Consider the following 113,359-nt stretch of genomic DNA (forward strand, 5'->3'; position numbering starts at 1 on the left):
CAACGTGGCCGAGGAACTGGTCAATATGATCAGTGCCCAGCGCGCCTACGAAATCAATAGCAAGGCCGTGTCCACCGCTGACCAGATGTTGGCTCGCCTGACGCAGCTGTAAACCTGAAGAGATCGTGACAATGTTCCAAGCTCTGTTGAGCCGTCTTGCACTGGGTGCGCTTGTTGTGCTGTCCGGTTGCGCGCTGGTGCCCCCTGAAGATGTGGTCACTGGCCCCTTGACCGCGGCCCCGCCACCGGCCGTTCCGGCGGCCGTGGTGGCCAATGGCTCTATCTACCAACCCTCGGCGTATGGCAACTACCCGCTGTTTGAAGACAGACGGCCCCGCAATGTGGGCGACATTGTCACCATCATGATTCAGGAGCGTACCAACGCTGCCAAGAATGTCTCGACCAACACGGATCGGACGGGGAGCGGTGGTCTGGACTTTACGGGTGTCCCGGCTTTCCTGCCCAATGAAATAGGCAGCAAACAGAACTTTGAGGTCAGCGGCTCGAACAAGGCGCAGGGCAAGGGTTCCAGTCGTGCCGATAATACCTTTACTGGCACCTTGACGACCACGGTAGTGGGCGTTTTGCCCAATGGCAACCTGCAGGTTGCGGGTGAAAAGCAGATCGCCATTAACCGTGGCAGCGAATACATCCGTTTTTCCGGCGTGGTGGACCCGCGCTCCATTTCCGGCAGCAGTACCGTGCCCTCCACTCAGGTGGCCGATGCCCGTATCGAGTTTCGTAGCAAAGGGGTCATGGATGAAGTCCAGACCATGGGCTGGCTACAGCGTTTTTTCCTGAATATTTCCCCGTTCTGAGCCTTTTGCTTGATATGGCGTTTTCCATGAGTCGTACTCGTTTTTTTTCTTATCGCCATGTGCTGCAAGCAGCCATGCTGGCGGCGGGCCTGTTGTTGGCACCGGCCAGCCAGGCCGAGCGTATCAAGGATCTGGCCTCTATTCAGGGCGTGCGTGATAATCCGCTGATCGGTTATGGCCTGGTCGTAGGTCTGGATGGCAGTGGCGACCAGGTGCGCCAGGCCCCCTTCACCCAGCAAAGCTTGACCAATATGCTGTCCCAGTTGGGAGTAACGATTCCCCAGGGCAGCAATATGCAGCTCAAGAACGTCGCAGCCGTCATGGTGACGGCTCGTTTACCTGCTTTTGCCCGCCCTGGGCAGTCTGTGGATGTGGTGGTGTCTTCCATGGGTAACGCCAAGAGTTTGCGTGGTGGCACCTTGTTGATGACGCCTCTCAAAGGCGCGAACGGACAGGTCTACGCCATTGCCCAAGGCAATTTGCTGGTCGGCGGAGCGGGGGCTGAAGCCGGTGGTTCCAGCGTGCAGGTCAATCAGCTCAATGGCGGCACGATTCCCGGTGGCGCAACGGTCGAGCAAAGCGTGCCCACGACCTACGCACGAGATGGCGTGATCAATCTGGAAATGAATTCGTCGGATTTTGGTACAGCCCAGAACGTGGTGGCGGCCTTGAACAAGCAGTTTGGCCCGTCCACGGCGACCGCCCTGGATGGCCGTCTGATTCAGGTGCGTGGTCCTTTGGATCCGCAAGCTCAAACTGCCTTTATTTCGCATGTGGAAAACCTGCAAGTGAACCTGCCACCGGCACGGGCGCGCGTGGTGATCAATGCTCGTACCGGCTCAGTGGTCATGAACCGTACCGTCACGATTGATGAAGCCGCCATTGCCTACGGCAATCTGTCTGTGGTCATTAGCCGACAACCGCAAGTTAGCCAGCCGGATACGCCATTTGGCGGCGGTCAGACCGTTGTGGCCGATAGCACCCAGATTGAAATGCGCAGTGACAGCGGCTCTTTGCAACGCGTCAAGACCAGCGCCAATTTGGCCGATGTCGTCCGCGCCTTGAATGCTTTGGGTGCTACCCCTCAAGACTTGTTGTCCATTTTGCAGAACCTGAAAAGCGCAGGCGCTTTGCGGGCCGATCTGGAGATCATCTAATGACGGTGCAGTATTTCCCGCGTCCTGGTACAGGAACGCAGGTTTCGATTTTTGACCCGCAACAACTGGCCCAGTTGCGTCAGCGGGCCGGACAAGACGGCCAGAATCAGGCGACCCAACTGCAAGTGGCCCGCCAGTTCGAGTCCCTGTTTATTCAGAATATTTTGAAGCAGGCGCGGGCCGCCAACCTCCCGGGTGGCATGTTTGACACGCAGTCCGTGCGTATGGCGCAAAGCCTGGGGGACGAGCAACTGGCCATGCAATTGGCTGACCCAGGCATTGGCTTGGCCAAAGCCTTGCAAGCGCAGATGAGCGGGCAGTTCAGTGAGCCCTTTGGTGCTGCGTCCTATGATCCAGAAGCCGCTCAGTCACGTCGTGCGGATCTTCGCTCGCGCATGCCCAATGACCGCTCCATTGACGCGGCTTCCATTGCCGAACTGATCGACAAGCTCAGCAATAACAGCACAGTGCAGCGCGTGTATTCCTCGATTCAGGGCGCACCCAACCATATTCGCCAGTTTGTAGACCGCATGAATACGGCCGCCAAAGTGGCCGCCGAAGACAGCGGTGTCCCGGCCAAGCTGATTCTGAGCCAGGCCGCCCTGGAGTCGGGGTGGGGCAAGCGTGAAATCATGCACCCCGATGGCACCACCAGCCACAATCTGTTTGGTATCAAGGCGACCCCTTCCTGGAAGGGCAAAACGGTCGAGGTCATGACCACGGAATATCAGAACGGCGTGGCGCGCAAAATGACGCAGACTTTCCGTGCCTATGACTCCTATGCCGAGTCTTTTGCGGATTATGCCCGCCTGATTGGTAATAACAAACGTTATGAAAGTGTAAAACAAGCCGCTTCGCCTCAAGAAGCCGCTCAGCGTATTCAGGATGCGGGCTACGCCACCGACCCTTCCTACGCCAAAAAACTGATCTCCATCATGGCCTACTTTGATGGTGGCAAGTCTTAATTATTGATACAGGTCTAAATATTGCACCAAGGTGGTCGTTAAAAAGCAGCATGTTCATTTTTCGCCTTGGACACTACGGGCCGGGCAGGACAGAAAGGATTTGATATGAATCTCGCCAACCTTGGTATTTCCGGCTTGTTTGCCGCTCAAAAGCGCATGCAGGTGACGGGCCACAATATTAATAATATCGATACCCCTGGTTATAACCGCCAATCGGTTCTGGTCGAGACGGCGGGGTCGGTGGGAAGCGGCAGTGGCTACTATGGCCGTGGCGTGCAGGTGGTCACCGTGCAGCGTTCCCATGACAATTTCCTGTATCAGCAGTTGATGCGCTCGCAAACGGCTGGCGCGGCTCTGGTCAGCTATGGAACCGAAATCTCCCAACTGGACAATCTGTTCTCGGACCGCACGGTTGGTATCAGCCCGGCTTTGCAAAACTTCTTCAATGGCCTGGAAGCCGTCGCCTCGCAGCCAGCAGATTCTTCTGCTCGTCAGGAGTTGCTGGGCCGTGCCGAAAGCCTGGCCACGCAGGTTCGTGACGCGACGGCCTACATGAACCGCGTTAACGAGAACATCAATACGCAGGTGGGCACCACGGTTACCCAGATCAACAGCTATCTGGAACGTATTGATAACGTCAATAAACAGATCGTGGCGGCCAAAGGCACCACGCCCGGTCACGAACCCAATGACTTGCTTGATCAGCGTGAACAACTGGTGGCCGAGCTGGGCCAACTGGTGGACGTGAGTACGGTTGAGCAGGACGGACGGTTGAGCGTGACCACGGCAGGCGGTCAGATGCTGCTGGGCGGTGATCGTGTTTACCCCTTGCACGCCGTGCGTTCGGCTGAAAATCCCGAGCGTATGGTGGTCGGCTTTACGTCTGCCCTGAACGTGGACGGCAAGATGGTGGTGTCCGAGTTCCGCGAAGGTGCCATTAAAGGTGGCACCTTGGGTGGCTTGCTGCAGTTCCGTCAGGAAAGCCTGGAACCTGCCATCAATGCCCTGGGGCGTTTGGCCGTGGGGCTGGCCCACACCGTAAATGACATTCACCGCCAAGGCGTGGATTTGAAAGGGGAGGCGGGCAAAGATGTGTTCAGCGTCAGTGGCCCCAAAGTTATTGCCAATGGGAATAACCCGGTCAGCAGCGGTGTGCCTGGTGTGTCTTTTTACAAAGACCTGGTTGATCCGGCTGATCCCAGCAAGGGTTACACCCAGCCCGTCGACAAGCTAACGGGTGATAACTACCGCATCGAGCGCGTGGAGGGTGGTTTTCAGTTGCGCAACTTGAGCAGCAACGATGTGACCGCCCTGAATGGTCCGGATACGAACGGCGGGATTACACGGGTAGATGGTCTGGAAATTGATGTGTCCAGCTTAAAGAACCAGTCTCAGGATGGGGATTCCTGGTTGGTGCAGCCCACCGTCAATGCAGGCAGCAGCCTGCAGGTAGAGATCAAGCGTCCGCAAGATATTGCGGCCGCTGATAAAGACACCGGTTCGGCCAACGGCGCGATCGCTCAACAACTGGCCGATCTGCGCAATACCAAGGTGCTGGCTGACGGTTCGTTGAGCCTGAACGATTCTTTTGGTCAGATCGTGAACCGTATTGCGGTGCAAACACAGCAAAACGGCACGGCGGCCAAGGCGCAATTAAAGTTGATCGAGCAAAACTACGCCGCTCAGCAATCCTTGTCCGGCGTGAACAAGGACGAGGAATACATCATGCTCCAACGTTTTCAGGAGCAATATCAGGCGGCTGCCCGCCTGATTGATACCAGTTCGAAGATGTTTGACACCCTTTTAGGCCTGCGTAGTTGAGTACGGCTCTTTGGTCTTGAAATTGGAAACTTGCTATGCGTATTAGTTCTTCTCTTTTCTTTCAGACGGGCCTGACCTCGATCAACAAGCAGCAGTCCGATCTGATGCGGGTTTTTCAGCAGATGGGCTCGCAAAAGCGGATGATCACCCCGTCGGATGATCCACTGGCTTCGGCGCAGACGATCAATCTGGCGCAATCCCAGGCCATGGACAAGCGTTACGGTGAAAACCGCGAGGTGGCCATGCGTTCGTTGGGGGAAGAGGAAAACCTGCTCAACGCCGTCAACCTGCAGTTGCAAGGTATTCAGACCCGTCTGGTGGAAGCGTCTACCGGCACCATGTCCGATGCTGATCGCAGCACCTTGGCCACGGTGATGGAAAGTGCTCTGGATACCTTGTTTGGCTTTGCCAACACCAAGGATGGTTCAGGACAGTACTTGTTCTCCGGCTCGAAAGGCACGACGCAAGCGTTCGAGCGCTCGGGTAGCACCTTTACCTATACCGGCGATACCAATGGTCGCGATATTCAGGTTGAGCAAACCCGTCAGATGGACTCAGCCGACCACGGTCGTACCATTTTCGAGCGCGCCAATCCAGGTTCCACGGCCTACTTCACGCAGGCCAATGCCAATACTGGTTCGGCTGTGGTCAGTGCGCCCAATGGCAACTCTTCCTTAACGGGGGCAGAGGCCAACTACACCATCCGCTTTACGTCGGAGACCGAGTACGACATTGAAGTAAATGGTGCGGTGGTCAGCCAGGGTGTACTGGATGAGAACGAGCGTCAGCGCATCAACCTGCCCGGTGGCGTCAGTGTTCAGATTGAAGGCAAGCCTGCTGTGGGCGACAGCTTTGAGGTCAGCTCGGTAGATAGCACCAGCTCGGCTGACATGAACATGTTCAACACCTTGCAGTCGGTGGTTGAGGCTTTGCGTAAACCTGTCAGCGGTGATCCGGTTGCTCAGGCCGAGTTCCGCAATACGATGAACTCAGCCATGCAGCGCCTGGGTGAGAACTTCGATAACGTACAAACCGTGATCTCCTCGGTCGGTACGCGTATGAACGAAATTGATGCTTTGAGCGCCAACGGCGCGGCCCGCGCCTTGAACTACACCAATGAGCTTTCACGTCTGGAAGATCTGAATGTTTTTCAGGCTTCCACGGATCTGGAGTTGCGCAAGGCGGCGTTGGAAATGTCAGCCATGGCGTTTCAGACGATTCAGAGCATGAGTTTGTTCAATATGAATCGCTAAGTCTGCGTTCTTTTTTGGGTGGTTTTTCCTTAACCGGCAGTCAAGCACCACATGCGGGAATCTTCTATGCTTTTTAAGAATTTGAGTCTAAAGGTCGGTATGACCTTTTGTATTGCTGCTTTGATGGCATTGACAGTAGCCATGGCAGGCTGGGCCCTGTATTACTTTCATGGTCTGTTGGCCTTGGGCTCGGGCGACAAGGTATTGCGTACCTTGCAAGAGCAGCAAAGCACGTTCAATATCGTTCTGACCATTGTGCTGGTGCTGGCCGTGCTGTTGGGCCTGGCTGCTATCAGTTACTTCTTTCGCCGTGTGGTGCGTCCTTTGGGCGATTTTGCCAGCTACTTTGATGCGATTGCCAAAGGTGATCTGACCCAGCGTATCCGTGTGCTGACCGCCAATGAAATTGGTGATTTGTTCGAGTCGCTGGGCCGCATGCAGGAGTCCTTGGTCAAGACGACCACCACAGTGCGTCTGGGCCTGGAAGAGATCCACGCCGGTGCTCAGGAAATTGCCCAGGGCAATACCAATATCAGCAGCCGTACTGAAGAGCAGGCCGCCTCCTTGCAGCAGACCGCAGCCAGCATGGAACAGTTGGCTGGTACCGTCCGTCAGAATGCGGATAACGCTCAACAAGCCAACCAACTGGCTGCGACGGCCTCGGATGTCGCCCATCGTGGTGGCAGTGCTGTCAATGAAGTGGTTGCAACCATGCAAGGCATTTCGGCCAGCTCCAACAAGATTTCCGACATTGTGGGCGTGATCGACAGTATTGCCTTCCAGACCAATATTCTGGCTTTGAACGCTGCGGTGGAAGCCGCGCGAGCAGGTGAGCAGGGCAAGGGTTTTGCGGTGGTGGCGGCAGAGGTGCGAGCCTTGGCGCAGCGCAGTGCCCAGGCCGCGCGTGAAATTACCGCCTTGATCGAAGACTCGGTGCGTAAAGTAACTGAAGGTTCCTCGCAAGTGGAACGTGCTGGCGCCACCATGCAGGAAATTGTGGATTCCGTGCGTCGTGTGACCGACATTATGGGCGAGATCACCGCCGCCACGATTGAGCAATCTTCCGGGATTGATCAGGTGAACCGTGCCGTGTCGCAAATGGACGAAACGACACAGTACAACGCCCGTCTGGTGGAGCAGGCAGCCCTGGCATCGTCTGGCCTGAGCGAGCAGGTGACCAAGGTTAACCAGGCCATCGGGTTCTTTCGCTCTCCGGGTACGGAGGTCATTGATGTCAGCGCTCGTCGTGTTGCCAATCGCCGCAGTGCCAGTGTCTCCAGCTCCGACTCCGAACAGCGCCGCAGCCCCTCCTTGAAAGGCAGTACGCCAGCCGGCAAACCGGCCGGTACGGCAACTAAAGGCTTGTCCGCGCCGGTCAAGGCGGCAGCGCCCGCCAAAGCTTCGGCAACCGCTCAGGACGATAGCCAGCGCCTGCTGCGCCCCGATTTGAGCGGCAAACAAAACAGCGCATCTTCCGATGATGATTGGGAGGAGTTTTAATGTCTTTCACCCGACTAAGCCTCTGGGTCGGGCGGGGACGTAAGGCGCTGATAGGTTTGTGTTTGTTCACCCTGGCAGCGTGCGCTACCCAGGGTTCCTCTTTCAAGGCTTCGGGCTTGAATGATCTGATTCTGGGCCAGAGTACACGTGCCGATGCCGAGCTGTCCTTGCAAGGCCGCCCTCATCAGGTTTACCGACAGCTCGATGGCAGTGAAATGGCCGTTTGGTTCCAGGGCACAACCCTGGCAACGGATGCGGTCTATTTTCGACAGGAACTGTGGCTTCAGTTTGATGCCCAGGGGCGTTTCCAGCAAGTGGTCAAGCGCAGTCACATTCCTTCCGTGTACCGCGAGCAGGCGCGCAGCGCCGCCACCGGCTCGGTCACGATTGAACACCCTGGCACGGACATGATCACCATCTTGCCGGTCAGCCACTAGAGTTTTCTTTGGATTTAGCAAATGCTGGGTATTGAAAGCAGTCTTCCGTCCGCGTCCCGCGCTTCTAAACGTCGTTCCTCCAAATCGTTTCGCCCCAGCCTGAAGTCGGCTTCGGGGCTGAAAATCAGCACCATGCTGATGATTTGCATGGCTTTTTTCCTGGTTCTGATTGTCGCGGTAGGGGGGCTGGCCGCCTATTTTCTGCAGCAAAGCGGTGATGCCTTGCGCACGATCAATCGCCAGGATCAGCGTGCCATGCAGATTCTGCAACTGAACAACAATATGATGGAAGCCCGCGTCAGCCTGATGAGTGCGGCGCGCTTTTATCAGGAAGCGGGCATTGATAATGACGCCAATATGCTGCAAAGCGCAGACAATCTGGTGATCATGGCCAATCAGAAGCTGGATGAAGTGCGTAAGGCCTTTGCCGATATTCGCGCCAATATGCCTACCGAGCCTGAGTTGCGCCGCTTGGCTATGGGGCTGGTTGCGTCCTACCAGGCCTATCTGGACGACGGGATTGAACCCATGGTCCAGGCCCTGGAAACCCGTGACTACAGTACGTTCTACTTTGTCAGTGAGGGTTTTGGTGTTTTGCGTGCTGCCACCTTCCAGTTTCGCATTGAGGAGCTGAGCAAGTTCTACAACGACCAGACGGATGTGCTGCTGGAGCAGACCGAGCTGCAAACCCGTGTGGCCAACATCGTCATTGCGGTGGCCTTGTTGCTGGGGCTCGCCATTATTGTGGCAATGCGTCTGATACTGGGTCGTGCCGCTTTGAAGCCCTTGCGTGAAGCCGGCATGCACTTTGACTATATTGCCAATGGTGATCTGACCAAAAAAATTACCTACCGCTCGGCCAATGAGGTGGGGGTTTTGTATGACTCCATGCGTCGCATGCAACAAAGTTTGCAAAGCATTGTGCTGACCGTGCGCCAAGGTGTGGACGAAATTGCGTCGGGTTCTTCGCAGATTTTTGCAGGCAATACGGACCTGAGCTCCCGTACCGAGCAACAGGCTGCCGCCTTGCAGGAAACCGCAGCCAGTCTGGAAGAGTTGGCCAGCACAGTGCGTCAGAACGCGGACAATGCAGGTCAGGCAGACCAATTGGCTCATAACGCTGCCAAGGTGGCTCGCCAGGGAGGGGAGTCGGTTGGCGCGGTGGTCAACACCATGAATCAGATTTCTGCCCGTTCTGGTCAGGTGGCTGACATCGTGAATGTGATCGATGGCATTGCCTTCCAAACGAATATTCTGGCCCTGAACGCGGCCGTGGAAGCAGCTCGCGCTGGTGAGCAAGGCAAGGGTTTTGCGGTGGTGGCCGGTGAAGTACGCAGTCTGGCCCAGCGTAGTGCGCAAGCGGCCAAGGAAATCAAGGGTTTGATTGAAGCCTCGCAAAACGAAGTGCAGACGGGTACACAGCAAGTGGCCAGTGCGGGCGACATTATTCAAGAAGTGGTGCGTGCGGTGAACAGCGTGACCACCTTGATGAGCGAGATTTCTTCCGCTTCCCAAGAGCAAACTGCCGGTATCGAACAGATCAACACGGCAGTGGCTCAGATGGATGCTGTGGTGCAGCAAAATGCATCACTGGTGGAAGAGGCGGCGGCCGCGGCAGGCTCCTTGCAGTCGCAATCAGAGACCTTGGCCGAGGCCGTATCCCAGTTCAAGGTGCAGGAAGGCGACGTGATCGACATGAGCGAGCGCGACTACGATCGTTTGCGTTAAGCGTTTTGCGGGGAAAAAACAGGCCTATGCCTATAGTTGAAATCCCCTAGAAAAACAGGGCTTGTGAAGGCCATGCTGCATGGCACAATAATTCTTTGTCTATAGCCAGCAGAGACGCCCCATGTCCTTCGCGATTCCCGGTGAATCCGTGGCCAAGACGGCGGTGCGCCAAAAGGCGCCCGGCATCTTGGCCTGGTTGATTGCTTACCCGCCTTTTGATCAGATGCAGGCTCAGCATGGCGATTACCTGATCGAACATAGCGAGCTACGGTTCTTTTCAGCCGGACAGGTGCTGCTGGAAGAAGGCGCGCGGGTTGATCAGCTTTACATTGTTCGCCAAGGGCAAATTAGCTGCCAGGAGCATGGCGAGACGCACGACTATGTGGAAGGAGATCTTCTGCCCGTGCGTGAGCTGGTCTCGGGACAGGCCCTGGGTAGTGCTTACCAGGTGCAGGAAGACTGCTTTACCTTGTGCGTGTCCGGTGAAGCCGTTGCCCATCTGCTCAGTACGAGCGAACCATTTCGGGATTACTGCCTGCGAGGTACCAGCAGCTTGCTGGCTTCGGTCTGGCGCAGTGCCCAGCAAAGTGCCAGTGCGGATTTGGGTGCCAGCTATACCTTGGACATGAGTCTGCAGGCGATGACAGAACGCGGTTTGCTCAGTTGCTTGCCAGACTGTCCGGTAGAGCAGGCCGTCAAAGACATGCATGAGCGTCAGGTCAGCAGCATAGTGGTCGTTAATCCCGACCAGCATTTGCTGGGCATCTTTACCTTGCGAGATTTGCGTCGCTTGGTGGCGGGCGGCCAGTACGACCCGACTCAGGCCATGTCGCAAGTCATGACACCGGATCCGGTCTGGCTGGTGCCACAGTCTTCGGCCTTTGATGCGGCCTTGCTGATGGTGGAGCACCAAATCGGCCATATTTGCTTGGTTCAAGACCACAAGGTCGTGGGCATGGTGTCCGAGCGTGATGTGTTTTCTTTGCAACGCGTGGATCTGGTGCATTTGTCGCGTGCCTTGCGCTGTGCACAGGACGTGTCGGTGCTGGTGCGCTTGCAGTCGGATATTGGGCGGCTGGTCGATGCCATGCTGGCTCACGGTGCACGATCCGAGCAATTGACGGCTGTTATTACGCGCCTGAATGACCACACGGTTCAGCGCACGATTGAATTGACCTTGCCCGGCTCCGGCTTGGATGAGATCGAGTTTTGCTGGCTGGCTTTTGGTAGCCAGGCCCGTGGTGAGCAAACCCGTCACACGGATCAGGACAACGGGATTGTGTTTGTCGCCAACTCCCCCGAACAGGCTAAGGCCTATCGAGCCTTGCTCTTGCCTTTTGCGCGTCGGGTCAATGAAGCCCTGGATCGCTGCGGGATGGTCTGGTGTACTGGCAATATCATGGCCAGCAATCCTGAGCTGTGCCTGTCTGAGGCCGAGTGGTTGCATCGCTTTCAGATCATGATCGAACGGCCTGCCCCCGAGCAGTTGCTGGAGTCCACGATTTATTTTGATTGCCGTGCCATCTGGGGCCAAAGCAGCGTGTTGCAGCGCATGCAGCGTCGGGTTCTGGGTATGGTGAATGATAATCCTGTGTTCCAGCGCATGCTGGCCCAAAGTACCTGTCAGACCCGTATTCCCAGCGGTAAAAAACGCAGTCGCCTGGAAGCCTTGATGGGGCAGGGCGATGACAAGTTGGATATCAAGAAACAGGCCTTGGCACCGATGGTGGATGTGCTGCGTGTGCTGGCCCTGGCCCATGGTTGCGAATTGCCCTCCTCCATGGACAGGCTGGCTGTGCTGACCCAGCGTGGTGTTTTTACGGCCGAGGAGTCAGAAGGCCTGCGTGAGGCCTACCGTTATCTGCAATTGTTGCGCTTGCAGCATCATCAGACCCAGTTGCAGGAGGGGCAGGAACCTGACAATCTGGTGCGCTTGAGTACTTTGGGCGCATTGGATGCGCGTGTCTTGCGTGAGGCCTTGTCCCAAGTGCGTCGTGCCCAACGTATTCTGGCTTTCCGGTATCGCTTATGAAATGGCTCTCGTGGCTACCTTGGCGCAAACCCTCGTTTGCTGCACGCAGCCTCTCCTTGTCCTGGAGCGCAATAGACGAGCAGGCGTTGGATAACGCCGCTTTTACCGTGCTGGATCTGGAGACCAGCGGTTTGGATCCCAAGCGTCACCATATTGTGCAGATCGGTGCGGTACGGTTGGAAAGCGGTTCCATTGCCTTGGGTAATGTCTGGTCCGGTCTGGTTCGGACTCATGGTGAGCGCAGCCCGGAAAGCCTGCTGATTCATGAGATCAGCCCACAGCGACAGGAGCAAGGCGAGCCACTGCCACAGCTCATGCGTGACTTTGCGCGTTATTCAGAGAACACGGTGTGGGTGGCCTGGGACGCCGACTTTGATCTGGCATTTCTGGATCGTGCCTGGCCGCAGGCAGGTCTGGAGCAAGCCCGGCCTTTGATTCTGGACCTGGCCGAGCTGGCTGCTTGTGTATTGCCTGAGTGGCGTGGCCGCCGCCTGGGTCTGGACGATTGTCTGAGATATTGTGGCCTGCCTGTCAGTGACCGCCATGATGCCTTGGGTGATGCCTTGGTCAGTGCGCAGTTGATGCAGCTCTTGATTGGGCGTGCCCGGCAAAAAGGCGTGGTGACCATCGGGCAGGCCCGGCGCCTGATGCAGTCACACAAGCAACGGCAGGCCCACGCGTTTTAAGGGCCGGCCAGCCCGAAGGCAACTCGCATCATGGCTTCGTAGCCGGAATTGAACAGTTGGGCCAGGAATGGGGTGGTTTGCGGGATCACGACCACGAGCAAAGTCAGACCGACCGTCAGCGTAATTGGGAAACCAACGGCAAAAATGGTCAGTTGCTGGGCGGTACGGTTCAAGATTCCGAAGGCCAGGTTAATCGTCAGCAGCACAATAATCAGCGGCAGGGCCAGCAACATGCCTGAGACCCAGAGCTCACTGCTCCAATCCAGCAAGGCACCCCAGCCATTGATGTGCAGGTCAGCTCCGATAGGCAGCACATGGAAGGTGCGAACCAGAACACCGAGCAAGAGCAGGTGACCGTTCAGGGCCAGAAAGGTCAGCACGGCAATCACGTTCAGCAAACGTGACAGCACGGCGGTATTGGCGCCGGTAGCCGGGTCAAAAAATGAGGCAAAAGACAAACCCATTTGCAGACCGATAAACTCGCCTGCCGTTTGCACCGCCGCAAACACGATACGCATGGTCAACCCTAGCGCAATCCCGATGAAGACTTGTTGAGCTGCAATCAGCAAAGCCTCGTAAGAGGCGGTGGGCAGGTCGGGCAGGGGCGGCAGGGAGGGCGCGATAATCAGGGTCAGGACAAAACCCAGACCCACTTTGGCCCGCTTGGGGATCGCAGATTCGCTGAAAAAGGGAACGGTGGCCAGGGTGGCCAGAATACGGATGAAGGGCCACAAAAAGGCATTAAGCCAGGCATAGAGCTGGGCAGAATTCAGGTCGAGCACGGCAGCAAACCTAGGGCCTGTTGAGTGAACAAGGCCCTGCGCTTGGCCAGTCACACGGTGGTGTACTCACAAAGGGCTCCTTGTCGCGGTGGCCGGTCTTAGTTGACCAGTCCAGGAATGCCTCGCAAGAGGCCCTGCATGTAGTCGACCATATTGTTGATCAGCCAAGGGCCCAGCAGCACAACGGTAATACCCATCGCCAGCAGCTTGGGGATGAAGGACAGTGTCATCTCGTTGATCTGGGTAGCCGCTTGAAAAATACTGATGCCCAAACCGACCACCAGCACCACAATCAACATGGGGCCGGCCATGGACAGGGCCAGTTTCAGGGCGGTATAGGTCATGGACATGACGGTCTCGGGAGTCATGGCAGTCCTTTATTGGTAGAAGCTGCGGGCCAGGGAGCCGAGCAGCAGATGCCAGCCATCGGCCAGCACAAACAGCATGAGCTTAAAGGGCAGCGAGATGGTCACCGGCGGGACCATCATCATCCCCAGGGACATCAGGACGCTGGCAATGACCAGGTCAATGATCAGAAAGGGAATGAAAATCGTAAAGCCGATCTGGAAGGCAGTTTTCAGCTCGCTGGTCACAAAAGCGGGCACCAGCACGCGCAAGGGCACGTCTTCCGGCGTCTGCAGCTCAGCCACGCCCGCCATATCGCCAAACAGCTTCAAGTCCGCCTCGCGGGTCTGATGCAGCATGAATGTTTTCAGGGGCTGTGCGCCTTGCTCCAGCGCGGTCTCAAAGCTGATCTTGTTTTCCGACAAAGGTTTGTAGGCGTCTTGATAGACCTGATCAAACACCGGCGACATGACAAAGAAGGTCAGAAACAGGGCCAGGCCCACCAGCACGGTGTTAGGTGGTGCTGTACCCGTACCCATCGCATTTCGCAGCAGCCCCAGCACAATGATGACGCGGGTAAAACCGGTCATCATCAGCAAGGCGGCTGGCAGAAAGGACATCATGGTCAGCATGGCCAGTGTCTGGATGCTGAGTGACCAGGTCTGCGAACCGTTCGGGCCGGCTGTGCTGGTAATGGCCGGAATAGCCTGTGCCCAGGTCTGGGACGGCAGGAACAGGCCAATCAAGGCCAGAAGCACGATCAGGCCAGTGCGCTGGGCGGGAGAAAGGTGTGCGGTCATGAGGCGGTCAGCGGGGCGCACGGTGCTGGTCCAGATGGGCCTGGAAGTTCGGTTCGGAGCCAGCAGGGTTCGCGGTGTGCAGCAGGCTGATCTGTTGAGGGGTGATGCCAATCAGAATTTCCTGGCCATCGATCTGCACCAAGGCCACACTGCTGCGTGGCCCCAGGCGTTGATTGTCCAGAATCTTGATACGTTGCTGGTTCTTGTTTTTCAGCAGCCCGCCACGACGGGCAACCCAGGCGGCTGCCAGAATCAGGCCTACAACCAGCAGCAGGCTAAGCATGATTCTGACGAGCTGGGCTTGTTCCATGCTCTAGCGGCGGCCGTTCAGGCGCTGGATACGGTCCGATGGGGTCACGATGTCGGTGACGCGAATACCGTATTTATCGTCCACCACGACCACTTCACCTTGCGCAATCAGGTAGCCGTTCACGTAAATATCCAGCGGCTCACCGGCCAGGCCGTCCAGTTCCACCACCGAGCCCTGGCCCAGTTGCAGAATGTTCTTGATGGTCAGACGTGTGCGGCCCAGTTCCACCGATAACTGGACTGGAATGTCCATGATCATGTCGATATCGGTGGTGGCATTGGTCTGGGCGTGCTCTATGGGCGGGAACAGATTGCTGGCTGGGCTGGGCTCGTCGTGCACAGGAGCGGCGGCGCTTTGCTCGGCCAGGGCCGAGGCCCAGTCATCCTGCAGGGGCTGTTCCAATCCTTGGGCTTGGGTGCTGCTTTGGCTGCCAGCCTGTTGCTCAGCCATCGCGGCTGCCCAGTCGTCCTCGGGCGCAGACCGGTCGTTAGGGTTGTGAGGGTCGCTCATAGGGACTTACCTTTAGTCAAATCGCTGTCGTGGGTGGCCAAGATGTTTTCTACCCGCAAGGAGTAGCGGCCGCCGGAGGTGCCATACTGGCATTCCAGAATCGGTACACCATCCACGTGGGCTTCAATAAGGGTGGGGATTTCAATCGGCAACACATCATTGACCTTGAGCTGAGTCAGTTCGGCAATGGTCATGTCTATGTTGACGAAGTTGGCAATCAGTTCGACCTCGGCGCTGCGCACCTGGCGCGAGAGCTGGTGAGTCCAGCGCTGGTCAATGTCGTTGGTGCCTTTGTCTTGCAAGGGGCGCGTCAGAAGGTCGCGCACCGGCTCGATCATGGAGTAGGGCAGGCAGATGTTCAGATTGCCGCCTTGGGCACCAAATTCAATATTGAACGAGGTCACCACCACGATGTCGTTGCTGCTGCTGATGCTGGCAAACTTGGTGTGCATCTCTGAGCGCATGTACTCCGCTTCCAGCGGGTAGATGGACTCCCAGGCACCACAGTAGCTCTCCAGGGTCAGGGTCAGTAAACGCTGGATGATGCGCTGCTCGGTGGTGGTGAAGTCGCGGCCCTCGACACGGGTGTTGTAGCGGCCATGGCCACCAAACAGGCTGTCGATAATCAAAAAGACCAGGTTCGGGTCGAAGGTAAACAGCGACACGCCGCGCAAGGGCTTTAAGGACACCATGTTCAGATTGCTGGGCACGGGCAGGTTGCGCTCGAAGTCCGAGTACTTCTGAATACGAATGGAGCCGACGGTAATGTCCGCGTTGCGGCGCATGAAGCTGAGCATGGTCGAGCGCAAGCGACGGGCAAAACGCTCGTTGATCAGCTCCAGGGTCTGCATGCGGTGACGCACTACCCGGTCTGGCGAAGTCAGGTCATAGGCCCGTACGCCAGTCAGGTTTTCATTTAAGGGCTTGGTGTCAGCGCCTTCGCCGGTAACACCGGCCAGCAGTGCATCGACTTCGTCTTGGGATAGGAAGCTCTGATACGACATTTATTGGATGACAAAGGCGGTGAACAGGACATCATTGATGGTCGGTACAGCGGTATTGAGCGCGTAGGGCTCTTTCAGGCCGGCGCTAAGCTGTGCAACCAAGGCTTGACGCCCTTCGGAAGTCTGGATGTAGGTGGGGCGCTGTTCAGCCAGAATCTTGAGTACGCGGTCACGCACCATCGGCATGTACTCCACCAGCATGGCACGCGAGCCATCGTCCTGGACACGCAAGGTAATGCCTACGTACAGGATGCGCGAGCGACCATTCTCGTTCAGGGTGACGGTAAAGGGATCCAGGGGCGCAAAGATGGGCTTGACGTTGACTTTGACCTCCGGGGGGGCATCAGGCGCAGTTGCGGCTTCAACCGACTGGCCTTTTTCTGCCCAGGCCAACCAGGCAGGCGTGCTGCTTTGTTGCAGGGAGTAGTACAGCGTTGCGCCCACGCTAGCGGCGATAATAAACAGAACCAGCAGACCGGTTTTCATCAGGCGTGCAAGTTTGGTGGGTGCTTTTCGGGCCATGTGATGTGAGCGTTGAATTTTCTAGCGTATGACAAACAGACAAACGCATGTCTGGCCTGAGCCTGACTGCATGCCTGAGCTATTGTGCCGGAGGTCAGACAGGACAGGCCCGGCGAATAGACGCTGCTTTTCGAGCTTAATCATGCTTTTTGCCGGGCTGTCTGTGAGGCTGTGAGTCAGGCGAAGGTATCAACCAGCGCGTCAGGATTGAGCGAGCGGGTAGTGCTGCTGTTCACCAAGGAGCCGGTCTCGTCAGGCAAAGCCATCCCATCCAGGCTGAAGCGGGGTTGATCGCCCTGATTGCCCTTGGCCGCCAATTGCTCGTGAAAAGCTTGGTGCGAGGCGTGCTGGTCACCTACATCGGCCTGTCCCAGGCTCAGGCCACTGTCTGCAAACTGCTGTTGCAGTTGTTGCAAGGACTGTTCCAGGGTGTGGCGGACTTGGGCGTGGGGCGAGGTAATCATGGCGTGGGCCACGCCATCTTGCATCTGCAAGGTAATGCGCAAGGGGCCCAGTTCGGGTGGATCCAGGCGAATATCAGCACTTTGAACGCCCCCCTGAGCCTGTTGGGCCAAAGAGATCATTTGACGGCCCATGGCGGCTCCCCATTCGGGGGAGTGAACCGGCGTGGCAACGGCCAGCGTCATGGGACTGGGCAAAGTCGCTGGGCTGTGGGTCTGGGTAGCGCCCGGTGTGGTGGTCAGTTGGGCCAGCAAGGACGCATCTAGCGCCGGCAGGTTCAGATTCACGCCAGCACGCGCATCTTCAGCAATTTGTCGACCAAAGGCCGCCAGGCTGGCCGATGCTTCATCCATCAACTGAGTCTGGGACCAGACCGCCGTGGTGGAGATGTCGGCGCTAAGCGGCTTGTGATTGAGCACTTGCGTGGCATGGATGGCAGGTTTGCGGGCAGCCATGGCAGCGACTGGATTGCTGATTTCCACGATTTTGGGCGTAGTCAGTTCAGCCTTCAGGTCAACGTCGGTTCGCACCTCAGCCGCGCTCAAGGGGAGCGTCTGAGGCTGTCGGCGGATGTTGTCATTCAAGTCGGTCGCCAGAATCTGGCGTGTATCAGCCCCTTTCAGAGGCAGCTTGCTATCGGTTTGTGCCGCGTTGAGATCGGCCTTGCCATTTTTGATGGCCTGCACTTGAGACAGAATCGACAAGGCCATGGCGGGTAGGCCACTATTGGCCTGAGCCTCGGTGTCCAGGTTCAAATCGCTTTGATCGGCAAGCAGCAGGGCAGGGTCCTTGATCAGGGTGTCCAGCTCGCTGGTGTCGGCTTGTTCGGCTACCGCGTCTGCCAGTTTGGGATTGTCTGTAGGAACCTGGGTTTTGGCGCTGTCCTGTTTGGCAGGTGCCGGTGTTTTGCCAGCTCCTTTGTTTTGCACCTGTTGCTGTTGCGTGTGCAAGTGCCGGGCAAAACCTTCGTCTTTGGGCGCATGCGCAGCCGCAGGCCCGGCCGTGTGAGTGGCGGGGGCCGAGGGTGCGGCAGGGGCCGCAGGTAAAACCGAAAGAGAGGGCGAAGTCATGGCGGCGCTTGTTTAATAGGCGGTCTGGCTACGGGTAAAGAGACGAGCAGCGATTTCATCGCTGTTTCGTTGTTCCATTCTTTGTTGCTGGACTTGTTGAGTCTGGAGTCGGCGGTCGATCAAGGTTTCATAGGCCTTCAAGCGTTGCAGGTGGCCATACCAGAGCTGGCGTCCCTGCTCCATTTTCTCTTCCAGCGCTTGGATAACACTATTTTGCTGGGAAATGGCTTGGTCCAATGTCACGATAAAGCGGCGGAAATTGTGGTAATTCGCCATGGTTACCCCGGTTTGACCCACATTCAGCAAGCGCTGGGCGTAGTCCTGGCGATAGGTTTGCAACATGTCCAGCTGCGAATGGGCGGCATCGCGCTCCGTGCGCAGCTCTTGCAAATGGCGGGCCGCATCGTCCACATTGTTCTGACTGAGATCGACCAGCGTTTGTAAAGAGGCATTGGCTTTCATGGCTATTGCTCGCTATTTAAAACGGCGTTCAATTCATCAAAGGCGCGTGGCACGTCCACACGTTGTTGCATACCCTGGCACAGATAGGCTTGCAGCCAGGGGAAACGGTCAATGGCCTGATCAATGGCGGGATCATTGCCACGGGTATAGGCGCCAACGGCAATCAGGTCGCGGTTACGCTGATAGCTGGAGAGCAGGCTCTTGAAGCGATGCACCATCTTGATCTGCTCCGGATCCACAATGCTGGGCATGACCCGCGAGATGGAGGCTTCGATATCAATGGCTGGGTAATGGCCGGTTTCCGCCAGACTGCGCGACAGCACAATGTGGCCGTCCAGAATCGCGCGGGCCGAATCGGCAATGGGGTCTTGCTGGTCATCACCCTCGGTCAGCACGGTGTAGAACGCGGTGATCGAGCCGCAACGACCTTGTGCATTGGGCTCGCCATTGCCGGCGCGCTCCACCAGGGCAGGCAGCTTGGCAAACACAGAGGGAGGGTAGCCCTTGGTGGCGGGAGGCTCGCCAATGGCCAGCGCGATTTCACGCTGGGCCATGGCATAACGGGTTAGCGAATCCATGATCAGCAAGACGTTTTTGCCTTCATCGCGGAAAAACTCGGCCAGACGGGTGGCGTATACCGCCCCTTGCAAACGCAGCAAGGGTGAGACGTCAGCAGGTGCTGCGACCACGACCGAGCGCCGCAGACCCTCTTCACCCAGGTTGTGTTCAATAAACTCTTTAACTTCGCGGCCCCGCTCGCCGATCAGGCCCACGACAATGATGTCGGCCTGGGTGTAGCGGGCCATCATGCCCAGGAGCACACTCTTGCCGACGCCGGAGCCGGCAAACAGGCCCATGCGCTGACCACGGCCCACCGTCAGCAAACCATTGATGGCACGCACGCCCACGTCCAGCACGGTGTCGATGGGGCTGCGCTTGAGCGGATTGGGGGTGGTGTGGCTGAGCGAGACGCAGGCTTGTGCGTCGATCGGACCCAGACCGTCCAGCGGATTGCCACTGCCATCGACGACTCGGCCTAACAAGCCGGGCCCAACCGGGACATGGCGGGAGCGCGCCTGAGCAGGCAGGCTGTCGGGCTGATCGGAGTCGGGTAGTGGCACGGGTGGCTGCAATTGCGCCTCAACCGGTACTACGCGGGCGCCGGGAGGCAGGCCGGAGATTTCACTTAAGGGCATCAAATAGAGGGATCTTCCCTCAAAGCCCACGACTTCGGCTTCGGCCCAGATGTTTTGCGCAGCCGACAGCTCCACTTTGCAGGCAGCCCCTACTGCCAGCTTCAAACCGGTGGCTTCCAATACCAGACCCGTGGCGCGGACCACGCGGCCACTGCGCAGGTTCGGCTCAATGGCCTGAACCCGCTGCTGTGCGGACAGCAACTGGGCGCGCCAGCGTTCGGGGGAGGAGGCCAATAGGGGCGTTGCCATTCAAGGCTCCGAGGCCACGGGCAAGCCCAGGCTGGCCAGGGCTCGTTTCCAGCGGGTGGCAAAGGTGGCGTCAATATCGCCATAGCTGGAGCGCACACGGCATTCGCCGCGTTGCAGCTGGGCATCTTCTTGCAAACGCCAGGCGCGGGGCTCGCCTTGCTCGATCAGAAATTCACGCACCAGGCTGATGTCGTCCGGGTGCAAGGTCAGCTCCAGGGCGCTGGTATCGCCCGGATCGCTGCGCAGCACCTCAGCCACCAGATCGCGAATGCGGCTGGGTTCGGTCTTGATGGTGCTTTGCAACACATGCTCGGCAATGCGCGTGGCCAGCTCAATCAGGGACTGGCCCATTTCCTGATCCATCAGTTCGATGGACTGGGCGCAGTTCTTATTCAGGGCAACAAATTCCTTGATGTATTGGTCGATCTGTTCCTGGGCCTTGGCCATGCCAGCCGCCAGTCCCGCTTCATAGCCCTGTGCGTGACCGCTTTCCTGGCCTGCTGCCAGACCAGCGGCATGCCCCTGGTTGAAGCCAGCCTGATAGCCTTGGGCATGACCTTCTTCCTGGGCCTGACTGCGCTGGTTTTCCAGATCGCGTTGCAGTTCTTCCTGCGTAGGCGGGACGAATTCCGATTCTTCCGGTTCCGGGGCGACAACAGGATCATCCAGCCCCTGCATTTGCCAGCGGCTCCAGCTTTCCTGAAGGTCCGAATAGGCCGAGGCTTTACGGTGGCTGGACATTTACAGGCTCCCGCGCAGGTGGTTTGTGCCTGGACACAGGACCGTACGGGTTTGGGCGGGTAAGCACTGCCCAAACGGGGCCGTCTTAGACATACTCGTCCCCACTTAGGCCACCCAGCGTAATCTGGCCAGCTTCGGCCAGACGACGGGCCACCTGCACAATGGCTTTTTGCTCTTGCTCCACCTTGGACATGCGGATCGGGCCTTGGGCGTCGATGTCTTCGCGCAGCATTTCGGCGGCACGGTTGGACATATTGCGGAAGAACTTGTCGCGCAACTCCTCGGGCGCACCTTTCAGGGCAATGGTCAATGCAGAGGTTTCGATTTCCTTGAGCAACAACTGGATGGCAATGTCTTCCACATCGGCCAGGTTCTCGAATACGAACATCTCGTCCACGATGCGCTGGGTCAGATCCGCGTCCATGCTGCGCAAGCTGGTCAGCACGGACTCTTCCAGGTTGGCGTTCATGTAGTTCAGCATCTCCGCTGCTGTGCGCGGGCCACCCATCTTGCTGCGTTTGGCGCCCTGACCCGACAGCATGCCGTTCAGCACTTCGGTCAGCTCGTTCAGGGCAGTGGGCTGTACGCCACCAAACGTGGCAATACGCAGGACCACATCATCGCGCAAACGATCCGGAATGTAGCCCAGAATGTCGGCAGCGCGATCACGCTCCAGATGCACCAGAATCGTGGCAATAATTTGGGGGTGTTCGTCGGCAATCAGCTCGGCCACGCTGGACGCATCCAGCCAGTTCAGGGCATCAATACCACTGCTGCTGCCTTCGCCGTTCTCCAGCAAGTCCTCGATCAGACCTGCGGCTCGGTCCGAGCCCAGAGCCTTGTTCAGTACGGAGCGGATGTAGGCATTGGAGTCCAGTGCCACCGCCATGAACTGGTCGGCTTCCTGGCGAAAGCTCTCCAGAGCATCGTCCATATCGGCACGGGTCAGTTGCTTTAAGGACGCCATGGCGGTACTGAGCTGCTGTACCTCACGAGGCGAGAGGTGGCGAAACACCTCGGCGGCGGCATCTTCCCCCAAGGACATCATCAAAATCGCACTGCGTTCGATGGAATCGTCCGGTTTAGCCGTTTTCATTTTTTTCATCTTTGTTTAACCAGGAGCGCAACACCATAGCCACAGCGCGTGGATCATCGTGAGCCATCGTGCGGGCGGTGTTCAGATTCTCTTCGTAGCGGCTCATCTCAGCGGCACGTTGTTCGGCGGCCTGCTCGCGAGCGGATTCCTCTTTCTGGCGTTCGACGCGCGCGTCAGCGACCGCCTTGGCCTGGATCAGGCCCTGGATGATGGGGTTGATGACGATGCGCCACGCCATGAACAAAATGAATGCAAAGACTAGATATTTGACCAGTTCCATGGCGAGCTCGCGGTACTCCGGATTTTTCCAGAAGGGGGTATCAATATCGCCTTGCTCGTTGAACTGTCCGTTCACCACGCTCAGGCTATCGCCTCGTTCAGCCGAATAACCAACGGCTTGCTTGACCAGATCGCTGATCTTGTCCAGTTCTGCCTGATCCAGCGGCTGCTTGTCCTTGTCCGTATCGCGGTAGTTCACCACCACGGCCACCGACAGGCGGTTTAATTGGCCCAAGGGACCTTTGACGTGGCTGATGGTGCGATCCACTTCGTAGTTCACGGTGGAGTCGTTACGCGCATTGCCGGTGTTTTGCAGCAAGCGGGCTTGCTCGGCCAGGGATACCAGCGACGGGTCTGTACCGGCAGCCGTCGCGTTCGCGGCATTGGCCGTTTGTGTTGCCGCATTGGCCGGGTCGGCCGCAGGAGCCTGGGGCTGATTGGGCGCGGCAGGCGGGTTCACCAGATTGGCGACGGCATTATTGGGGGCCTGATTGCTCAAAGCGCCGGGTACGCCCTGAGGCTGTTGCGGATTGCGCTGCAGGGACGAACTGGTCTGCTGGCTACGCACTGCGGCCTGGCCGGGCAGCTGGTTGGGCTTGTAGACCTCGGAGGTGTGTTCGCGGCGCGAGAAGTCCACTTCGGCGGTAACTTGCGCACGGACGTTGCCGGCACCGACCAGGGGGGTCAGCAAGGTCAGAATACGTTGGACGGCGCGGTATTCAATATCGTTTACAAAATTGCGTTGCTGATTATCAGCGCCCATCTCACCGGTGGGCGCTGTCAGCAAGCGGCCATTCTGGTCAATGATGGAAACCTTGTCGGCCTGCAGATTGGGTACGCTGGAAGAGATCAGCCAACTGATGGCGGAAACCTGGCCCTCGCTCAGGTCACGGCCTGGGTACAGCGACAGCACGACAGAGGCGGTGGGAGACTGACGATCGCGCACAAACAAGGTTTCACGTGGCATGGCCAGGTGAACACGCGCTTCCTTGACGGCATGCACGGCCTTGATGGAGTTAGCCAGTTCGCCTTCCAGGGCCCGCTGATACGTCACTTGTTCGGTGAACTGGCTGGCGCCAAAACGGCTTTGATCGAGCAGCTCGAAACCGGCATTGCCGCTGCGTGGCAGACCTTGTGAGGCCATTTGCATACGCACATCGTGCACACGATCCTGTGGCACCAAAATGGCGGTGCCGTTGCTGTTGAATTGGTAAGGCACGTTCATCTGGCCCAGGGCCGAGACAATCGCACCGCCATCGCGGTCGTCCAGGTTGGAGAACAGAACCTGGTAAGCAGGCCCACGGCTCCACAGCAAGAGGGCGACAATCAGAGCAATCAGTGCGGCACCCAGCCCGATCAGCACCACTTTGGGTAGGGTGCGTAGTGTGTCGTAGCCAGGGAGTTTGTTCAGCAACTGTGCGGTCTGACTCATGGATGACCTTGGTGAGGCAGAGGCAGGGTTCTGCATGGAATCAGGGGAGTTCAAATCAGGGCGTGCTCAGGCAGCATTAAGGAAAGGGCGGCGGGTACGAAAGAATCAGGCACTTATACCGGCATACTGGCAATTTCTTGGTAGGCAGCCACTAAGCGGTTGCGTAACTGAACGGTGGCCTGAAAACCGACGCTGGCTTTTTGCAGGTCTATCATCACGTCATTCAAAGAAACTCCGGGCTCGCCCATTTCAAAGGCCTGGGCCTGGGCGCTGGCTTCATTTTGTGCCTGGGACACCCGGTTCAAAGAGCGTGCCAGCTCGGCGGCAAAGCCACCGGGGGCGGCGCTGCTGGCCGAGGAGGACACAGAACTGGAAGCCCCGGCCGCTTGCGCGACTGCGCGCATCTGGGCCAAAAGGTTTTCAATGCTGGAAAGATTGGAAATCGACATATTCGCTTGCCAGAAAGTCAGGATAGGCCACGCGCACAGGTGTGGGCAGCTTGCCGTGCTTAATGTAACGGGTAGAAGGCCAGGCTAAGCAGGGTATCTAAGCCCAAAAACAGGGGCTTTTCAGCCCTTATAAACAAGGGCATCAAGGTTTGGATGCGTCGTGCAAGGCCTGCAAGGCTTGTGTAGCCTGGGGATGGCCCTGTTCCAGGGCGTAGAGCCAGGCCAGCAATTCGGCCACGGCTTGATAGAGCTGAGGGGGAATGTGGCGGTCCAGATCCACCTGCATCAGCAGACCGACCAGCTCGGGGGACTCGTGTACATACAGATTGTGCTCGCGCGCGGTTTCGATGATTTTCTCGGCCAGCGTGCCATAGCCTTTTGCCACCACCCGTGGTGCGCCGTCCTGAGGATCGTAGCGCAAGGCCAGCGCCTGTGGGCGAGGGGTCGGGACATCATGGCTCATCGGGTACGTCCTGCGGCAGGTTCGGGTCGGCTTCAATTTGCAGTTGACTCAGGAACAGGCCCTGGTCTTGCAAGCGCTCGCGCAAGGGCAGGCTGTTTTCGTCCAGATAATCTGCACACTGATCGGCCTGGATATGAACCAGCAATTGCTGATTCAGGAGATTGAGCCGCAAGGTGATTGCCCCCAGGGTGGGCAGATTCAGTTGCAAGGTGCTGGACCAGTGCTCAGTTTCTTCCTCTGATTGGGCTTGGTGTCGTTGCACGGCCCAGTTCATGTCGGCATCCGGCCAGGCTTGACCCTGCCATTGCAGATTCTGGTGGGCCAGCGTGTCCAGTTGCTGCCGCACCAGTAGGCTATTGGCTGGGTCCTGAGTATTCGTCTGGGCTTGAGTCGTGTGGTTTGTGCCCGTGTTGGCTTCAGCCACGGGACGATTCAGGTTTTGTGGCTCTTGCTGCAGTTGTCCTACGTTGCGTTGTCCAAAGTGCAGATCACTTAGGTGGGACTCGTAAAACAGCCCGCTTTGTTGCAGGGCTTGCGGCAAGGCTTGGGTGAAATGCTGGGCCAGTGCGGCGGTGCTGCCGGTGGGCAGTGCGCTATGCGCTGCGGCGCCTGTGGCCGGTGTTCCGGCGCCGGGCATGCCTGTGGGTGACGCTGTTCCAGTGGCATTGGTGCCTGCTGTGCTTGCGCTGGCAGAGCTTGCGTTGGCGCCACCTGTTGCGGCGCTGCCGGGCAAGGGCAGTCTTTGTTGGGCCAGGGTCGCGATGGTACTGGCGGTGTTCTGGGTGGAGCCTGCACGTGCTCCTGCCTGGGAGTCAGCGCCGGGGCGCGCGGATTCATTCCCGTCTGTTTGCACGCCGGGGCGGCCGGGTAATAAGGCGTGTCGTCCCTGGATGGCTGGGGCACGGTCCGGGAAGCGCTCCAGCAAGGACAGAATCAATTGGGCCGTGCGCCCCAAAGTTGTGGGGGCCGAGCTGGTGGTGGCCGTGTTAGGGCCACGCGCATTGACGCTGGGATCTGTCGAGGTTTGACCCTGTTGAGTACGCAGATTCCGGCTGTCGCGGCCCTGTGTGTGGGCGCGGGCTTGATCGACACTTTGGCGTTGATCGCGAGCGGTTTGGTTCTCAACGCGCTCGGGGCGTTGGCTGCCCGGTGTTTGGCTGATCGCATCTGGGCGGGCGCCCGTGGCAATATTGCTTTGCTGTCCGGTGCTGATACCCAAAACGGCATCGAGCCGTTGAATAAGCAGCGTCCCCAAAGGGGAGGGGCCGCCTACGCTCATGGAAGGACGCTAGGCGTGTAATACGCTTGCAAAACGGTCTGCTGGCGCTTCATATTGCCCAGCAACGCACCCAGGCGGCCCAGTTCAGGGGTGGCCAGATGGCGGATCTGGGCATCGTCTTCCAGAATCTGGGTCAGCAACTGACGGCGTGCCTGTTTCTCAGTGATAGACAGGTCTTCCATGTTCTTGAGCTTTTCTACGGCGAGCTGATAGTGTTCGGACTGCTCAAACACATCCTCCCAGCGTGCCATTTGGGCAAGCTCCAGCATGTGACGGGTGATGCTGGCGATAATTTGATATTGATCGACGATCGGGTTAGAGGTCTCGCTCATGTTCGTACCAGGCGCTAAAGGCGCAAAGGAGGTTGGAGGTGCAGGTCAGAAATAGAGTCTGTCCTGTGAACCTCGGGGTCAAGCTGGTTGCTTGGCACGTTGGGTATCAACATTGCTGCGCCAGGCATCGGCAATATCGGTCAGTAAACGCTCGGCCAGCGCCAGCTTTTCCGCGTCATTGCGAAGATTGGCCAGCATCAGGTTATGCAAGATCAGATCGTAGGTGGCAACTAGATTGCGCGCCAGTTCTCCGCCCTTTTCAGTATCGACCGCCATTTTCAGGCCGCTATCGACAATATCAATAGCCTTCGATAAAGACTGCCCCCGCCCGGCAATATTGCCCTGTTCCATATGCAGGCGTGCTTGCAGCATGGCGGTGCGCGCACCGTTAAAGAGCAGGGTAATCAGATGCTCGGGGCTTGCGCTCAGGACCTCGGTTTCCAGACCTACTTGAGCGTAGGCGCGGACCGATTGTTGGCCAAAGCGACGGGAAGGGGCAGGATAGCTCATAGAGGTTTATTTGTTGCTGTTCATATTGCCCAGCATGGATAACTGCTGGGTGAGGTAATCGCTGGTGCCTTTCATTTGGTTGACCATTCTGTCTAGCTGAATAAATTGCTTACGATAAGCTTCAATCTTGTTGTCTATGCGTTCAGCAGTGGCAAGAGCTTGTTTTTCAAGGGTCTTTCCAATTTTGTCAGCGCCGTCGGTTGCGTTGTCGATGAAACCGCCCTTTTTGACGTATTCATCCGCCGCTTGATTAATGCGGTTTCCAATAGCATCCTCGCCAGCAAACAGGCGCTGGACATCCGCCATATTATCTTTCAGTGCGGTTGCCAGTTTTTTGTCATCAACGACCAAGTCTCCTGTCTTTGGGTCAGCAGTAATGCCCATCGATGATAGGGAGCGTAAGTTTCCTTCAGTCGTTGGAATGTTCAATGTGGAACGTAAGCTGGACTGAATCCGACGGGGCATGGAGTCGCCCGTTAAGGCAGAGCCCTTTTTGTTTTCGACGTCGTAGGAGGTCAGTGAGCTAATCGTGCTGTTTAAGGCGTTATAGGCTTCAATAAAATTGGTAACGGCCTTGGTCGGGATGCTGTCGTCTCGTGTCACATCCAGGCTGATTGCTTCTGAACTGGCTTTGTTGAGAGTGATCTCCAGCCCTTCTACAGTGTTTTTAAGGGTATTGCTTTGACTGATGATGTCAATGCCATTAATAGTTGCTTTGGCGTTGACGGCTTCGTTCAGTTGTTTCATGCCTTGAGCTGGGCTGCTTTCAGTGGCTGCTGTAAAAGAAAGCAGACCGTCCAGATTGGCATTTCCGTCTACAGAAATAGATTTGATGGAAGCCTGCTCTCCGGTGTCGGAGGCGGTTAAAACTAATTGATAGGGGTGATTGGGATCACCGTTATTAATGATAGTCGCGGTAACACCTAGTTTAGGGTCAGCATTGATCGCTTGCATGACTCCCTGCAAAGAGGTGTCCTTGCCCGTCAAATCCAGGGTATGTGCTGTTCCATTCTGCAGGGTAATGGTTACTTTTCCATCAACACCGAGTGGAGTAGACCGGTCACTTACTTGGCCGGTGCTTAGCGAGTGTTTGCTGGCAAGCTGTTCGACCACAATACTGTACTGGCCAGGGGTGGCCTTGTTGTTTCCTGTGACGGAGATACCGTCGCCAGCAGCATTGACTTTGACTGCCCCGTATAGACTTGGGTCATTGAGTGTTTTTCCTGCGCTTTGCAGGGCAGTAATAGACGCTTTGAGTTTCCCATAAGCGGAGATCCGACTCACGTTTTCGACTTGGCGATTCTGAATAGCGGTCAGGGAGACATTCTCTGCTTTTCGCAGGTCTTCCAGTAACTCATCCAATTTCAGGCCTGAGCCAATACCGATTGAAGAAATAGCCATATCAAATACTCCTGTAGTGTCCTATTTTGTCGCGGATGTGCCGCGCGCAAAGCCCATGTCAATGGGAAGTTTCGATGCCAGTTTGGTTTTTAAACCTTCACGCTGACCGCGTTGCCCTGCAGTTGAACGATCATTTTGGCAATCTGGATCACGGCGTCGGACGGTACGGTGCGCAGGACCTCGCCGGTCGTGTTGTCCACGATCGAGACCACCAGACGTTGCGCCTCGTCATCCATATTGAAGCGAATCCCGGTGGACCAGGCCTGCAGGGAATCGTTGATCTGGTCCAGCGTGTCGTCCAGTGAGTTGACCATGCCAGGCACGGGTTCCTGTTTATCGGGCCAGCGCTGCTGCAACTGGGTATCGGTACTGCTTTCCTTGATGGGGGTCACCGTGGTGGCCGCCGAAGGCATAGGGGTGCCAGGGTTTTGCTCTACAGGAGAAACCGGGGGCACCAAGGCCGTCGTTTGAGATGAAACAGAGTTAATCATGACATCACTCCAGAAGGGGCTTGGTGGCAGGCCGCGAAAGTAAGGCAGGGCTTGGCACCTTTAACGCTCCAATTACGGCACCTTGGCGCGTATCTTTAGGCGGTATTTCGGTTTTCAAGCGCATCCATCCCGTTTAAAGCCTGAATAAGATGGCGAAAGACAGTTTGATTTGGGGACTGTGTGGCAGGGGCGACAGGCAAAATAGTCCCATCTTTATTGTCCGGATTCGTGCCCGTCCATGCCTCGTTCAGAAGACGTCCTGGTTGAGCAGTACGCCCCACTGGTGCGCCGCCAGGCGCTTCAGCTTGTGTCGCGCCTGCCCCCCAGTGTGGAGCTGGATGATCTGATGCAAGCGGGCATGATGGGCCTGCTCGATGCCGTACGCCGCTACCAGGTGGTGGCCGAGGCTCAGTTTGAAACCTACGCCGTGACCCGTATCCGTGGGGCCATGCTGGACGAATTACGCAGTCAGGACTGGTTGCCACGCAGTGTGCGCACCAAAGCTCGTCAGATTGAAGTGGCCGTCAGCACCTTGCGTCAGGAGCTGTTGCGCGAGCCCACCGAGTCGGAAATTGCCCAAGCCCTGTCCATGAGCATGGACGATTATTACGAGCTGCTGGACGAGGCAGTGGGGGTTCAGGTGATTCACTACGAAGACCTGAAACGCCATGCTGACCCATCAGCCGATGCGCTGGAGTTTCTGGAGGACAATTCGCGGGAGCAGGCATACTTTGACAACCCGCTGAACCTGTTGACCTCCCAGGGGCTGCGACAAGCCTTGATTACCGCCATCGATCAACTGCCCGAGCGTGAAAAACTGCTTTTTGCGCTGCAATTCGAGCAAGACTTGAACCAGAAAGAAATCGCGCTGGTGCTGGGGGTGACCGAAGGTCGGGTGTCTCAACTTCGTAGCCAGGCCGTGGCCCGTATCCGTGCCAGTCTGGCAAAAGACAAGTGGGACGCTATTTCTGACAGTGCTGAGTTTCAGGTACTTTTGTAAGCCTGCGCCTACCGGCTGCTAATCTTCCACTTTCTTGACTGATTATTCTATTAGCATGTCCGAGTTCAAGAAGAACCCGGCACAGGTATTGCGTACGGCTGGAGAAAAACCTGTTGCCGTATTGAGCCATAACCGACCCGCCTTTTATATGGTGACGCCTCGCTTGTGTGAGTCGTTGGTCGAGGAAATGGCTAACGGGGATCTGGATGGGTTGGAGCGTCAACGGCTGGCGGTCAAAGATACGGCGGTCGAGGTTGGTCTTGAGCAGCTCTGAGAGACAGCCCATAAAATACAAATTAAAGTTCGTGCCGAAGCCTTGCAGGAGTGGGAGCGGCTGGATGGCAGCGTTAAAACCACCTTCAAAAGTCTGCTTCGCAAAAGACTGGATGCACTGCATGTGCCGGGTCCGCCTTGTGAGGTGATTTGTTGAACTGCTACAAAATCAAGCTGCCTCAAGCAGGGCTATCGTCTGGTCTGGTTTATACCGTTGAGGATGATGTTCTGGTAGTTCTGGTCTTGGCGGTAAACAAGCGGGAGGGCATGGCAGTGTACCGCGCTGCTATTCAGCGATTAAGTGAGGATTTGGATTGAGTGTCGAGCTGACAGTTATTGCAGTCTGCCTTTTCGGTGATGTCCTGCTGTGTTGATTCAGATGGAAAAAAGCCAGCCTGTTATTGGGCTGGCTTTTTGTTGTGCATTCACTTTGCTTGTTAATTCAAAGTGAATGGTTCGGCAGCGTCAATTAACGCAGCAGCGACAGAACGCTTTGCGGTACTTGGTTGGCTTGGGCCAGAACCGAAGTGCCAGCCTGTTGCAGGATCTGAGCGCGAGTCATGTTGGAAACTTCGACTGCGTAGTCGGCGTCTTCAATACGCGAACGAGCTGCGGATAGGTTGGTAACGGTGTTGTTCAGGTTGGCGATCGTGGACTGGAAGCGGTTCTGAATCGCACCGAGGTGGCTACGCAGATCGTCCACGCTTTGTAGTGCATTGTCGATAGCCTCGAGCGGATTGATTGTGCTGGCCAGACCTGCTTTGACATCCACATTGTAGGCGTCGGCAGCTGCCTGGGCTGTGGAAGCGTCTACGAAGTCGAATGTGAAGGTGCCGAATGCTGCGTCTGTCTCGTCTCCTTCCATGGCCGTGGCATCTACCTTGTACATTACCCCGTTCTCGTCCTTCAGAGCGTAATTAGCGTACAGGCCTGTACTTGTATTCAACTGTCCATAGCCATGCAGCGTGAACTTATCTGTGTCAAGACCTGCTGGAGCGTTGCTTAGAGCCAGTGTGATTTCTGCTGAATGAGTTTGATCATTACTATCGGTGAAGCTAAGATTCTTCAACGCGCCAGACGTTGCACCGATATTGAAACCATCAAGTTTCAGTGTGGTCTGATTTATGGTCTTCAGATCGATTTTGATGGTTTGGCCGTCCTTTGCGCCGACTTGAATCGTCAACGCACTGGCATCGTCACCCAATACCTTAACGCCGTTAAAGTCAGTTTCACGGGATACGCGATTAATCTCAGCGAGACGCTCGTTGATTTCGTTTTGAATGGACTGGCGGTCCTCAGCGGAGTTCGAACTGTTTGCAGCCTGAACCGATAACTCACGAACACGCTGCAGGTTGTTATTGATTTCGTTTAGCGCGCCTTCTGTCGTCTGAGCGATGGAGACACCATCGTTGGCGTTACGAGCAGCCTGCGAGAGCCCTTTGATGTTGGCCGTGAAGCGGTTGGCAATAGCCTGGCCGGCGGCGTCGTCTTTGGCGCTGTTGATGCGCAGGCCGGAGGACAGACGCTCGATGGCTTGACCCAGTGCGCCTTGCGATTTGCTCAGATTGCCTTGGGCAACGAGGGAAAGCGAGTTCGTATTGATAACAGACATGGTAACTCCCAATGTTGAGTAGAGCGGCGAAACGGTTTCGCCCTTTGCCCAGGAAAGCGTTGGCGTTCTGCTAGGCCCCAGGGGGCTGATCGCGCATTCGACACACTGCGTTCTTCCTGTACAGCACCATTAACGGAAGGGGTCAAAAACTCTTTAGGGGGTGGTTGAGAAAATTTTCTGCACTTTACCTTGACGCCTTGATAGCGGCGGCTTCAAGCATTGCCACCCGGTGTGCCGATGGGCTGTTTGCTTTCATGTTCTGGTCCTGGGGCCTGACTTTTCCCTGTCCGGTGCTTGGTGATGGGGCAGAGATCTCTGGGCGGTAGCAGGCAATCAAGAGGTCTTGTTTGAATTGCGCTATCTATATAAGTAAAGAAGCAAACGTAAAGAAGCAAACGCAAAAAAAGCAAACGGGGCCATCTATTGACGACCCCGCCTGGCAAAAATTGAGCAAAAAACGGAATCAGGTGGATTCAAGCCGCGAACCCACCTTTGTGTTTACACAGCAATAGGCTTGCCATCCGCACGTTGAATTACCACGGTCGAAGAACGTGGACGCACCGTATCCATGCTGGCCACTGTTGCGTCATGGGTGTCATAGGCAGGCCAGTTCACCGGGTGCTGAATGTTCAGGAACAGGCTGGTGTGGTCGGGTGTCATGGAAAAGCCCGTGATTTCGGCTTCGTTTGGCCCCACGAAGAAGCGACGCAGATCGGACTGATTGTTGGCATTGATGGCCGGGCCAGTGCCCGAGCTGTCTGCTAGCGCGCCAGGGATAACGGCCAGCATCTGGTCGTTGGTGGCGCGGGCGACATTGTTCTTGCGACCGCCGTCAATACCGTTGTCGGTCTGAATCCACAGAATGCCACGGCTGTCGAAGCCCAGGCCGTCGGGGCTGGCCAACTGGTTCAGGTCGGTCAGGCCGGAGCGGTTGGTATCTGCGTCTGCACCGGAATCCGAGCCAAACACGAAGATGTCCCACTTGAACTTGTTTGAACCGGGTTCGTCGTGCCAGCGAATCACGTGACCATTGACGTTGTTCAGTCGCGGGTTGGCGGCGTTGGTGCCGGTCGACGCGTTGCGGCTGGTGTTATTGGTCAGCGTCAGGTAGATGTCGCCGTTGCTGGGGTGGGTGGCCGTCCACTCGGGGCGATCCATTGGGGTGGCACCCACAAAGTCGGCTGCGCCACGGGTATTGATCAGGATTTCGTCCAAGGTCCGGAATTTATCAGCCAAGGTGCCGCCATCTTTGCCTGGGGTCGTGCCCGTCAGTGCCAGCCACTCGCCCGAGCCGTCTTCGTTGAAACGGGCTACATACAAGGTGCCTTTGTCCAGATATTTAGCGCCTACGGCCAGACGATCGGTGCGCTGGGCATCTTTCGGGTCCCAGTTGGCGTCGGACACGAAGCGGTAGACATATTCAAAGCGCGAGTCGTCGCCGCTGTAGAAAGCCAGAGGCTTGCCGGCTTCGGGTTTGCTGTAAGCACAGCCTTCGTGCGCGAAGCGGCCCATGGAGGTGCGCTTGGTGGCAATGCTGCTGGGGTCGTAGGGGTCGATCTCGACCAGGTAACCAAAGCCATTGACCTCATTGCGCCAGTCATCCGTGGCGCTGGCGCCGGTTTCGGTGACGTTAAAGCGGGCGAATTCACCCAGCACTTCCGAAGGGTCCTGGGCAGCCGTTTCCCATTTGTAGCGGCCAGTGGGGCCTGCTGATACGCCGACGCGCAGCTGGTGTGCGGGGCGATTGCCGGTGTTGACAAAGCAGGCCGCCCAGTTCTCTTCGGCGGTGATGTACGTGCCCCACGGTGTGGTGCCGTTACCGCAGTTATTGTTGGTGCCGCGCACCTGCGTGCCGTTGGGCGAGAAGGGGGTCTTGACCCAGTCCGTACCGCCCACGGGGCCCGCCAGTTTCATGGCAGTGGCAGAGGTAAAGCGACGGTTGTATCGCGAGTTCTGAACGATGTCCCAACGGCCATTGCTACGGCGAATATGGATGATGGCCACACCGTGGGCGTTGATTTCCTTGCGCACTTCCTCGGCCGGGCGCTTGCCATTGACCAATGTCGGACCATTGGGGTGCAGGGCTGTTGAGTCAATGTATTCGTGGTTGACGGCCAGCAAACCCTCGGTAGAGCTGCCCTCCAGCGGAAAAAAGTGCATGCCGTCATGGTGCATGCCCATGGAGTTGAGCAAGTCGTTGGAGCTGTTATTGCCGTTCTTGTCCCAGGGTAGGGCGTTGTCATTGATGGGCGTGCCCCAGGGAGCCAATACGTGGGCGATGTAGCCGGGGGGGACCACACAGCCGTCGGTCATGGAGGTGGGCAGGGATTCAAAACCCAGTTTGACGCTTGCTGGTGGTTCCGGATCAGGGCCGGGACCGGGGTTCGGCTTCTCGCCGCCGCTGTTATCAGTGGAATTGCCACCTGTGCTATTGCTGTCACAGCCTGCCAGGCCAAAGCTGGTCATGGTGGCCAGGGCAGCCGCCAAACCACCGCGCATCACGGCACGGCGCGACAGGCTTTTTTCCAGAATTTCACTGAAAGGGGTGTTCTGACTGACGTTACGTACTGTCTTGTCTGAGATATGTTTGCTCATAGTGATCAATAGCGCCAAGGCTGAGTTGTAGGGGTAGCGCTCATGCTAGTGGCTCAAGGTGAAAGGACTATGACAACAAGCTGAATGACCGGGGTGGTGGTTTTTTGGCGGCTTGGCCGTATCTGGTGAAGCTCGTTGGCAAGCGGGCAGGGTCAGGCGCCATTTTCACGATGCAGGTTTGGACGCCAGATGAGGTCGGAATTGGACTTTTGTTTTAATTAAAAAAATCAGTGTCTTGGCTATTTGGCGAATAACCATTTTGTTTTATGTACAGAGTCGTACATTTTTTATATTTTTGCCGTAACCCTGTTTGCTTATTTCCCTATCTATTTAGAACACAAGGACTAAAGCGACCTTGAGTTCTTTTTGGTGTTCAGCAATCTTTAAGGTTCAAAGCTCGTTTTTTCCCTTGTGTAAGCCCTATGAATGGGCATTTCCCACAGGCTTTGATACTTCCTATTTGTTGTACTATGTTTCTTTTTTTCTTTTGGGAACTCAATGAAGCAAGGGGTTTTACTGCGCAGTGGCCGTGCCGATGCTTTCATGGCTTTAGGTGAGGGCGGTCGACCGGTATTTCGCTCCGCTTTACAGTTGCGAGAAGCCTTGCGCCGTCGGGCAGGCAACTTTGCTGACCATCTGGCGATTCCGCAAAGCAATGAAACGGGTTCCACGCTGGATTGGTACAGCCCGGTCTCCGGCCAGGTTGTGCCCTGGACTGCAGCCACCGAGCAAGAACGCGAAGAAGGCTTGAAGCAATTAAGTGCTTTTCAGGCCCGGCTGAACGAGATGGCCCCAACGATGGATGCCCAAGAGCAAGAGGCTTTGGGCGACAAGGCTCTGTTTTCCAGCTTGCTGCGCCGCGTGCTTTATTTCCCGGACGACAACTTTGTTTATCTGGTCAACGGCAAGCCCGTTTTGACCTTCTGGGGGTTTCTGCACCATGGTGCGGATCAGAACCAGGACCCCTTATTGCCGTTGAGGCCAGCGCCTAAACCCGCAGCCGTGGTGGCCCCGCCGGTAGTGCCGCCTGTCGAGCCCGTGGTCGCCCCTGTTGTGGCCCCGGTGGCCGCCAGTTGGTGGTCCCGTTGGTGGTGGCGTTTGCTGGCTCTGCTCTTGTTGCTGGCCTTGCTCTTGTTTGGTTTGCGCTGGTGCACCACGCCGGTCGTGCCCGATACACCGTTGGGTTCTTTCACCTCCAGCGTAGGCAGCTATTTACCCGAGAAAGTCCGTAATTGGTTGGGCTGGTCCTTGCCCAAACTGGATGCGGGCGCCTTGCTACCGAATGGTCGTGTGGATGCGACAGGCCTTGTCCCCACGGGCACCGTTCCAGTGCTTCCAGGCGCTACGGGTGCTGGCACCGCTCCCGGTGTTGAAGCACCAGGGGCAGCCGCTCCGGGGGCGGAAGCTCCTGCCGCAGCGGGTGCTCCGGATGCGGGGCAGGCTCCTGATGCCACGCCGCCTACACCGCCAGCCGAACCCGGCGCAGACGCCAATCCTCAGCCGCCTGAATTGCCTCAAGACCCGGCAAACCCGCCTGCTGATCCTGCCGCGCCCCCAGCACTGGATGCCAACCCGACTGCTCCGACAACGCCTGCTACCCCGCCTGGTTCCTTGGTGGTGCCGCCCGATGCCTTGCAGTCCGGCAAGATGGATTTCCTGAATGGCCAGTGGGCTGCCCGCATGGGTGTGCAAGACAGTCAGACCGGCAAACCCGTGCAACTGCAATATCAGTTGAAAGACGGTGCCGGCAATGTGCAGATCAAGCGGGGTGACGGCGTTCAGTGTGAAGCCCCCGTGTCTGCTTCGTCTGAGCAGGGCCGCCTGATTTTGAATGCCAATTCCGCCGCGAAGTGCACGGACAATGCCGCTTACGATATGCCCAAGATTGTGTGCGATCCCGGTGCGGCGGGCGCTGCCGCCCAATGCGCGGGCATGTACGGCTCCAATGCCTTTCCTTTGATCTTGCAGCAATCCGAATGATGAGTGCTTGAATCTTATGTTGCCTGAATTACTCAAACACGATGGCTTGGTTACCTTGATTGAAAACACCGGAGTCCAGTTCATGGACTTCGGTTTTGACATCAATGCTCCCACTTTGGGCAGCAAGAAGCTGGGCACCTTGAACCATTCTTTCTTCAGCACGAACGGCCAGAACTGGCGCTTTCTGTTTGAAGGCCTGCAGTTTGGTCAGGAGCAAACCCTGTTCCATCAGCCCGAAGGCGAGGTTGGGGTGTACCAGGGTGGTGGCCGCAATGATCAGGAATGTGATGTCTCTTTGAGCCGTACCCTGGATTTGTTCGATGGCCTGTGGCTGCCCGTGCCCTATGTGCGCTTTGTGGCGCCGCATCGCTTTGACCATGGCCCGGCCAGTTGGAGCCGCCTGCGCGTGGTGCGCCTGGAAACGCCTGATCGCGACGGCAATACGCACCGTATTACGCTTGCCTGCGATACCAGTGTGGTGGACCTGACCGAGGGCGCGGCCTACCTGGCCCCCTTGCGTGAAGATATCAATGCCGGAGCCTTGTTCCGCATTGCCTGCGACAGCGCGCATATGGACTGGTTCCTGAACCGCGACTGGGTTCAGGAATGGTTGCTGGAAGTCTATAAAGACAACGTCAATAAAACACGCAACATCGATTTTGGTGAAGATGTCAGCGCCTTGCACTCGGCACAGCTGCATTTCCTGAATTTGCTCAGCCTGTTTGCGCCGCCGCATGAGTGTGTGGATGGCCGCTCCGAGGCCTGGGTGCGTCTGCCGGACATCAAGGTGCTGGCCGCTAACTGGCAAAGTGAGCAGGTCATTCCTGTTGATTTGGTGCTGGACGTGGGGAATTCGCGCACTTGCGGGATTCTGATTGAAAACCACGGTCAGGACGATTCCGGCTTGCGGCAGAACTATGTGCTGCAATTGCGGGACTTGTCGCATCCACATCAGGTGTACAGCAAGCCTTTTGAAAGTCGCGTGGAGTTTGCGCAGACGGACTTCGGCAAGAACCACTTGTCCCTGAAAAGCGGACGTCCCACCGCCTTTTCCTGGCCCACTTTGGTGCGTGTCGGGGATGAGGCCGCGCGTCTGGCTGCCCGCCGTCGCGGCACCGAGGGTACGACCGGGCTATCCAGCCCCAAGCGTTACTTGTGGGACGAAAACGAATACAAGCACGGCTGGCGTTTCAGTCAGCAGTATGACCGCTCCGATGCAGAACCGCGTGCCCTGGCGGCACCGTTCTCCCTGCATATCGATGAGCGTGGTGAAGCCCTGTATACCCTGGACGAAGACGACCGCCTGCCGGTGTTCGAGCCTTTCTATTCGCGTAGTTCGGTCATGACTTTCATGCTGACCGAGGTGCTGGCCCAGGCGCTGCTGCAAATCAACAGCCCGGCCCAACGGGTACGCCAGGGTCACTCCAACAAGCCTCGCCGCTTGAGCAATATCGTTCTGACCGTGCCGCCCGGCATGCCCTTGGTAGAACGCAGCTTACTGGCTGAGCGTTTGCGTCAGGCCATTGGCCTGCTGTGGACCAGCATGGACTGGTATCAGGGTGAAGAAGACCCTTATGGTCTGGAGCCTTCCGAGTTGGGCCGCATGCCGGAGAACCTGCGCGTGCCTCTGCCCGAGTTCCGGGTGGAATGGGACGAGGCCACCAGCTCTCAGTTGGTATACCTGTTTACCGAAATTACCCAGAACTTTGCCGGCCATGCTGACGAGTTCTTTGATGCGGTTGCCGCTCCCTACAAGGAAGATCGGGAAACACTGACGCTGGGCATTATTGATATTGGCGGCGGTACTACCGATATCGTGATCAGCGACTACACCTTGCGTCGCCCGGCAGGGGCGGGCGGTGGCAGCAACCTGACCATCTCGCCCAAACAGCGTTTCCGCGACAGCTTCCGCGTGGCCGGGGATGACATCTTGCTGGACGTCATCCAGCGTTATGTGTTGCCCGCCTTTGAGGATGCCTTGAGTCATGCGGGCGTGGATGACACCGATGTGTTCCTGTCGCGCCTGTGCGGCAATGAAAAAGCCGATGCCGATAAAGCCGTCTTGCGTCAGCAACTGGCCTTGCAGGTCTTTGTACCGCTGGGCCTGGAGTTCCTGAAACGCTACGAAGCCTACGATCCGCATGAAGACCCGCGCGCCGTCCAGTCCTTGCCGTGGGGCGAGTTGCTGGAGTTCGAGCACTTGCAGGGCGATCAGGCCAATGCACCGCTGTCCCACGCCTCGGCAGGCTCGGCCGATGCCTTGCCACGGGTCTCCAGCAAGGTCGTTCAGTACGTGCTGGACGAGTTGCACAAGCATGCCGGTCAGCGCGTCGATCTGGAATTGGCCAAGGTTGAACAGCCTTTTGATCTGGCCCATTTGCACCAAGGTCTGGTCAGTGGTTCTCTGAATATCAACGATCCCTTGCGCGCCTTCTGCGAAGTGCTGAATTACTACGATTGCGACATTGTGCTGATGGCCGGACGTCCTTCGCGTTTGCCGGGCGTGCAAGCCTATGTGCGCTCGCAAATGCCGGTATCGCCTGCGCGCTTGCTGCCTTTGCACAATTACCGTACAGGCAGCTGGTATCCCTTCCATACCAATGGTCGGATCGACGATCCCAAGAGCACGGCCTCGGTGGGCGCCATGCTGTGCCTGCTTTGCTACAACATGAATATTGACCAGTTCAATTTCAAAGTATCGAATCTGCGTCCACGTTCCACCCTGCGTCATATTGGGATTATTGACTCCAATAATCAGATCAAGGATCAGGACATTGTCTACAAGGACGTGCTCCAGATGGACCCCGATACGCGCGAGGAAATGGTGACGCTGGAAAGTGTCAGCAGTGAAGACTCCGATGGCTACCACCTGCTCATGCAGGGCAGCTATCTGCGTCTGGGTTATCGGCAACTGGATGTAGAGCGCTGGCCCGCCTCGCCCTTGTATTACCTGCACCTGAACGAGAAGGTGCGTCGCCAGATGGCCGATGCGCCTGACGATGATGGCCAACTGCCATCCATGGAAGTGACCTTGATGGTGGACAAGGCGTCCCAAGGTGGTCAAGGCCGCCGGTTGATCAGCGATCGTCTGAAGATCAAGAACTCGGCACCCCGAGACTTCAAACTGAGTGGCGTGTCCAAAGGGGCCGTCCGTATCCAGCTCAACACCATGCTGGAAGCAGGCCTGGGTGATTCTCCATATTGGCTCGATAGCGGGAGCGTAGTGCTCAAATGATGGACATGACGACCTTACAGCAGGATTTGTGCCAGGACTGGCAGAACGTATACCAAGGTGCCGGACAGGCCATTGACTGGGTGATGCAGGCTCGCGCTTCGTCGCAGCGCCTGAACGCGCAGGCCGATAGTCTGGTGCTGGAACTGCGCCGTGCCCGCAATACCGCCCGCAGTCTGGGCGTGGTCTCGGGCCGCCCCATGACGATTGGTTTTTTTGGCCTGTCGCAGGCGGGCAAGTCTTACCTGATTTCCAGTCTTGCCGCCGGTGGCAATGGCCGTCTGGAAACCAATTACGGCGGGGAAACCATCGACTTCCTGCGCCACGTGAACCCGCCAGGGGGCGGTAAGGAAGCCACGGGTCTGGTGACGCGCTTTAGCCGCAATGCCACCGCAGGCCCGGATGCCTATCCCGTCGAACTGCAGATTTTCTCTGAAGTCGATATGGTGAAAATTCTGGTCAATAGTTACTTCAATGACTTTGACAAGGAACAGATCGGCTACACCTTTGCCGCAGACCGCATCAAAGCCTTGATCGAATCGCTCAAGAGCCGTGCCGGTGCGAACGATGCAGGCTTGAGCGCTGATGATGCCGTGTCCCTGTGGGACTACGTGCGCAGCAGCTTTGGCAATACCACTCGTTTGCTGGACAGCACCTACTGGCCGGAGGTCATCAATCTGGCCCCCGCCTTGCGTCTGGAAGACCGGGCACAGCTGTTCTCCATCTTGTGGGGCGAGCAGACTGAGCTGAGCGAGCTTTATATCGGTCTGGCTAAAGTGCTGCAGGCTCTGGGTCACCCCAGCAAGGTTTACGCACCACTGACGGCGCTGATCCGTCGCGAAGGCAATGGCTTTGTGCAGCAAGACAGCATCATGAACGTGGACGTGCTCGAATCGCTGGGCAGTGCCACCGAGAAAAGCCTGAGCGTGTTGCCCGTGCGCGAGCAGGACGGCCAGCCCGTTGTGGCTGCCCAGGCGGTAGAAGTGCCTTTGGCCCACCTGGCGGCGCTGACGGTGGAACTGACCTTCCCCCTGATTGGTGAAACCCAAGGCGGTGGCGTGGACAAGGTGGATCTGCTGGACTTCCCCGGTTACCGCGGTCGCTTGAATATTCGCTCCGTGCAGGATGCCGGTGCCGCTTCGGAAAGCAGCGGTGGCAACCCCGCTTCGCAACTGATTCTGCGCGGCAAGGTGGCTTATCTGTTTGAACGCTATACCGACCAGCAGGAAATGAACGGTCTGGTCATGTGTACCGCTTCGGACAAGCAAAGCGATGTGAAAGATGTAGAGCCTGTGCTGACACGCTGGGTCCATCGCACTCAAGGTGCTACGCCGCAGGAACGTCAGAACCGTAAAGTGGGCCTGATGTGGGCTATTACCATGTTCGACAAACGTATCGGCGCCTCCCTGATTCAGGACGACGCCCAGGTGCGTGATAGCTGGGATGGCTTGATGAAGATGAGCTTCAAAGAGCGTTTCGGCCACTGCGAATGGTTGCAGCAATGGCGTCCGGACCAGCCGTTCTCCAACACCTTCCTGGTGCGAAAGCCTGGCATGCCCACCCCCTTTATTGATCTGGACACTGAAAGCCGGGAGCTATCCATTACGGCATCCGTGGCCGAGAAAATGGGGCGCATGCGTGGCAGCTTTATCGAAAACCCGCTACTGGCACAGCAATTAAGCGATCCGGCCGAAGCCTGGGATGCCATGCTGGCTTTGAATGATGGTGGCATGCAGCGTCTGCGTGCGTATGTGGCCCAGATTGGTGGCCTGGACTTCAAGCTGATGCGCTTGCAGGAACAGTTCCGCAGCCTGCATGACAGCCTGGTCAAGAAGTCCCTGCATTCCTGGTACAGCCAGGACGGCGACCAGCAATCGGTGGTCAAGGAAGCCTTGGCCAAACAGTTCCGCGAGGAACTGCCTGCTTACCGCGCCATTGTGGGAGAGCTGCTGGCTGCGCTTCACCTGCCGCAAGATACCTTGCGTGATCTGTTCCTGAGCCTGGGCTCCAGCAAATCCGAACCCGATGAGCCGGGCGTTCTGACGCAAGAGCAGCCCTTCGAGCAACAGTACGCCGATCTGGTGTACCGCAGTTGGGTCAGCCAGTTGCGCGAGCTGCCCGCCAGCCGTACCAATCAGAACGTGCTGCGCATGCCGGTGGATTTGCTCTCCAGTCTGGTTGAAGAGCTGATTGTGGCCTCGGACCGTTGGGCCTTGCGCGACAAGTTGCTGGCTGTGCTGACCAAGCGCCGTCAAAGCGGCGTGCGTCGCGAGCGTCTGGCCGATCGGCAGGTGTGCAATGTGGCCATGACGGTCAGCGAGTTTGTGACCTGGTTCTACCTGAAAGGCGGCAGCGACGACTTCTTCAAGAGCCCCAAAGCCTTTGGCCAGGATGGCATGCCGGCTTTACCGGCAGAGCCCCAGGACCACGGCGCGCTTTTCTTTGAACAATGGCTGGCCGCTTTGGCACACACCACTTTGCATAACGCCGGTTATGAAGGTGGCCGTGAACTGAGCCTGGAGCAGAACCAGGCCTTGGGACGCATTCTGGAACGATTTACCGATAAGAGCGTGGCATGAAATTAAGATTTAGTTTGCAGGCTTTGGAGCCCGTGGTCCCTGGCCGTGCTCGTTTGTATGTGCGTGATCTGGATGAAGAGCTGGACCTGGGCGAATACGCGATCGCCATTCAGCGCAGTCAGAACAGCTATTACCTGCACTCGGCACAAAGCTGGGATGCGTCCTTGCGCTGGTTGCCGCAACAAGGCTGGACCGAGCATGACGAGGGTATTGCCGTTCTGCTGAACGCCGATATTGTGGATTCGCTGCTGGCCAATGCCAGCGATGCGTATCAAATCACTTTGGCGGAGGCCAACGGCGAAGAGCTGGGCCGCAGCCCGCTGAAGCTGGACAAGGGTATCTTGCCCTCCACAGCCGGTGGCAATGCCCAGGCCATGGAGCTGACCATGCCAGTGGCTGCCGTACCCCAAACGCCTGCTCCGGAGCCTGTTGTTGAAACGCCTCCGGTGGTGGAAACGGTGGCCCCTCCACCGCCAGAACCCGTCAAGGAAGAAACACCTGCCCCCAAGGTAGAGACGGCTGCTCCTGTTGCGCCTCCTGCCAAGAAAGGCGGTATGGGCAAATGGATTGTCTTGCTTGTTCTGTTGTTGATTCTGGCGGGCGCAGCCGGTTACTGGTTCTACAGCCAATCTGCCAAGGACGACAGCCCGGCCGCCCCCGATGCTCCAGAGTCCAGGCCTGCGGTCGTGGAAACAGATAACTGCACCATGGACAAGCTGGCAGACCGTCCTGGCCTGCAATTTGTGCAAGAGTGCGTCAAGGAAAACAAAACCTCCGAACAATGGCTGGCCGTGATTGAAGAAGCCAAAAAGGCGGAACAGTGTGACGTGGCCCAGCGCTTGTACGTGAACAAGGCACAGTCCGGTGATGTAAAAATCGCCATGGCTTACGCCCGTGAATACGACCCCAAAGATCACCAGGCCAATGCCTGCTTTAGCAAGCCCAATCCCGCTACGGCTGCGTACTGGTACGAAACCGTCTTGCTGTCCGAGCCTGATAACGCGCAAGCCAAGGCCCGCTTCCAGGAGTTGAGTCAATGATGATGCGTCCCCTTGTTCGATTCAGTTTGCTTGGTGCTCTCCTGTTGGGCGCAAGCCAGGCACAGGCCGCGGCTCCCTTGCTGCAAGAGGGCAAGAAGGCGCTGTATCAACGTGTTCTGACTACGCCGTCCTGCCGTCTGTTTTCTTCGGAAACGGATCAGCAGGGCAAGCCGGTGCCTGCGTTCAGCCGCTTTTATATTTACCAGCGCAAAGAGCAGGGCGGGGCAGAGCGTGTGCAGGTTGGCCCGGATAGCCAGGGCAAGACCGTAGGCTGGCTGGACAAGGCCTGCACGGTGGACTGGAAAATGCAGCTGACCCTGGCCTTTACCAACCCGGCCAACCGCGATCGCATGCTGTTTTTCCAGGATCGCGCCTTGCTGGAAAAAGTGCTGGACACGCCGGACCCGGCCACTTTGGTGGCCCCTATGCGTCAGGCTTTGCGTAAAGATTCGCAAACAGAGGGCGTATTGGCGCAAGAGCCCGAGTACTTTGTGGATGTGCAGGAACAGTTCTACCTGTTGCCCGTCTTGAGCGGCGAAGAGGTCATGACTGAAAACGGTTTTCGTACCCGTTTGCTGAATGTGGCGTCTGTCACCAAGCACACCGCAGATCAGAAAGAGCCGGAAGCCGCTAAGCAAGAGCCTGAACAGGCTCAGGATCAGGATGCCGCCCAACGCACATCCCAGATCAAGGGCTTTAGTGCGGCCGTGGTCTTTGTGATTGACTCCACCATTTCCATGGACCCGTATATCGACCGCACCCGCGAGGCTGTGCGCAAGGTCTATGCCAAGGTGGAAGAGCAGGGCTTGTCCGAACAGGTCAAGTTTGGCCTGATCGCGTTTCGCTCCAATATGGAAGCCGCGCCGGGCATCGAGTATTTGACGCATGTGTATGCGGACCCCAATACCGTGACCAGCAGCGAAGACTTCCTGTCCAAAGTGTCGGGCTTGAAGCAAGCCAAGGTGTCTACCGTTGCATACGACGAAGACGCTTACGCGGGCGTGCTGGAAGCCCTGGACAAGGTGAACTGGAACAATTTTGGCGCGCGTTATGTGGTGCTGATTACGGATGCCGGGGCGCTGGAAGGCAATAACAAGTACTCCTCGACTGGACTGGATGCACCGCAACTGCGCATCGAAGCAGCCAAGCCCGGTGTGGCAATCTACACCCTGCATTTGAAGACACCATCGGGCAAGAACAACCACGCCAAGGCCGAAGACCAATACCGCGAGCTATCCACTTACGGTGGCACACAGACCTCGCTGTACTACCCGGTTAATGCCGGTGACGTGAACCAGTTTGGCAAGATGGTCGATAACCTGGCGACCGCACTGACCGAGCAGGTCAAAGTGGCTTACCAGGGTGGGGATGCAATTGGCAGTGCAGCGCGTGCCCAGGAGACCGGCGACACCACCACCGACCAGATGCTGACCGATGCCGAGTTGATCGGCCATGCCATGCGCCTGGCTTATTTGGGCAAAACCACGGGCACCACCGCGCCCGAAGTGTTCCATGCCTGGATCAGCGACCGTGATCTGGTGCGCCAGAACATCCCGACAACCGACGTCCGTGTCCTGCTGACCAAAGCTCAGCTGAGTGACTTGAGCGATGTGGTCAAACAGATTCTGGACGCGGCCAACGAAGGCATGATCTCGCCCACCGATATGTTCAACCGCTTGCGTTCCGTGGCAGCGGCCATGGGGGCGGACCCCAGCACCCTGAAGCAAGAAAAGGGCACCAAGCTGGCCGAGCTGGGCCTGATGAGCGAGTACCTGGAAGACCTGCCTTACCAGAGCGCGGTATTGACCTTGGATGAAGACACCTGGACCAGTTGGGATGCTCTGAGCCAGGAAAAATTCATTCGTGACCTGAGCACCAAGCTGCGCTACTACGAGCGCTATAACGCCGATGCGGATCGCTGGGTGTCCTTGGCCGAAGGCGCCGATGCACGTGATGACGTTTATCCCGTGCCTTTGGAGATGATGCCCTGACATGCTCCGCATTCAGCAGCTAGAGGTCTCCCGGGGGCAAGGCCCCCACGCTTTTCGTGTGCAACTGCCCGAGCTTGTTCTGGACGCGGGGCAGATTGTGGCCGTGACCGGCGTGAGCGGTTGCGGCAAAAGCACCTTGCTGGAAACCTTGGGTCTGCTCTTGCGACCCACTCAGGCCCAGGTCTTTAGCTTGGGTAAAGAGAGCAAGGATATCAATGCCTTGTATGCCAGCGGGCGCGAGTCTGAACTGGCTCAATGGCGGGCCAGAAACCTGGGCTTTGTGCTGCAAAATGGTGGTCTGCTGCCGTATCTGTCGGTCTGGGAAAACATGGTTTTGCCGCGCCGCTTGTTGGGCCTGCCCGTCAAGGCGGACCATCTGGACGCAGCCATTGCTACCCTGAAGCTGGAGCGGCTGCTGAATCTGTACCCGTCGGCCTTGTCCATTGGGGAACGACAGCGCGTGGCCTTTTCTCGTGCCATTGCCCACGTCCCTGGTCTGGTGCTGGCCGATGAACCTACCGCCGCTCTGGACCCCGAGACGGCTCACAATGTGTTCCAACTGTTTTTCAGTTTGGCCAAGGAGCTGGATCTGGCGGTCTTGCTGGTCTCGCACGATTGGGACAGCCTGAGCCAGTTCGCTATTCCGCGCTTGCAAGCCAAGCTGGAACCGGGCTTGAGCATTTTTGTCCCCGAGGTTGCCGCCCCATGTTTGTAAACGTCTTTCGTCTGGCCTGGGCCGACTTGCGTTTTGACTGGCGCATCTCTTTTTGCATGGTTGCGGCCATGGTGGCCGTGGTGGCTCCCTTGCTGCTGCTCTTTGGCCTGAAGCACGGTGTGGTCACCCAGTTGCAGCAGGAGTTGCTGCAAGATCCGCGCAACCTGGAAGTGAAGATGTTGAGCAGCGGCAGCTTTGATCAGGCCTGGCTGAACAAGCTGCGTCAAATGCCCGGCGTGGGCTATGCCATTGGCATGACGCGCTCCTTGAATACCCAGGCAGATTTGCGTCTGGACCGACGCCGCTTTCTGGAAAACGTAGAAGTGCTGGCCAGCGCACAGGGCGACCCCTTGTTGCAGAATCAGGCCCGTGACTTGTCTCCCCATGAAATCATCCTGACTCAGGAAGCCGCCCGTCGCTTGAACTGGACAGCGGGCGAGTCCGTGCATTTGCGCCTGAGCCGCCGTCTGGACGGACAGCTGGAGCAGGGCGACAAGGCCATGACCGTGGTGGATGTGCTGGCGGAACACCGCTATTCGCGTCCCGCCGTGTTCGTGGCCCTTGAAACCTTGCTGGCTCTGGAATACGCCCGCGATGGTTTTCAAATCCCCGATTTTTCCATGCTGACCGGCAAGCCTTTGGCCGCCGATATGCCCGTGCTCTACGCCCGCGCTCGTGTCTATGCCCGCACGATTGATCAGGTTGGCGAGGTGGCAAAAGGCCTGGAGCAGCAAGGCATTCCGGTCGCCAGCCGTTACGCCGATATTGACAACGTGCGCGCCATTAACCGCGTGCTGAGCCTGATCTTTGGTGTGATCGCCCTGACCGCCATCGTGGGCTGCGCGGCCTCTTTGGGCGGGGCATTTTTGGCGAACGTGGACCGCAAGCGCAAAGATCTGGCGGTCCTGCGGTTGCTGGGTATTGATAGCGGCGGAGTCATCCGCTACGTGCTGATTCAGGCCATTTTGTTAAGTCTGATCGCCTACGCCTTGGGACTGGGCCTGTACGGCCTGGGCAGTACCTTATTCAATCAACTACTGGTAGGAGATGGCCTCCAGACGGACTTCGTATGTCGCATCACCGTGGCCCATGCCCTGTACGCCTTATTGATGGTGGCGGGTCTGGCGTGTGTGGTGGCGGCAATCGGAGCGTGGCGGGCCGTTCGTGTTCAACCTGCGGAGAGTTTGCGTGAAATTTAATCCTTTGTTCAGTGCAGCCAGCTTGCTGCTGGGTTTCAGCGCTGTGGCGCAGGCAGCGCCCTGGGACGAGAAGTACTACAACCCCAAGCCAGCTGAGGGCGATGTGGTTCTACCCATGCCTTGCGAAGGCGCCATGGTGTTTCGCCGTGTAGCCGTGCCCGTCGCTGGTCCTTTGGATGATATGCGTGTGGTGGTGGGGCAGGAAGCCGAGGAGTGGGGCTATATCGAACACAAGCGCCCCGAGTTCATTGCGGGCAGCTTTACCGATAGCAAGGCCGGTTCGTCGCGGTACTACTTGATGGCCAAGTACGAACTGAACAAGTTGCAGTATCAGGCCATGACGGAAGCCACTTGCCCGACACCCAAGAACACCTTGGTGGTGCCGCAGACCGACATCAGTTGGATGGACGCGGTGCATTTCTCCGACCTGTACAACCAGTGGTTGCGCGAGAACGCGGCCGACAAGCTGCCCAAGGAAGATGGTTTGGCCGGTTTTGTACGTCTGCCTACGGAAATTGAGTGGGAATACGCGGCACGGGGCGGTTCGGCCCTGTCTTCGGCCGAGTTCCGTGATGTGCGTTACCCCATGCCCGAAGGCATGAACGACTACGAATGGTATGCCGGTGCGCAGTCCTCCAACGGCGCTGTTCAGTTGATGGGACGGCTCAAGCCCAATCCGCTGGGCCTGCATGACATGCTGGGCAATGTGGACGAGATCATTCTGGAGTCCTTCCGCTTGAACAAGCTGGATCGTCAGCACGGGCAAGCTGGCGGCTTTGTGGTGCGTGGTGGCAATTTCCTGGCCAAGCCTGAAGCACTGCGTTCTTCGGCTCGTAAAGAGCTGGCGTACTACGGCCCCAAAGGGCCCACACAAGCGAAAACAACCGGGATGCGGCTGGCCCTGGTGTCGATTGCCCTGACTTCGCGCGAGCGCGTGCAGGCTATTGAAAAGAGTTGGCAAGCCCTGGGCACCGAGCAAGGCACGGTGAACCCGAATGAGCCAGCCGAGGAGTCCGCGGTGCAGCGCCTGGGCTCCTTGGCCAGTACGCTGGAAGACGACAAGCTCAAAGCCCAGTTAAAGCAATTGGAAGGGGATTTGCGAGCGGCCAATCTGCGTCAGGAAGAGATGCGTGATCAGGCCATTCGCGCCAATCTGGAGCTGGGCTCGTTCCTGTGCACCAAGCTGAAAGACGATGCGCTCTTCGTAGAATTGCTGCACCGAAATTACGATGCCTTGTGCGAAGCCGATACGGATGACAAACAATGTGCCAGCCGCAAATTGAAGTTGGATGAGCAGGAAGACCGTGTCGCCAAACTGGCCCGCTATTATGCGAGCAATTTGATTGATGCCTCGTCCTTGTACGGGCTGAACTTGCTGGAAAAACAGGTGCCGGTAGAGCGCCAGATGATGGAACAGAACAAGAGCCTCAGTGCCTTGAAACCCTACCTGGAAGTGCATTGGAAAAATCAGAAGGATTATCTGAAAACAGATGCTATTGATATCAATGCCTGGAAAAACAGTTGTAAATCCGTGCCCAACTCGTAAATCACGAGTCAATAAAAACAGACGTACTTCAATTGGAAGAGGAAGTTATGCAACACGTGCGCCGTTTTACCCCTAGAACTTTGCTGGGCAGCCTGATGCTGGGCGTGGCTTTGCTCTCGGGTTGTGCCAGTACTGGCAGTAGTTTGCTGGGCGGTACCCAGGCCGATGATCGTCTGACCAGTGGTCAGGATGCGAAATTCTTTAGCCGCTCGGGCTTTCAGGCGTGTGCCGGTGCCGCAGCGGTGGGCGTGCTGGCTTGCATGCTGTCCAATTCCAGCAATAAAGCGGCTTGCGCGATTATTGCGGGTGTGGCCGCTTGCGGTGTGGCCATGGGTACCAACTACTATCTGGACCAGCGCCGCACGGAATACGCCAATACCTCGGATCGTCTGGCCGCCATGCAGCGCGACGTAGAAGCCGATACGGCCAATATCATTGAGCGCACCAATACGGCTCAACAAGTGATTGCTGACGACAAGCGGCAGATTGCTGAAATCGAAAAGCACATGAAAGAAAAAACGATGGAGAAAAAACAGGCCGAGAAGCAATTGGCCCGTATCGATAAAAATATCGAAGTGCTCAATCGTGATCTGAAAAACATGAATGAAAAGGTCAGCCTGTACCGCGATGTAGCCGAGGCTGAGCGCAAGGACGGTGGCAAGAAGTCCGAAGTCCAGCGCCTGGACCGTCAGATTGACCAGATGAATGTAAAAGTGGCCGTGCTGCAAAAAGAAGTAGACGACCTGTATTCCATGCGTTCCGCCGTTACTTTGGGTTAAAGAGCTTCTTATGCGAGTATTTCTGCGTTGGACCCCCTTGGCTGCCAGCCTCTTGCTGGCCGGTTGTGCCACCACCATGAGCGAATGCGACCCCTTTGATCAGGACGCCGGCTTTTTCACCAAAATCAGTTGCGACACTTCGGGCGCGTATCGCCAGCATATTGATGCGCGCGAACAGGGCTTGCTGAGCGCGCAGGAAGCCAATGCGCTGTTTCATCAGGTCTACAAGGATATTCAGACCCAGCAAAGTCTGAGCAAAGCCAGTCTGGCCCAGCAGCGTCAGGCCCAGACGGCCCTGAACCGTTCCATGGGGCAGTTGGTGCGCAGCTTGCAGGCCAGCAAAGGCAAGGAAGCCGGTTTGCAGAACCAGCTCAAGGACCTGGATAAGGGCCTGAAAGACGTGAACCGCTCTATCGAAGACAATAGCCCGGCCGCGATCGCCCAGAAGCAGCAGCAATTGCAGAAGCTGCAAAAAGACGTCAGTCGCCTGCAGTCCAGTTTGGGTTACGACGAGTAAAAGCCTATGCAGCGCGTCATTCTTGATTCGGTTGGACCATCCTCGGCGTATCAGCAGCATCAGCATGCGCTCAATGTGCTGAAACGCCAAGATGAACCTTTAACGCATCTGTTTTCCACCTATCAGGCTGATGGTTCCGACACCACAGCCTGGTGGACGGGCATGCAGGGCCAGGCCGTGCCCAAAAACAGCTTGTCTGCGGCACAGCAACAGGCTCTGGATGCGCGTTATCAGCAATCGCTGGACCGGATCGAGGTTCTGAGCCGCCAACTGCAAGAGCAGGGGGCGACGCAGGACGCGCAAGCGCTGCAAGCCTTGCTGAAAGATGTGTCGGCCAAAGGGGCGGTTTACAGCGTAGGCGGCAAGCCTTTGCTGGTCATGAGCGAGAACCCGGCGCTGTCGCCCGAGCCCTTGTTCGAGTCCTATCAGAAGCGGGTGGCACCGCCACCGCCTGTGCCACCTGTGCCACCTGTGGTGCCTGCGGCAGCAGCCGTGGGGGCAGGGGCTGCGGCGACGACGGTGGCCACCTCCAAAGCTCGTCCGTGGCTGTGGTTCTTGTTGGCTGCTTTGCTGGCTTTATTGCTGGCGCTGTTCTTGTCGTGGTGGTTCAAGTGGCCTCCGGGCTGGTGGGACAGGGAGGTGGTGCCAGTAGAGCCGCCCGCCGTGGTCAAGCCTGATCCTGTGGTGGAAGAGCCTGTTGTCCCTCCAGCGCCACCACCCGAAGAGCCGGTGGTGCCTGTTCCTGAACCGGAACCCGAGCCAATTAAAGTAGAGCCCGTGCCCGAGCCCGTGGTGGAAGAGCCGCCTGCGCCTCCTCCTGCACCGGAGCCGCCGCCCAAGCCTGAACCCAAACCCAAGCCGGGTCCCAAGGTGTCGTCTGATCCTAACTTTGTGTGTGCTCAGGACGAAAAGGGTGAGGTGCTCAAGCCCGAGGTCTACATTGTTTTTGATTCCTCCATGTCCATGTTGCTGAGCGTCGATGCCAAGATTCAGGACGAGGAGTGGTTCTTCAGTCAGGATCTGGACGATATGGGCTCCTGGAGTGATTACGCAACCCAGCGTGCTCAAACCCTGTTCCGGGGTACGTCGCGTATCGATGCGGCGCGCAGTGCGTTTTCCAGCATGGTGGACAGTTTGCCGGCCGGACAGGATCTGCACTTGGTGACCTTTGCGCAGCAGTGTGCTGCGCCCAATTACCAGGGCCGCTTTACGACTGCCCAGCGTGGACGCTTGAAGAACCTGATCCAGAATATCGAGGCCAAGGACAGTACCAATCTGGTGCAGTCCCTGACTCTGGCTGCGAGCCGGGTGGATGGGGTGAACCGGGATGCATTGATCGTTTTGTTTGTGGATGGCAATGATGGTTGCGATCAGGATATTTGTGCTGTGTCGCGCAGCATTGCGCGTGCCAAGCCACGTTTGCGCATTAACGTGGTGGATATTACCGGGCAAGGTTTGTCGGCTTGCGCGGCAACGGCAACCGGCGGGGTCACGCTGGCTCCGAAGCAGTCTGGTCAGATTGCCAAAGCCCTGCGCGATGCCACAACGGACTTTGTAAAGCGCGCCGAGCAAGCCTGCAAATAAACACCGTTTGATCTTGTGCCTTGATCAGCCTGGGCTCGCCCAGGCTGATTCGTTTCTGGACAGGCAGAAAAAGACAGGGTCACAATAAGGGCCTGATGACTATGTGTGAACTTGCCAAGAGGGCTGAGGTCTGGTTCTGTCCGCATTGACCGTAAGTGAGGCCAAGTTCGCGATGAGATTTCTGTGACAGAACGGGAGGTCTGAAGCTTGGAATCGTTTTCCCCGAGACTTGGCTCCGCACTATTCAATACCGCTTTTGCGCTGAACTACGCATAGACTGTGACAATGTCTACCTCCCCCTCTCGTCCTGATTCCCCCGAACGCCGCCTGCGTCGCATGAAGCGCAGCGCTTTGGCCTTGCTGGCGCTGACTATCTGCCTGTTCCTGCTCAGTCACGCCATGATGCGGCAAGGCGAGGCGGCACCTATCGCCGCATTCTGGCCCTGGCTGCGTGCTTTTAGCGAAGCCGCCACAGTCGGTGCGTTGGCAGACTGGTTTGCTGTCGTCGCCTTGTTCCGCCACCCGCTGGGTCTGCCGTTTCCACATACTGCGATTATTCCCAACAAGAAAAACAGCCTGGGTGAAAGCCTGGGCGTCTTTGTGCGCGACCACTTTCTGGACTCCGCCATGCTGCTGGAAAAGCTGCGTAGTCTGGACCCGGCGGCGCGCTTGGGGCAGTGGCTGTCGCAACCCGAACAAAGTGAACGTGTCAGCCGTGCCTTGCAAACCGCTATGGGTGAGGCTCTGCGTTTGCTGGACGAGCGCAGTGTCAAACAAGCGCTGACCGATGGCGTGCGCGGCTATTTGATGCGGGTGGATATGGCTGGCTCCAGTTCCCAGATTCTGGGGCTGCTGACACGCAATGCCCGGCACCAGCGCCTGCTCGATGAGGTCTTGCAGCAATTGGGTGGCTATCTGTCCAATGAGGCGGTCAAGCAGCGCGTGGCCGATGTGTTGGTGCGCTACGCCCAGCGTGAATGGCCCAAGCTCCTGGCCATGGTCGGAGTGGTCACGTCGGTAGATGAGCTATCGGGAAAAATGGCGGACCGTCTGGCGCGTGCCCTGGTGGACGAAGTGCAAACCATTTTGAGCGAACCCGAGCACCCTTTGCGCAAGGATTACGAGCAATGGGTACACGACTATATTCAGCGTTTGGGTCAGGACCCGGAGTTGATGGAGCAGGTGGAGGCCATCAAGCAGCGCTTTTTGCACCATAAGGATGTGGGTGAGTACATTGATGGTGTCTGGACGGATGTCATGCGAGTTGTACGCAATGACCTGGCCAAAGAGGACTCTTCTGTGGCGGCCCATCTGCGTCAGGTCGCTCAGGATTTGGGTACGCGCTTGAATACGGATGCGACGCTGCGTGAAACCTTGAATGAACATATGCTGTCCGCGGCAGCGGGCCTGGCCGAGCAATTGCGCGAGGGGGCCAAAGACCATATCGCGCGCACCGTGCGTCAATGGGATGACAGGCAACTGGTGCGCGAGCTGGAGCTGACTGTAGGTACGGATCTGCAATACATACGCTTTAACGGCACGGTGGTGGGCGGCTTGGTTGGTGTAGGCCTGCACGCGATCCTGTTATTGGGTCTGGTTTAAAAAAGAGCCTGCTAGATCAGCCTTATGCGAACGCCTTGGCCGTGTTTGGAAAACATAACAGGGCATTGCTGATCAAGATGGGCTTAATCCACGGCCTTGTCGAATGTGGAATATAAGGGGGGCAGAGAGACGTTCGGCACTTTGCCCCCCAATATTTTTTATCAGGCCACTTTCAGCAAGGGCACAGGCTCCTGGGTGGCATTCGGATCAGGGACATACGTGGAGCGGCTAGCCACACCCGTATTCAGCAGTTGAATGGACAGTTTCAGCTCTTGTGCCTGGCGACTTAGCTCGTGGACGGTCTCTCCCAGGCTGCGGGCCAGATCGGCATTGTCGTTGGTGTCATTGTCCATGGTGGAGACGGCATCGTTAATCTGTGCTAAGCCGCTGGCTTGCTCATTAGAAGCCGTGGAGATCTCGCTGATCAGATGCGTGACATCCGAGACCGATTGCATGATCTCATCCATGGTGGTGCCGGCGCGTTTTGCATGATGAGCACCAGTTGCCATGCGGGCCAAGGAATCTTCCACCAGGGTTTTAATTTCCCCAGCGGCCTGTGCGCTTTTTTGCGCCAGGCTGCGTACTTCACCAGCCACCACCGCAAAACCCTTGCCGGCCTCACCGGCCCGAGCCGATTCCACGGCGGCATTCAGCGCCAGAATATTGGTCTGAAACGCCAGCCCTTCAATAATTGACACAATATCGCCAATACGTTCGGAGCTATTGTGGATGTCCTGCATGGTGCTGACCATATCCTGGACCACTTCACCTCCACGGCGCGCATTGGACAGGCTTTGGTCGGCCAACTGATTGGCCAGTCGGGCATTGTCTGCGGTTTGCTGCACATTCATGGTCAGTTGCTCCATGTTTGCAGCTGTGCGTTGCAAGGAGCCGGATTGGGCGGCGGTACGGTTGGATAACTGGCGGTTGCCGTCTGCAATTTGCGTGGAGACATCCAACGAGGCCTGAATGCCTTGATGCACGTCGGTGGCCAGGCTCAGCAGGCTTTTGCGCATCATATCCATGTAAAAGTACAGTTGCGCAATTTCCTGGCTGCGGGTGTGTTGCGGGTTCAGGTCGATCAGCAAATTGCCAGTCGCAATTTGCTGGGCGATATGGGTGGCACTGTGCAGGGGCTGCATCATGCGCTGGGTCACAATCCAGCCATAGGCCAGCGTGGCTAGACTGACTACCCCCAGGCAGGCTAGCCCGGTTGTCAGATAGGTGCCCGAGGCACCACTGCCCAGGAGCAGGCCAACGCTTAGGCTGACCAAGGCGCCTGTTAGAACCCCGAAGCGCAGCAAGCTGGCGCGCAGGCTGCGGTTCAAGGGCTGCAACAGGGTGCTCAGGGCAGAGCGCCAGCCTCTGGCTTGCAACTGGCCTTCATGCAGACGAAAGCCGCGCAGCCCTTGTTGCTGGATGGAGTGGTACAGATATTCTGCTTCTTTGATTTCTTTGGGCTGGGCGCGTACTCGTACCGAGGCATAGCCATTGACGCGGCCGTTTTCGATTAGAGGAATGACGCGGGCCTTCACCCAGTAAAAGCCGCCGTCTTTGCGGCGGTTCTTGATCAGCCCCGACCAGGATCGTTGTTGCTTGAGGGTCTGCCATAAATCCTGAAAAATCACGGCGGGCATATGGGGGTGGCGCACGATATTGTGGGGAGCCCCGATCAACTCATTGTGGCTGTAGCCGCTAACCTCGATAAAGACCGGATTGGCGTAAATGATGCGCCCCTTCAGGTCTGTTTTGGAGATTAAATAGGTTTTTTCGGGTACCTGTGTTTCATGAGACGTAATGGCTTGATTTTCACGCATGATCTGGCCCTGTTAAAGACGTAGGCGGAAAAGGACAGATCATTATGTTGCATATCGACTCAATTTTGTTACCTAGTATTTGTATTAGAGTCTAAATGTTTCATTGTGATGACATGCAAAACCCAGGGTTCCAGGGGTAGGGTTTTGTGTCTTAGTTAGTTGATTTTATTATTGATTATTTTTTTCAGGGATGTCGGGTTTAAAACTCGATCCCAGATTTATTGTTTTGTCTAGCTGTCAGTTGTGTCAGGCTCGGTGAGGGAACCGCCGAGCCTGATTTTATGGTTTAGCGGCGAATCGCTTCCAGGCGGGCGTTCGCTGTTTTGGCACTTTGAGCCTGAAAGGGGGGCGTGTTCTGGTAAGACAGCACCTGCATGGTGGGCGCCTTGCTCAGTTGGGTCAACGCGGGGGCATTTTGGGTGGTTTCGGCTGAACCGGTATTCAAGGCCTTGATCGCGTCAGCCAGTTCGGACGCTTCCGTGGCCAGATCGCTCATGGTGTTGCCCAGATCCTGCACCAAGGCTGCATTTTGCTGGGTGACTCCATCCATCTTGGCCATGGCTTCGTTGATCTGATCCAAACCGCTGGCTTGTTCGATCGAGGCGGTGGAAATCTCGCCAATAATGTCGGTGACGCGTTTAACCGAATCGACGACCTCACCCATGGTGTCGCCCGCGCGGGCGGCTTGCTCGGCACCCACGGCCATGCGGCCCACCGAAGCATCAATCAGGTTTTTGATCTCGCCTGCGGCTTGCGAGCTTTTCTGGGCCAGACTACGCACTTCACCGGCCACCACAGCAAAACCACGGCCTGCTTCACCAGCACGGGCTGATTCCACGGCCGCATTCAGCGCCAGGATATTGGTTTGGAAGGCAATGCCTTCAATCACGGTGACGATATCGCCAATACGACGCGAGCTGTCGTGAATGCCTTGCATGGTCTGCACTACTTCATTGACCACTTCGCCACCCCGTTGGGCAATCTGCATACTGGCATCGGCCAGTTGGCTGGCTTGATTGGCGTTGTCGGCGTTCTGGCGTACGGTCACCGTCAGCTCTTCCATGCTGGCGGCGGTTTCTTGCAAGGACGCGGCCTGATCCTCAGTGCGCGAGGCCAGATTGGTATTGTTCACTTCCAAAATGCGCGCAGCATGGATAGAGGCGTCAATGCCGGCGCGGGCGTCGCTGGCAATCCCCACCAGGCTCTTGCGCATCAAATCCAGACAGAAGTAAAGCTGACCAATTTCCGAATTGCTTTCGCTGGAGTTCAGGTCAATGTCCAGTTGCAGGTTGCCGGTCGCAATTTGTTGAGCAATCAGAGAGGCTTGGTCCAGGGGGCGGATCACGCGTTGGGCAATCAGCCAGCCGTAGCCCATCATCACGGCACTGGCCAGACACAAGCCGCCCGTCAGCCACAAGCCCGAACCTTGGGGAACTCCACCGGTCAGGGCGAAGTATAGGGCCGTGCCGGTGGTCGCCAGCGCCAAGGTGCCCATGCGGAACAGGCTGGCACGCAGGGAATTGCTGAAAGGGCGGCGTAGTTGGCTCAGGGCTTTGCGCCAGCCTGTGGGAACGGCACGGCCTTCATGCAAGCGCACGCCCTTGGCGCGTCCTTCATTGATGGCGGCATACAGGCTTTCTGCCTCGTCGATCTGTTCCTGGCTGGGCTTGACGCGCACGGATGCATAACCGGCCACTGTGCCATTTTCATAAATGGGCACCGCCATGGCGTACACCCAGTAAAAGCCACCGTCTTTGCGACGGTTTTTGACCACGCCCATCCAGGGGCGTTTGCTTTGCAAGGTATCCCAGAAATCCTGGAAGGCCTCGGGCGGCATGTCGGGGTGACGGACCAGATTATGAGCCTTGCCAACCAGCTCCTCACGGGTAAAGCCGCTGATTGCAATAAAGGCCGCGTTCGCGTAGGTAATCCGACCTTTCAGATCGGTCTTTGAAATGAGGTACTGATCGGCCCGGACGCGAACCTCGTCCTGGGTAATGGGGAAATTCTTACGCATTCATCATCCTGGAGGAGAACAAAGGGGGCGCGGGGGGCCGTCAAGCCCGCATGGACCATGCAAAAGGCATAGGCTTCGGTTTGTCTGGAAACAAGCTAAATTGTCAAAAGCCTTATATTTTTGCGAATGGCGGAGCAGAACAAAGCGTGAAACTGTTGTCTGATCAGGCCTCTGACTGAGCGCTTGCTTGTCATTTATGGCAAACACATACAGTTCAAACGCTTAACGGCAGCCAGGTTCATTTCTTTAGGCTTAGATGTTCATGAATGATAATTTGATCATCTGAAAATAATGTACTGACTGTATTTGCCGGTAGTATGGCTGTCGTCAACCGGAGCAGGGCGGGCCTCGCTTATAATCCGCCAGACGCGCACTGGCGCGATTCAGAAGGAGAATATGTGAGCGATATGCAGGAACCTGTAGTCAGTGCGGAACTGGTGGCTGTTTTGGTGGCTGTCAGTGACGGTGAGCCTCGTGTTTTGACCACGGATGCCGGACAGGCCTTGCCCGCCGGACCGTTTCAGCACACGCACCGTTCTTTGCAAACGGGGCTGCGCGATTGGGTGGAAACCCAGACTCATCACCCGGTAGGGTATGTGGAGCAGCTATATACCTTTGCAGATAGGGATCGTTTTGATGCGCAGGGCATGCGTATTGTGTCGGTCAGCTATGTCGGGCTGACACGTGAAGTGGGTCAACCGGATGTGGCCCAGGTGATCTGGCAGGATTGTTACCGCTATTTCCCGTGGGAAGACTGGCGCGACGGCGCGCCCAGCATTATTCAGAGCACCATCGTGCCTGCGCTGCTGAACTGGTGCGAGCAGGATGAGTCCTTGCGCGCCTTGCGTCGTCAGCGAGTCAATTACAGCTTTGGCCTGGAAGGGGCAATCTGGAACGAGGACTTTGTCTTGCAGCGCTACGAGCTGCTGTATGAGGCGGGCTTGTTGCCCGAGTCCTGTCGCCGTCGCCAGCGTGAACAGCAAGAGCTGGGCAAGCATGATGAGCTGGGTCTGGGCATGCGCCACGATCACCGCCGTATTCTGGCCACTGGCTTGGCGCGTCTGCGTGCCAAAATCAAATACCGTCCCGTGGTGTTTGAGCTGATGCCACCAGAATTCACCTTGTTGCAATTGCAGCAGGCTGTGGAAGCTTTGGCTGGGCGGGGACTGCATAAGCAAAATTTCCGCCGTTTGATCGAGCAGCAAGCTTTGGTGGAAGAAACTGGCGCCATGAGCCTGGGAGGGTCAGGCCGACCCGCCAAGCTGTTTCGCTTCCGTGGGGACGTTTTGTTTGAGCGCGCCATTTCGGGCAGTAAATTGCCGCTGGCCAAACAAGCCCGCTAAAAATTGGGCCGATGGCTTGACAGTGCTTATGCTCAGGAATAGCATAAATGCACCGTGCCAGTAGGCCTTATTTTTAGTAATTTAAATACTCATAATGAGCATAACAAATGCCCCCGAGCCGGCAGCGCAAGCTGCACAGACACGAGCTCACCGTATCCCTGCCTTGCCCGACGTCATTCTTGAGCCTTTGGTGCGCGCCACTTTGCAAGAAGACTTGGGCCGCGCCGGTGATTTGACGACGGATTCCATCGTTCCTGCAGCAACACGCACTCAGATGCGTTTGCTTGCCCGAGAGGAAGGCGTATTGGCGGGTCTGGATTTGGCGCGTTTGGCGTTCACCTTGTTGGACCCTACGCTGCGCTTTGAAGCTCAATTGCAAGATGGGGATGCCTTGACGCCAGGTGCACAGATTGCGGTCATCAGCGGCTCGGCCCGTTCCATGCTGACGGCAGAGCGTTGCGCCTTGAACTTTCTGGGGCATCTAAGTGGCGTGGCATCGGCAACGGCCTCCATCGCCCGCGCGATTGCGCCTTATGGCACCAAAGTCACCTGCACCCGCAAAACCATGCCAGGCCTGCGTGCCGTGCAGAAATACGCGGTGCGGGTCGGTGGTGGTAGCAACCATCGCTTTGGTCTGGATGACGCGGTACTAATTAAAGATAACCACATCGCTGTGGCCGGAGGCGTCAAAGCCGCCGTGGAAGCGGCCCGTGCGTACATTGGTCATCTGGTTTGCATCGAGGTGGAAGTTGACACCCTGGAGCAACTGGACGAGGTGCTGGAACTGGGGGTGGACAGCATTCTGCTGGACAATATGGACACCGTAACCTTGACCGAGGCCGTGGCCCGTGTGGCAGGCCGTGCCAAAACCGAAGCCTCTGGCCGTATCACCCCAGAAACAGCCGTAGAAATTGCCCGTTGCGGTGTAGACCGAATTGCAGTGGGCTGGATTACGCACAGTGCCCGTGTACTGGATATTGGTCTGGATGCTTGAGTAGAGAAACGTGTTGGCTGTCATGGCGGGTTTTCAGGTGGGTAAGCGGGTGGCTGTCGCCGCCTTGCTGGCAATCGTGGCGTTGGGCATGAGTCATCAGGCGGCGCAGGCCAAGGAGATGACTGCCGGGCAGGTGGAGAAGTATCCCGTCAGGCCTATTACCGTGATTGTCACCTTTCCGCCTGGGGGCGGGACGGATTTGCTGGCCCGCAAGTTGGGGCCCGAGCTGGAAAAAAACCTGGGTCAACCCGTCATTATCGACAACCGCCCCGGTGCCAGCGGCAATATTGGCGCACGCGCAGTAGCCTACGCTCGTGCCGATGGCTATACCTTGTTGATGGCCAATAGCTCTTTTGCCATCAATCCCGGTGTTTTTCGTAATCTGGGCTTCAAGCCCAAAGAAGACTTTGCGCCGATCGCCAATATCGGTTTTGTACCTTCCGTGATTGTCACCGGGCATGACTCGACTATTCAGACTCTGGAACAGGTGCTGGAGCAGAAGTCCGAACCGTCGTTGGCGTATGCCTCCTGCGGTAATGGCACTCCCCAGCATCTGGCCGGGGAAATGCTTTACGACTTGTGGAGCACGACCTTGCTGCACATCCCGTATCGTGGCTGCGGGCCGGCATTAAATGACGTGGTTGCCGGGCAAGTGCCTATCGGGATCGTGACCTTGTCCAGTGCGGCCACCTTGATCGAGTCTGGACACTTGCGTGCCTTGGCCGTCACTTCAGCCCAGCGCAGTCCGGTTTTACCCCATGTGCCTACCGTGGCTGAAATCAGTGAAACTGATTTCGAGCTGGACCAATGGCACGGTTTGTTGGCGCCGTCTCATACGCCTGAACACATCATCAAAACGTTGAATCGTGTCGTGCAACACATTGTGGCGGACCCAGCCATGCAATCGCAACTGCTGGGACTGGGCTATACGCCGCAAGAAGACAATCAATCAGCGCAAGCCAGTGGCTTCAAGGCCATGATCTGGAATGATATCGACCGTTTTGGGGACTTGGCGTATAGGATTGGTTTGCAGGTGGATTAGAACGGGGAAGGACTTGTTTCAGTGCAATGCCTGATCGAGGACTGTGAGCCCTAGTTGTTGTTGTCCTGCTCCAGCACTCGAATACATCAGCGCCTCAGGCAATAGTCAGCTTCTCTATAGAGTCGTGTTGGCCTTTCAGATAGTTTCAGGCCCAGACAGCCGTTTGGGCGTGTCTGGGCCAATGTCTATAGAGAGGGGGGAGATAACTGAGCTTGTGTCTGTCTAACTAACGGTTATGCACTTACAGACAAACCTGCTTCTATTAGAAGAAGCTGTCCTCGCTGGGAGTTTCAGGAACAGGCTGGGTCGCAAACCAGTGTTTTTCCAGTAGCAACGTGTGGGTCAAACCGTCCTTGCTGCAGTTGGAGTCGATCTCTATCTGGCCGCGCTGGCTGCCACCTGCATTGAAATTGTCAGCTTCGACCTCGGCGGCGGCCATATAAGCCTGCAGGTTCAGATCAGGCTGGCCACGATCCAGAACAAACTGACGAATGGCTTCAGTGCCTAACTCATTAAGGGTGTAGGTGTAGTTCATGGTGTGCTCCTGATTATTGATCTTGATGACTCGGGAACCTATTTCTGAATCCTAGCACGCTGAGGGTGGTTGCCGGATGGCAAAGCGTTACGGATTTTCGCGAAAAAAAGATAGGGCCCATAAAAAAAGCAGCTAGGCGGAAATCCGCACATCGCTGCTTTATAGAGAGTCTGTTTTTTAAACCTGCTTAGAAGCTGCCAAAAATCGTCCCCAGTGTGATGACTGCAATCAGCGCAATCAAAGGCGTCACCATGGTCACCATGGCGATATTGCCATAGGACTGGCGGTGATTGAGCTTGCAGATGGACAGCAAGGTAATAATCGCGCCGCAATGGGGGAGCGTATCCAGACCACCGGCAGCCATCACCGCCACACGGTGCAGTAGCTCCGGGCTGATGCCGGCTTGTTGAGCCATCGCCAGATAATCTGAACCCAGCGTCTGCAAGGCAATGCTCAAACCACCCGAGGACGAACCCGTAATCCCGGCCAGCGTCGTCATGGCGACCGCTTCCGAAATCAGCGGATTGCCGGGGGCTACGTTCAACACAAAGTCTCTAATAATCGCAAAACCTGCCAGGCTGGCAATGACGGCACCGTAACCAACTTCAGAGGCTGTATTGAACAAGGGCAGCATAAAACCAAACACGCCTTTGTTGATGCTCTCGCGCAGGCTTTTCCAGTGACCCAGACGACTGATGATCAGCACCAGACTTGCCGTAATCAAGGCGATAATCAGCGCCCACAGACCCGTAATCTTGGCAGGGTCAACTTGAGGGAAACGCTCGGCCATGAATGTAAAGTTCGTGCCGGGAAAAATGCGATAGGTAAACAAGGCGTTGATGCCAATCACCAGAATCAAAGGCAGGATAGCCAGGAAAATGGGCATGGGCTTCTGAGTATGCGTGCTGTCTTCGGCGCTAGCATCAAAATGATCCTGTCCGTGATCGCCATAGTCTTCACCTCGGGCAATGGCTTTGCGTGCTCGCGACTGTAGCCACCACAAACCACCCAAAGCCATGATCAAAGCACCAATAATCCCCAGGCCAGGGGCCGCAAACACGTTGGTGCCGTAGTAGGGAATAGGAATCGCGTTCTGAATGGCAGGCGTGCCAGGCAGAGCAGTCATGGTGAAGGTGAAGGAACCCAAGGCAATCGAAGCCGGGATCAAACGCTTGGGAATACCTGCCGCACGAAACAGATCCTTGGCAATCGGGTAGATGGCAAAGGCCACCACAAACAAGGACACCCCCCCATAAGTCAGTACGCCGCATACCAACACAATGGTGGCAATCGCATGGCGATGCCCCAGTTTGTGTGTAATCCATTGAGCAATTGCCTGAGCCGCTCCGGAGTCTGCCATCAACTGACCAAACAAGGCACCTAACAGGAAGATGGGCAAGAACTGAAGTACATAGCCGCTAAGCGCGCTCATGAAGGTGGAGGTGTAGATGGGCAACAAAAACCCGGAGTCCCCCGAGAGCAGCACAGCTAAGGCGGCCATCAAGGGAGCCAGCAACAGAACCGTCACCCCCCGATAAGCGAAAAACATCAGCAGCAAAAGCGAGACAACAATAGCAAGCGTACTGGCCATAAACAAAATTCCTGTGGAAAGTCCGGATCACGGACGAGTCATTAAATGAAGACGGATCTAGCGCCGAGCAGGCAGTGTAGCAACAGAGAATGACAAACAGGATTGATAGCGCGCAAGGGGGAGAGAAGGGGGGATGGCTTGAGTGCTTACTTTTTGTAGCATGTGCCCGGTTTGGGTAAGAGCATCTGGAAATGGCTAAGCCTAATAAATACAAGGGCTTAGCGTTTCCATAGGAGAAAATCATCAAAAAGATGAAAAAAGTTCGAGATAAGTGCTTGCCAAAAGAAGAAATCTTGCTATAATTTCTTCTTCGGCGCATTAGCTCAGCAGGTTAGAGCGACGGAATCATAATCCGCAGGTCCCCTGTTCGAATCAGGGATGCGCCACCAGAATACCCCTGTTAAATCAGGACATTAAAGCCACCCAGCCGGGTGGTTTTTTTGTTTTCTGCGACCCGTCCTGAATTACGTTGACACTTTTTCCCTCTATCGAAGGAGAGTCAATTGGGACAAGGCATCCGACGTAGCCAACGTGATTACAGCTTGGCTTTTAAATTGCGTGTGGTCGAGCAAGTTGAGCAAGGTGAGCTAACCTACAAGCAGGCTCAGCAACGCTACGGTATTCAAGGTCGCTCGACCGTTTTAGTATGGTGCCGTAACACGGCTTGCAGGACTGGACCTCGCCCCGAGGCCGACGCAAGCCTGGAGCGGCCACGCCCAATACATCGAACAAACCGTTAACCCCCGAGCAGCGTATTAAAGAACTGGAGAAGCAGTTGCACGATGAGAAGCTGAAGTCGGCTCTGTTTGAGAAGGTCATCGAGATCATGCGAGACGAGCACGGGATCACGGTAAAAAAGTCCTCGGGCAAGCTATCGGTGGTGGTCAAGTCCCCGGACTGAGCATCCAGAGAGCTTGCCGCTTTATCGGCATCAGTCGCCAAGCGTATTATCAGCGGTGCCAGCGAGAGCGGGCCGCTACGCGCCAGGCCCAGCAGGTGATTGAGTTGGTGCAGCCGATCCGGCTGCACCAACCTCGCCTGGGCACGCGCAAGCTGCATCATGTACTTCGTACTCGCCTTGCTTACCCCATAGGACGGGATCGCTTGTTTGCGATTCTGCGTACGGCACGTTTGCTAGTGCCACCCCAGCGGGCCTACCACAAGACCACCCCGAGCCATCATCGCTTCTGGCGTCATCCCAATCTGCTCAAAGACGGTCCCCACCAAGTGGTGCCCACCGGGCCCGAGCAGGTCTGGATCGCTGACATTACGTACCTGCCTACGCGCAGCAAGTGCGTGTATCTGAGCTTGATCACCGATGCCTAGTCTCGCAAGATCGTGGGTTATCACGTGCATGCCAGCTTGCAGGCCCAAGAGGTCAGCCGAGCCTTGAACATGGCGGTGCGGGGTCGTCATACTCGCACAAGCTTGATTCACCATTCGGATCGTGGAATTTAAGACTGCTCAAGTCACTATCAGGCCATTCATCGTCGTCATGGCCTAGTGTGCTCCATGACGGACGGCTATGACTGTTACCAAAACGCCTTGGCTGAACGGGTCAACGGCATTCTGAAGGGGGGGTCTTGCTCAATCGTCCTGCCGATCTAGCCCAGGCCAGAAAAATGGTGGCTCAATCGGTGCGTATCTATAACCAGGAAAGGCCTCATACCGCCTTGAAATACAAAACGCCTGATGCGGTGCATCAGGCGTTGTTAGTGCAGTAAAACCTGTCAACCTATTTTAGGACTGGACAGTTTTTTAAAACAATAGGCTAGGAGTAGATATAGAGTCAGACATAAGCACAGTATGTTGGAGTTATATTAATAGTCAAAATTCTCAGTAATTTGAAACAATGTATTCGGTACAATAGTTTCAGCATCACCAGCATCAATCGTTAGGGTTTTTTATATAATAAACAGGAAAATCGAACAATGCGACGCGGTCGGTACTATATGGCGAGAGTAATAAAGCTTGGGCAATTAAATCAGACCAAGCTACTTGATGCAATAATTAATGCTCCTACTGTGGCAATTGGCCAGTTTGAGTGGACGGTTACAGATGCAATTGACATGCGTGACGCCACGGATCCCTTCGTATTCGGCAACCTCACGAAGTACTCGAAGGAAGGAAAGGTTAAGGTTGTTGACGAAACATCCAAAAACCAACTTCAGGCACGGGCAAAAAATCTTCTTGAGGCCAGTGCTCCATTTGTGTACCTCCCTCAATTCTCAGGTTTGGCTTTCCTTCATGTCTGGAATGGGATTCAAGAGGATATATTTCCCCGTCGTTTTAAGGCAATTGTTGAAGCAGCATACGATAATTTTTTTGTCGACTGCACTGTAGAGCCAGTCACTGACTATCGCGCCTTTCTTCAGAAGCTTTGGAGCCTAGATAGAATCACTGAACTTTCGGCGAAGGTGCACCCACCCAATCCTCTTTTCGGGCGCCTCTGGGGTAGCCTTGATGAATATGTGAAGAAGCGTCAAGCTGATGAGGTGTCTGTTCGAGAAAAGTCTGAGAAACCGGGGGGGTTGTCGACGCAACTGCTCACGCTTATAAAGGACATCCTTGAAAATCCCAAGTACGAGCCGACACACCCCCTTGCTATTACTGACGCTGCTGTGCTCATGGCAGCTGATGGCTATGGGTCGGGTAAGGCTGTTGGTACGGAGGGCGATAACGAAGTAGTAGTGAGGACCTCCGAGTCGCAAAAGAGTTTCCTTTTTGATAAGGAACCGGAGCCTGAGTTACTTGCAAAGTTCGCACGAGTGCAATTCGAGCGAGTCAGTACCGAACGCGACATGAAGCATTAAACCTTATGCGTACGCTTTACATACTCAGAGTTATCGTAGTCAGCGTTGAGACACTGATACTGGCTGGCGCTTGGTTGGCATTCGTGTATTTTGAAAGCGAATTGGAATCCTTGGCCTCTTCGCTTTCATTGAATAACGAAGTATTGAATTACCTGATGCTGCTGCCTACTGTCTTAGCTGCGTGGATAATCAATGAGATACGAGTTTTGCTACAGGAAGATAAGGAGACCATCCGCATCCTTACGAACTGGGCGGATTATTGGCGGTTGAAGATTCATACGTGGACCAGCTTGGGCTTTGCTGGGCTGTTCACGATCATGTCCTTCTTGCCGTGGGTGGTTAAGTCTGGAATAGGTACGGGCACCGGACTATTATTGTTCGTTGCAAGTTTGGTTGGGCAACTTTGTTTAGCGATTAGTGTTTATGCTGCGCGTATTCGTGTCAAAGAGATAATTGCACATGTAAAGGTGCCCTAACCTACTGCGCAGGAATGCTGAGCTATAAAACCACGCAGCACTTCTGAGTTTTTGATGTTGAGCGACTATCTTCCCGACGTTTGAGCAGCTGGTTTGGGTCGAAAGCGAACAGTCTGCTTTCTTTGTAGGTTTAGACCACTAGCGGGTCGAGCAGTATCTAAGTGAGTTGGCGCAAGGTGCGCGTATCGTAGGTGCTCCTGATGGTTTAGGTTGCGTTACAACGTGAGATCGGCTCTACCGTTAATTTCACCCCAGCAGCCCGCGCTAACTTCAAGACAGTGTCATATCGTGGCTTGGCGCCCGGAGCAAGAGCCTTGTACAGGCTTTCTCGGCCTACACCGGCGTCTTTAGCCATTTTTGTCATGCCTCGGGCTTTGACCACATCCGCAAGCGCAGAGAGGAACAAGGCTGGATCGTCTTCTTCCAAAGCAGCCGAGAGGTACTCGGCAATAGCTTCCTCGCTATCAAGGTATTCAGCAGCGTCGAAGGGGGCGGTTTTAATGGTGGTCATGATTGATCCTCCTGAATTTGTTTCCACATGGCGATTGCAGTTTTGATGTCTTGCTTTTGGGAGGACTTGTCACCACCGCTAAGCAGCAGATAGACCACACGGCCCTCACGAGCATAGTAGAGACGGTAGCCAGGACCGAAGTGGATGCGCATTTCATACACACCATCACTAATTGGCTTTACGTCTCCGAAATTGCCCAGGCTGGCTTGTTTGATGCGAACCACGATCTTCGCTCTGGCTTTGAGGTCTTTTAAGCCTATCAGCCAGGTGCTGAAGGTTTCGCTGCGGTTGATCGTGTTCATGGAATTGATTGTATCCACTCGGATACTTTCGTGCAATGCAAAGCGCGTAGCTTGGACGTTCACCCACCTCATCAATTTGCGCGCTAGCTATAAGCGGCATGTGTGGTGCTGCCGCAAGGGGAGCGAGAGCCAAGAGCATTCAACAAACGGTCTTGCCTGGCTGAGGCGGCGTCTGCCAGCAACCCCCAATATCCTGGCAGACAGCGGCTTTTTATCTGGGGCTCATCAGATAGTGGAGCGATGGTTTATATACAGAATTGCGTGAGTTCATATCGCAGCACGGCGTTGCACCGTTGTGCCTGGGATGCGCCACCAAGTTGCTAAAGGCTCTACTGGCTCTACCCCATAAACGGGGGACGGTCATTCATCAGACCCGGTTATTCACACTATTCCATCCTCACTGGGCCTTGTTAAATCAATCCGGTTACAGGGCTTTACTCCATAACTTACTAAAGGTAATATACCAAAGGTAAGTTAATGGTTAATGAGCAGTGCTTGTTAGAAAGACTAGGAGTAGGCGTGCAAAGTTTTGATCTGGCCGTGATTGGCGCTGGAGCCGGTGGGTTGAATTCGGCACTGACAGCTGTTTCTGCTGGGAAACGGGTGGTTCTCATCGAGAGACACAAGCCCGGTGGAGAGTGCACATGGGCTGGGTGTATCCCAAGTAAAGCGCTCATTCAGATAGCCAAAGATGTCAAGGTAGCGCAAAAGTATGCCTCAATTGCCATCGATGGCGCTGCGATCATGCGCAAAGTCAGGGCATTGATTGAAGAGGCCCACCAAGCAGAAGCGGTACCCACGTTGCAAGATGCAGGTATTGAGTACCGACATGGCACTGCACGTTTGATTGATAATACGACGCTTGATGTTGATGGCCAGGCTATCTATGCAGACCGGATAGTGATTGCTACCGGCTCGTCGCCCGTCGTGCCGGGTATTCCTGGCCTGCAGAGCGTTCCCTATTTGACCAACGAAAATATCTTCCAGCTCGAATCCCTGCCGGAGAGTCTGATCGTTTTGGGCGCTGGCGCCATTGGCGTCGAGTTGTCGCAGGCATTCCAACGGTTGGGAGTCAAGGTCAAGCTTGTAGATCAGGCGGAAACAATTTTGCCTCGTGAGGAGCCAGAGTTTGCTGGTGCAGTTCAAGACATGTTATCGAAAGAAGGTGTGGGGATCTATGTTGGCCGCACAGTCAAGTCGGTTCGGCAGGAGGGCGCTGATATTGTTTTGTCCTTCGCCGCCGGAGACAGCATTGAAGAAATTCGAGGCCATAGTCTTTTACTGGCATTGGGACGAAAACCTAATACCGATACCATCAATCTCTCCGATGTGGGTGTCGAGTATGACGCAAAGGGAATCAAGGTTGATGACTTCTGTGAAACAACTACACCAGGTATCTATGCGGTTGGTGATGTGGTTGGCCCCTATCTGTTCTCGCACACCGGTGGTTATCAGGCAAGAGAGCTTGTACGCAATCTGTATAGCTCAGACTCGCCGAAGCCGATCAGCCTGGACGGGGTGGCCTGGTGCACGTTTACGGAGCCTGAACTGGCGCATTGCGGTCTATCGGAAGAGGAGGCCCGAGGCGTTTACGGTGATGAAATAACCGTATTCACGGGCAAATACTCTGACCTGGACCGCGCCGTCGTTGATCAGAAAACCGTCGGTATGGGAAAGGTTGTGTGCGATAAGCATGGCCACATTCTCGGGGCCAGTATCCTGGGTGAACGAGCTTGTGAATTACTTGGTGAACTCCAAGTCATGAAGCAACATGGCATTCCGCTACAGGGATTGCAAAGTGCCATACATCCTTATCCAGGATATAGCGAACTTCTTTTGTACCTTAGCTTCGATGCGCATGCACACTTTGGCGCGAGTAGTGACGAACACAATTAACCACGTGATGTCAGGGACCGCGCTACGGATGAGCATAATGAACACAGTTTCTTCGCTTCTTTTTCTTCGTAGGCGGTCTGGTTACTGTACGCATTGTTATCCTGCTTGCTCAGAAAGCCTTGTTTATCGAACCTTAAGACGATTCAAAACGAAACTGAACAAAATCGGTGAAATGATGCTCTCGGCAATAGCAGTGTTTATTTATGTGGATCAGATGTTTGTTGTATTTCCCAGCCCTGCAAAAGGGAGGGCAAAGTGATGGCCAAGCGCTTATCCAAGCAGGAAAGACGGGAGCAGTTGCTCTCCGTTGCCGATAGTATCGTCAGGGCCAACGGGACGGAGGCCCTGACTCTCATCACTCTTGCCGATAAGGCTGGTGTGACAAAAGCTCTTACGTATGACCACTTCTCTACTCGGGAAGGCCTGCTCATCCAGCTTTATAGACGCTACGACGAGCGAGTCATTGCAGCGACTCAGGCAGCCATTTCCTCCGGCGCTAAAACAATAGAGTGCGCGGCTGAGGCAGTAGTCGTCTCATACATCGAGTGCACCTGCTACGGCGGCAATCAATACGAAGCGATTGTTTCTGCACTGCTGGCCTATCCTGATTATCAGGATATACGACTACGCATCAGGGACTTCTTTGCGGACGCATACGAGGAAATCTTTCGCTGTTTCATGACGAAAAAAGGAGCAGACGTCAGGCTGAGGTTTATTGCAATTTTCGGGGCGATTGAAGAGGTTGCCAGGTCAGTATCCATCGGAGAATATAGTGTTGAAGAGGCGATTGCAGCACTGAAGTCTATTATTGTGGCGATTTTGAAGGAACGCTAGCGTTCCATGCTTCATATAGACGACAGCCCTCAGCAGAGAGAAAAAAACTGTCAAACCTAATAATTTGGGGCCTGCCAGCCATACCTATGTGGCATGACGGTCTACGGCTTTTGTCACCTTGGATACGTCAGAATGCACGTGTCGTTTGATGTGGTTCAGTGTGAGTGCTTAGAGTCAGACGGCTTCTAGCCAGTATGCATACAGCAGCCTGATCAGCCTTTTATCGTTCACACCGACCGAGTCAGTCCACCATCCACCTTGATGTTCTGGCCGGTAATATACCCAGCGCCATCCGATAACAAAAACGCAATTGTCGCTGCAATTTCCTCGGCTTTGCCATAGCGTCCCATGGGCACGCTTTCTCGTCGCTCTTCCGTGGCGGGCAGGCTATCAATCCAGCCGGGCAGCACGTTGTTCATGCGTACATTCTTGGCTGCATAGCTGTCTGCAAAAATCTTGGTGAAGCTGGCCAGTCCGGCGCGAAATACCGCCGACGTGGGGAACATCTCCGCAGGCTCAAACGCCCAGGCTGTAGAAATATTCACAATCGCCCCACCACCTTGCGCGGCCATGATGGGTGCCACCAGTCGCGCTGGACGCACGGCATTCAGAAAGTAGACGTCCATGCCTTTGTGCCAGTCTTCGTCGCTGATCTCCAGAACCGGGCCACGCGGGCCGTGTCCGGCGGAGCTGACCAGGGCGTCGATACGTCCCCAGCGTTGCATGGTCAGGTCAACCAGCCGCTGCAAGTCCTCGTTGGATTGATTCGATCCGGTCAGACCGATGCCGCCCAACTCCTTGGCCAAAGCCTCGCCCTTGCCGGACGAGGACAGGATGGCGACGTGGTAGCCATCTTGGGCCAGTTTGCGGGCCGCTGCGGCACCCATACCCGAGCCGCCTGCGCTAATAAGTGCTACTTTTTCTACAGTCATGAAATCCTCCTTGTATTGAGATTGATACTATTATTTCAGCCTGCATTGGAAAAATCATGCGATAAATAAGCCTTCAAGGGTGTAGAAAAACTACTGTTAAAAAATGATGAAATCTCGCCGTTCCTTGCCCCCGCTCAATGCCTTGCGTGCTTTTGAAGTGTCTGGTCGTCGTTTGAGTTTCCGTGCTGCCGCCGATGAGCTGGGGGTGACGCAAGGGGCTGTTGCCCAGCAAGTCCGGGCCTTGGAAGAGCATTTGGGCCTTGCGCTGTTTCAACGTCATCCGCGTGGTTTGCAACTGACTTTGCCGGGTGCGGCCTATCTGGCCGAGGTGACTCGTGCTTTTGATACCTTGGCTGATGCAACAGGGCGCTTGTTGGTACGCCCTGATACGGTCACGATCAGTGTCACGCCCACGGTGGCTGCCAAGTTACTGATTCCCCGCCTGGGGGATTTGCAGGCGGCCTTGCCTGATGTGGAGCTACGTACCGTGGCAACGGAGGCCTTGTCGGATTTTGAGCGCGATCAGGTTGATATTGCCGTGCGCCTGACTCGCCCGCCTTTTGCGGCAGACCTGGAGGCCCAGTTGTTGTTTCGTCAGGATGTCGTGGCCGTGGCCAGCCCCCGTTTGGTGGGGAATATGACGCTTCCTTTATCGCTTGAACAGTTGCGTGTGTTGCCCTTATTGCATGACGCTCAAGGGCATTGGGCTACCTTCTTGAAAGCCGGCGGCAAGTTGCCGGGCGCGGTATTCAACCAGACAACGCTGGCATTGGATGCTGCTATGGCAGGCCAAGGCGTGGCTTTGGCCTGCAAGGCTTTTGTGGCAACGGATCTGGCCGCTGGGCGCTTGGTGCAGGTGGCGCAGGCAGGGATTTTGGGACCGGACTTCTATCTGGTGCGCAGGCGCTCAGCCCCGGTCAGACAGTCGGCCCAGGCGGTATGGGATTGGTGCTTGAACAGATTGTTGCCTTGTTAGTGTGATGCTCAACAGGTTCGAGTTTGTGCAGACAACCGTTTCGCAATACGCAGGCAGGTGCCCGTGAAAGGTACGGTCTGGCTGTATTGGGGCTCAGCGTTTTTGGCCTTCCTGATGCAAAGGGCTAAACTGGCCGCACTTCTGGTGCAGCAGCACCCAGCTTTTTACAGGAAAAAAATATGAGCACACCGCTTCCCTGTCCTCAGTGCACCTTGGAAAATACCTACCATGACACCGAGCAATGGGTATGTGCCGATTGTGGCTATGAATGGCAAGACGCAGACCCGGCCTTGGAGTCTGAAACTGATGGTGATGAGCTGATCGTTAAAGACAGCAACGGCAATGTGCTGGCCGCTGGCGACGATGTGATTCTGATCCGAGACCTGAAGGTGAAAGGTTCCAATACCTTGAAAAAGGGGGCCAAGGCCAAAGGCATCCGTCTGGTTCGGGGTGACCACGAAGTCGATTGCAAGATTGATGGCATTAGCTATTTGTTAAAGGCCATGTACTTGAAGAAAGCCTAAGCACTCAAACTTGGGTTTTTGGCAGGCGCAGCGTATAGACACGCTGCGCTTTTTTTATGCCTGCAGACAGGGGAAGGCATCCAGGCGACGGCAACCATTAGTCAGCGTATTAATGGCAGGTAGTAGCAAACAAGGTGCTGGGCGTGTATATAATAATGAGAATGATTATTAATTGTATGTTTATCTGATTGTCTTTCTATGTCCAAGCTGACGGCGGCGTTCCTGACCCATTACCCGGATTTGATCCGTTATTTGCGCAGGCGTACGCATTGTTCTGAACTGGCGCAAGACTGCGCACATGACACGTGGCTGCGTTTGTTGGAGAAGGGGAAGCAGGTTACGGCGGACAACCACAGAGCCTATGTGTTCAAAGTTGCCGCCAATATCGCGGCGGATTGGTATCGGCGTCAAACACGCGAGCAGGCTGCGTTCGATGGCTACGCCTTGAGTGTCGCCCATCACCATGCCCCGGATACGTACGAGGAAGTGCTGGCCAAGGAAACCTTGCAGCGTCTGGAGCAGGCCCTGATGGCTCAGTCCCAGCGCAGCGTACGTATTTTTATGATGCATCGCTGTGAAGAGATGAGCTACGCGCAGATCGCCCAGAAGTTGTCGGTGTCCGAGAGCACCATTGAAAAACACATGATGCGTATTTTGCTGGTGGCGCACCAAGTCTTTAATTGCGCAGAATGAAGGCGCCGCCAGATTCGGCCTGGAGCCGTGTGGATGAAGATGCCGCTCGTTGGGTGGTGCGCAAAGAAGGTGCCAAGCTAGAGCCGGACACCCTGGCTCAGTTCGATGCCTGGTATGGGGCTGATCCTTTACATGCTCAAACCTATGATGCCTTGGCGGCCAGTTGGCGGCGACTGGATCAGGTGTCGGTGCTGCCCATTGCCCGTAATAAGCGAAAATCCCGTGTCAAAACGCTGGCCAGTGCCTGTGTCTTGATGGGGGCGTCTTTTTACGCCTGGCAGATGTTTGAGCAGCAAGGTTTGATTAACAGTGGGGTAGAGATCACCCAATTAAGTCTGCCTGATGGCTCGGTGGCGATTCTGGACGCGCAGACCCGTGTGCGTCTGAATTTTGAACATGGCCAACGGCAGGTCAGCGTGGAGTCGGGGCGCGCCTTCTTTCAGGTGGTGCCTGCCACGGCTCAGACCGGCCCGTTCACTGTGCAAACCGGCCTGGCGCAGGCGACGGCCTTGGGGACGCGCTACGAGGTCAGCTTTAACGATCAGGTCAGTACTGTGGCAGTGTATGAACATACCGTGCAGGTGCAGTGCCAGTCTTGCGATACGTCGCAGCCGGTGATCTTGCAGCCGGGAGACAGGGCCACGGTGGCGCACGGGCAATTGCAGGCGCAATTGGCCCAGTCTACGGCTTCCACACACGCGGAAGCGGCCCCGGCCTGGACGAATGGTTTACTGAGTTTTGATGATGTCAGCCTGCGGGAAGCGGCCCGTCAGTTGGGACAGTACACGCATCGCGTGATCTGGATGGGTAGCGAGAAGGCGGAGGCAACGCGGGTGTCCGGTGTGGTGCAAGCGGCTCGGCCAGCCGCCGCCCTGAACTTGCTGACCGTGGGGCAAGGCTTACAAATCAGGGAGTTGCCGGGGCTTATAGTTATTTACTAATGATAATTATTATCAATAAAAAAATACGATGGTCATCAGGGGTGAGGAAAGAGGGGTAGCACAGCGTCCTGAGGGTAGTTGTTTACATAGGATGCTCCATCATGAAGTGCGCTTTGCAGGACACGCCGCCTCTTTTTGCCATGCGCAGGCATGTTCGTTCCGGCGTGGCAACCGACTCTTTTTCTTCTTCCCAAGGCTCGCGCTTTAAGCAGGGGCAAGTGGCTATCTTGATGGCCAGTGTCTTGCTGCTGATGCAGCCCATGCAGGCGCACGCGGCCGGGCCGATCGTGCTGGATATGGCGTCTCAGCCTTTGGCCGATGCACTCTTGCAGATTGGCCGTCAAGCCCAGGTGGAGATCGCGTTTTCACCGGGGCAGGTTCGGGAAAAGCGCGCTGTAGCCTTGCAAGGTGAACTGACGGTTGAGCAGGCTTTGGATACCTTGCTGGCCCCTTGGGGACTGGCGGCCAGAGCTCAGGGCGATCAGCGTTATACGATTGTGACGGCTCCTGTTGCCAAAGGCTTGTCCGTGCTCGATCCCGTCCGTGTCCACGGGCAGCGCGTCGGAGAGCGCCGTTATTCCCGCGAAGAACTGGATCAACGCGCAGCGGGTAACCGTGATCTGTCCAGCCTTCTGGCCGACAACCCGGCTGTTCGTCAGAACGAAGCCGCAAAAACCAGTGCAAATCGTGGCTCTTTGGCGCTGGAAGATATCAGCTTTTATGGGGCCAGCCCCTTCCAGAATCAGTTCCAGATTGATGGCATCAGCTCCACCAATCAGATTGATCCGGCCAGCCGTAATTTGAACCTGCAGGTGGGCAACGTGCCCGCCTATGCTCAGGCCTACAACCTGGATACCCATATGCTGGAGAGCGTAACGGTGCTCGATAGCAGCATTCCCGTGGAGTATGGTCGCTTTACCGGGGGCGTGGTCGATGCCAAGGTGCGAGATCCCAAGGGGGATAACAGCTTTCGTGCGGACTTCAGCTACAACTCTTCGGGGCTAACGTCGCAGACTGTGCCCGAAGAGCAAAAGAAAAAGTTTGGGGCCGGTGAACCGGGTTTCACTCCTGCCTGGACCAAGCGCTTTTCGTCCGCCATGCTGGATGTGGGCATTACGGATAGCACCGCTGCCTTGATCAATGTGTCCCGGCGTGAGTCCAGCATTGATCGCACCATGCGCGTCTTGCACGAGAAGGCGTTCATCGATGTGAATACGAACTCCAAGGACCGTGTCGATAATGTGTTCGCCAAAGTTCATACCCGTTGGAGTGCCAGCACGGACTCCGCCCTGACCTTCAAGTACGCGGATCGGCGCGAGGACCTGGTGGATTCCGGCATCCTGGCCAATCGGGTTCAGTGGCAGCATCAACAGAAAGCCTATGGTCTGGGTTTCGATCTGAACCATGACTTTGGGTGGGGGCTAGGCCGTGTGCAACTGGGTTATGACCAGATGAACAGCTACCGTAATTCCGACGGCACGGAGTACATGGTCAATATGGTGTTTTTGCCTAATGGCCGACCAGACTACACCTATATCAGCGGCGGGTTTGGGCAGGAATCCACCGAGCAGCGCAACCTGACCTTGAAGTCTCGACTGGAGTTCAAGCCGTTCCAGACCGGGGCCATTGAACATACGCCTTATGTGGGTTTTGAGCTGGCCCACACCAAGGGAGAGTTTGTCCGTCATCAGGATGCGTATGGGGGGCAAAAACGTCATTACAGCGGCGGGCAAGCTAGCAAGGTCCAGACCTTGAACTACTACCGTGCTGGAGAGGTAGGAGTCAGCTATACCAATGCATCCGTTTATGTGTCGGATCGCCTGTCCTGGCAGAATCTGGCCCTGACCACGGGCTTGCGCATGGATAAAGACAATTACTTTGGCAACACCAATCTGGCGCCACGTACCTTGCTGGAATGGGATGTGCTGGGAACAGGAGAAACTCGCCTGTCGGGTGGCTGGTCGCGTTATTACGGCATGGATATTCTTGGAACCGCCATGCGTGAGCGCAAGAGCCAACTACACACTTTGTTGGTGACGGGGGGCAAGCCGGTCGACCGGCCGTCGCACACGGCCTACAAGCTGGATGGGCTGAGAACACCGTATGACGACGAGTGGGCCTTGCGCTTGCAGCAGCAGTTATCGAGCAAGGTGGCCGCCGAGCTGGCCTATGTACGCCGTTATGGTCGTCAACAAGTCTCTCTCGAAGGGCTGGCCAAGACAGGCTACACCTACACGAACAACGGTAAGTCCAAAACGGATGCTTTTACCTTGAGTCTGATGAGCACGGCCCCTTGGACCTTGGGCGAGAGCCTGTGGACAGCGCGTGTGGATGTGACTTATCAGCACAGCAAGCGCAATAACAAGCTGGCTGACGGCTACGATGGCGAGGCCGAAGCACAGGAGGAGAACATCTATTACAACGGTGACCTGATACGCCGGGGCGATCGTCCAGTGGGGGATTACAACCTGCCTTGGCGAGTCAGTGCCGGTGTGACTGGTAGGTGGGCGCGTTATGGTTTGCAGATGAACAACCGGATCAACTGGAACAGTGCGCGCATGGATGTGCATTATGTGGGTCTGAGTCGGAACGACGGACTGGAAAAGTATGAGTCCGGTCGGGTCGGTTCCTATTGGACCTGGGATATGCGCCTGGATTGGGAGCCGGCCATGCTTAAAGGTCTGGGCCTGGGGCTGGATGTGCTAAACGTGCTGGACAAGCAAGCGCCCGTAGTGGTCTCGACACCGACTTCGGTGCTGAACCCGAACCTTTATCGCACAGGACGAGAGCTGTGGTTGCGCGCTTCCTATCGATATTAAAAGGGGGGCGAGCAGGCTCAAGTTTGCTGATGGTGGCACTGGCAACCGTGCTGCCAGGAGCCGCTTGCGCGGCGGGGGGAGTGGAGACAGGAGCGGAGCAGAAGCTTGGCTCAGGTTTAGCTTCTGCTCCTGTGCTCACTACGGGGCCTTCCGCGTCGGAGATAACAGAGCAATCCTGTGGAGCTAAGGACAGGCTGGAGGCCGAGTGTCTACGCATCCTCTATAAAAATGTCCCCGCTCAATGGCCTGCGCCCACTATTGATCCGGGGCAGCCCTGGCAAGAGTGGGGGCCCGTGCCGGGGCCGGGCTCCAGCGCCCAGCCCCAGGCGGCAGAGGATGCCAGGAACACACAGATTGTCTCCTTGGGTGCCCGGTTATTTTTTGATAAGCAACTGTCCCGCAAAAAGCAGATTTCTTGTGCGTCCTGTCATCAGCCGGACAAGTCCTTTACCGATGGCAAAGCCTCCGCCGTCGGGGAGGACGGCTTGATGGGCAAGCGCCGTACTCCGCCCTTGTTTGCTGCGCCGTTTGCCAAAGCTTTGTTCTGGGATGGCCGTGCCAACACCTTGCAGGAGCAAGTTGTTGGCCCTATTGAAAATCCGCTGGAAATGAACCATGCCTTGAGTGACTTGATGCCGCGTTTGCAGGAGTCAGAGGACTATAGACAGGCATTTCAACAAGCCTTTGGCGCATCCTCATCCAATCCCATCGACGCCGCGCGATTGGCCCGAGCCTTGGCCGCTTATGTAGTCACCCTCCGTCCGGCAGCAACGCGCTTTGATGACTTTATCGCCGGGGATACGGCCGCTTTGAATGATCAGGAGCTGATCGGCCTGCATCTGTTTCGTACCAAGGCGCGTTGCATGAACTGTCATAACGGCCCCATGTTGACGGACAACGGTTTTCACAATATTGGCCTGTCTTTTTATGGACGTCGTTTGCAGGATCTGGGGCGGTTCGAGTGGAGCCGAGACCCCGCTGATCTGGGCTTGTTCCGCACTCCCAGTTTGCGTAATGTCGCCAAGGCCGGTCCCTGGATGCACAATGGTTTGTTCCCTAGTCTGGACGGCCTGCTGCGTATGTACGATGCGGCAATGGGCCCGGACCCTAAAGAAACCGGTCCATTGGTGCCGCGCAAGTCTGAACGGATCCGGGAGCTGAACTTGAGTGACGAGGAAATCCAGGCTTTACGTGCTTTTCTGGAGGTCTTGTAGTGATCAAAGCGGGCCAAACCTGACTGGCGGGCACAAAAAAAACGATCGTGTTTACCACGATCCAGATTGCTGATGAACCCCACGTTTTTTGATTTGGGGTTTATTTTTTATTTTCGTTGCGACGAGCAGGAGTGGGCCAAGACACGACTGTTCTTGAAGGCCGCTTAGGTCCAGAGTTGAGCATACAGGGCCTCAATCTCTTCTTGAGACGCAAGCCGGGGGTTATTGTTGGGTGATCCTGAAGCCAGGGCTTGTTGGGCCATGGTTGGGCGTAGAGAGTCAAAATGTGATTGCTCAATACCAAGGGCACGTAGGCTGGGAACCTGCAAGTTCTGGTTAAGTTGATGCAATGTGCTCAGCAGTTTTTGATTGGCCAGGGTGTCGTTATCCTCAGGTGCAGCGAACCCTAAGGCTCGGGCACATTGTGCATAGCGTTCAGGGGCTGCCGGGATGGAGAAGGCCGTGACCGTCGGTAGTAGGATGGCATTGGACAGACCATGCGGAACATGAAAGAAGGCGCCGATGGGGCGGCTCATACCATGCACCAGTGCCACTGAAGCGGCAGAAAAGGCAACACCTGCCAGGCTCGCTCCGAGCATCATGGCTTCACGGGCAGGACGGTTTTGACCGTCCTGGTAGACTCGCTCCAGGTTGGGACCGATCAGGTTCATTGCCGCCAATGCCTGGCTGTCACTGTAGGCATTGGCCTTGCGACTGACATACGCTTCGATAGCGTGTGTCATGGCGTCAATGCCGGTGTCGGCAGTCGTGCGCGGCGGGACTGTCAGAGTCAACTCATAGTCGATCAGCGCCGCGTCCGGTACAAAGGCCGGGCCAGTGCACAGTAGCTTTTCGTCGTTTTGTTCGTCGGTAATGATGGTGAAACGGGTGAACTCAGAGCCGGTGCCGGCCGTAGTGGGGATGGCAATCAGAGCAAGCCCTTTGCGGGTGACGTGGGCTGGAACGGCGTAGTCTCGGATCGTACCGCCATGACGGCTCAGAACGGAAATGGCTTTGGCGCTATCAATCGGGCTGCCACCGCCCAAGGCAATCATGACATCGTACGTATCGCTGCTGGCTTGAACGACACCGGCCTGAATCGAGGCGGCGGTGGGTTCGGGGACAGTCTCGGAAAAGATATCGCAGTGTATGTTGTGCTGGGCCAGCAAAGTCTGGACCCGCTGTGGATGGCCCAACGAGACCATGGTGGGGTCGGTAATGAGAAGCGCTTTCTGGCAGTGCATCGAGCGCAGCAAATCGGGTAGTTGCTCTAGAACACCACCACCAATCAGTAAGCTGCCGGGTAAAGAGATCAAACTCATGACGGTCTCATTGTTGCGGGGTCTGGCGAGTTAAAAAACGATAGTGGCGAACCACTATCGTTTTCTGACTCATGAACGAGCAGGCTCTTACTTCATGCAGGCCTTGATTTTTTCCAGGTCCGGGCCGTCAATGGGGCGTCCCAGATTAAAGGGCATGGAGGTCTCGCGCCAGTCTTTGTAGTCTTGCAGGTATTCGATCTGGCTGGCATAGACTTTGGCGGCATCGGGGTTGCTGCAGGCCACGGAAATCATGACCTCGTTGGTTACCTGCTGAATGGTTTTCAGACTTTCGTCATCCATGCGGTGGATTTGAACACCCGCTTTTTGGAAAGTGCGCAAACCTTCGGTGGCTCGTTTTTCGGTAAAGGCAATGGACCACATCATGGTTGCGTCGGCGGCAATCTTCAGCTTTTCCTTGGTGGTGTCGCTCAAGGCATCCCAGGCCGCTTTATTGATCATGACGCCAAATACAGAGGCAGATTGATGCCAGCCAGGTGTGGACCAGTGCTTGGTGACTTGATGCAGGCCCGCCGAGACATCCACGTTGGGCGTCGAGAACTCGGCGCCGTCAATCACGCCGCGCTCCAGCGATTGATACAGCTCCTGGCCGGCCATCGATACCTGGGTGCCACCGATTTTCTCCAGCACCTGACCTTGTTCCAGACCGGATAAGCGCAGGCGCTTGCCTTTTAGCTCTTCCAGGTTACGAATGGGGGTGTTGGTGCGAAAGCCCGACTCATTATTGGTAATGGCATAGGGCAGATAGACCATGCCGTATTTACCGTAAATCTCGTTATAGAGCTCTGCACCGCCCCATTCTTTGATCCAGTTGGCATAGTCAATGGCATTGAACAAGCTCGAGTGCGTGGCCAGCGGGGAGAAGGCTGGGTTACGGCCTGCCCAATAGCCGGGCCAGTCGGCACCGGCCTGAATGGTGCCGGACTCTACCGCGCTAAAGACCTCACCGGTTGGGACAAGAGAGCCGCCTTCAAAAAATTCAATTTTCAGCTCGTCGCCGACCAGCTTATTGGCAAGCTCGACCCACTTTTTGTCCATCTCCACTAATTCGATGGAGGCGGGCCAGGTGCTGGTCATTGTCCATTTTTGAGGGGCTGCCTGGCTAAGGCCTGTCATGCTGAGCAGAGCGGCCGTGGTCAGTGCGGTGAGTATCTTTTTTGTTGGCTTCATGGTGTCTCCTAGTTGTATTAACTGCCGTACAGCACGTGTGGTAGCCATGTGACCAGATTGGGGAAAATGGCTATCAATATACACATGAGAATGACCAGGAAAATAAACGGAATAACCCCCGTAATAATTTCCGTAGTTTTGACTGAGGGAGGGGTAATGGCACGCAGATAAAACAGGGCGTATCCAAAAGGAGGGGTCAGGAATGAGGTTTGCAACACAACAGCAACCAAAACAACAAACCACAGCAGGCTGACTCCCATTTCCTGAACGATGGGCAACAGAATGGGGAAGGACAGCAGCACAATACCCGTCCAGTCCAGGAAACAGCCCAGGATAAAGACAATCAGCAGCATCACCACGATCAGCAGCCAGGGCTCCATATCCAGGCCGCGCATGATGTCCTGGACCGCACCCAGTCCGCCCGTAATGTTGAACACTCCGGTAAACGCCGTGGCACCGACCACAATGAACAGGATCATGGCCGAGGTGCGACCCGTTTCATACAGGGCATTAAAGAAGGTGCGCCACTGGAATTTGCCTCGGAAAATGACGATCAGCAAAGACAGCAAGACCCCGATGGCTGATGCCTCTGTGGCCGTTGCAATACCCGCTAGCATCGAGCCCAAAATACCCAGAATCAGGAAAATAGGCGGGACGGCCTCCAGGAGCAACATTTTGATCAGGGCCGGTTTTGAGATCTGTTCTTCCGGCTCGACGGACGGGGCTCGTTCGGGGTGTCGCCAGGCAATAAAGACGACCCAGGCGGCATAGAGCAAACCCAGTAGCACGCCTGGAATCAGGGCGCCTGCAAACAGCTCGCCAATGGACAGCGGTGAGTAGCTGGCCATCAGGATCAGCATGATGGACGGTGGGATCAAAATGCCCAGGCACCCCGAGGCGGCGATCACGCCGGTGGTCAGCTTGGGGCAATAGCCATATTTCAGCATGGGGCGTAATGCCATCATGCCGGTGACGGTGATAGAGGCGCCGATAATGCCGGTGGTCGCCGCCAGCAAAATGGAGAGAAAAACAACGGCAAGTGCCAGGCCACCGCGCACCCGCGACATCAAGAGTCGCAAGGCCTCGAACATCTTGTCCGTGACTTCCGAGTCGGACAGAAAGCGGGCCATCAAGATGAACAAGGGAATGGCGATCAGCGTGTAGTTGTCCAGAACATCGCCATAGATGCGGTTGACGACAATGCCCAAGACCATGGGTTTGCCGGCAATGAGCGTACCAATAACGGCTGTTCCACCCAGAACGAAAGCCAAAGGATGGCCCATGAATAGGCCCAGCAACAGCAGGCCACCCATCAGCAGTGCAATCAACTCAGGCGTCATGATGGCCGGGCTCCTTTTGGGTCAGCAGACGGATTACCTCGGCAATACCTTGAATCAGCAACAGGGCGGCAGCCACCACCATGGAAATCTTCAGTGGGTAAACGGGCAGTTGAACGGCGCCGTAGGTCGTTTCACCTTGGGCCAAAGAACGCATGGCAAACTCATAGCTGCGAGTCAGAAATACCCAGGCGAAGGGGAAGAAGAAAATGAGGTAGCCCGCAAGCTCGGTCCATTTGCGAGCGGTAGGGGAAAACTTTTGGATCAGCAGGTCAACGCGGACATGAGATTGATGCTTGAGGGCATAGGCGCCCAACATCAAAAAGTAAAAACCGTAGAGCTGTTTGGTGGCATCAAATGTCCATCGGGTAGGCTGATTGAGCACATATCGCATGAACACTTCATAAATAATAATGGTGGCAAAAATAATGGCGATAAATGAGAGGATTTTGCCGATGAATTCATTGAGTGAGTCAATAGCCTTTAAAACCATCGTTTTCCTTTGGCGCGAATTGTTATTGTTTCAGACTGACGGTTTAGTCTATGAGCAAGGCAAGCCCTGTCACAACGTGGGTTTACCCTTACGTAAACCTAACTCGTTATAATCGCTTGGCCAAGGACGGCGCAATTGGAGGAAAAGTGCAGGATCACACCTTGTTGATCAAATACCTGACAGGTATGGGGATCTTTCTGGCCTGCTTGCTGGCGGCATTTATTCTGGCTTTTATGAGACATCGTCGGCGCAAGTGGTCGCACAATGTCATCGCGCAAATCGTGCAGTTGGGCTTGTTGTACGGCGCCATTGCGGTTGCCCGCCAGTACGTAAACATGGCTATTGCCGATTACCACGTCACGTTGGTGACACCGCGCATGGTCGATTTTGTGGCTGTGCTGACGGCAGCGGCGGTGTTGATGCATACGTTGTCGCTGTTGATCAACCGTCTGGAGAAAACGCAGCTTAGCAAAGGGCGGGATCCGACCTCGGCACGCCTGATTGCACGGGTGTTGAAGTTCGGCGCATTTGTTCTCATGTTGCTGTTTTTTGGCGAGCACTTCGGATTAAGTATGTCCGGACTGTTGGCCTTTGGCGGTATCGGCGGCATTGCGATCGGTATGGCAGGCAAGGATATTTTGAGCAATGTCTTCTCCGGTGCCATGTTGTACTTTGATCGTCAGTTCAAGATTGGCGACTGGATACGTTCGCCTGATCGCAATATTGAAGGGACGGTGGTTGAGATTGGTTGGCGCCTGACCAAGATCATGACGTTTGATAAACGGCCGCTTTATGTGCCCAACTCCTTGTTTTCTTCCATCAGTGTGGAAAACCCGGGGCGCATGACGAACCGGCGGATCAATACCGAGGTGGGGTTACGGTATGAGGATGCCGGCAAGCTGCGCGGTATTGTGGATGATATTGGCCAGATGCTGGCTCAACACCCTGATATTGATCAGACACAGACGACGCTGGTCTATTTCAATGCCTTTGCAGACTCATCACTGAACATCATGGTGTATTGCTTTACCAAAACAACTCAGTGGGCCGAGTGGTTGGGCATTCAGCAGGATGTGTATTTGAAGATTATTGATATTGTGCAGCAGCACGGTGCCGATTTTGCCTTCCCCAGTCAGACTTTGTATGTGGCGAAGGGGGGCGAGCCAGAAGGGGCAGCCCGGACCGAGTAAACACACAGGTCCAGCAGTACGGCCAGTCCCGGTGGCGGCAGCACAGTGCGGGGGCGCACTGTGCTGTGTCCTGCTTGGTTTAGCGTACGCTTTGCGTCGCCAGACTCAGGGCCAGATCTTGTTTCATGCGTTTCTTGTAGAAAGGCAGGCAAATAAGCAGAGCCAGGAACCAGAAAGGTGTGGCAATCAGGCCGATCAGGGTTTCTTCTTCCTGGCTGAACAGGTACAGCGCAAAGGCAAAGAACAGCAGAGTCAGATAGCACATGGGAATGGCAAAGGGCATTTTGTAGCTTGATGCAGCGTGTGCCTCAGGACGAACCCGGCGGTACTTCAGGTAGGTGATCAGGATCACGGCCCAGACAAAGATAAAGCAGATGCTGGCCACGGTGGTCACAATTGTGAACACACGCATCACATCGCCTTCTGCGTATAGCAGGAACAGGCTGGACAGCAAAAGGGCGCACGAATAGATCAGACCATTGCGGGGAGTACCGTTACGCGACAGTTGGCTGAAGGCTTCGGGAGCCAGCTTGTTCTTGGACAGACCGTACAACATGCGGCCCGTGGAGAACATGCCGCTATTGGCGGACGACAGGGCCGAGGTCAGCACCACAAAGTTAATGATGGCCGCTGCTGCACCTACGCCAATCAGCAAGAACATATTTACAAACGGACTCTTGTTGGGCGCGACAATATCCCAAGGGGTGACGGTCATGATGGCGGTCAGGGCCAACACGTAAAACACAATCACGCGAACCGGAATCTTGTTGATGGCTTTGGGCAGGTTCTTGGCAGGGTCAGCCGTTTCAGCCGAGGCGGTACCCACCAGTTCGATACCCACAAAAGCAAAGATGGCGATCTGGAAAGCGGCAAAGAAACCATTCAAACCATTGGGGAACATCCCGCCGCGATCCCATAAATGGGTCAGGCTGGCTTTTTCGCCGGTTGGGCCCACAAAGCCGGTAAACAGCAGGTACGCGCCCACACCAATCAGTGCCACGATGGCAATGATCTTGACCAGGGCAAACCAGAACTCGAGCTCGCCAAACAATTTGGCCGACAGCAGGTTAAAGATCAGCAAAAAGGCAATACAAGCCAGACCGGGTAGCCACAGTGGAATGTCCGGCCACCAGAATTGGGTATAGCCGGTAATGGCGACAATATCGGCAATGCCAATAACTACCCAGCAGAACCAGTAACTCCAGCCTAGAAAGTAGCCCATGGTGGGCCCGAGAATATCGGCGGAAAAATCCACAAAAGATTTGTATTCCAGGTTATGCAGGAGCAATTCTCCCATTGCCCGCATAACAAAAAATAAAAAGAAGCCGATGATCATGTAGGTAAACAAGACCGAGGGTCCGGCCAGACTAATGGTGCGGCCTGATCCCATAAATAGCCCGGTACCGATAGCGCCTCCAATTGCTATCAGTTGCAGATGCCGGTTTTTCAACGAGCGTTGCAGTCCAGATGAATGTTGCTGAGACACACTGTACTCCTAGTTTTTTTTCGTTCAAATGCGTAATTATGACTGTGCTGCGAGAAAACAATGGGCACAACCCGTCCTCAAGAACGGTTTTCTTGATGCCGATCTACATAAAGTAGGGAGCGCACAGCAGTCCTCCTTGTTCTGACGACATGAAATGTCAAAACAGACCTGTGTGCGAATAAAAATGGGAATAAAGGGGTGGTGTGCCAGGCGGTCAGACAAGGCGCCTGACTATCTGCTCATAAATAGGCTCCGGACAAATAGGTGGACAAAGACCATATGGCCTTTGTACCCCCTCTGTCCGTTTACCTGAGAGCTTATCCATCGGCGGGCGACGGTCCCCTTCGGTGGGCACTGATGTGCCTCTCTCCAGAACGTCAAGGGTTCAAGATTCTTTTGCCTGAGAGATTCCGGGGTCGTTGCTCCGTCGGCGCTTCATCAAGGTGAAGACTCTCACCTGAACCGTTATTGACGTCGCTATTGTATAGACAGGTAAAAAGCGATGACTACTATCGTTAACCTGTAGGTGATTGATGAGAATGGTTCTTGTTTATCGGCGAGGTTTGTGCTGGGCATTTTGCCGTGACGTCACCAAGGATGCGTCCTTTGCACAGAGCCGCATTGTCTTGAATCGGGCTGGTTGCCTTGCTCCAGACGATGCGGCTCTTTAGTTCTGCATGCCGATGTCAGTGTTGCTTACTCGTCGTTGGCATGTAAAAAGCGATACACCAAGGCGCCGATCACACCACCAATCAAGGGGGCCACCCAGAACAGCCACAACTGTTCCATGGCCCAGGTGCCTTGGAAAAAGGCCACGCCGGTGGAACGGGCAGGGTTCACGGAGGTGTTGGTGATGGGGATGCTGATCAGGTGAATCAAGGTCAGCGCCAGACCAATCGCCACACCGGCCAGGCCAGCGTGACCACGCTTGTGAGTCGCACCCATGATGATGAACAGGAAGAAGGCGGTCAGCACAATTTCTGCGATCAGGGCCGCGTTGCGGCTGTAATTGCCTGGCGAGTGCTCGCCAAAGCCGTTGGAGGCAAAGCCTGCCACGGGATCAAAGCCGGCTTTGCCGCTGGCGATCAGGTACAGAACGCCGCCGGCCAGCAGGCCGCCGATAACTTGGGCAAGGATGTAGGGAATAGCGTCACGAGCGGGGAAGCGTCCGCCAGCGACCAGCCCCAGCGTGACAGCCGGGTTGATGTGGCAACCAGAGATATTGCCAATGGCATAGCACATGGTCAGCAAGGTCAGGCCAAAGGCCAAGGCTACTCCGGCAAAACCAATTCCCAGTTCAGGATAGGCAGCGGCAAAGATCGCACTTCCGCAGCCCCCAAAGACCAGCCAGAAAGTGCCCAGCGTTTCTGCGGTGCATCGTTTAATTAAAGCCATGATATGGCCCTGTTAGTGATGTAACACGGCAGCATTCTAGCGATAAGCACGGTTCACCCACTGAAGGAAAGGAAAACAACTGTCAAAAGTTTTCCTTTGTTGAGGGTGGTGTTTTTTTATAGTAAATGTGAGGAATATGTTTAAAGTGGCAGTTTGTGTCAGATGCAGGGTTTTGTTGGAATTGCGAAGAATTGCTGCTTTTTGGGATGGCGTTATAAGTAATTTGTGGGCTAATTTTTATTTGCTTTGAATGAAATATAAAAATCAGGGGTGCGAAATAAAGATGAAACAGGGAAAGTTGTTTATATAAATAGTTATTTGATGCTTTATTTACGAGTTTAGATTTTCAGTAATTGAGGGGGCGGATTTTGGGACGTATTTATTCTGACGTCTTTATTGGTTTTATGTTTTCTTGATGTGTTTTGATTTTTAAGCAGTGACTAGTGAGGATCAGTGGAAAATCTGAATTGAGTAGAAATAAAAAAAGGGCCAAGATGCTTGGCCCTTTCGGTTTAGGTCACGCTTACGGCATTTGCTCAATGAAAGCCGCTGTCACGGGTGATACCTGGTGGAAATCAAAAGCCTGATGGTAGATTTCTCCATTCTTGGCTTCTACAGTTAGCCATAGTTGATGCTCAACCTCACTATTGGGCGGGATCGCAATTTCTACCGATCGTGTCCAGCGTGTGCTGTTAAACGCCTGACGGGGTGTAGGCATAGGCTCGGGCTTGCTGACTTGCAGATAGGCGCGGCGTATATGCGGGTCGCAGGCTTGGCAAAAGCGAATCTGGAACGCTTTGCGATGTGCGCCGGTGGGCCCGCTGATAGGGGCTTGGTCATTCGTTTCAGCCAGTGCAAACGACCACGGACCAATCTGACTTTGCAGGGCATTGTTGCCAAAGACAGGCTGCGGGCCTTGCTGCGTCAGATAAATCACGAAGGCAGCAGGGATGGCCAGAAGGCTGCTGGCCAAGACCAGGCTACGTGTAGACATGCGTGATGCCGATTCAGTGTTACCTATTCCAGCCGCTTTAGGCGCTGCCTTCGCAACTGGCGCAGGTTTGGCCCGCACAGGTTTCTTTTCCTGCCAAGGCCACCAGGGCAGGTAAAAGGTCAGTCCGGCGCCGGCCATGGTTAGCCAGCCCAGCCAGGCAACCGTGCCGATGCTCCAGCCCCAGCCTTGCCAGCACAAGAGCCAAGCCACGGCCAGAAAAGGCCAGCCGATTAAACGAAAGATCCGCCTTTCCTGCTTGCGAGGCGCGCGATGCAGCAGAAATTCACCCTGGCGATCGCTGGCCAAGGCCAGGCAGATAAAGCCCGCCAGACTGCTGATAAATACGGCCAGATTCAGCCACAGGCTGGTATTGCTCATGGCAGCCCTCCTTCCGGCATCACCAGAAAGCAGAGCAAGGCGATCAAAGCGGTAGGCAGCACCATGCCCAACCAGGCGCGAGTGGCACTTTTGGTACTGAACACCCACATGACGGCGATGGTGTACCAGACAAAGCTCAACATATTGGCCGCCAGGACAGCCTGGGCTCTGGGCAAAGGCCAGAGCAAGGTCAGCAATACGGTGGCGGCGTCTGCCAAGGCGTAGCCACCCACCGTGGCGGCCACGATGCGCGACAACACTTGCAGGCGGTAACGAGGAGTCAGTCCACTCATCCGTTCACTCCCGCAGTATGCAAGTTGGCAGGGGTTGCGGTTTTTTTAGACAGGCTGGCAATGTGCCATTTGCGTTTCATTTTTACGGCGATATAGATAAAGATGGCGGCCAGGCCAAGCATGCTCAGGTCAAAGCCTGCCAGCCCCCAGTCGCCATGGGTGACGGTAACGCCCAGATGGCGGTCGGTCGTCAGCAGGTTCAGGACGGGAATCAGGCCATAGGCGGCGGCTGTCAGGTAGAGCAGTTCCAGCCAGGCGCGCTTCAAGGGTCGCCAGCAGGCATACAGGAAGGACCAGCCCCAGACCAGAAACAGCGCATGAAATTCCCAGGCGGCGCGGTCGGCCATAGTGACCGGCAAGAGGCGGTTGGCCCAGAAGTAGGCGGCCAGACCTAGCGGCAAACCTGCCAGGGTTCCGGCATTCAGGATTTCCACCAGACGCAGGCCCGCCGCATCAAAGCGCTCGGATACGCTCAGCGCGGTGGCTTTGGACAGGCGCTTTTGATGATGGGTGCGGCGTTTTACGGTCCACAGCACCAGGCCCGTTCCAATAACGGCGCAGCCCAGCAAACCAGAAATAAAGTACAGCCAGCGCAACCACCATTCGGCAAATGCGCCTTCGTGCAAGGCCAGCAGCACGCGGTGTGTGTCCCCCGTGATATTGCTCGTGTTGTCCGGCTTCATGGCGCTGCCATCGATGGCGTTAAAGCGCAGGGTTTCGGCACGGGTCCAGTACACGCCCGTCACGCCGGTGCGGCGCAGTTCTACATAAGCTTGGCTATCTGCCGGATGCGTAATGTGTACCGAGGCAATGCTGTTCTTGCCCCAGGTTTGTTCAGCGCTGTGCATCATCGCGCTTAACGGAGCCTGCGGCATGCTGACGGGCAGGAAGTCATGTTTTTGCTGGCGAATATCCTGGAAGTAAGCTTGTCGTCCTTCCTCTGTTGCGCCATACATGATCTCTCGTCCGGTCGGCATATAGAAGGACATGAAAAAGATCAGGCCCGTGTAGGTAATCATCAGGAAAAAGGGCAGGGACATCACGCTGACGATATTGTGTGCGTCCAGCCAGGAGCGTTGTCCCTTGCCGGGTCTGAAGGTGAAAAAGTCGGTAAAGATCTTTTTGTGTGTCACCACGCCCGTCATGACGGCCAACAGCATCAGCATGGTGCAGATACCGACCAGCCAGATAGCGACGGGGTACGGCATGTAGTGCAGCGCATAGTGCATGCGATACAGACCCGTGCCACCAGCGGTGGCGCGGGGTTCTGTTTCTGGTTGAATCTGGCCGGTGACCGGGTCCAGTTCCTCGACCCCGCGACGGCCACGCTGACCGGGTTGGGACATTTCTTCCCAGGCAATGGACAGCCCGTGCGTGGCACGTGGGTTCAGGGCTTGATGCGGCAGGGTAATGGTCCAGGCTTTGGAGTCTGGCGGGGCATGTGTTTGTAGCTGCGTCAGGGCCTGATTCAGCATCTGGCTGGATTGCTCAGGTAGAACTTGCATGGGCAAGGGACGCTCGGGCTCCATCCAGCGGGTGATTTCATCGTCTACATAGCCTGCCGTGCCCGTGACGAAGACGAAAAACAGGATCCAGCCCACTACCAGACCGACCCAGGTATGCAGCCATGCCATACATTGGCGAAATGACTCTTTCACGCTGACGCGCCTCCTACTTCAGCACCGTCTCCGGGTGCTGGATTGATAACTGGAAAACTGAGAAAAGCCGTGCTTGCCTGGCCGCTGCGGGTGACGGATGGAATCCGCTCTTCTTGGACGCTGCACTCGTCACGCAAGCCGCGTTTTTCAGGACGCGAAAAGCGGGTGACAGAGAAGGAAAGAGGGCATCTGGCTTAAAACAACGGCAAAATAATAGCAATCATTCTCATTACGGTGTGAGAATTTGCCAGGATTCAAGGTTTTATTCAGAAATCAATGCGACGCCATAGCTGTTTTGGCGTTTCCCATAGGGGGGAGGGCGCAGTTGAGGGGGGGCTGGTGGGACTTGGAAGGGAGTAAACCTTGTCGGCTCCAGGCTGACGTACCTTAGGCTGAGGACTGACCGCCGGGGAGGGACAGACGGGAATAGGCTTTGCAGGCATAACCCCCCTACTACCCAATCTTATGGCTTATAGCGCTTTAACCGCACGTAAAGCGGCCACCCCCGCTTTTGCAGCTTGCGGATGAGGATGGGCACTGCATAGTTCGGCAATGGTCAGCAAATCGGCCCGAGGCCGTTTTTTGATTTCCTGCGCCAAGACTTCGCTTAAAAAGAAGTTGTCGGCGCTGGCCAGCCTTCTTAGCAAAGGAAAATCTTGCAAGTCCAGGCTGGGAATGAGCGGGATAGCGATTTCTTCATGTTCATCGTTCCCGCACAAATGGGTGATGAAATTGCTCAAGCCCGTTTGATCAGGACACAAGGGTGTGTGTGATGGATGCAGCTCACTCAAGCAACAAGACCGTTCCAGCGCCTGTTGGGCTGCCGTCAGAAAGGCTGACAAAGACGGGAATACAATGCGGCTGTCGTCGTCGTGGGATAGGTAAAACACCTGCCCGGCCAGTGGGGATTCGCAGACCCAGACATGGTGACTGCTGGTATCGGGATCGTCCAGAATCAGACCGCCCAGGGCGTCCAGCGTGGGGTGGCCGCTGAACTGTTCGCTGAAGGCTTGGGCCTGAACGAAGGGGAGCAAGTTTACTTCCTGATCGAAGCGCTCGGCATACAGGCCTTGTTCGACTTGTTTGAAGTAGTCGTCACATTCTGCTGTCAGGCTCATGTTGTGCGGCTCGCTTGAAAATGGATCGAGTCTTTATACCTGAACTGCCCATGGCTGCGGTAAGAATTTCCATTAAACAGGCCCCGGCTACCAAGGTATCGGGGCCCGCCGTACTTTTCTGTTTGCTCAGGTGTTTTTAGAGCACCACAAACAGCAGCCAGACGACGACTGGGGCAATAACCGTGACGGCAGCACCGTACAGTAAAAGCTGACGGAAGAAGGCATCACGCGACACTCCCTGAGCATTGGCCAGTACCAGTGCGCCGTTGGTGGAGAAGGGGCTGACGTCCACAATGGTGGAGGATACCGCCATGGCTGCAATAAAGCCCACGGGACCCACGCCGCCATCGCCTTGCAAAAAGGGCACGGCCAGTGGAATCAGCGAACCCAGCACGGCGGTGGACGAGGCGAAAGCCGACACGACCGCACCCACAAAAAGCAGCAGCAAGGCCGCCATCAAGGGAGAGGTCAGTTGGGCAACGCGATGGCCGACAAAATCAATCGTGCCCATGGATTCGATCACGCCCACATAGGTGCTGACACCCACAATCAGCATGATTTCAGGCCAGGACACTTGGCCCAGCGCGCGTTTTTGCAGATTGGGGGCCATCAAGGTCAGTACCAGACCGATGGTGATCGAGGTAAAGCCAATATCCTGTTTGAAAAACAAGGTCAGAACGGCCAGGATAAACAGGCCTGCCAGGGTCAAGACGCGATACCAGTGCGGGGCCTCGCTGGCACCATTGCCGGCTTCGACCAGGGCATCGGGACTTTTCCGGGCAGTCTTGCGCTCTTCGCCCAAGGCTTCGGCTTCGGCATCGCCGAATACTTGCGGACCACCCGAGCCATGGGCCACGCGGGCAACATTTACGTCTGCTGAACTTAAGTCCACTTTCTGACGCATCAGCTTCAAACCACCCATCCACACGAACAGCAAAATGGACACGGCCAGGTTGATGCCCAGGCTGGCCATCATGGTGGCCATTTCATTCAAGGGCAAACCGGCGGCGCTGACCACACGGTTGGTGATGCCGCCATAAATACTGATCGGGGAGAAGCCGCCCCCTTGGGCGCCATGAATCACCAGCAAACCCATCAAGAGCGGGTTGATGCCGTACTGGCGAGCAAAGCCCAGTGCAATCGGGGCAATGATGGCAACGGCGGCTGGGCTGACGGCACCGACAGCGGTCAATGCGGCCGTGATCAGAAACATGATCCAGGGAATGGCGGCGATGCGGCCACGCACGGCTCGCACAGCCATGCTGACCAGCCAGTTGATCGTGCCATTGTTTTGAGCCAGCGCGAACAAATAGGTAATACCGGCCAGGGTCAGAAACAGGTCAGCCGGAAAGCCGCCCATGATTTCCTTGGCGCCCATGCCCGCCACTAGCGTACCCACCAGAAAAGCGCCTACAAAGGCAATCAGCCCCATATTGATGGGTAGGGCGGTCGCCAGTACGAACATGCCTCCTAGTACGGCAATGGATAGCCAATGCATATGTCTCGTCTCCTTGTAAGTGAACCTTTTGCAGGTTTCTGGAAACGACCCTATCAGTGGCGGTATGGGGCTATCAATAAAGCCCATGGCTGAATGATTACGCTAAACGTAATGATTAGTCAGGGACGCGGTGGTTGAGCTTTCATCTAGCACGCTCTTGTACTTGCACGGAGCAGGCGCGGTTTTCAGGAAGTGGGGCAACAGGAGTTGGGAATCGAGTGAGGGGCGTTGTGGCTAGGGTAGACAGAAGGGGGGATCAGATGGGTGTGAAGAGGCGCATGCTGTGAAAGCGAGCTGTTTATGGCTGGCCCAGTTCAGCCAACAGTTCGCTGCTGTGAATTGTGCGCCCGAAGTGATGTTTCCACAGCTTGATACCCAGCTCGCCGGAGCGATCCAGGGACGAGCCGACCGTTAGATCCGTAATCAGAGTAGGGTGCAGCCCCGCATCAAACAAGGCAAAGCCTGCGGCCAGCACGCAGGTATCGGTTTGAATGCCGCAGACCAGAATGCGATCAGCCTGGCATTGCTGTAAATACTCCATCGCGGCCGGGCTAGGGGCGTAGCCATGTTTGATGAAGATTTGCTTGGCATCGACCAGACAACGATCACTGCGCGGCGGACACCAACCCAACTGGCTGGAAAAGGGCGTTTGCGACTCGTCGTGCAGTTCAATCAAGGCTGCGCAAGGCAGGCGGGTGCTCAGGGCGTTAATGCCTTCAATTAGCCACGGAGGTGGCGAAAAGCAGCTTTGCACATCGACAACAAGCAGGATCTGTCGCATTGCGGGAGTCTCAATAAGAGCGCATCAGCGATGCCAGACGGAGGTGGCCTGGGCAGTCTGAAGGGCCGTCAATCAAGCCCTTATTGAAACACGGAGTCAGGCTGTTGGGCGGGTCCAGGTCAGGCGTGCGCCGACGATAATGCCGAGCACCGCCAGCAAGGAGGTGGCCGACAAGGTGGACAGGCCGCTTAAGCCCTGGCCGATGGTGCAGCCCAGGGCCAGCACGCCGCCTACACCCATTAAGGCTCCGCCTGCCATGGAGCGCAGAATGTGGCGGGGCGACTCAAAACCTTCCAGTTTCCAGTGGCGACGCAGCAGGGCGCTTAGCAAGGAACCGACCACCACACCCACCACGATCAGGATGGTGAAGCGTGGGCTCATGCCGGTGGAGATCATGGCGTATTGAATGCTTTCACCAATCGGGGCGACAAAGCTTAGCGAGCTGACGGGCAAGGGTTCGAAGGGATCATCGCCCAGCCAGCCCGTGGTCAGCCAGCCGGCCACAATCAGCAGTCCTATCAATGCTCCGGCCAGCAGATCATTCAAGCGTAGGCCGTCCTGTCGGCGCCGCAAGGCAAAAGCGATCAGGGCGGCGACGATAAGGGCAATCACAATAGATCGGATGGGACCTTCAGACAGGGTGACCGCAGGCAGGGTGACGCTGGTGGCTTGGGCCACGCTGATGCGCAGCGGCGCCAGCAGGCCTGTCAAGGTGATGTAGGCGGTGATGCCTAAACAAAGCAGTACGACAAAAGAGCGCAGATTGCCTTGTCCTAACAGGACCAGAGCACGGGCGCCACAGCCATTGGCCAGGGTCATGCCTGCACCAAATAGCACACCCCCAAGTGGCACCAGCAGCCAGGAAAAAGTAGGATTCAGATACAGGGCCTTGTCCAGACTGATCAGGCCATAGCCTGCGGCCAGTTGTGCCCCGGCCAGGGCCACGGCCAGCGCCAGGGCAAAGCCCTGAAGTTTGTAGCCGCTGCGCCCGGACCAGCGCTCGGTCAAGCCACGATAAAAGCAAAAACCACTGAGCTGGCCGCTAATGCCAAAGAGCAGGCCAATGGCCAAGCTGACCCACAGTACAAATTCTGTATTCATCATGTGCGCTGCTTATTAGGACCGGGTTAGAACCACTTAGCCTTTGGTGCCCCAGATGTCGCGACTGATCGCGGCATACCAGGCCTCGCCATACTGGGCTTCCTGCTTGCGAAAGGCCGGGCTGGCTTCTTTGGGGCTGACCCCGCCGGACGCTTCAGCCAGCTTGTCATCGGCAAAGGCGTACAAGTGCCCCACGGAAATGCCATAGTCGGGGGCGATCAGACTGTAGCAGGTATTGCTTAGCGTAGCCTGGGGCGCAGGCTTGCCGCTTAAGGCATTAATGATGGAAGCCGCTGCCAGCTTGGCCTGTGTATTGGCCGAGAAACCCGACTTGGGCATGGGAGAGGCAATGGTGGCATCGCCCACCACATAGATATCCTTGACCTGCTCGGACTCGAAGGTATGCGGGTCAATGGGCACCCAGCCACTGGCGTTGGTGACACCGGCCTGCTCGGCAATGGCTCCGGCTTTTTGAGGTGGGATGACGTTCAGCACATCGGCCTTGTGGATTTCGCCAAACTCGGTCTCTACGCTTAGTTTGACGGCATCCACGCGGGCGACTTTGCCGTCTTTGGAAAAGGGCACCCATTCGATCATGTCGCCGTAGACCTGTTTCCAGCCGTCCTGGAACAGGCCTTGTTTGGAAAAGCCGTCTTTGGCATCCAGAATCAGAATCTTGGATTTGGGTTTGTGCTGTTTGAAGTAGTGAGCCACCATGCTGGCGCGCTCGTACGGGCCGGGCGGGCAGCGGAAGGGATTTTCGGGGGCCACCATAATGAAGGTGCCGCCATTGGGCATGGCATCGAGCTGGCTTTTCAGCAAACGGGTTTGATCGCCCGCTTTCCAGGCGTGCGGGGCCAGCAAGGAGGCGGCCTGGTCATAGCCTTCCAGCGTGTTCCAGCGAAAATCAATACCGGGCGAGAGCAGCAGCTTGTCGTAAGACAGCTTCTGGCCCTTGGCCAGGGTCACGGTCTTGGCTTGGGAGTCGACGGCGGTGGCCAGGTCGTGAATGACCTCAATTCCGGCGGCGCGCAAATCATCAAAGCCGTGGCCTTGCTGTTCAAAACGGCGCAAGCCGGCCAGATACAGATTGGTGAAAGGGCAGGTGTAGAAAGTGGTGGCCGGTTCAATCAAGGTCACTTTCAGGGATGGATCACCGCGCTTCAAGTAGCGGGCAGCCGTTGCACCGCCAAAGCCGCCACCGACCACAATCACATGGGCCGAACTGCTGCGTGCGTACACGGGCAAGGTGCTCAGGGCCAGGCCAGCCACACTGGTTTTACCGACACGGCTCAGCCATTGGCGACGAGAGGAGTTCAAGGGGGTGCTCATGCTTAACGTCCTTGCGCAACGCTGCGTGGGGTAGAAGGAATTTCAGAGAAATGACGTGCCAGGGCCTCCAGGTCTGTGTCCTGGTAGCCTTTGACCAGACGACTCATGATGGTGGTGCCCGCTGGGGGCGTGTCCGAGGCAAAGGAGCGCAACTGTTCCAGCAAGGTGGCTTCGGGACGGCCTGCCAACGAAGGAATGAGGGTTGTGGAACGCCCATCTGGGCCGTGACAGTTCGCACAGGAGCTGGCCACCGTTTTGATGTCCAGTGTGGAACTGGCCCAGGCCGGCGCGGCGGCGCTGCTGGCCGCTAACAAGGCGGGGGCAATAAGGAGACGACCTACCAGAGAGAGGGACATGGGCATGCTTCTTGTCAATGTGCTTCGTTGTAGGAAAGGACGCCAGCGTAGCATTACCGTTAAGCCCCCCCTGTATGACTATATAGAGCGCTGTTATGAACTCAGCGCCCGGTAGGGGCGCTGAATGGGGCAGGTCAGGGCGTCTGGCAGCAAGTGGCCCGCAGTCAGCCGCTGATGCTCAGCGCAGTCTGGCCCGTAATGACGGCGCCTTGATCGTCCGTCCAGCTCATTTCCAGTGCCCCGGAGTGCCGCGCGACAAAGGTGAATTCAATGTACGGGTTTTGGGAGATCGCTGTTTCTGGAAACCAGTTGAACAAGGGCTCGCCGTTCAAGGTGGCCTTGAATTCGTGGATGATGTTGCGTGGCACAACCTGGCCGTCTTTACTTAAGCGCAGGCCACTTTCCATGCGGTGTTCGACCAGGGCGCGCACGCGCACCATTTCGCCCGCCTTGGGCGTGGCATTGCTGATCCAGATACGTGGTTTACTCATGAGTACCCCTTGTTTACATGCCGCAACCGCCAGCCGTCACGGTAATGTGATGCTGGGCGCTTAGGACACGGCCATCGTTCAAGCGAGCCAGGGCGCGGATGGTTTGGGTTTCAATCAGGCGCAGGCGAACGGCAACTTCCGTTGTTCCGGCCAGGGCCGTGAAGTTGAAACGGCAGGCCAGCGGGTGCGGGTTGCCCTGGGCCAGAATAATCAGCTCCTGGCAGTACACATCGTCGCTTGCTGGCAAGTCCAGCACCACTTTGACCGGCACAGCGGCGGGGTTGTCGCCCAGAGCGGGCATCTCCAGCTTCATGCCTTTTTCTTCTGGGCTGGCGCCTTTCAGGAACTCGTCCACAATGGCTTGCACCTGGGCCGCAGTGGCTGGTTTCAGCAATTGATCAAAGGCGACTTGCGCATGCAAATTGATGGGTAGCCAGGCGGCGCCCAGCCCGGCCGCACTGCCCAGCAAAAGCTGGCGGCGGCGGACAAAACGGGAAGGAAGTTTAGAGGAAGTCATTGAAACGGCTCTGGATCCACTGGAAGTCTTCTTGAACAAGGTCGGGGGTACGGACATCCATATCAATCTGCGTTTGCAGAACCTTGCCGCTTGCGTCCAGTTCGTATTCAAACTTGACCGAGATTTCCTCTTGCGGATCCCCGTTGACCATCATGTAGCACAGGTTGTCGGGTAGGACGGGTACCACTTCCTTGCCCGCGATACGTTCGGCCAGATTCTGGGAAACGATCTTGGCCACCGCGTGCGCCACGTGGGCGCTCTTGGGATAGTGGCCGAACTGGTCGGAAATAAAGCCCATGGAGTCCCCGACCACGTAAACATGGTCGTCGTCACGGGCGGTGAACAGGCGTGGGTCAATATTGGCCCAGCCTGTGGGTTTGCCGTCAGGCCCCGTGCCGACCAAACCTGCATTCCAGACCATATCGGCGGCCTGGTGCGGGGGCATCAGCACGGCGTCGTCAAAATCAAAGTCGCCGGCGGTGGTTTTGATGTGCTTCTTGAAGGGATCAACCTCTCGCACTCGGGCATTGGGCACGTGGGTGATGATGTCCGGATACAACTCCTGGAAGGCCGCGCGGTAGCCTTCGCCAATGGGGGCGATGGTGGGTTTGGGATCCAGAATAATGATCTTGCCCGGAATCTTGTTGGTCTTGATATGCCAGGCCATCAAACAGGCCCGTTCGTAGGGTGAGGGCGGGCAGCGATGGGGCGGCGGGGGCAGCGTCATCACAATGGTGCCACCCTTGAAGGCTTTGAGCTTGTTCTTTAAGGCAAACATCTCGGCATTCGGGATGTAGGCATTGGGGAAGTGTTGGCGTGTGTATTCTGCCGCGTAGGTGTCATTGCCGAACCAGGCATCGTAGGCATTGCGTATGCCGCCCGACAGGATCAGGTAATCGTATTCCAGCGCGCCCTGGGTGGTGCGCACGGTTTTCTTGTCGCGTTCGATGGCGGTGACTTCGGCGTGCACCAGGCTGTAACCGTACTTGATGGACGGCGCCAGCATGTCGTGGTTCAGAAAGTCGGTGTTGACGATGTCAATCAGCCACTTGTTACTCATGGGGCCGGACCAGAACGTGGGGTTGCGCTCGATCAGTACCACTTGCGCCTGCGGCACCAGTTTGGACAGGTATTTGGCAGCTGTCATGCCACCCCAACCGCCGCCACAAATGACAATGCGCGGGCCTTTGGTGTGGCGTGGCAGGATTTGGCTGGTGTTGGTGATGATGGCGGGGGCAGAGAGGCTGGTGGAGGGCAGAACCAGCGTTCCAAGTGCGGCGGCTGGGGTGGCCAGCAGGAAGTTTCTACGATTCATTGTATGTTCCTCGTGATCATGACATGACACACGTCAATCAGGATAAGTGGACCGCTTTGTGCGAGCCAGTATAGCCAAGAGTGCTGGGGATGCGTGGGGTTTTTTGCCGGGCGATGCCGCTGGAACGGGAGTCAAACACCGGTCAGGAGCGGCGCAGCGGCGGTGCTTATTTAGGGGAGGGGCGGGTCATCAAGGCAGGCTGCCCAAGGGCCGGCTACGCTGGTTTGTGGGTAAGGGTTAACGCTTAAAAACGCTCAGGAAACAACAGAAAAGCCGGATTTTTTGGATTTAAAAGTAACGGAGCTATCTTTGTGGACAAAATCAGAGGATAGTTCTGGGAGGGAAAATTATTTTCTCTGTTCGTTATTACATTTAGGACTTATTTTGAAGACAGAAATTGGTATTGTGAAGTGGTTCAACAGCGAAAAAGGCTTCGGATTCATCGTGCCGGAGAACGGCGGCAAGGATCTCTTCGCACACCACAGTGAAATTCAGGGAACCGGGTTCAAAACTCTGGAAGAGAACCAACGCGTTTCCTTCATCGAAGGTGCAGGCCAAAAAGGCCCATGCGCAACTAAAATCCAAATTCTTTGATGATGGGCTTGCCTGAACAGGCAAGCACCGCGTCAAACTGAAAAGGCCGGACCCTTAGGGGCTCCGGCCTTTTTTTGTCGCCGGGCCGCCCCAAGGCTCGGCGCCCCCGGCGAAACCTCCCCCTCGGGGATGAGCCTGGACACACAGCAGTCCATTGCGGACTGCTGTGTGCCTAGCGAATCCGAGCGGCATACAAGCCGCGAGGTGGAGCGCAAGTCGAAGGCGCAGCGTGGGGGCTTTTTTGTCGCCGGGCCGCCCCAAGGCAAAAGCTCCCCCTCGGGGATGAGCCTGGACACACAGCAGTCCATTGTGGACTGCTGTGTGCCTAGCGAATCCGAGCGGCATACAAGCCGCGAGGTGGAGCGCAAGCCGAAGGCGCAGCGTGGGGGCTTTTTTTGTGGCTTGACTCGGTTTCAGCCGGTGTGTTCGATGATGTCTGACTAGGCTAGAACGGGCGTTGTGCCCGTAGACTGCTCGGCAATCGGCAATCGGCAATCGGCAATCGGCAATCGGCAATCAGCGTTTCGTGCTTTACAAGTAATAGGCCAGATGCTGGGGAGCAACAGCGACGTTAGTTATAGAGCGGCCTTGGCGCACCGATTGGCACGGTCAGACGCGCTTCCAGCCCCCCGCCTTGACGATTCAGCAGTTCCAGCGTGCCGCCATGCTGGGTAGCGATGGCGTTCACGATGGATAAACCCAGCCCATACCCCGCCTGCTGCTGCGAACCGCGCCAAAAACGGTTCATGGCCATATCCCGCTCACTGTCGCTCAAGCCGGGGCCATGATCCAGCACGCTGATACGCAAGTAACCCGGTTCTCCCGCTTCAATCCGCAGACTGATGGACTGCTGCGCTTTGGTGTAGCGCAAGGCATTGTCGATCAGGTTCTGTACGGCCACTGTCAGCAGGGATTTTTCAATTTGCACCGGGCCTGGTTTGCTGCGTATATCCAGCGTGATTTGGTCTATGGTGTCGCCGTAAATGGCTTTAAGCGCATGCAAGGCAGCATACACGGCCTCGTCCGCCTGGCTGCTTTCCTGACTGGCGCCCTGACCGTCCAGTCGGGCCAGCTCCAGCAGTCGCTGCAAAATGTTTTGTAGCTGCTGTACGCCCTGGTCGGCCTGACTCAAGGCTGTATCCAGCGTGTTGCGCTCTCCAGGGCGTTGGGCGGCCAGATGAGCAACTTGAATATGGGTTTTGATGCCTGTTAACGGGGTGCGTAGCTCGTGGGCGGCGCTGTCGGTAAAGCGGCGCTCGCGCATGATGGCGGCTTGTTGTCGCTCCAGCAGTTCTTCAATGGTTCGCAGCAAGGGTTGCAGCTCAATCGGGGCTTTGACTTTGGGTAGCGGGCTGTCGTCACCTGGACGGCGGCGCGACAGCAAATCCCGAATCCGCTCCAGTGGGGCCAAGCCGTGACCGATACCAATCCATAACAGCAACAGGCTGCCAAACAAAGCCACCACAAAGGGCAGACCGGCCGAGAGCATGATTTCCCGCACTAGCGATTCGCGTATCTCGATACTGTCGGCGGCGGCAATCTGGATATGGCCTTCACGCAACACAAAAGTGCGCCAGCGCTTGCCGCCATGCACGTGTGTACCAAAACCCAAAGCCACTTGCGACATGTCGGGGCTGCCTGCAGTACGGCTGACAGCCTGGATTTCCACTTCGCTGCGCACCACGCTGATCTCGCAGGCGACCCCGTCACGGGCAATGATGTCCAAAGGTTGCTGTGCCGATTGGGCCAGCTCCTGCAAATTCGGGAACTGGGCGACCAGTCCGGCCACCATGCGGGCCGATGCGGCCAGTCGGCTATCCAGCGCCTCTCGCAAAGAGTGACGCGCATCCATCAGCATCCAGGTGGCGACTGCGCTCCAGAGTACGGTCAGGGAAATGCCGATAATCAGCAGCAATCTAAGGCGTAAGCTCATGGCGTTCAATACCTAGCCGGCAGGCCCCAGTTTGTAGCCCAGGCCGCGCACGGTCTGGACAATATGGCTGCCCAGCTTGCGGCGCAAATGGTAGATATGCACATTGATGGCATTGCTTTCCAGATCCTGGTCATAGCCATAGATGCTGTCGCATAGCTGTTCGGCACTCAGGATGGTGTGGGGCTTATTGAGCAAGGCGCGCAGCAAGGACAGTTCGCGGCGCGCCAGGTTGACCGGCCTGCCATCCAGTGTGACGTGGCCGGTGGAGGCACAGAAACTGAGCCGTCCATATTCAATGCAATCGGTTTCATGGCCAGCGACTCGTCGTGTCAAGACATGCAGACGGGCCAGCAATTCGTCCAGGTCAAAAGGTTTGATGACGTAATCATCGCCCCCGCCCAGCAGTCCTTCGACCCGATGATGCAGGGCATCGCGGGCCGTCAGAATCAGAATGGGCAATTTGCGGCCTTGGTCGCGCCAGCGGCGCAGCAGCGTCAGCCCGTCCTGATCGGGCAAGCCCAGATCCAGAATACAGACATCAAAGTGCGAAGACAGCAAGGCGGTGTCGGCCAGGCTGGCTGTGTCCACGTGGTCCACGGTCAGTCCGTGCAGTCGCAGGCCCGCCACAATTCCGCTGGCGACAAGCGCATCATCTTCAACAAGTAAAACGTGCATTCTCTCCCCCTGTAGCGAATGCGGCTTGTGCAGGTAAAGCCTGATTTTTATTACATTTCGGCGTTCATGTTAGCAGTCTTGAAGGTAGGGGCGAGAGGAGAAATTCTCTTAATTTGGCCTTAATCCTGATCCTCTACTGTGAAGGAGATTGCATTGCATTTGTATCTCGGTACTTACTTTTTTAATAAAACCGGCTTGGGCAATGACGTTTCTTTAGGCTTAGCCGCATGACAGATATCGGGTATTAACTCACATGACTCCTATATTAGGAATATTACTGGCGACCAGTTTTGTCGCCTCTTTGGTGGCACTGGGCATTCTTGTCTGGGCCGTAGCAAACAAGCTGATTTTCGTTGGGAAGAACGAAGCCGAGACCATCTTCATGAAAGGTGAGCTTGGGCAGCCGGATGATAGTGCTTCCTTTGGGGGGGAGAACGAAGCACAGACGCATCGCTTTGACGTTTTACGCGCGGGTATTGACCGCAGTGGTCGGGGGCCGGTTCTGCTGCTGGTTACCGTCGGGATTACCTGGCTGCTGATCGGTTCGGTGTTTGGTGTGATGGCGTCGTTGAAACTGCATTGGCCCGACTGGTTGGCCGATGTGGCCCAAGTGACCTTTGGCCGTGCGCGGACCTTGCATCTGAACATCGTGGCCTATGGCTGGCTGTCGGTGACCGGGATTGGTGTGGCCCTGTGGCTGTTGCCGCGTATTTTTCATACGCCTTTGCGTCGCCCCAATATGGTGTATTTTGGCGCCGCGCTGTGGACCCTGGGCGTATTGGGTGGCACGATTGCCGTGGCCAATGGTTGGTCTGACGGGATCGAGTGGCTGGAATTTCCCTGGCAGATCGACATTTTGCTGGCGGTAGGAGGCTTTTTCCTGGCCTGGCCTGCGATTGAGACCGCAGCGAACCGCAAGTCGCGTCACATCTACGTGTCAGGCTGGTACTTCCTGGCCGGCATGGTCTGGTTTCCCTTTCTGTTTCTGGTGTCCAACATCCCTGGTCTGCATATCGGTGCCCAGCAGGCAACGGTGAACTGGTGGTTTGCTCACAACGTGTTGGGTCTGTGGTTGACGCCTATGGGTGTGGGCGCGGCTTACTACATCATCCCCAAAATCATCGGCAAACCCGTGTATTCCTACAACGTGTCCTTGCTGGGTTTCTGGAGTCTGGCGCTGTTCTATAGCCAGGTCGGTATTCACCACTTGATGGGCGGACCGGTGCCAACCTGGGCTGTTACCTTGTCCGTAGTACACAGCATCATGATGTTTGTGCCGGTGATTGCCGTGGCGATTAACCAGCACGTGACCGTTGCGCAGAACCTGTGGGCCTTCAAGCAATCCATGGCCCTGCGTTTCGTGTGGATTGGTGCGCTGATGTACACCTTGTCCTCCTTCCAGGGTTCGCTGGAAGCGATTCGCTCGGTGAATTCGGTCACGCACTTTACGCATTACACCGTCGGTCACGCCCACCTGGGTGCCTACGGCTTTGTGTCCATGGTGATGTTCGGCACGCTGTATTACATGATGCCGCACATTCTGGGACGTCGCTGGCCCTTTCCGGCCCTGATCAAAACCCATTTCTGGCTGGTGACCGCAGGCTTCACGATTTACGTGCTGGCCCTGAGCATTGCCGGTGTGGTGCAGGGCATGGGCTTGATGGACCCTGGTTCAAGCTTTGGCGAGATCACTCGCAAGATGGTTCCGTATCTGGAAGCCCGCTCCATTGGCGGCACCATGATGACCTTGGGCCACTTCATTTTTGCGGCTCACTTTGCCTTGCTCTTGTTGCGCAAAGACTCCGCTGTTAATGCGACTCCTACTCTTGCTCAGGCAGATGCGTCATGAATCGACTCTTACCTTTACTGATCGGGGCCATTGGCGTGTTGCTGTTGGCGACCTTGATGCTGGTGATTCTGCCAGCCTGGCAACTACGTACCTCGGAACCACCCGAGCCGCTGAAACCTTATACCGCTCAGCAGTTGTTGGGACGTGAGGCGTACGTGGCCAACGGCTGTTTGTACTGCCACAGCCAGCAGCCACGCTCCACGGGTCAAACTTTGTTTGACACCTCACATGGCTGGGGCCGTGCGTCCACTCCGGGCGATTACTTCTACGACTCGCCTCACTTGCTGGGCACCATGCGTACTGGTCCGGACCTGTTCAACGTGGGGGCGCGCATGAAAAGCCGTGACTGGCATTTGACCCATTTGTATCAGCCCCGTGCGATTTTTGACTGGAGCCTGATGCCGTCCTACCCCTATATGTTCGAGCTGAAAGATCAACTGGCTGAAGGTGACGTGGTCGTGCGTTTACCGGAATCCTTGCAGCCTGCGGGCAAACACGTGGTTGCCCGTAAGGAGGCCCTGGATTTGGTGGCGTATCTGTTGGCGCTGGATCGCACCTATGCGACCACGGCTCAGGAACTGGATAAACGCGATCGAGGCTACGATCGTCGCCCCGCTGAAGTCTCGACGGACTCGGGCGCTAAATAGGACAAGTCATGACAATGAAAAAAGTTTCTAGTTCGCCTCAGGTCGAGAACATCGACCCCACTTTCGAGCCCTGGGAGCCGCCTCGCCCCATTCCGATTTTTCTGCTGGCTGTGCTGTTTGCCTTGGCTTTGGCAGGTGTGGGCCTGTACCTGCACGATCTGGCGCCGCATGCTGCGCCCGATGAACCGACCGCCCCCCTTGTTGTTTCCAACACGGGCGGGACTGCCGTGGTACCCGCTATTGCCGCTTTGAAGGATGCCCCTGTGCTGGTGCATTCCGGGCAGGGCAGTGTGTGGAGTTGTGCTTCCTGCCACGGCGAGGCGGGTGAAGGTGCGGGCATCACGCCACGTTTGGCCGGTATGCCAGAAGCGTATCTGCTCAAGCAACTGGAGGATTTTGCCAACGGGACACGCCTGAACGAGTCCATGCAGTATGTGGCTCGTGGCTTGAAGCCGGACGATATGAAAGAGCTGGCTAGCTATTACGCCACACTGCCTGCACCTCTCATTAATGTGCCTAGTTCGGATGCGAACCTGGCCCGTGGCGAAGTCCTGTTTCATCAAGGGGACTGGAAGCAGAACGTGCCAGCCTGCATTAGTTGCCACGGTAGTCAGGGTGAAGGTGTGGGCGCTTCTTTCCCTCCTTTGGCCGCGCAACAAGCCGAGTATTTGTTCAGCCAGTTGTCGGCCTGGAAGGGCGGGCATCGCCACAACTCGCCGCAAAACCTGATGGACGATATTGCCTCGCGTTTGTCCTACGAGGACTTGTATGCGGTTTCCTACTATGCCGCCTCGCTGCCCGCCGATGGCAAGCAGGCGAAATAAGATCAGAACAGAGAGCTTTTCATGAAAGACACTCAACACAATGGTCGCAGCAAATCCGCTATGTCGGGTGGACGCAGGCTGGCCTGGGGGGCCGGCATTGGTGTGCTGCTTTTTGCAATTGGCTATGGCTTGAATGCCAAGGGCTGGCTGTCGTTTTCGCTGGGATCGCCCGATGAGGGAACCTCTCAACTGGGTGAGGCTACCTATAGTCGTGCGGCGATGGAAGCGGATCGCAAGACCCAAAGCAAGGATAAGTTAGCGGTGACCGCCGGGCTGCCGGTGGGGGCAGATGGGTATTACCTGCCCCCTGCAGAGAGCAGCATTCCGGATACCCCTTATGGTGAAGCGGTTCGTCGCGGTCGCACTATTTTTATGGAAACCTCCACGACCGTGTCGGATCACGTGGGCAACACCCTGGCCTGTGTGAACTGCCACCTGGATGCGGGACGCCGTGAGCACTCGGCACCCATGTGGGGCGCGTATATTCGTTACCCGGCGTATCGCTCCAAGACCAAGGCCATCAGTACCCTGGAAGATCGCATCATGGGCTGTTTCACGTATTCGATGAATGCCCAGGCTTCGCCTTCGGGTGTTGCGCCGCCCGCTGGCAGTGATGTGTATCGTGACCTAATGACTTATATGTACTGGATGTCCGATGGGGCGCCGACGGGGCAGAAGCTGCCGGGTGCTGGTTTTCCCAAACTTAAAAAGACCGAGCTGGGCTATGACGTCGCGCGGGGTAAAGAGGTTTACACCAACAATTGTGTGTTGTGTCACGCGGTGGACGGTCAGGGACAGAAGGATGCCGAAAGTGGTGTGGTGTTCCCGCCCTTGTGGGGGGCCAACTCCTACAACTGGGGAGCGGGGATGGCACGGATTGATACGGCTGCCGGTTTTATCAAGGCCAATATGCCTTTGGGTAAACCGTTCTCCTTGTCCGATCAGGATGCGTGGGACGTAGCGGCGTATATCAATAGTCATGAGCGTCCCAAGGATGCCCGTCAGAAAGGGACGGTTGAGCAAGCGCGTGTGGAGTTCCACGATGGCGAGGAAAGTTATTACGGTAAGGAAGTGAACGGCGTGATTCTGGGTGGAGGCGTGGAGAAGTAAGCCTTTGGCCTGTTGGCTGTTTGTCTGACGGTGAGACCGCCTCAGTTTCTTTTGGGAACCGAGGCGGTTTTGTTTTGGCTTCTTCTTCTTCTTCTTCTTCTTCGGTTTCTTGGTTGCTGGGGGCTAGGCTGTTTGTGTGTTGAGCTGGGGGTTTGCTGTGTATGGAGACAAAAAACGTAGAGGCTGCTTGTTTAGATAGTGCTTCGTGAAAACGCCAGTCTGGACCGGGGGGCCGTCCTCTGGGCTTGGCTCCTTGCCGGTGCGTAGCGCCGGCCAGTGCTTAGCCCCGACACCTCAGCAGGACCGAAACAGCGTTTCCCCAGAGACTAATCTTGCACTCACAATCCGTAATCGAAAACAAAAGCACCTACAAAGCCACCAAACGCTTCAAATCCAGCAAGGTGAAATGCCCATGATCCAGCCACCCGCCGGTATCAATGAAAAACACATTCCCCAATTGCCGCATCTTGTGCGTTGTCTGGTGTCCATGCACTAAGGCCCGGAGGCCATTGACCATGCCATCGTAGCCAGTCACATAGCGGTCCCTGGACCACATACAGACATGGCGGTCATGGGCATCAAAACTCTCGGTATGGATGTGTTGCCAATCATCGTAGGGAAAGTCGGCATGGACTATCCCCACCAAACCCAATGGCGTTTCAATTTCCATTGCTAAAGGCAGGGCTTGCAGACGCTGCGCAATAATGGATTGTTCGTCCGGAGTGCAATCATCCAGCCAGAGCCCGCCATGCACACGGTGATCAACCTCTTGAATAGCTTGCCCAACCGCGCGCCGCCAAGTCAGTTGTTCGTGATTGCCACAAATTGCATGAAACCAGGGCAGGTCCAACCACCCCAGAACATGGTGCGACTCCGGGCCGCGATCCACCAGATCTCCCACCGAAAAAAGCCGATCCTTGGACGGATCAAAGCGAATCCGCTTTAAAGAGGCGTGCAGCTTGGTGAAGCAACCGTGAATATCGCCAACCGCAATATCGCGTCCCAGGGTGTTCTGACTAAAGCGTGCTACCTGCATGATGATGAGACCCAGACTAGGTGAAACGTGCTCATCACGGTACTCAGAGTGGCAGACCGAGTCAAGAAAGACGCGGCCTGCCGCTGCATTCAGTCAGAGCAAGTCGTGCTTGCCAGGCAAGACAGGTCCATGTCCAGCAACAGCCTTACCAATACAGATTCATGTTCAACATCACCTCGCGCTCCATGCCCCGGAACTGGCCGGTGTAGTACTTCTTGTTGAATACATTGTTGACGTTCAAGGCCACCCGATAGCGGGAGGTCTCATAGGCCACCGCCATATCTGCCAAGGTGAAAGAGGGGTTGTCGTTCAGACTGCCATCGGGCCGTACATCATTGGGCGACTTGCCCCGATACCGTACACCCGCCCCTACCATCAAACCCTGAATCTGCTGGGGCCGATAGTCCAACCACAGGCTGGCGGTCTGACGTGCGGTTTGTAATGTCTGCCGATCAATCTCCGCCGGACGCTCGCTTTTCGTGGTCCGTGGGTCCAGATAGGTATAGCCTGCCATCAGGTTTAGCTCAGACGTAATGGGCAGCTTGGCTTCCAGTTCAATCCCCGTGGATCGTACTTCGCCTGTCTGTACGCTAAAGCGCGGGAAGTTCGGATCGGGTGTGGTGACATTGGTCTGGCGCAGATCAAACACCGCAGCGGTAATCAGGGCATCGGTACCCGGTGGCTGGTATTTCACACCGGCTTCGTACTGCTTGCCCTCGCGGGGCTTGAACGCCGTGCCATTTGCGGCTCGCCCTGTGGTCGGATCAAAGGCGGTGGAATAGCTAATGTACGGAGCTACACCATTGTCGAACAGATACAGCAAACCCGCACTGCCGGTGGTGGCGCGGTCCGTCATGCGAGGCTGCGTCGCACTGCTTTGTACGGTGCGAGCGGTGTCGTGGCGCAAGCTGACATTGGCGACCCACTTGTCCCATTTCAGCTGGTTCAGCATGTAAATGCCGGTTTGCTTCAGATCGCGCTCGGAGTAATCCAGTTCGGGCGGCGCAATGGATAGCCCGTATACCGGGTCGAGCATATCCAGATCCGGCACGTTCCAGCCAAAGCCCAAACCGTCGTTTTCTTTGTAGCGCAGATAGTCCACGCCCAATTCCAATGTGTGCTCCAGTGGCCCCCAGTTAAAGTCCTTGCCGACCCGGCTGTCTACGGTGAAGGTACGACCTTTGGTTTCCTGGGCCAGGCTGGCTCGGGAGACGCTGCGCTGGTCTGCCAGAACAGCCATGGCGTAGATATGGCGGTAATCAATGTCGATTTCCGAATAGCGCAGGTTCTGACGCCAGCGCCAGCCGCTTTCGGTGTCATGCTCCAGAGCGTAGCCTATGGATTTAGTGTCGCGGTTGAAGTAGTCAAACGCCGGATCCCCGGCGGTGCGTTTGAGCGGCAGGTCGGTCACTTCGGGATAATAAAACAGATTGGGCCACCAGGACTTGGGGGTACCGCGTTCGCGCGAGTAAGAGCCTAAAAGCGTCAGGCTAGTACGGTCGGACAGTTTCCACAGCAGGGAGGGGGACACCGAGACACGATCGTCGCGTGAGTCTATGGTGCGTCCATGGCTTTTGCGCCCGGACAGGTTCAGGCGATACAGCAAGGACTGGTCGTCATTCAAGGTTCCACCGATATCCGCCGTCAATTGACGGCGCTGGTAGCTGCCATAGCCCAGGCCCAGACTGTTGACGTGTTCGGCTGTGGGGCGCTTGGACACCACATTGACCACACCGCCGGGGCGTCCTTGTCCATACAGCACCGAGGCCGGGCCTTTCAGCACTTCGATGCTGTCCAGGCTGTCCATGTCATCGTTCCAGGAACCATAGGTGCCCGCCGAGAGCTGCTTCAAACCATCCTTGTAGTAGGCACTGCCGTCACTAAAGCCACGTATCACTGCGCCACTCATGCGTAGGTCCCCCGAGCCGGATACGTCAGTCTGAACGCCAGGGGTGTAAGCCAGGGCACGCTCAATACTTTGTGGGGCCAGAATCTTTAACTGCTTTTGCGTGACGATGGAGACCGAACGTGGGGTTTCGATCAAGGGCACGTCTAGCTTGCCACCACGGCTGCTCAGTGCGACGTAGCTGTCGGCAGTGTCTGTGGGGGCACGGCGTATCGTGACCGGCGTCAACTGAGTGACACCGGCTGACAAGGTGATCGTGTTGCCGTCTCGGGTGTAGTTGATGCCACTGCCGTCGAGCAACTGGCGCAAAGCTTGCTCAGGTGCCAGACGGCCCGATACGGCCGGGGCTTGACGGCCAGCAACCACATCCTGAGAGAAAAAGATCTGCAAAGCGGTCTGCTCGCCCAGTTTCAGTAGGGCATCGCCCAAAGGCTGGGCAGGGATTTGAAGAGAAACAGTGTGTTGGGCCTGCACAGCAAAAGGGGCTAGGCTAAAGGCCAGACTCACGCTTATGGTCAAGGCACTCAAGTTCGCCCGCAAAAGGGGCGAGTGGCGACGACGTGGGGTAAAGGGGCTCACGATCCTACGTTTTCCAATGAAAATATATCTCGCGCGATAGACGCGCTCAGCCTTTGGCCAAAGGGACTCAGGGGGCTGCCCTCCAGGGGATGGCCGCCTTCACCTACCTAGACGCACAAAGCACCCAAGTACCGGAATGAGAATCATGACTATTTTGTAACAGGCCCTGAGAGGCTTGTTTTAGCGTGCCACGATGCGCTGCACACCTGAGGCCTCGCGGTGAATGTGGACTGGAGCAATAGCGGGTAGTGCCTTGAGCACTGTTTCGGGGTGATCGATATCGAAAATGCCGGAAACACGGTGCTGGCGCAGGGCAGGGGCGTCCAGAGTCAAAGGCTGGGGTAGGTAGCGAGCCATTTCTTGTACAAGCACTTCCAACGGTGTGTTCTTGAAAATGATCTTGCCGCGCTGCCAGGCTGTCAGGCTTTCCACGTCGGTAGTGAGTACGGGGCCTGGCTCTGCACCTTGGCGCAACAGCACTTGTTGCTGTGCACCCAAAAGGCGTTCTTGACGACGCCACCAAGGGCCGGACTGCACCTTGACCGAACCGGATTGAACACTGACTTGCAGGCTGTCTGCCAGCCGCCGCACATTGAAGCGGGTGCCGGTGACGGTTACGGTGCCCAAGTCGGTACGCACGATAAAGGGCAGAGTTTGGTCGTGCTGGACGGCAAAAAAAGCTTCACCTTGGAGCAGTTCGATTTCCCGCTTGGATGCAGAGACACGGGCCTGGGCAATGGTGTCGGTATTCAAGTCCATGACGGAGCCATCAGGCAAGGTGATTTGTTGACGCTCACCTTTGGCGGTAAGCCATTGCATCGTTTCTTCTACCGGTCTGAACCAGCCTGATTGATGGATGGCACCAGCGGACAGGGCCAGCACGCCAAGTGCGCCCAAACCCAGTGTCAGGTAGCGGCGTTTGGGAGACGGGACAAGGCCAGGGGAATGGGGTAGCAAGCTGCGCAGGCGTTCATCCGGGACGGCTTGGGTGGCGCGCCACAGGTATTCCACCTCGCGGTAGCGACGCTTGTTGACTGGATCGGCATCCAGCCAAGCGTGAAATGCCTGGTGATCCTGTTCATTGGCTTGCCCCGATTGCAGTCGGGCGAACCAATGAGCGGCATCGCTGGGGTGATCCAGTTCGTTGGAGAAAGAGGGGCGGGTCATTGCGCGGGCTTTGTGTACGACATGGCGTCAGTCAGGTACGTAATGGTGCAGTCGTTCATGGATGTGACGCAAGGCACGAGTCATGTATTTTTCCACCATGCTGCGGGAAAGCGCCATGTCCTGGGCAATTTCAGTATGGGTCCAGCCCTCCAGGCGGTGTTTGATGTAGACCTCTCGGCATTTAGGGGGCAAGTCGGCCAGCGCGCTCACCAGAGCGTCGGCCAGTTGTTCAAATTGGGCGTGGCTGTCGGCTCCGGCCTGGCGGGGATGCTCGGTATCGCTCAGTTCGTCCAAGGGCAAAACAGTCAGGACGGTTTGGTGGCGATGGCGGCTGATCAGACGGTTGCTGGTGCCTCGTGCCAGATAGGCCCGTGGGTTGTCGATCAAGGCTGTGTTGTTTTCCAGCATGCCTACTACGGTGTCGTGCATGGCATCTTCCGCATCTTCCCGGCTCTCGGCCTTGCGCCGCCATAGGCCAAACAGCTCGCTATACGAGGCGAGCCAGGCTTTTCTGGGACGTGAAGGGTGAGACATGGAGCGACTTAGCAGAGCAGGCAGAAAAAAGAATAGTGAATAATAACAATAATTCTCATTCAGGTTTTCTTATTCAAGCTGTCTGTGTACTTTCCTCTGACTGGCAGGGTCTTGGGGGCAAGCTGCCCGTACAGAGCGGCTTGGTCTAAAATCGGTCGATCTTGATATCTTCTCCCTTTGAATCCCGAGGTTTTCATGTCTCAAACCAGCACCCCCGTTGATCCGGACGGCCTGCTTGAATATTCGGTGGTCTACACCGACCGTGCCTTGAACCATATGTCCAAGACCTTCCAGGAAGTGATGCGCGAAATCTCTCGCACGCTCAAGCAGGTCTATCAGGCGCATTCGGCTATTGTGGTGCCGGGCAGTGGCTCGTTTGGTATGGAAGCGGTAGCCCGTCAGTTTGCAACGGATCGCAAGTGCATGGTGATACGCAATGGCTGGTTCAGCTACCGCTGGACTCAGATTTTTGACATGGGTTCCATCCCTGCCAGCACCACGGTTCTGAAGGCCCGCCCGATTGAGCAAGGCAAGCAGGCTGCTTATGCGCCTGCTCCTATCGAAGAAGTGGTCGCTGCGATTCAGGCTGAAAAACCGGACTTGGTCTTTGCCCCGCATGTGGAAACCGCTTCCGGCATTATGTTGCCCGATGACTATATGCGTCAGGTGGCGGATGCCGTGCATGCGGTGGGTGGCCTGTTTGTGCTGGACTGTATTGCATCGGGCACCGTGTGGGTGGATATGAAGGAGGTGGGCGTGGACGTGCTGATCAGTGCTCCACAAAAAGGGTGGACCGGTTCGGCATGTTGCGGCTTGGTGATGCTAAGTGAGCGTGCTCGCCAGCACATTGAAACCACGACCAGCACCAGCTTTGCCTGCGATCTGCGCAAGTGGCTGCAGATCATGGAAACGTATGAGAATGGGGCGCATGCTTACCACGCGACCCTGCCAACCGATTCCTTGAAGGTGCTGCAGGAAGCAATGGCCGAGACAGAAGCCTTGGGTTTTGACTGGATCCGTAATCGTCAATTGGAGCTGGGCCGCAAGGTGCGTGCCTTGCTGAGCGAACATGGTTTCCGCAGCGTGGCCGCACCGGGTTTTGAAGCGCCGGGCGTGGTGGTGTGTTACACCACGGACGACGGGATTCATTCGGCTGCGAAGTTTGCCAAGGCGGGCTTGCAAGCCGCCTCGGGCGTGCCTTTGCAATGTGATGAGCCTGCTGATTTCAAGACCTTCCGAATTGGTCTGTTTGGCCTGGACAAGCTGAACAATCTGGAACGCTCGGTGGAGCGTTTGGCCAAGGCGCTGGACGCGATTGAAGAACAGTAAGTTGCCCTGGCAATCGCGTCAATAAAAGGGAGCCCTGAGTGGCTCCCTTTTTTATGGTGGATGACTCGTCCTGAATTCCGTTGACACTTTTTCCCTCTATCGACGGAGCGTCAATTAGGACAAGAAATCCGGCCTGGCCAACGCGATTACAGCCTGGCTTTTACACTGCGTGTGATCGCATAAGTTGAACAAGGCGAGCTGATGCGCTTGTAAGCGGGGGAGAGCGAAACAGGGCGAGAGGAATCTGGAGCTGTGATTGCGAGATTGCGTAGTCCGTCGTGCTCAGGGCTGTTTGGGAGCCTGATTGAGTTCCCCCATGGCAAAAGCCAGATTCACAGAGCTAAGTAAACCGGCTGTGTGGGCGGCAGTTTGGGCTTCTTGGGCTCCCAACAAGCCCGTGTGTGCTTCGGTCAGCAAGGTCATGCCAGTCAGACCTTCCTTATAGGACTCCAGCGCACCTTGGTAGGTGATCTGGGCCGCTTCGACCAGGCTGGTGGCGGCTTGGTGAGATTCCAGTGCCGCTCGCAGCGCATCGGCGGCGATGATCATTTGCTTGTAGGCGTCCTGCTCGGTTTTGGCGACGCGCTCGCGAGCAGTGTCAGCGCGTAGTTGGGCTTCACGTACCTGTTTGTTGCGTAGTCCGGCATCGTAGAGCGGAATACTGAGTGCCAGCACGGCGCCTCGGGACGAGGATTGCGGGCTGACTTCGGGCAGGCTGCCTACGCTTAAGGAACCCATGCGTTTGGAGATAAAACCCATCAAGGCCAGCTTGGGCATGAAACTGGCTTCGGCGGAATCTATACCGGCCAGACTGGCCTGATGGGCCGCTTGCAGGGCCTGCACATCGGGCCGCTGGGCGATGGCTTTTTTCAGCGTGTCATTACCGGGGATGTCCAGTTCATCGGGCAGGGGACGGGCGGTACTGTCGGCCACGTTCAGCTCTGTGTCGGGGGACAGGCCAATCGCACCCAGCAAGGTTTGGTAAGACTGACGTGCCAGGGTGCTGGCGTTGACATGGTGCAGACGGGCTTGGGCTTTTAGTTGCCGTGCCTGAGCCACTTCAATCTGGGTACCCAGCCCATTGCGTTGTCGCTCCAGGGCGATGTCTTCAATCAGGGCGGCATTTTTCAGGCCCTGAGCCGAGATTTGTGCCCGCTGGCGGGCCGAGTTGTAGTTGAAGTAACTGATGGATACCTCGGCAATCACGGCTTGATGCACGCCACTGAAAGTAATGCGGCTGGCCATGGCCAGCTTGTCGGCGGCCTCTTGCAAGGCAGCGCGTTTGCCAAAGTCAAAGAGCAACCATTTCAAGGTCAGGGACGGGACGGCTCCGCTTAAATGCGTGTCGTAGTCCACATCGACCTCTCTGCCTAGAATATGTACGCTGCTGTCGCGGTCGCTGCGCATATAGCCGCCCACGACACTGGCAGAGATCAAGGGCAGGTAGGTGCTTTCTACCATGCCGGCGGCTTGGGCTGCTTGTTGAGCCTCACCCCAGGCAATGCGGGTGCTGGGGTTCAGGCGTTGGGCCAGGTCGATCAGTTCAGGCAGGCTGTATTCATGATTGGCCCGCACATGGGGAGCGGGCTGGCTTTGATCAGGGCCGCTGTACTCGGCCAATGTCAGGCGGGGTGGCTGCGGCGCATCCTGCTCGGGTAGGGACTGGGTCATGGACTTACGATCGGGCGCAGCGCAAGCGGCCAGCGTAAGGGCAGCCATGACTGCCACGGTAAGACGCACTGCAGGAGCACAAGACATAGACATAAATTCAGGATGCGGCAGAATGAGTCAGCAGCGTAGCAGCATACTGCTGTCCGCCTTCCAGAACGAGCTGTAC

General features: G+C 56.4%; 102 protein-coding genes, 1 tRNA gene, 2 pseudogenes and 1 riboswitch (2 of these 106 only partly in view). Of the genes and pseudogenes, 50 read left to right on the top strand and 55 right to left on the bottom strand.

Features of this window, described 5'->3' with window-relative positions:
- The 11 genes from flgG to OKX01_RS06080 form a co-directional block, all read left to right on the top strand.
- Positions 1–112, top strand: the final stretch of a protein-coding gene (flgG, locus tag OKX01_RS06030) for a flagellar basal-body rod protein FlgG (protein WP_094196111.1). It extends 674 nt beyond the left edge of the window; only the last 112 of its 786 coding nucleotides appear in the window; its start codon lies off the left edge, out of view; its stop codon occupies positions 110–112.
- A gap of 19 nt (positions 113–131) precedes the next feature.
- Positions 132–818 (top strand): flagellar basal body L-ring protein FlgH, encoded by a 687-nt coding sequence (locus OKX01_RS06035; RefSeq protein WP_108727142.1) that lies wholly within the window; start codon positions 132–134, stop codon positions 816–818.
- A gap of 26 nt (positions 819–844) precedes the next feature.
- The gene (locus OKX01_RS06040; RefSeq protein ID WP_108727143.1) at positions 845–1,975 is read left to right on the top strand and encodes a flagellar basal body P-ring protein FlgI; all 1,131 of its coding nucleotides are present in this window, start codon (positions 845–847) and stop codon (positions 1,973–1,975) included.
- A complete protein-coding gene (gene flgJ, locus OKX01_RS06045; protein ID WP_108727144.1) occupies positions 1,975–2,940 on the top strand; it encodes a flagellar assembly peptidoglycan hydrolase FlgJ in 966 nt (321 codons plus the stop codon). The genes OKX01_RS06040 and flgJ overlap by 1 nt, the downstream gene beginning before the upstream one ends.
- A gap of 105 nt (positions 2,941–3,045) precedes the next feature.
- Complete coding sequence (gene flgK / locus OKX01_RS06050) at positions 3,046–4,761, top strand: flagellar hook-associated protein FlgK (RefSeq protein ID WP_108727145.1); 1,716 nt, start codon at positions 3,046–3,048, stop codon at positions 4,759–4,761.
- A gap of 35 nt (positions 4,762–4,796) precedes the next feature.
- A complete protein-coding gene (gene flgL / locus OKX01_RS06055; protein WP_094196116.1) occupies positions 4,797–6,014 on the top strand; it encodes a flagellar hook-associated protein FlgL in 1,218 nt (405 codons plus the stop codon).
- A gap of 123 nt (positions 6,015–6,137) precedes the next feature.
- A complete protein-coding gene (locus OKX01_RS06060) occupies positions 6,138–7,514 on the top strand; it encodes a methyl-accepting chemotaxis protein (RefSeq protein WP_319802199.1) in 1,377 nt (458 codons plus the stop codon).
- A complete protein-coding gene (locus OKX01_RS06065) occupies positions 7,514–7,951 on the top strand; it encodes a hypothetical protein (protein WP_249461627.1) in 438 nt (145 codons plus the stop codon). Before OKX01_RS06060 ends, OKX01_RS06065 begins: the two co-directional genes overlap by 1 nt.
- 21 nt (positions 7,952–7,972) lie before the next feature.
- Positions 7,973–9,679 carry a methyl-accepting chemotaxis protein gene (locus tag OKX01_RS06070; protein WP_094196119.1) on the top strand — a complete coding sequence of 569 codons (1,707 nt, stop codon included), beginning with the start codon at positions 7,973–7,975 and terminating at the stop codon, positions 9,677–9,679.
- 121 nt (positions 9,680–9,800) lie between these two features.
- A complete protein-coding gene (locus OKX01_RS06075) occupies positions 9,801–11,711 on the top strand; it encodes a DUF294 nucleotidyltransferase-like domain-containing protein (protein WP_094196120.1) in 1,911 nt (636 codons plus the stop codon).
- Positions 11,708–12,397, top strand: coding sequence for a PolC-type DNA polymerase III (locus OKX01_RS06080; protein ID WP_108727146.1), 690 nt, complete (start codon positions 11,708–11,710; stop codon positions 12,395–12,397). Before OKX01_RS06075 ends, OKX01_RS06080 begins: the two co-directional genes overlap by 4 nt.
- Here OKX01_RS06080 and fliR read toward each other — a convergent pair.
- The 20 genes from fliR to OKX01_RS06180 all read right to left on the bottom strand — a co-directional run bounded on the left by fliR (position 12,394) and on the right by OKX01_RS06180 (position 28,582).
- On the bottom strand, positions 12,394–13,179 hold the full coding sequence (fliR, locus tag OKX01_RS06085; protein ID WP_094196122.1) for a flagellar biosynthetic protein FliR: 786 nt from the start codon (positions 13,177–13,179) through the stop codon (positions 12,394–12,396). The genes OKX01_RS06080 and fliR overlap by 4 nt on opposite strands.
- Positions 13,180–13,277: 98 nt before the next feature.
- A complete protein-coding gene (gene fliQ / locus OKX01_RS06090) occupies positions 13,278–13,547 on the bottom strand; it encodes a flagellar biosynthesis protein FliQ (protein ID WP_003804652.1) in 270 nt (89 codons plus the stop codon).
- Positions 13,548–13,556: 9 nt separating this feature from the next.
- Positions 13,557–14,324 (bottom strand): flagellar type III secretion system pore protein FliP, encoded by a 768-nt coding sequence (gene fliP, locus OKX01_RS06095; RefSeq protein WP_107685427.1) that lies wholly within the window; start codon positions 14,322–14,324, stop codon positions 13,557–13,559.
- Between the two features lie 7 nt (positions 14,325–14,331).
- Positions 14,332–14,607, bottom strand: coding sequence for a flagellar biosynthetic protein FliO (gene fliO, locus OKX01_RS06100; RefSeq protein WP_094196124.1), 276 nt, complete (start codon positions 14,605–14,607; stop codon positions 14,332–14,334).
- Positions 14,608–14,637: 30 nt separating this feature from the next.
- A complete protein-coding gene (fliN, locus tag OKX01_RS06105; protein WP_094196125.1) occupies positions 14,638–15,144 on the bottom strand; it encodes a flagellar motor switch protein FliN in 507 nt (168 codons plus the stop codon).
- Entirely contained in the window at positions 15,141–16,148 is a 1,008-nt protein-coding gene (gene fliM / locus OKX01_RS06110; protein WP_094196126.1) for a flagellar motor switch protein FliM, read from the bottom strand. The genes fliN and fliM overlap by 4 nt, the downstream gene beginning before the upstream one ends.
- On the bottom strand, positions 16,149–16,670 hold the full coding sequence (locus OKX01_RS06115; RefSeq protein WP_094196127.1) for a flagellar basal body-associated FliL family protein: 522 nt from the start codon (positions 16,668–16,670) through the stop codon (positions 16,149–16,151).
- A gap of 176 nt (positions 16,671–16,846) precedes the next feature.
- Entirely contained in the window at positions 16,847–18,202 is a 1,356-nt protein-coding gene (locus tag OKX01_RS06120; RefSeq protein ID WP_264672610.1) for a flagellar hook-length control protein FliK, read from the bottom strand.
- 12 nt (positions 18,203–18,214) lie between these two features.
- The gene (gene fliJ / locus OKX01_RS06125) at positions 18,215–18,664 is read right to left on the bottom strand and encodes a flagellar export protein FliJ (RefSeq protein WP_108727147.1); all 450 of its coding nucleotides are present in this window, start codon (positions 18,662–18,664) and stop codon (positions 18,215–18,217) included.
- Between the two features lie 2 nt (positions 18,665–18,666).
- Complete coding sequence (fliI, locus tag OKX01_RS06130; protein WP_094196129.1) at positions 18,667–20,109, bottom strand: flagellar protein export ATPase FliI; 1,443 nt, start codon at positions 20,107–20,109, stop codon at positions 18,667–18,669.
- A complete protein-coding gene (gene fliH / locus OKX01_RS06135) occupies positions 20,110–20,850 on the bottom strand; it encodes a flagellar assembly protein FliH (protein WP_264672611.1) in 741 nt (246 codons plus the stop codon). It abuts the gene before it with no gap.
- Positions 20,851–20,935: 85 nt separating this feature from the next.
- Positions 20,936–21,946, bottom strand: coding sequence for a flagellar motor switch protein FliG (gene fliG, locus OKX01_RS06140; RefSeq protein ID WP_094196131.1), 1,011 nt, complete (start codon positions 21,944–21,946; stop codon positions 20,936–20,938).
- Entirely contained in the window at positions 21,933–23,657 is a 1,725-nt protein-coding gene (fliF, locus tag OKX01_RS06145; protein ID WP_264672612.1) for a flagellar basal-body MS-ring/collar protein FliF, read from the bottom strand. The genes fliG and fliF overlap by 14 nt, the downstream gene beginning before the upstream one ends.
- 113 nt (positions 23,658–23,770) lie before the next feature.
- Complete coding sequence (gene fliE, locus OKX01_RS06150) at positions 23,771–24,106, bottom strand: flagellar hook-basal body complex protein FliE (RefSeq protein ID WP_094196133.1); 336 nt, start codon at positions 24,104–24,106, stop codon at positions 23,771–23,773.
- A gap of 142 nt (positions 24,107–24,248) precedes the next feature.
- Positions 24,249–24,569 (bottom strand): EscU/YscU/HrcU family type III secretion system export apparatus switch protein, encoded by a 321-nt coding sequence (locus OKX01_RS06155; RefSeq protein WP_108727150.1) that lies wholly within the window; start codon positions 24,567–24,569, stop codon positions 24,249–24,251.
- Positions 24,559–25,848 carry a flagellar hook-length control protein FliK gene (locus OKX01_RS06160; protein ID WP_264672613.1) on the bottom strand — a complete coding sequence of 430 codons (1,290 nt, stop codon included), beginning with the start codon at positions 25,846–25,848 and terminating at the stop codon, positions 24,559–24,561. Before OKX01_RS06160 ends, OKX01_RS06155 begins: the two co-directional genes overlap by 11 nt.
- On the bottom strand, positions 25,845–26,180 hold the full coding sequence (locus tag OKX01_RS06165; RefSeq protein WP_108727152.1) for a flagellar protein FliT: 336 nt from the start codon (positions 26,178–26,180) through the stop codon (positions 25,845–25,847). Before OKX01_RS06165 ends, OKX01_RS06160 begins: the two co-directional genes overlap by 4 nt.
- 78 nt (positions 26,181–26,258) lie before the next feature.
- Positions 26,259–26,690 carry a flagellar export chaperone FliS gene (gene fliS, locus OKX01_RS06170; RefSeq protein ID WP_094196137.1) on the bottom strand — a complete coding sequence of 144 codons (432 nt, stop codon included), beginning with the start codon at positions 26,688–26,690 and terminating at the stop codon, positions 26,259–26,261.
- Between the two features lie 6 nt (positions 26,691–26,696).
- A complete protein-coding gene (gene fliD, locus OKX01_RS06175) occupies positions 26,697–28,091 on the bottom strand; it encodes a flagellar filament capping protein FliD (protein WP_264672614.1) in 1,395 nt (464 codons plus the stop codon).
- A gap of 89 nt (positions 28,092–28,180) precedes the next feature.
- A complete protein-coding gene (locus tag OKX01_RS06180; protein ID WP_230018696.1) occupies positions 28,181–28,582 on the bottom strand; it encodes a flagellar protein FlaG in 402 nt (133 codons plus the stop codon).
- Positions 28,583–28,820: 238 nt separating this feature from the next.
- Between OKX01_RS06180 and OKX01_RS06185 the strand changes: the two genes are divergently transcribed.
- The 3 genes from OKX01_RS06185 (at position 28,821) to OKX01_RS06195 (ending at position 30,173) form a co-directional block, all read left to right on the top strand.
- Positions 28,821–29,582: an RNA polymerase sigma factor FliA gene (locus tag OKX01_RS06185; RefSeq protein ID WP_108727154.1), complete on the top strand. Its 762-nt coding sequence runs from the start codon at positions 28,821–28,823 to the stop codon at positions 29,580–29,582.
- Positions 29,583–29,637: 55 nt separating this feature from the next.
- Positions 29,638–29,856: a type II toxin-antitoxin system Phd/YefM family antitoxin gene (locus OKX01_RS06190; RefSeq protein WP_264672615.1), complete on the top strand. Its 219-nt coding sequence runs from the start codon at positions 29,638–29,640 to the stop codon at positions 29,854–29,856.
- 152 nt (positions 29,857–30,008) lie between these two features.
- On the top strand, positions 30,009–30,173 hold the full coding sequence (locus OKX01_RS06195; protein WP_264672616.1) for a hypothetical protein: 165 nt from the start codon (positions 30,009–30,011) through the stop codon (positions 30,171–30,173).
- 151 nt (positions 30,174–30,324) lie between these two features.
- Here OKX01_RS06195 and OKX01_RS06200 read toward each other — a convergent pair whose 3' ends face one another.
- Entirely contained in the window at positions 30,325–31,467 is a 1,143-nt protein-coding gene (locus OKX01_RS06200; protein WP_264672617.1) for a FliC/FljB family flagellin, read from the bottom strand.
- Positions 31,468–31,965: 498 nt separating this feature from the next.
- A complete protein-coding gene (locus tag OKX01_RS06205; RefSeq protein WP_264672618.1) occupies positions 31,966–34,062 on the bottom strand; it encodes a PhoX family protein in 2,097 nt (698 codons plus the stop codon).
- A gap of 498 nt (positions 34,063–34,560) precedes the next feature.
- On the opposite strand from OKX01_RS06205, the gene OKX01_RS06210 reads away from it, so the two are divergent.
- From OKX01_RS06210 to OKX01_RS06265, 12 genes are all read left to right on the top strand, one after another.
- Complete coding sequence (locus OKX01_RS06210) at positions 34,561–36,042, top strand: SrfA family protein (RefSeq protein ID WP_094196143.1); 1,482 nt, start codon at positions 34,561–34,563, stop codon at positions 36,040–36,042.
- A gap of 16 nt (positions 36,043–36,058) precedes the next feature.
- Positions 36,059–39,277 (top strand): virulence factor SrfB, encoded by a 3,219-nt coding sequence (locus tag OKX01_RS06215; RefSeq protein ID WP_264672619.1) that lies wholly within the window; start codon positions 36,059–36,061, stop codon positions 39,275–39,277.
- A gap of 5 nt (positions 39,278–39,282) precedes the next feature.
- Positions 39,283–41,853: a putative virulence factor gene (locus tag OKX01_RS06220; protein ID WP_264672620.1), complete on the top strand. Its 2,571-nt coding sequence runs from the start codon at positions 39,283–39,285 to the stop codon at positions 41,851–41,853.
- Positions 41,850–42,893 (top strand): hypothetical protein, encoded by a 1,044-nt coding sequence (locus OKX01_RS06225; RefSeq protein ID WP_264672621.1) that lies wholly within the window; start codon positions 41,850–41,852, stop codon positions 42,891–42,893. The genes OKX01_RS06220 and OKX01_RS06225 overlap by 4 nt, the downstream gene beginning before the upstream one ends.
- A complete protein-coding gene (locus OKX01_RS06230; RefSeq protein ID WP_264672622.1) occupies positions 42,890–44,884 on the top strand; it encodes a vWA domain-containing protein in 1,995 nt (664 codons plus the stop codon). The genes OKX01_RS06225 and OKX01_RS06230 overlap by 4 nt, the downstream gene beginning before the upstream one ends.
- Position 44,885: 1 nt before the next feature.
- Positions 44,886–45,599 (top strand): ABC transporter ATP-binding protein, encoded by a 714-nt coding sequence (locus OKX01_RS06235; RefSeq protein WP_264672623.1) that lies wholly within the window; start codon positions 44,886–44,888, stop codon positions 45,597–45,599.
- A complete protein-coding gene (locus OKX01_RS06240) occupies positions 45,590–46,798 on the top strand; it encodes an ABC transporter permease (RefSeq protein ID WP_264672624.1) in 1,209 nt (402 codons plus the stop codon). The genes OKX01_RS06235 and OKX01_RS06240 overlap by 10 nt, the downstream gene beginning before the upstream one ends.
- The gene (locus tag OKX01_RS06245) at positions 46,788–48,344 is read left to right on the top strand and encodes a formylglycine-generating enzyme family protein (RefSeq protein WP_264672625.1); all 1,557 of its coding nucleotides are present in this window, start codon (positions 46,788–46,790) and stop codon (positions 48,342–48,344) included. The genes OKX01_RS06240 and OKX01_RS06245 overlap by 11 nt, the downstream gene beginning before the upstream one ends.
- Positions 48,345–48,391: 47 nt before the next feature.
- A complete protein-coding gene (locus OKX01_RS06250; RefSeq protein ID WP_042487429.1) occupies positions 48,392–49,123 on the top strand; it encodes a hypothetical protein in 732 nt (243 codons plus the stop codon).
- 10 nt (positions 49,124–49,133) lie between these two features.
- Complete coding sequence (locus OKX01_RS06255) at positions 49,134–49,640, top strand: hypothetical protein (protein ID WP_264672626.1); 507 nt, start codon at positions 49,134–49,136, stop codon at positions 49,638–49,640.
- Positions 49,641–49,646: 6 nt separating this feature from the next.
- Entirely contained in the window at positions 49,647–51,224 is a 1,578-nt protein-coding gene (locus OKX01_RS06260; RefSeq protein ID WP_264672627.1) for a vWA domain-containing protein, read from the top strand.
- Between the two features lie 285 nt (positions 51,225–51,509).
- Positions 51,510–52,826, top strand: a complete 1,317-nt coding sequence (locus OKX01_RS06265; protein WP_108727157.1) for a DUF445 domain-containing protein — start codon at positions 51,510–51,512, stop codon at positions 52,824–52,826.
- A 161-nt stretch (positions 52,827–52,987) separates the two neighbouring features.
- On the opposite strand, the gene OKX01_RS06270 is transcribed toward OKX01_RS06265, so the two are convergent.
- Positions 52,988–54,643 carry a methyl-accepting chemotaxis protein gene (locus OKX01_RS06270; protein ID WP_264672628.1) on the bottom strand — a complete coding sequence of 552 codons (1,656 nt, stop codon included), beginning with the start codon at positions 54,641–54,643 and terminating at the stop codon, positions 52,988–52,990.
- Positions 54,644–54,929: 286 nt separating this feature from the next.
- Complete coding sequence (locus OKX01_RS06275; protein ID WP_230018689.1) at positions 54,930–56,660, bottom strand: PAS domain-containing methyl-accepting chemotaxis protein; 1,731 nt, start codon at positions 56,658–56,660, stop codon at positions 54,930–54,932.
- 407 nt (positions 56,661–57,067) lie between these two features.
- On the opposite strand from OKX01_RS06275, the gene OKX01_RS06280 reads away from it, so the two are divergent.
- The 3 genes from OKX01_RS06280 to OKX01_RS06290 all read left to right on the top strand — a co-directional run bounded on the left by OKX01_RS06280 (position 57,068) and on the right by OKX01_RS06290 (position 60,039).
- The gene (locus tag OKX01_RS06280; RefSeq protein ID WP_162496925.1) at positions 57,068–58,003 is read left to right on the top strand and encodes an NUDIX hydrolase; all 936 of its coding nucleotides are present in this window, start codon (positions 57,068–57,070) and stop codon (positions 58,001–58,003) included.
- 94 nt (positions 58,004–58,097) lie between these two features.
- Entirely contained in the window at positions 58,098–58,997 is a 900-nt protein-coding gene (gene nadC / locus OKX01_RS06285) for a carboxylating nicotinate-nucleotide diphosphorylase (RefSeq protein ID WP_264672629.1), read from the top strand.
- A 22-nt stretch (positions 58,998–59,019) separates the two neighbouring features.
- Positions 59,020–60,039, top strand: coding sequence for a tripartite tricarboxylate transporter substrate binding protein (locus OKX01_RS06290; RefSeq protein WP_264672630.1), 1,020 nt, complete (start codon positions 59,020–59,022; stop codon positions 60,037–60,039).
- A gap of 262 nt (positions 60,040–60,301) precedes the next feature.
- On the opposite strand, the gene OKX01_RS06295 is transcribed toward OKX01_RS06290, so the two are convergent.
- Both OKX01_RS06295 and OKX01_RS06300 read right to left on the bottom strand, forming a co-directional pair.
- Positions 60,302–60,574 carry a hypothetical protein gene (locus OKX01_RS06295; RefSeq protein WP_094196159.1) on the bottom strand — a complete coding sequence of 91 codons (273 nt, stop codon included), beginning with the start codon at positions 60,572–60,574 and terminating at the stop codon, positions 60,302–60,304.
- Between the two features lie 187 nt (positions 60,575–60,761).
- On the bottom strand, positions 60,762–62,165 hold the full coding sequence (locus OKX01_RS06300) for a GntP family permease (RefSeq protein WP_264672631.1): 1,404 nt from the start codon (positions 62,163–62,165) through the stop codon (positions 60,762–60,764).
- Positions 62,166–62,477: 312 nt separating this feature from the next.
- Between OKX01_RS06300 and OKX01_RS06305 the strand changes: the two genes are divergently transcribed.
- The 4 genes and pseudogenes from OKX01_RS06305 to OKX01_RS06320 all read left to right on the top strand — a co-directional run bounded on the left by OKX01_RS06305 (position 62,478) and on the right by OKX01_RS06320 (position 65,454).
- Positions 62,478–62,554, top strand: a tRNA-Met gene (locus tag OKX01_RS06305).
- A gap of 114 nt (positions 62,555–62,668) precedes the next feature.
- Positions 62,669–63,889, top strand: a pseudogene (locus tag OKX01_RS06310) (IS3 family transposase).
- Positions 63,890–64,096: 207 nt separating this feature from the next.
- On the top strand, positions 64,097–64,978 hold the full coding sequence (locus tag OKX01_RS06315; RefSeq protein WP_264672632.1) for a hypothetical protein: 882 nt from the start codon (positions 64,097–64,099) through the stop codon (positions 64,976–64,978).
- A gap of 5 nt (positions 64,979–64,983) precedes the next feature.
- On the top strand, positions 64,984–65,454 hold the full coding sequence (locus OKX01_RS06320) for a hypothetical protein (protein ID WP_264672633.1): 471 nt from the start codon (positions 64,984–64,986) through the stop codon (positions 65,452–65,454).
- A 205-nt stretch (positions 65,455–65,659) separates the two neighbouring features.
- On the opposite strand, the gene OKX01_RS06325 is transcribed toward OKX01_RS06320, so the two are convergent.
- Together OKX01_RS06325 and OKX01_RS06330 are read right to left on the bottom strand one after the other, a co-directional pair.
- Positions 65,660–65,965, bottom strand: coding sequence for an addiction module antidote protein (locus OKX01_RS06325; RefSeq protein ID WP_264672634.1), 306 nt, complete (start codon positions 65,963–65,965; stop codon positions 65,660–65,662).
- A complete protein-coding gene (locus OKX01_RS06330) occupies positions 65,962–66,267 on the bottom strand; it encodes a type II toxin-antitoxin system RelE/ParE family toxin (RefSeq protein ID WP_264672635.1) in 306 nt (101 codons plus the stop codon). Before OKX01_RS06330 ends, OKX01_RS06325 begins: the two co-directional genes overlap by 4 nt.
- A 519-nt stretch (positions 66,268–66,786) precedes the next feature.
- On the opposite strand from OKX01_RS06330, the gene OKX01_RS06335 reads away from it, so the two are divergent.
- From OKX01_RS06335 to OKX01_RS06345, 3 genes and pseudogenes are all read left to right on the top strand, one after another.
- Positions 66,787–68,163 carry a dihydrolipoyl dehydrogenase family protein gene (locus OKX01_RS06335; RefSeq protein WP_264672636.1) on the top strand — a complete coding sequence of 459 codons (1,377 nt, stop codon included), beginning with the start codon at positions 66,787–66,789 and terminating at the stop codon, positions 68,161–68,163.
- A 258-nt stretch (positions 68,164–68,421) separates the two neighbouring features.
- Positions 68,422–68,997 (top strand): TetR/AcrR family transcriptional regulator, encoded by a 576-nt coding sequence (locus OKX01_RS06340; protein ID WP_108727216.1) that lies wholly within the window; start codon positions 68,422–68,424, stop codon positions 68,995–68,997.
- Positions 68,998–69,078: 81 nt separating this feature from the next.
- Positions 69,079–69,156: pseudogene (locus OKX01_RS06345) on the top strand (hypothetical protein); the annotation flags it as partial.
- Between the two features lie 68 nt (positions 69,157–69,224).
- Here OKX01_RS06345 and OKX01_RS06350 read toward each other — a convergent pair.
- Positions 69,225–69,929: an SDR family oxidoreductase gene (locus OKX01_RS06350; RefSeq protein WP_125277628.1), complete on the bottom strand. Its 705-nt coding sequence runs from the start codon at positions 69,927–69,929 to the stop codon at positions 69,225–69,227.
- 103 nt (positions 69,930–70,032) lie between these two features.
- On the opposite strand from OKX01_RS06350, the gene OKX01_RS06355 reads away from it, so the two are divergent.
- The 6 genes from OKX01_RS06355 to OKX01_RS06380 all read left to right on the top strand — a co-directional run bounded on the left by OKX01_RS06355 (position 70,033) and on the right by OKX01_RS06380 (position 77,096).
- A complete protein-coding gene (locus OKX01_RS06355) occupies positions 70,033–70,905 on the top strand; it encodes a LysR substrate-binding domain-containing protein (RefSeq protein ID WP_094196162.1) in 873 nt (290 codons plus the stop codon).
- Positions 70,906–71,084: 179 nt separating this feature from the next.
- Positions 71,085–71,429 carry a zinc ribbon domain-containing protein YjdM gene (locus OKX01_RS06360; RefSeq protein ID WP_094196163.1) on the top strand — a complete coding sequence of 115 codons (345 nt, stop codon included), beginning with the start codon at positions 71,085–71,087 and terminating at the stop codon, positions 71,427–71,429.
- A gap of 198 nt (positions 71,430–71,627) precedes the next feature.
- A complete protein-coding gene (locus OKX01_RS06365; protein ID WP_094196164.1) occupies positions 71,628–72,122 on the top strand; it encodes an RNA polymerase sigma factor in 495 nt (164 codons plus the stop codon).
- Positions 72,119–73,063 carry a FecR family protein gene (locus tag OKX01_RS06370; RefSeq protein ID WP_094196165.1) on the top strand — a complete coding sequence of 315 codons (945 nt, stop codon included), beginning with the start codon at positions 72,119–72,121 and terminating at the stop codon, positions 73,061–73,063. The genes OKX01_RS06365 and OKX01_RS06370 overlap by 4 nt, the downstream gene beginning before the upstream one ends.
- Positions 73,064–73,164: 101 nt before the next feature.
- Positions 73,165–75,882: a TonB-dependent receptor gene (locus OKX01_RS06375; protein WP_094196166.1), complete on the top strand. Its 2,718-nt coding sequence runs from the start codon at positions 73,165–73,167 to the stop codon at positions 75,880–75,882.
- A gap of 293 nt (positions 75,883–76,175) precedes the next feature.
- Complete coding sequence (locus OKX01_RS06380) at positions 76,176–77,096, top strand: cytochrome-c peroxidase (protein WP_264672637.1); 921 nt, start codon at positions 76,176–76,178, stop codon at positions 77,094–77,096.
- A 164-nt stretch (positions 77,097–77,260) separates the two neighbouring features.
- Here OKX01_RS06380 and OKX01_RS06385 read toward each other — a convergent pair whose 3' ends face one another.
- The 4 genes from OKX01_RS06385 to OKX01_RS06400 all read right to left on the bottom strand — a co-directional run bounded on the left by OKX01_RS06385 (position 77,261) and on the right by OKX01_RS06400 (position 81,436).
- Positions 77,261–78,418: an iron-containing alcohol dehydrogenase gene (locus tag OKX01_RS06385; protein WP_094196167.1), complete on the bottom strand. Its 1,158-nt coding sequence runs from the start codon at positions 78,416–78,418 to the stop codon at positions 77,261–77,263.
- Positions 78,419–78,505: 87 nt separating this feature from the next.
- A complete protein-coding gene (dctP, locus tag OKX01_RS06390; protein ID WP_094196168.1) occupies positions 78,506–79,606 on the bottom strand; it encodes a TRAP transporter substrate-binding protein DctP in 1,101 nt (366 codons plus the stop codon).
- A 17-nt stretch (positions 79,607–79,623) separates the two neighbouring features.
- A complete protein-coding gene (locus tag OKX01_RS06395; protein WP_094196169.1) occupies positions 79,624–80,946 on the bottom strand; it encodes a TRAP transporter large permease in 1,323 nt (440 codons plus the stop codon).
- Positions 80,936–81,436 carry a TRAP transporter small permease subunit gene (locus OKX01_RS06400; protein ID WP_094196170.1) on the bottom strand — a complete coding sequence of 167 codons (501 nt, stop codon included), beginning with the start codon at positions 81,434–81,436 and terminating at the stop codon, positions 80,936–80,938. The genes OKX01_RS06395 and OKX01_RS06400 overlap by 11 nt, the downstream gene beginning before the upstream one ends.
- 146 nt (positions 81,437–81,582) lie before the next feature.
- Here OKX01_RS06400 and OKX01_RS06405 point away from each other — a divergent pair, with 146 nt between their 5' ends.
- Positions 81,583–82,626: a mechanosensitive ion channel family protein gene (locus OKX01_RS06405; protein WP_276310375.1), complete on the top strand. Its 1,044-nt coding sequence runs from the start codon at positions 81,583–81,585 to the stop codon at positions 82,624–82,626.
- Between the two features lie 79 nt (positions 82,627–82,705).
- Here OKX01_RS06405 and OKX01_RS06410 read toward each other — a convergent pair whose 3' ends face one another.
- From OKX01_RS06410 to OKX01_RS06475, 14 genes are all read right to left on the bottom strand, one after another.
- Entirely contained in the window at positions 82,706–84,112 is a 1,407-nt protein-coding gene (locus OKX01_RS06410; RefSeq protein WP_264672638.1) for an amino acid permease, read from the bottom strand.
- 378 nt (positions 84,113–84,490) lie between these two features.
- Positions 84,491–84,580: riboswitch (glycine riboswitch) on the bottom strand.
- 228 nt (positions 84,581–84,808) lie between these two features.
- The gene (gene aqpZ / locus OKX01_RS06415) at positions 84,809–85,507 is read right to left on the bottom strand and encodes an aquaporin Z (protein ID WP_264672639.1); all 699 of its coding nucleotides are present in this window, start codon (positions 85,505–85,507) and stop codon (positions 84,809–84,811) included.
- A 523-nt stretch (positions 85,508–86,030) separates the two neighbouring features.
- Positions 86,031–86,879, bottom strand: a complete 849-nt coding sequence (locus OKX01_RS06420; RefSeq protein ID WP_230018673.1) for a DUF3325 domain-containing protein — start codon at positions 86,877–86,879, stop codon at positions 86,031–86,033.
- Positions 86,876–87,172 carry a DUF3649 domain-containing protein gene (locus tag OKX01_RS06425; RefSeq protein WP_108727225.1) on the bottom strand — a complete coding sequence of 99 codons (297 nt, stop codon included), beginning with the start codon at positions 87,170–87,172 and terminating at the stop codon, positions 86,876–86,878. Before OKX01_RS06425 ends, OKX01_RS06420 begins: the two co-directional genes overlap by 4 nt.
- Positions 87,169–88,830 carry a PepSY-associated TM helix domain-containing protein gene (locus tag OKX01_RS06430; protein ID WP_264672640.1) on the bottom strand — a complete coding sequence of 554 codons (1,662 nt, stop codon included), beginning with the start codon at positions 88,828–88,830 and terminating at the stop codon, positions 87,169–87,171. The genes OKX01_RS06425 and OKX01_RS06430 overlap by 4 nt, the downstream gene beginning before the upstream one ends.
- Before the next feature lie 470 nt (positions 88,831–89,300).
- Positions 89,301–89,948 carry a hypothetical protein gene (locus OKX01_RS06435; protein ID WP_108727227.1) on the bottom strand — a complete coding sequence of 216 codons (648 nt, stop codon included), beginning with the start codon at positions 89,946–89,948 and terminating at the stop codon, positions 89,301–89,303.
- Between the two features lie 136 nt (positions 89,949–90,084).
- On the bottom strand, positions 90,085–91,446 hold the full coding sequence (locus tag OKX01_RS06440) for an SLC13 family permease (protein ID WP_264672641.1): 1,362 nt from the start codon (positions 91,444–91,446) through the stop codon (positions 90,085–90,087).
- Positions 91,447–91,744: 298 nt separating this feature from the next.
- Complete coding sequence (locus tag OKX01_RS06445) at positions 91,745–92,227, bottom strand: isochorismatase family protein (RefSeq protein WP_125277615.1); 483 nt, start codon at positions 92,225–92,227, stop codon at positions 91,745–91,747.
- 96 nt (positions 92,228–92,323) lie between these two features.
- Complete coding sequence (locus OKX01_RS06450; protein WP_230018669.1) at positions 92,324–93,331, bottom strand: YeeE/YedE family protein; 1,008 nt, start codon at positions 93,329–93,331, stop codon at positions 92,324–92,326.
- Between the two features lie 33 nt (positions 93,332–93,364).
- Positions 93,365–94,660: an NAD(P)/FAD-dependent oxidoreductase gene (locus OKX01_RS06455; protein ID WP_203226739.1), complete on the bottom strand. Its 1,296-nt coding sequence runs from the start codon at positions 94,658–94,660 to the stop codon at positions 93,365–93,367.
- A 2-nt stretch (positions 94,661–94,662) separates the two neighbouring features.
- The gene (locus OKX01_RS06460) at positions 94,663–95,016 is read right to left on the bottom strand and encodes a c-type cytochrome (RefSeq protein WP_264672642.1); all 354 of its coding nucleotides are present in this window, start codon (positions 95,014–95,016) and stop codon (positions 94,663–94,665) included.
- Positions 95,017–95,180: 164 nt separating this feature from the next.
- Positions 95,181–95,507, bottom strand: coding sequence for a thiosulfate oxidation carrier complex protein SoxZ (gene soxZ, locus OKX01_RS06465; protein WP_094196179.1), 327 nt, complete (start codon positions 95,505–95,507; stop codon positions 95,181–95,183).
- Between the two features lie 13 nt (positions 95,508–95,520).
- The gene (locus OKX01_RS06470; protein ID WP_094196180.1) at positions 95,521–96,024 is read right to left on the bottom strand and encodes a thiosulfate oxidation carrier protein SoxY; all 504 of its coding nucleotides are present in this window, start codon (positions 96,022–96,024) and stop codon (positions 95,521–95,523) included.
- Complete coding sequence (locus OKX01_RS06475) at positions 96,011–97,339, bottom strand: FAD-dependent oxidoreductase (RefSeq protein ID WP_108727230.1); 1,329 nt, start codon at positions 97,337–97,339, stop codon at positions 96,011–96,013. Before OKX01_RS06475 ends, OKX01_RS06470 begins: the two co-directional genes overlap by 14 nt.
- A 384-nt stretch (positions 97,340–97,723) precedes the next feature.
- Between OKX01_RS06475 and OKX01_RS06480 the strand changes: the two genes are divergently transcribed.
- Together OKX01_RS06480 and OKX01_RS06485 are read left to right on the top strand one after the other, a co-directional pair.
- Positions 97,724–97,933: a cold-shock protein gene (locus OKX01_RS06480; protein ID WP_009461028.1), complete on the top strand. Its 210-nt coding sequence runs from the start codon at positions 97,724–97,726 to the stop codon at positions 97,931–97,933.
- Between the two features lie 129 nt (positions 97,934–98,062).
- The gene (locus OKX01_RS06485) at positions 98,063–98,377 is read left to right on the top strand and encodes a hypothetical protein (RefSeq protein ID WP_264672643.1); all 315 of its coding nucleotides are present in this window, start codon (positions 98,063–98,065) and stop codon (positions 98,375–98,377) included.
- 127 nt (positions 98,378–98,504) lie between these two features.
- On the opposite strand, the gene OKX01_RS06490 is transcribed toward OKX01_RS06485, so the two are convergent.
- Entirely contained in the window at positions 98,505–99,866 is a 1,362-nt protein-coding gene (locus OKX01_RS06490) for an ATP-binding protein (protein ID WP_094196198.1), read from the bottom strand.
- 12 nt (positions 99,867–99,878) lie between these two features.
- Entirely contained in the window at positions 99,879–100,541 is a 663-nt protein-coding gene (locus OKX01_RS06495) for a response regulator (RefSeq protein WP_094196199.1), read from the bottom strand.
- 253 nt (positions 100,542–100,794) lie between these two features.
- Between OKX01_RS06495 and OKX01_RS06500 the strand changes: the two genes are divergently transcribed.
- The 4 genes from OKX01_RS06500 to OKX01_RS06515 are packed head-to-tail and all read left to right on the top strand — an operon-like array spanning position 100,795 to position 104,971.
- Positions 100,795–102,390 (top strand): cbb3-type cytochrome c oxidase subunit I, encoded by a 1,596-nt coding sequence (locus OKX01_RS06500; protein WP_094196200.1) that lies wholly within the window; start codon positions 100,795–100,797, stop codon positions 102,388–102,390.
- Entirely contained in the window at positions 102,387–103,037 is a 651-nt protein-coding gene (locus OKX01_RS06505) for a cbb3-type cytochrome c oxidase subunit II (RefSeq protein WP_094196201.1), read from the top strand. Before OKX01_RS06500 ends, OKX01_RS06505 begins: the two co-directional genes overlap by 4 nt.
- 8 nt (positions 103,038–103,045) lie before the next feature.
- Positions 103,046–103,861: a c-type cytochrome gene (locus tag OKX01_RS06510; protein WP_264672644.1), complete on the top strand. Its 816-nt coding sequence runs from the start codon at positions 103,046–103,048 to the stop codon at positions 103,859–103,861.
- Between the two features lie 21 nt (positions 103,862–103,882).
- On the top strand, positions 103,883–104,971 hold the full coding sequence (locus OKX01_RS06515) for a c-type cytochrome (RefSeq protein WP_094196203.1): 1,089 nt from the start codon (positions 103,883–103,885) through the stop codon (positions 104,969–104,971).
- 367 nt (positions 104,972–105,338) lie between these two features.
- On the opposite strand, the gene OKX01_RS06520 is transcribed toward OKX01_RS06515, so the two are convergent.
- The 4 genes from OKX01_RS06520 to OKX01_RS06535 form a co-directional block, all read right to left on the bottom strand.
- A complete protein-coding gene (locus OKX01_RS06520; RefSeq protein WP_264672645.1) occupies positions 105,339–106,007 on the bottom strand; it encodes a metallophosphoesterase in 669 nt (222 codons plus the stop codon).
- Positions 106,008–106,152: 145 nt separating this feature from the next.
- Positions 106,153–108,492, bottom strand: coding sequence for a TonB-dependent siderophore receptor (locus tag OKX01_RS06525; protein ID WP_413544462.1), 2,340 nt, complete (start codon positions 108,490–108,492; stop codon positions 106,153–106,155).
- Positions 108,493–108,672: 180 nt separating this feature from the next.
- Positions 108,673–109,659, bottom strand: coding sequence for a FecR family protein (locus OKX01_RS06530; RefSeq protein WP_264672646.1), 987 nt, complete (start codon positions 109,657–109,659; stop codon positions 108,673–108,675).
- 27 nt (positions 109,660–109,686) lie between these two features.
- Positions 109,687–110,193 carry an RNA polymerase sigma factor gene (locus tag OKX01_RS06535; protein ID WP_230018663.1) on the bottom strand — a complete coding sequence of 169 codons (507 nt, stop codon included), beginning with the start codon at positions 110,191–110,193 and terminating at the stop codon, positions 109,687–109,689.
- A 195-nt stretch (positions 110,194–110,388) separates the two neighbouring features.
- Here OKX01_RS06535 and OKX01_RS06540 point away from each other — a divergent pair, with 195 nt between their 5' ends.
- Positions 110,389–111,522, top strand: a complete 1,134-nt coding sequence (locus OKX01_RS06540; RefSeq protein ID WP_264672647.1) for an aminotransferase class V-fold PLP-dependent enzyme — start codon at positions 110,389–110,391, stop codon at positions 111,520–111,522.
- A 282-nt stretch (positions 111,523–111,804) separates the two neighbouring features.
- Here OKX01_RS06540 and OKX01_RS06545 read toward each other — a convergent pair whose 3' ends face one another.
- The gene (locus OKX01_RS06545; protein WP_264672648.1) at positions 111,805–113,241 is read right to left on the bottom strand and encodes a TolC family protein; all 1,437 of its coding nucleotides are present in this window, start codon (positions 113,239–113,241) and stop codon (positions 111,805–111,807) included.
- A gap of 49 nt (positions 113,242–113,290) precedes the next feature.
- On the bottom strand, positions 113,291–113,359 hold the final stretch of the coding sequence (locus tag OKX01_RS06550) for a MarC family NAAT transporter (protein ID WP_230018661.1). 618 nt of this gene lie beyond the right edge of the window; 69 of the gene's 687 nt are visible here — the last part of the coding sequence; its start codon lies off the right edge, out of view; it ends in the stop codon at positions 113,291–113,293.

This window comes from Alcaligenes sp. SMD-FA (assembly GCF_025960365.1).
GTDB classification, from domain to species: domain Bacteria; phylum Pseudomonadota; class Gammaproteobacteria; order Burkholderiales; family Burkholderiaceae_B; genus Alcaligenes; species Alcaligenes aquatilis.

What these genes read in the sequence shown, in the direction of transcription:
- fliI (WP_094196129.1), bottom strand. Translation starts at nt 20,109, where the DNA reads ATGGCAACGCCCCTATTGGCCTCCTCCCCCGAACGCTGGCGCGCCCAG.
- OKX01_RS06275 (WP_230018689.1), bottom strand. Translation starts at nt 56,660, where the DNA reads ATGCGTAAGAATTTCCCCATTACCCAGGACGAGGTTCGCGTCCGGGCC.
- flgK (WP_108727145.1), top strand. Translation starts at nt 3,046, where the DNA reads ATGAATCTCGCCAACCTTGGTATTTCCGGCTTGTTTGCCGCTCAAAAG.
- OKX01_RS06505 (WP_094196201.1), top strand. Translation starts at nt 102,387, where the DNA reads ATGAATCGACTCTTACCTTTACTGATCGGGGCCATTGGCGTGTTGCTG.
- OKX01_RS06300 (WP_264672631.1), bottom strand. Translation starts at nt 62,165, where the DNA reads ATGGCCAGTACGCTTGCTATTGTTGTCTCGCTTTTGCTGCTGATGTTT.
- OKX01_RS06065 (WP_249461627.1), top strand. Translation starts at nt 7,514, where the DNA reads ATGTCTTTCACCCGACTAAGCCTCTGGGTCGGGCGGGGACGTAAGGCG.
- OKX01_RS06515 (WP_094196203.1), top strand. Translation starts at nt 103,883, where the DNA reads ATGAAAGACACTCAACACAATGGTCGCAGCAAATCCGCTATGTCGGGT.
- OKX01_RS06200 (WP_264672617.1), bottom strand. Translation starts at nt 31,467, where the DNA reads ATGTCTGTTATCAATACGAACTCGCTTTCCCTCGTTGCCCAAGGCAAT.
- OKX01_RS06115 (WP_094196127.1), bottom strand. Translation starts at nt 16,670, where the DNA reads ATGGCCCGAAAAGCACCCACCAAACTTGCACGCCTGATGAAAACCGGT.
- OKX01_RS06190 (WP_264672615.1), top strand. Translation starts at nt 29,638, where the DNA reads ATGTCCGAGTTCAAGAAGAACCCGGCACAGGTATTGCGTACGGCTGGA.
- OKX01_RS06520 (WP_264672645.1), bottom strand. Translation starts at nt 106,007, where the DNA reads ATGCAGGTAGCACGCTTTAGTCAGAACACCCTGGGACGCGATATTGCG.
- OKX01_RS06165 (WP_108727152.1), bottom strand. Translation starts at nt 26,180, where the DNA reads ATGAGCGAGACCTCTAACCCGATCGTCGATCAATATCAAATTATCGCC.
- OKX01_RS06080 (WP_108727146.1), top strand. Translation starts at nt 11,708, where the DNA reads ATGAAATGGCTCTCGTGGCTACCTTGGCGCAAACCCTCGTTTGCTGCA.
- OKX01_RS06040 (WP_108727143.1), top strand. Translation starts at nt 845, where the DNA reads ATGAGTCGTACTCGTTTTTTTTCTTATCGCCATGTGCTGCAAGCAGCC.
- OKX01_RS06235 (WP_264672623.1), top strand. Translation starts at nt 44,886, where the DNA reads ATGCTCCGCATTCAGCAGCTAGAGGTCTCCCGGGGGCAAGGCCCCCAC.
- OKX01_RS06545 (WP_264672648.1), bottom strand. Translation starts at nt 113,241, where the DNA reads ATGGCTGCCCTTACGCTGGCCGCTTGCGCTGCGCCCGATCGTAAGTCC.
- OKX01_RS06475 (WP_108727230.1), bottom strand. Translation starts at nt 97,339, where the DNA reads ATGAATCGTAGAAACTTCCTGCTGGCCACCCCAGCCGCCGCACTTGGA.
- OKX01_RS06435 (WP_108727227.1), bottom strand. Translation starts at nt 89,948, where the DNA reads ATGAGCCTGACAGCAGAATGTGACGACTACTTCAAACAAGTCGAACAA.
- OKX01_RS06375 (WP_094196166.1), top strand. Translation starts at nt 73,165, where the DNA reads ATGAAGTGCGCTTTGCAGGACACGCCGCCTCTTTTTGCCATGCGCAGG.
- OKX01_RS06400 (WP_094196170.1), bottom strand. Translation starts at nt 81,436, where the DNA reads ATGGTTTTAAAGGCTATTGACTCACTCAATGAATTCATCGGCAAAATC.
- OKX01_RS06260 (WP_264672627.1), top strand. Translation starts at nt 49,647, where the DNA reads ATGCAGCGCGTCATTCTTGATTCGGTTGGACCATCCTCGGCGTATCAG.
- flgJ (WP_108727144.1), top strand. Translation starts at nt 1,975, where the DNA reads ATGACGGTGCAGTATTTCCCGCGTCCTGGTACAGGAACGCAGGTTTCG.
- soxZ (WP_094196179.1), bottom strand. Translation starts at nt 95,507, where the DNA reads ATGAGTAAACCACGTATCTGGATCAGCAATGCCACGCCCAAGGCGGGC.
- fliE (WP_094196133.1), bottom strand. Translation starts at nt 24,106, where the DNA reads ATGTCGATTTCCAATCTTTCCAGCATTGAAAACCTTTTGGCCCAGATG.
- nadC (WP_264672629.1), top strand. Translation starts at nt 58,098, where the DNA reads ATGAGCATAACAAATGCCCCCGAGCCGGCAGCGCAAGCTGCACAGACA.
- OKX01_RS06395 (WP_094196169.1), bottom strand. Translation starts at nt 80,946, where the DNA reads ATGACGCCTGAGTTGATTGCACTGCTGATGGGTGGCCTGCTGTTGCTG.
- OKX01_RS06185 (WP_108727154.1), top strand. Translation starts at nt 28,821, where the DNA reads ATGCCTCGTTCAGAAGACGTCCTGGTTGAGCAGTACGCCCCACTGGTG.
- OKX01_RS06460 (WP_264672642.1), bottom strand. Translation starts at nt 95,016, where the DNA reads ATGTCCCTCTCTCTGGTAGGTCGTCTCCTTATTGCCCCCGCCTTGTTA.
- OKX01_RS06490 (WP_094196198.1), bottom strand. Translation starts at nt 99,866, where the DNA reads ATGAGCTTACGCCTTAGATTGCTGCTGATTATCGGCATTTCCCTGACC.
- OKX01_RS06440 (WP_264672641.1), bottom strand. Translation starts at nt 91,446, where the DNA reads ATGCATTGGCTATCCATTGCCGTACTAGGAGGCATGTTCGTACTGGCG.
- OKX01_RS06240 (WP_264672624.1), top strand. Translation starts at nt 45,590, where the DNA reads ATGTTTGTAAACGTCTTTCGTCTGGCCTGGGCCGACTTGCGTTTTGAC.
- OKX01_RS06250 (WP_042487429.1), top strand. Translation starts at nt 48,392, where the DNA reads ATGCAACACGTGCGCCGTTTTACCCCTAGAACTTTGCTGGGCAGCCTG.
- OKX01_RS06255 (WP_264672626.1), top strand. Translation starts at nt 49,134, where the DNA reads ATGCGAGTATTTCTGCGTTGGACCCCCTTGGCTGCCAGCCTCTTGCTG.
- OKX01_RS06270 (WP_264672628.1), bottom strand. Translation starts at nt 54,643, where the DNA reads ATGCGTGAAAATCAAGCCATTACGTCTCATGAAACACAGGTACCCGAA.
- OKX01_RS06425 (WP_108727225.1), bottom strand. Translation starts at nt 87,172, where the DNA reads ATGAGTGGACTGACTCCTCGTTACCGCCTGCAAGTGTTGTCGCGCATC.
- fliQ (WP_003804652.1), bottom strand. Translation starts at nt 13,547, where the DNA reads ATGACTCCCGAGACCGTCATGTCCATGACCTATACCGCCCTGAAACTG.
- OKX01_RS06340 (WP_108727216.1), top strand. Translation starts at nt 68,422, where the DNA reads ATGGCCAAGCGCTTATCCAAGCAGGAAAGACGGGAGCAGTTGCTCTCC.
- OKX01_RS06500 (WP_094196200.1), top strand. Translation starts at nt 100,795, where the DNA reads ATGACTCCTATATTAGGAATATTACTGGCGACCAGTTTTGTCGCCTCT.
- fliS (WP_094196137.1), bottom strand. Translation starts at nt 26,690, where the DNA reads ATGAGCTATCCTGCCCCTTCCCGTCGCTTTGGCCAACAATCGGTCCGC.
- fliN (WP_094196125.1), bottom strand. Translation starts at nt 15,144, where the DNA reads ATGAGCGACCCTCACAACCCTAACGACCGGTCTGCGCCCGAGGACGAC.
- OKX01_RS06365 (WP_094196164.1), top strand. Translation starts at nt 71,628, where the DNA reads ATGTCCAAGCTGACGGCGGCGTTCCTGACCCATTACCCGGATTTGATC.
- fliH (WP_264672611.1), bottom strand. Translation starts at nt 20,850, where the DNA reads ATGTCCAGCCACCGTAAAGCCTCGGCCTATTCGGACCTTCAGGAAAGC.
- OKX01_RS06485 (WP_264672643.1), top strand. Translation starts at nt 98,063, where the DNA reads ATGAGCCTGGACACACAGCAGTCCATTGCGGACTGCTGTGTGCCTAGC.
- OKX01_RS06160 (WP_264672613.1), bottom strand. Translation starts at nt 25,848, where the DNA reads ATGAGCGTAGGCGGCCCCTCCCCTTTGGGGACGCTGCTTATTCAACGG.
- OKX01_RS06265 (WP_108727157.1), top strand. Translation starts at nt 51,510, where the DNA reads ATGTCTACCTCCCCCTCTCGTCCTGATTCCCCCGAACGCCGCCTGCGT.
- OKX01_RS06230 (WP_264672622.1), top strand. Translation starts at nt 42,890, where the DNA reads ATGATGATGCGTCCCCTTGTTCGATTCAGTTTGCTTGGTGCTCTCCTG.
- fliP (WP_107685427.1), bottom strand. Translation starts at nt 14,324, where the DNA reads ATGACCGCACACCTTTCTCCCGCCCAGCGCACTGGCCTGATCGTGCTT.
- OKX01_RS06530 (WP_264672646.1), bottom strand. Translation starts at nt 109,659, where the DNA reads ATGACCCGCCCCTCTTTCTCCAACGAACTGGATCACCCCAGCGATGCC.
- OKX01_RS06035 (WP_108727142.1), top strand. Translation starts at nt 132, where the DNA reads ATGTTCCAAGCTCTGTTGAGCCGTCTTGCACTGGGTGCGCTTGTTGTG.
- OKX01_RS06155 (WP_108727150.1), bottom strand. Translation starts at nt 24,569, where the DNA reads ATGAGCCATGATGTCCCGACCCCTCGCCCACAGGCGCTGGCCTTGCGC.
- OKX01_RS06075 (WP_094196120.1), top strand. Translation starts at nt 9,801, where the DNA reads ATGTCCTTCGCGATTCCCGGTGAATCCGTGGCCAAGACGGCGGTGCGC.
- OKX01_RS06120 (WP_264672610.1), bottom strand. Translation starts at nt 18,202, where the DNA reads ATGACTTCGCCCTCTCTTTCGGTTTTACCTGCGGCCCCTGCCGCACCC.
- OKX01_RS06060 (WP_319802199.1), top strand. Translation starts at nt 6,138, where the DNA reads ATGGCATTGACAGTAGCCATGGCAGGCTGGGCCCTGTATTACTTTCAT.
- OKX01_RS06445 (WP_125277615.1), bottom strand. Translation starts at nt 92,227, where the DNA reads ATGCGACAGATCCTGCTTGTTGTCGATGTGCAAAGCTGCTTTTCGCCA.
- OKX01_RS06535 (WP_230018663.1), bottom strand. Translation starts at nt 110,193, where the DNA reads ATGTCTCACCCTTCACGTCCCAGAAAAGCCTGGCTCGCCTCGTATAGC.
- OKX01_RS06455 (WP_203226739.1), bottom strand. Translation starts at nt 94,660, where the DNA reads ATGAGCACCCCCTTGAACTCCTCTCGTCGCCAATGGCTGAGCCGTGTC.
- aqpZ (WP_264672639.1), bottom strand. Translation starts at nt 85,507, where the DNA reads ATGGCTTTAATTAAACGATGCACCGCAGAAACGCTGGGCACTTTCTGG.
- OKX01_RS06450 (WP_230018669.1), bottom strand. Translation starts at nt 93,331, where the DNA reads ATGATGAATACAGAATTTGTACTGTGGGTCAGCTTGGCCATTGGCCTG.
- OKX01_RS06355 (WP_094196162.1), top strand. Translation starts at nt 70,033, where the DNA reads ATGATGAAATCTCGCCGTTCCTTGCCCCCGCTCAATGCCTTGCGTGCT.
- fliM (WP_094196126.1), bottom strand. Translation starts at nt 16,148, where the DNA reads ATGTCGTATCAGAGCTTCCTATCCCAAGACGAAGTCGATGCACTGCTG.
- OKX01_RS06070 (WP_094196119.1), top strand. Translation starts at nt 7,973, where the DNA reads ATGCTGGGTATTGAAAGCAGTCTTCCGTCCGCGTCCCGCGCTTCTAAA.
- OKX01_RS06295 (WP_094196159.1), bottom strand. Translation starts at nt 60,574, where the DNA reads ATGAACTACACCTACACCCTTAATGAGTTAGGCACTGAAGCCATTCGT.
- OKX01_RS06540 (WP_264672647.1), top strand. Translation starts at nt 110,389, where the DNA reads ATGTCTCAAACCAGCACCCCCGTTGATCCGGACGGCCTGCTTGAATAT.
- OKX01_RS06470 (WP_094196180.1), bottom strand. Translation starts at nt 96,024, where the DNA reads ATGACTTCCTCTAAACTTCCTTCCCGTTTTGTCCGCCGCCGCCAGCTT.
- fliG (WP_094196131.1), bottom strand. Translation starts at nt 21,946, where the DNA reads ATGAAAACGGCTAAACCGGACGATTCCATCGAACGCAGTGCGATTTTG.
- OKX01_RS06290 (WP_264672630.1), top strand. Translation starts at nt 59,020, where the DNA reads ATGGCGGGTTTTCAGGTGGGTAAGCGGGTGGCTGTCGCCGCCTTGCTG.
- fliF (WP_264672612.1), bottom strand. Translation starts at nt 23,657, where the DNA reads ATGAGTCAGACCGCACAGTTGCTGAACAAACTCCCTGGCTACGACACA.
- OKX01_RS06495 (WP_094196199.1), bottom strand. Translation starts at nt 100,541, where the DNA reads ATGCACGTTTTACTTGTTGAAGATGATGCGCTTGTCGCCAGCGGAATT.
- OKX01_RS06350 (WP_125277628.1), bottom strand. Translation starts at nt 69,929, where the DNA reads ATGACTGTAGAAAAAGTAGCACTTATTAGCGCAGGCGGCTCGGGTATG.
- flgL (WP_094196116.1), top strand. Translation starts at nt 4,797, where the DNA reads ATGCGTATTAGTTCTTCTCTTTTCTTTCAGACGGGCCTGACCTCGATC.
- OKX01_RS06220 (WP_264672620.1), top strand. Translation starts at nt 39,283, where the DNA reads ATGACGACCTTACAGCAGGATTTGTGCCAGGACTGGCAGAACGTATAC.
- OKX01_RS06280 (WP_162496925.1), top strand. Translation starts at nt 57,068, where the DNA reads ATGCAGGAACCTGTAGTCAGTGCGGAACTGGTGGCTGTTTTGGTGGCT.
- OKX01_RS06360 (WP_094196163.1), top strand. Translation starts at nt 71,085, where the DNA reads ATGAGCACACCGCTTCCCTGTCCTCAGTGCACCTTGGAAAATACCTAC.
- OKX01_RS06210 (WP_094196143.1), top strand. Translation starts at nt 34,561, where the DNA reads ATGAAGCAAGGGGTTTTACTGCGCAGTGGCCGTGCCGATGCTTTCATG.
- OKX01_RS06510 (WP_264672644.1), top strand. Translation starts at nt 103,046, where the DNA reads ATGACAATGAAAAAAGTTTCTAGTTCGCCTCAGGTCGAGAACATCGAC.
- OKX01_RS06330 (WP_264672635.1), bottom strand. Translation starts at nt 66,267, where the DNA reads ATGAACACGATCAACCGCAGCGAAACCTTCAGCACCTGGCTGATAGGC.
- OKX01_RS06205 (WP_264672618.1), bottom strand. Translation starts at nt 34,062, where the DNA reads ATGAGCAAACATATCTCAGACAAGACAGTACGTAACGTCAGTCAGAAC.
- OKX01_RS06325 (WP_264672634.1), bottom strand. Translation starts at nt 65,965, where the DNA reads ATGACCACCATTAAAACCGCCCCCTTCGACGCTGCTGAATACCTTGAT.
- fliJ (WP_108727147.1), bottom strand. Translation starts at nt 18,664, where the DNA reads ATGAAAGCCAATGCCTCTTTACAAACGCTGGTCGATCTCAGTCAGAAC.
- OKX01_RS06180 (WP_230018696.1), bottom strand. Translation starts at nt 28,582, where the DNA reads ATGATTAACTCTGTTTCATCTCAAACGACGGCCTTGGTGCCCCCGGTT.
- dctP (WP_094196168.1), bottom strand. Translation starts at nt 79,606, where the DNA reads ATGAAGCCAACAAAAAAGATACTCACCGCACTGACCACGGCCGCTCTG.
- OKX01_RS06315 (WP_264672632.1), top strand. Translation starts at nt 64,097, where the DNA reads ATGCGACGCGGTCGGTACTATATGGCGAGAGTAATAAAGCTTGGGCAA.
- OKX01_RS06320 (WP_264672633.1), top strand. Translation starts at nt 64,984, where the DNA reads ATGCGTACGCTTTACATACTCAGAGTTATCGTAGTCAGCGTTGAGACA.
- fliO (WP_094196124.1), bottom strand. Translation starts at nt 14,607, where the DNA reads ATGCTTAGCCTGCTGCTGGTTGTAGGCCTGATTCTGGCAGCCGCCTGG.
- OKX01_RS06420 (WP_230018673.1), bottom strand. Translation starts at nt 86,879, where the DNA reads ATGAGCAATACCAGCCTGTGGCTGAATCTGGCCGTATTTATCAGCAGT.
- OKX01_RS06385 (WP_094196167.1), bottom strand. Translation starts at nt 78,418, where the DNA reads ATGAGTTTGATCTCTTTACCCGGCAGCTTACTGATTGGTGGTGGTGTT.
- OKX01_RS06225 (WP_264672621.1), top strand. Translation starts at nt 41,850, where the DNA reads ATGAAATTAAGATTTAGTTTGCAGGCTTTGGAGCCCGTGGTCCCTGGC.
- OKX01_RS06370 (WP_094196165.1), top strand. Translation starts at nt 72,119, where the DNA reads ATGAAGGCGCCGCCAGATTCGGCCTGGAGCCGTGTGGATGAAGATGCC.
- fliD (WP_264672614.1), bottom strand. Translation starts at nt 28,091, where the DNA reads ATGGCTATTTCTTCAATCGGTATTGGCTCAGGCCTGAAATTGGATGAG.
- OKX01_RS06215 (WP_264672619.1), top strand. Translation starts at nt 36,059, where the DNA reads ATGTTGCCTGAATTACTCAAACACGATGGCTTGGTTACCTTGATTGAA.